The following is a 112,628-nucleotide window of genomic DNA, read 5'->3' on the forward strand; positions in this document are numbered from 1 at the left end:
TGGAGACGATGACGGTGCCGCTGCTCGGTGACGAGTGGCGCAGCGTCTCGGCCATGGTGGTGCTGATCCTGGTGCTGATGTTCCGCCCGATGGGCATCCTCGGTGAGCGAGTGGGGAGGGCGGCATGAGCACGGTCGACACCTCGAAGAATCTGACGCCGTCGGCGGCGGCGAAGCTGCGTCGTACGGCGTGGTACCGGTCGGAGCGTTTCTCGCGGCTGTGGGCGATGATCGCCCTCGGTGTGCTGCTGGCCCTGGTCACGGGCGAGCAGGGCAACACCCGCGACATCTTCTTCTCCATCGAGTCGACGGTCACCGGCCCGAATCTGTGGGTCTGCCTCGCGCTCACGGTGGGTGTGTGGGCGCTGCGGGAGTTCGCGGCCACGCCGATCAAGGGCGCCGTGACGAAGGCCAAGGAGTCGGCGAAGTCGACCACGTCGGGCGGCCCGGTGGGTTCGCTGCGGGCGCGGTTCCAGTCCGACAAGCGGCTGAAGCTGGGCGGCATCGCGGTCCTGCTGATTCTTGTGCTGGTCATTCCGTCGGGTCTTGAGCGGACCTGGCAGACGGTGCTGGTGGACCAGATCGCGATCTTCGCGCTGCTGGCGATCGGCCTCAACGTGGTCATCGGCTGGGCGGGTCTGCTGGACCTCGGCTTCTTCGCCTTCTTCGCCGTGGGTGCGTATTCGACGGCGTACTGGACGGGCCGGCTGCCGATCGAACCGCCGGTGGTGCTCAACAACTTCTGGGTGATTCCCGTCGCTGTTGCCACCTGTCTGATCTTCGGTCTGGTGCTGGGTGCCCCGACGCTGCGGCTTCGCGGTGACTATCTGGCGATCGTGACGCTCGGCTTCCACGAGATCATCTACCTGGTCGCGAAGAACGCGGACGGGCTGACCGGTGGACCGCAGGGCGCCCGTCTGATCCCCGACTTCTCGATCGACTTCGCCGGTCTCGAGTACAAGTGGTCGATCAAGCCGCTGCCTTACTGGTATCTGCTGGTCTTCTTCATCGTCCTGGTGATCATTCTGTTCTCGCGCCTCGAGCACTCGAGGGTCGGGCGTGCGTGGACGGCGATCCGTGAGGACGAGATCGCGGCGGCGGCGAACGGCGTCAACACGGTGCAGTTCAAGCTGATGGCCTTCGCGATCGGCGCCTCGACCTCCGGTGTCGCGGGCGTGATCTTCACCAGTAAGTACGGGTACATCAACCCGGAGGTCTTCCCGCTGCTGCAGTCCATCCTGATCCTGGCCTACGTCATCTTCGGTGGCATGGGCTCGATCCCGGGTGTGCTGATCGGTACGGCGATCCTGGTGTGGCTGCCCGAGGCGCTGAAGGACTGGGTGGACCCGTCCGACCGGTACATGTATCTGGGCGCGCTGCTCGTGATCATGATGATCTACCGGCCGCAGGGCGTCTGGCCGTCCCGCCGAAGGCAGCGTGAGCTGAAGATGGCGGAGGAAGGCATCGGCGACGCGGACGCGATGTCCGAGCCGGCGGGAGGCAAGTTCTGATGAGCACCGACGTGAAGAGCGATGCGACCGCGGGCGCGCAGCCCGCGGCGGCCGGCGCCGACCTGGTGCTGCAGGCCTCCGACGTGACACTGCGGTTCGGCGGGTTGACCTGTCTGGACCATGTGAACGTGAACATGCTCCGGGGCGAGGTCCTGGCGGTGATCGGGCCGAACGGCGCGGGCAAGACCTCGCTGTTCAACTCGCTCACCGGCGCGTACACGCCGCAGGAGGGAAAGATCGTCTTCCGTTCGAAGGACGGCGACGAGAAGTCCCTGCTGGGCAGCAAGCCGCACCTGGTCAACCGGGTGGGTGTGGCGCGTACGTTCCAGAACATCCGGCTGTTCTCGGCGCTGACGGCGCTGGAGAACGTGAAGATCGCGGCGGAGACCCGGCTGAAGGCCGGACCGGTGTCGATCATGCTGGGTCTGCCGAACGCCCGTAAGGCGGAGCGGCTCAGCGACGAACGTGCGCACCGGCTGCTGAAGTTCGTGGGTCTCGAGAACAAGCTGAACGAGATCGCGGGCAGCCTGTCGTACGGTGACCAGCGCAGTCTGGAGATCGCGCGGGCCTTGGCCACCGATCCTCAGGTGCTGCTGCTGGACGAGCCCGCCGCGGGTACGAACCCGACGGAGAAGCTGGAGCTGGAGCAGCTGATCCGCCGTATCAACACCGAGCTGGGCATCAGCGTGCTGCTGATCGAGCACGACATGCGCCTGGTGATGTCGGTGGCGGACCGGGTGATGGTCCTCAACTTCGGCAAGAAGATCGCCGAGGGCACGCCGAGCGAGGTGCAGCAGCACCCGGCGGTGATCGAGGCCTATCTGGGCGCGTCCGCGGAGGACGCGGAGGCGGTTCAGGCCGTCATCGCGGAGCAGCAGGCCGCGGCTGAGGAGGCGGTGGTGCCGGCTCAGGCCGATAGGTCCGCTGTCGCCGAGGCGGCGGACGAGCAGGCGGCCGAGGACGACGCAGAGGACGTGGGGGACGGGCCAGGTTCGGGCGAGCCCGGCTCCGACGGTGCGTCGGACGAGACGTCGGAGGAGGCGTCGGAGGGCGCTTCGGCCGAGGCGGCGTCTGACGACAGTGCGCCGGGCAAGACCGTGTCGGACGAGGAGAGCGGCAAGTGAGCACCACGACTGAGCTGCAGAAGGACGCCGGCACGGCGGGCACTTCGGAAGAGACGCTGCTCGAGCTGAAGAGCATGCGGGTGTTCTACGGCGCCATCGAGGCGATCAAGGGCATCGACCTGACCGTGCGCAAGGGCGAGATCGTGGCCCTGCTGGGCGGCAACGGCGCGGGTAAGACGACCACGCTCCGCACGATCTCCGGCATGCTCCAGCCGCGCCACGGCGAGGTGCTGCTGCGCGGTGAGCGCATCGACGGGATCAAGTCGCACGAGCTCGTGCAGTTCGGCATCGGGCATGTGCCCGAGGGCCGGCGGGTCTTCGCGACCATGACCGTGCGCGAGAACCTGGAGATGGGCGCGTACCGCTTCAGCTCGGTCGACACGGCCGAGATGGACCGGGTGTTCACGCTCTTCCCGCGTCTCGCGGAGCGGCGCTCGCAGCAGGCGGGCACGCTTTCGGGCGGTGAGCAGCAGATGCTGGCGATCGGCCGTGCCCTGATGGGCAAGCCGGAGCTGCTGCTGCTGGACGAGCCGTCGATGGGTCTGGCGCCGCTGATCGTGAAGCAGATCTTCGAGATCATCGAGGAGATCAACAAGCAGGGCACGACGGTGCTGCTGGTCGAGCAGAACGCCACGCAGGCCCTGGGCCTCGCGAACCGTGGCTATGTCCTGGAGACGGGTGAGGTGGCGATGTCGGGTCCGGCTGCGGATCTGCTCGCGGACACCCGGATCCGGGCGGCGTACCTCGGTGAGGGCGCGGCCTGACGGTTCGGTGACCGGCGGCGGGGCCGAGAAGCCTTCGGGCTTCTCGGCCCCGCCCGCGTTGTGGCGGGCCGGTGTCGCTGCGCTCCCGGAAATGCGGCGGACTTCCGGCTCGGGCTGTTGCACACTGCCGGGCATGGACATCACGATCAGGAGGATCGGGCCGGGCGAGTACACCGAGCTCGGTGAGCTGACCGCGCAGGCGTATCTGAGGGGCGGTCTGCTGAAGTTGGGCGAGGACGACCCGTATCTGTCGGTGCTGCGGGATGTCGCGGGGCGGGCTGCGGGGTCCGAGGTGTATGTCGCGGTCGACGGGCCGGGCACGGTGGTGGGCGGGGTGGCGTTCGTGCCGGACGGCGGTCCGTTGGCCGATGTCGCGGGGCCGGGCGAGGCGGAGTTCCGCATGCTCGCGGTGTCCGAGCAGGCGCGTGGCCGCGGGACGGGCGAGGCGCTGGTGCGTACCTGTGTCGAGCGGGCACGGGCCGTCCCGGGTTGCGTGCGGCTGGTGCTGTCGACGCAGTGCAGCATGCACGCCGCCCACCGGCTCTACCGTCGGCTGGGTTTCGTGCGGACGCCGGAGCGGGACTGGGAGCCGGTCCCCGGCCTGGGGCTGCTGACGTACGCGCTGGAGCTCTGAGGCGGCCTCTGGTACGTCTCCCGGCCGGCGGGCGGCTGAGGCGGGGCCCGGGGGAGCTGTCCCGGGCCCTCGGGCTCAGCCCTGGGGGACGTCGCGCAGCAGGCAGGTGAGGCGTGCCGTGCAGACCCGCTTGTCCTGGTCGTCGGTGATCACGATCTCGTACGTGGCGGTGGACCGGCCGCGGTGCACGGGGGTGGCCACGCCGGTCACCTGTCCCGAGCGGACCCCTCGGTGGTGGGTGCAGTTCAGGTCAACGCCGACGGCGATCTTGGTACTGCCGCCGTGCATCATCGCGCCGACGGAGCCGAGCGTCTCGGCGAGCACGGCCGACGCCCCGCCGTGCAGCAGACCGTACGGCTGGGTGTTGCCCTCCACCGGCATCGTGGCGACGACGCGTTCGGCGGATGCCTCGAGGATCTCGACGCCCATGCGCGTCCCGAGGGTCCCCGCGGAGAACAGCGCGGGCAGGTCGATACCGAGGGCGGCGTATTCGTCGATGACTTCTGGCGGGAACTTCACGGTGGTCTGCTCGCCCATGGGGCCGGCTCCGATCGTCGTCAGGTGTTGTCCCGTGTTGCGCCTGAGCGAACGCTTAGGCGGACGGTGATTGTTCCAGACGCACGATGACGGACTTGCTGGCGGGGGTGTTGCTGGTGTCCGCGGTCGACTCCAGGGGGACCAGCACATTGGTCTCCGGGTAGTACGCGGCGGCGCAGCCGCGCGCGGTCGGGTAGTGCACGATGCGGAAGCCGGGCGCGCGCCGCTCGACGCCGTCCTTCCACTCGCTGACCAGGTCGGCGTACGAGCCGTCGGCCAGGCCCAGTTCGCGGGCGTCGTCGGGGTTGACGAGAACGACCCGGCGGCCGCCCTTGATGCCGCGGTAGCGGTCGTCGAGGCCGTAGATCGTGGTGTTGTACTGGTCGTGCGAGCGCACCGTCTGCAGCAGCAGCCGGCCCTCGGGGACCTCGGGGTGCTCGACGGGGGCCGCCGTGAAGTTGGCCTTGCCGGTGGCGGTGGGGAAGCGGCGCTCGTCCCTCGGGGCGTGCGGCAGGGTGAAACCACCGGGGCGGGCGATCTTCGCGTTGAAGTCCTCGAAGCCGGGGATCACGCGCGCGATCCGGTCTCGGATCGTGCCGTAGTCCTTCTCGAACTCCTCCCACGGCGTGAGCGAACCGGGCCCCAGCACGGCGCGCGCCAGCCGGGCCACGATGGCCGGCTCGGACAGCAGGTGAGGACTCGCGGGCGTGAGGTTGCCCCGGGAGGCGTGCACCATGCCCATGGAGTCCTCGACGGACACGACCTGCCGTCCTCCCGCCTGCACGTCCTTGTCGGTACGGCCCAGGGTGGGCAGGATCAGTGCTCGGCGGCCCGTGACGGCATGAGAGCGGTTGAGTTTCGTGGACACGTGCACGGTCAGCCGGGCCCGGCGCATCGCGGCCTCGGTCACCTCGGTGTCCGGGCTTGCGCTGACGAAATTGCCGCCCATGGCGAAGAAGACCTTCGCCTGCCCGTCGCGCAGCGCCTCGATGGACCGCACGACGTCCAGGCCGTGGTGGCGCGGCGGCGCGAAGCCGAACTCCTTCTCCAAGGCGTCCAGGAACGCCGGGGAGGGCCGCTCGAAGATGCCCATGGTGCGGTCGCCCTGGACGTTCGAATGGCCGCGGACGGGGCAGACGCCGGCGCCGGGGCGGCCGATGTTGCCCCGCAGGAGGAGGAAGTTCACCACCTCGCGAATGGTGGCGACGGAGTGCTTGTGCTGGGTGAGGCCCATCGCCCAGCACACGATGGTGCGCTCGGAGGCGAGCACCAGGCGCAGGGCCCGCTCGATCTCGGGGCGCTCCAGCCCGGTCGCCGCGAGGGTGGCGTCCCAGTCGGCGGCCCGGGCCGCCGCGGCGAAGTCCTCGAAGCCGTGCGTGTGGTCACGGACGAACTCCTCGTCGACAGCGCCGTCGGTGTCCAGGATCAGCTTGTTCAGCAGCCGGAACAGGGCCTGGTCGCCACCGATGCGGATCTGGAGGAACAGGTCGTTCAGCGCGGTGCCCTTGACGATGCCGTGGGGCGTCTGCGGGTTCTTGAACCTCTCCATTCCCGCCTCCGGCAGCGGATTCACGGAGATGATCTTCGCCCCGGCGGTCTTGGCCTTCTCGAGGGCGCTGAGCATGCGGGGATGGTTCGTGCCCGGGTTCTGTCCGGCGACGATGATCAGGTCCGCCCGGTGCATGTCCTCCAGCGAGACGCTGCCCTTGCCGATGCCGATGGTCTCCGTGAGCGCCGAGCCGGAGGACTCGTGGCACATGTTGGAGCAGTCCGGGAGGTTGTTGGTGCCGAACTCACGGGCGAACAGCTGGAACAGGAACGCCGCCTCGTTGCTGGTGCGGCCGGAGGTGTAGAACAGCGCCTCGTCGGGGGACTCCAGCGCGCGGAGCTCTTCGGCGATGATCGCGAAAGCCCGTTCCCAGGTCACCGCCTCGTACCGGTCGGCGCCCTCGGGGAGATACATGGGCTGGGTGATCCGGCCTTGCTGGCCGAGCCAGTAGCCGCTGCGGTTCGCGAGATCGGCCAGCGGATGCGCGGCGAAGAAGTCGGGCGTCACCCGGCGCAGCGTCGCCTCCTCGGCGACGGCTTTCGCCCCGTTCTCGCAGAACTCGGCGACATGACGTTTGTCGCCCTCCGGCCAGGCGCAGCCAGGACAGTCGAAGCCGGCCTTCTGGTTGACCTTCAGCAGGGTGCGGGCGGTGCGGCCCACTCCCATCTGCTGCTGTGCGACGCGCAGCGTGTGACCGATCGCGGGCAGGCCCGCCGCCGCGTGCTGCGGGGCCTCGACCTGCGGTGCGTCCTGGACCGGATCACCTGCGGGCGGCTTGCTGGCCATCGCGCTCTCCCTTGAGCCGTGCCTGTGCGATACATCTTTCGTTACGTATCCGATCCTGTCACGCCCCTCCGGCAGCCGTCTCCGCCAGGTCGGGCCGGTCGGGAATGTCAGTGGCACGTGGCAGGATCGGGGTCGTGGCTGAGACAGCATCGAAGAAGACGGCAGACAACCGACCGCGCCTGCTCCTCATGGACGGGCACTCCCTCGCGTACCGGGCGTTCTTCGCGCTGCCCGCGGAGAATTTCACCAGCGCGAGCGGCCAGACGACAAACGCCGTCTACGGCTTCGCGTCGATGCTGGCGAACACGCTGCGCGACGAGGCGCCCACGCATTTCGCCGTGGCCTTCGACGTGTCCCGCAAGACATGGCGCTCGGCCGACTTCCCCGAGTACAAGGCGAACCGCTCCACGACCCCTGACGAGTTCAAGGGCCAGGTCGAGTTGATCGGCGAGCTGCTCGACACGATGAACGCGGTGCGCTTCGCGGTCGACGGCTTCGAGGCCGACGACATCATCGCCACGCTCGCCACACAGGCCGAGGCCGCCGGCTTCGAGGTGCTGATCGTGACCGGTGACCGTGACTCGTTCCAGCTGGTCAGCGAGCACACCACGGTGCTCTACCCGACCAAGGGCGTCTCCGAGCTCACCCGCTTCACCCCGGCCAAGGTCGAGGAGAAGTACGGCCTCACCCCGCAGCAGTACCCGGACTTCGCCGCCCTGCGCGGCGACCCGTCCGACAATCTCCCCGGCATCCCCGGCGTCGGCGAGAAGACGGCGACGAAGTGGATCAACCAGTTCGGTTCGTTCGCCGAGCTCGTCGAGCGCGCCGACGAGGTCAAGGGCAAGGTCGGCCAGGCCCTCCGCGACCACCTCGAGGCGGTCAAGCTCAACCGACACCTGACCGAGCTGGTGCGCGACGTGGAGCTGCCCAGGGCCGTCGCCGACCTCGCGCGCGCGCCCTACGACAGGACTGCCCTCAAGGGGTTCCTGGAGGTTCTGGAGATCCGCAACCCGAGCCTGCGGGAGCGCCTGCTCGCCGTCGACCCGGGCGCGGCCGAGGAAGAGGCCCCCGCCCCGGAGGCCGGTGTCGAGCTCGACGGCACCGTCATCGGCGCCGGCGAGCTCGCGGACTGGCTGGACCGGCACGGCAGGCAGCCGCTCGGTGTGGCCACCGTCTCGGCCTGGGCGCTGGGCGTCGGCAACGTCAGCGAGATCGCGCTGGCGGCTGCTGGGGGTACCTCCGATGCCGAAGGCAATGGGGGCGGCAAGGCGGCCTGGTTCGACACGACACAGCTCGACGAGTCCGACGAGCGTGCCTTCGCCGCATGGATCTCCGACCCGACCCGGCCGAAGATCATGCACAACGCGAAGGACGCGCTGCGGGTGTTCCCCGAGCACGGCTGGAGCATCGCCGGCGTCACCATGGACACCGCGCTCGCCGCGTATCTCGTCAAGCCCGGCCGGCGGTCCTTCGCGCTGGACGCCCTGTCCGTCGAATACCTCCACCGGGAGCTGGCGCCCGCCGCCGCCGACGGGCAGCTCGCCTTCGGCGCCGACGAGCAGGCCGAGGCCGACGCCCTCATGGCACAGGCCCGGGCGGTCCTCGATCTGGGCGAGGCTTTCGGCGAGAGGCTGCGGGAGGTCGGCGCGGCAGAGCTGCTGCACGACGTGGAACTGCCCACATCCTTGCTGCTGGCCCGGATGGAGCGCAGCGGCATTGCGGCCGACCGCGTTCATCTCGAGGCGATGGAGCAGCAGTTCGCCGCGGCCGTGCAGCAGGCGGTCAAGGAGGCGCACGCCGCGGTGGGCCACGAGTTCAACCTCGGCTCGCCCAAGCAGCTCCAGGAGGTCTTCTTCGGAGAGCTCAACCTCCCCAAGACGAAGAAGACCAAGACGGGTTACACCACGGACGCGGACGCGCTCGCATGGCTGGCGGCGCAGACCGACCACGAGCTGCCGGTCATCATGCTGCGCCACCGCGAGCAGGCCCGGCTGCGCTCCACGGTCGAGGGCCTGACCAAGACGATCGCCGCAGACGGCCGCATCCACACCACGTTCAGCCAGACTGTCGCGGCGACGGGCCGGCTGTCGTCCACCGACCCCAATCTGCAGAACGTGCCGGTGAGGACCGACGAGGGCCGCGCGATCCGCCGCGGGTTCGTCGTCGGCGAGGGCTTCGAGTCGCTGATGACCGCGGACTACAGCCAGATCGAATTGCGCGTGATGGCGCACCTCTCGGAGGACGAGGGCCTCATCCAGGCGTTCACCTCCGGCGAGGACCTGCACACCACCGTGGCCTCCCAGGTGTTCTCCGTCGAGCGGTCCGCCGTCGACGCGGAGATGCGCCGGAAGATCAAGGCGATGTCGTACGGGCTGGCCTACGGGCTGTCGGCCTTCGGCCTCTCCCAGCAGCTGAACATCGAGCCCGCGGAGGCGCGGGTCCTGATGGACACGTACTTCGAGCGGTTCGGCGGGGTACGGGACTACCTGCGGCGCGTCGTCGACGAGGCGCGGGCCACCGGCTACACGGCGACCATGCTGGGTCGCCGGCGATACCTCCCCGACCTCAACAGCGACAACCGTCAGCGCCGTGAGGCGGCAGAGCGGATGGCGCTCAACGCGCCGATCCAGGGCACGGCGGCGGACATCGTGAAGGTCGCCATGCTGAACGTGGACCGCGCGCTGACGGAGGCGAAGCTGTCGTCCCGGCTGCTGCTCCAGGTCCACGACGAAATCGTGCTCGAGGTCTCGCCGGGCGAGCGCGAGCAGGTTGAGGCGCTGGTGCGCCACGAGATGTCGTCGGCGGTGTCGCTGCGGGCGCCGCTGGACGTGTCGGTGGGCGTGGGACCCGACTGGGAGTCGGCAGCGCACTGACCTGAGGTCGGGGGCGGCGTCACTGCGGCCGGGGCGGCCCCCTACGGGGCCCGCCCTGTCCTTGGGCCGTCCGGTCGTGGTGCGTTGCCGGAGGCGGCCCCTGCGGGGCCGTACGGTCGGGGCGGCGCGGCCGGGAGGCGGTCTGGAGGTGGGGCTCCGCCCCGCTCAACAGGCCGCCGGATTGCGGGCGTTGCCGCCGCTCGGGCACGGCGCCCGACGTGCCGGGCCGGCTCAGGACACTCCGGCGCGGTCCCCGTCGGCCTGGTTCGGGGCGAGCGCATCAGGCGGCCGACGGTCCCGCCAACGGAGTTGTACCGCTGCCGAGTACAGCACCAGGCCGGCCGCCAGGCCCGCCCCCGCGCCGAAGCAGGCCGTCGGGACGATGTCGAGGGGTGTCTCGATCCGGCCCCAGTACTGATACCAGCGCACACAGCGATGCACGACCCCGGCCAGGACACACAGGGCGAGCAGCCCGGCCGCCGACAGGCGGGCAGCGCGGCCGAGCTGCGGGACGGGCGGCAGGTGCGACGCCGGCATCCGTCGCAGCGCGGAGGAGACGAACCACACCAGCGCGACCAGCGCCACCGCCGAACTGCCGTACTGCGTGTACGTGTAGAGCGGGAAGCCCGCCACGACCTCACCGAGGACCGGCACCATCCGCACACCCCACCGGTCGAAGTGGGTGAAGGCGTCCCACACGACGTGCGTACTCGCCCCGATCACCGCCGAGACGTAGAACCACAGTGCTGTGGCCAGCGGCGGACGCCCGCGCAACGGACGCCCCCGCAGCAGAGCGTGCACCCGCCCCTGCCACGCCGTCGGCAGCAGCGCCACCAGCGGGTCACGCATCATCAGCCAGAGCACCACGAGCGCCGCGGTGATGGCGACGTCGACCGTCAGCACCCCGAGCGGCCCGTGTGTCACGCTCCCGAACCGCATCGCCGCGGGCAGGACGCTCGCCGCGAAGTACGTCGTGTCCGGCGCGAACGAGCCGAGGACGAGCGCCGAGGCGCACAGCGGGCCGCGGGCGCTGCCGTTCCTGCGGATGCCCGGAAGCACCGCCGCGGCGTGGCTGAGTGTGAACGGCATGGCGTCGCCCCCTGGGACCTTCGTCGAGCAGTCGGGCCCAGTATGCGTGATGCCGTGGACGCCGATCGGTACGGCAAGGAGGTGGCGAAGTGGTGAATAAGGGTCAGGGGCCGGTGCCCGGATGTCGCCAGGTGCACTAGGGTCACTTGAGTCCGCGCTGGGGAGCGCGAACGGCAGCCCATGGGGAGGGAACAGACGTATGGCAGCGCAATTCGGCCGCCGACTGCGCAGGGGAGCGACAACGACCGCGGTGGCTGCCGCCGCCGTGGCCGCACTCTCCGCATCGCAGGCCCCCGGTATCACGCCGGCCCCTTCGGGCGCCGGCCAGGAGTCCACGGAGGCCACCCCGCCGCCCGGCACTCCGGTCACCGGCAACTCCCCTTATTACACGGACCTCCCCCCGCTGAACACGCCTGACAAACCGGGCGCATCGATCGATCTGCCGGTCACCGGTCCGGGTGAGGCCGGTATACCCGCGACCGTTCTCGCCGCCTACAAGCAGGCCGAGCAGACCATCGCGGCGTCCGACCCGGCCTGCCGTCTGCCGTGGCAACTGCTCGCCGCGATCGGCAAGGTGGAGTCGGGCCAGGCCCGCGGCGGCCGCGTCGACGCCAACGGCACGACACACTCCCCGATCCTCGGCCCGGTCCTCAACGGCGTCGGCTTCGCGAACATTTCGGACAGCGACAACGGCGCCTACGACGGCGACACGGTGCACGACCGGGCCGTCGGACCGATGCAGTTCATCCCGCAGACCTGGGCGACCTGGGGCCAGGACGCCAACGCCGACGGCCGCAAGGACCCCAACAACATCTACGACGCGGCGCTCGCCGCAGGGCGCTACCTCTGCGCCGGCGGCCGGGACCTCGGCAACAAGGACGACCTCGACAGGGCGATCCTCGGCTACAACCACTCGCGGGAGTACCTGCGTACGGTGCTGTCCTGGTTCGAGTACTACAAGCGCGGGACGCACCAGGTCCCCGACGGCACGGGTGTGCTGCCGGTGGGCGACGGCCCCGGCTCCTCGAACCCGCCGACGACCCCGAGCCCCGACCCCGCCCCGTCGCGGCCGTCCACCCCGGGACCGAAGCCGACTCCGCCGCCCGCGACGCCGGACCCGACGCCACCGCCGACCACCCCGCCTCCGACGACGCCCCCTCCGACGACGCCCCCTCCGACGACTCCGCCGGCCCCCGCGCCGGTGACGCGCATCGAGAACGCCGGCACCGGCCCGCTGACGTCCGTCGCCGGCGGCGAGTTCAGGGAGCGGCCCACGGTACGGGCCGAGAACGCCAAGGGTCTGCCCGTCCAGAAGGTGGCCGTCCGGTTCATGGTCGTCGGCGACACCGACGCCCGCTTCTCCGGCGGCCGCACGACCGTCGTGCTGGCGACCGGAGCCGACGGCACGGTCAGCGCCCCGGCACTGCTCGCGGGTGAGAAGACCGGCAAGTTCACCGTGCGCGCCACGGTCGTCGAGCGCTCCCTGCCCGGCGTCGAGTTCGAGGCCACCGTCACCGAACGGCAGGCGGACAGCATCGTCCGGACGGACGACAAGGCGCTGACGGCCGGCACCGGCGGCGAGTTCGCGGACGCCATCCGGATCAAGGCCGCCTGCGACGGCGCCGCCGCCTCGGGTGTCGCGGTCACCGCCACCATGATCGTCTCCAAGGAGGACGCGGCCGAGAACGGCAAGGGCCCGTTCTTCAAGGACGCCGACGGCAAAGTCCTGCGCACCCTGACCGGGCTCAAGACCGGCGCCGACGGCGTCCTCGAGCTCCCGAAGGTCTTCGCGGACGACACCGTGGGCACGTTCCTGCTGCGCCTGACCGCCCCCGGCGGCGGCAGCCTGGACATCGAGCTGAAGGTGACGGCACCGGCAACGGGCACGACCCCCGCGCCCTCGCCCTCGCCGTCACCGTCACCGTCGCCCTCCGCCTGACCCGCTCGCACCGCGCACCGCCCCTCTCCCGTCGCACAGGGAGAGGGGCGGTGCGCGTGTTCTCTTCTTCCTGCCGCGTTGCTACGGTGCCCCAGACCTGACGCTGCATCAGTTCTTTGTCCCGGGAGGCCGAGCATGCGCGCCCTCGTCGCCGCCGCCGTCGGACTGGCGGCCGCCCTCGCCCTCGTCCTGACCGTCACGTCGATCGAGGCACCGACCGGCGAGACCTCGCCCGAGCCGCTGCTCACCACCGTCCCCGGACCCAAGAAGTAGGAGGGCGGACCGTGCACCGCAGAGCAGGTCTCGTACTCGTCGCCCTCGCCGTCTTCTTCGCCGCACTGGCGCCGCTGCTGCGCTGGTACGCCTTTCCCCGGCTCGCCAAGATCCCGGCAGGCCAGTACCAGGAGATGGTCCTCGAGGCGAAGCCCGCGACACTCCTCGACTACGGCACCCTCAAGGCCGAGGAGGTCGAGAAGGTCACCATCGTGCAGACCCTCAAGGGCAACGTGGAGGAGTCCGAGAGGATCGAACGCACCGCGGGCCGCGACGTCGTCGTCTGGGACTCCCTCTCCTACGTCCAGGGGCCGGACGGAAAGATGGTGTCCCAGATCCCCGAGCGCTACATCTTCGACGCGCACACCCAGGAACCCGTGCACGCCACCGGCGAGTCCGTCGACGGCGACCCGGTGCGGCGCGAGGGCATCGAGTTCAAGTGGCCGTTCCTCACCGAGAAACGGGACTACGTGTACTTCGATGCCCAGGCCCGCAGGTCCGCCCCGATCCACTACAAGGGCACCCGGCAGTTCCGCGGCCTGGAGGTCTACTACTTCGAACAGACCATCCCCTGGACCAAGGTCCCCTACCCGAAGAAGATGCCGATCCCCGGCATCGACGCGACCACCCTGGAGAAGCAGACCGGCACCACCCGCTGGTACACCACCAAGCGGATGTTCTGGGTGGACCCGGTCACCGGAGCTCCCGTCAACGGCGAGGAGATCCACACCGAGGAACTGCGTGGCGGATCCCTGCTGGGCGGCCGCGACAAGGTCACCGCGTTCGCGGGCCATGTGAAGATGCGCCCGGACTACGTCGACTCCACCGTCGAACTGGTCACCTCCCAGCGCCGGCTGGTGCTGCTGATGACCTCGTATCTGCCCTGGGGGCTGACAGCCCTCGGCGCCGGCCTGTTCGCTCTTGCCCTGTGGCTGGAGGCCCGCGCCCGCCGCCCGGAAACGGCGGCCGGCGAACCGGCCCCCGAGCCCCTCACGGTCTGAGGCGCGCCTTCGTGTGCCGGGTGGGCTCCGCCGACGAAGGATCCTCCGGCCACGGGTGCTTCGGGTAACGGCCGCGCAGCTCCGCCCGTACGGCCCGGTAGCCGTCCCGCCAGAAGGACGCCAGGTCCGCGGTGACCGCCGCGGGCCGTCCGGCGGGGGACAGGAGATGTACCAGCACCGGCACCCCCGCGACCCGCGGCGTCTCACGCAGCCCGAACAGCTCCTGCAGTTTCACCGCGAGCACCGGCTGTTCGCCGCCGTACTCGACCCGCACACGGGACCCGCTGGGCACCTCGATCCGCTCCGGCGCCAGTTCGTCCAGCCGCGACGCGTCGCCGGTCGCCCACGGCAGCAGCCGCTGCAGCGCCTGACCCACTTGGATCCGGCCGAGGTCGGCGCGCCGCCGGGCCCGGGACAGCTCCGGCTCGAGCCACCGGTCGGCGGCCTCGAGCAACTCCGTGTCCGAGACGCCCGGCCACGGCGGGCCCACCACCCGGTGCAGGAACGAAAGCCGGTCGCGCAGCCCCCGCGCCTCGCGCGTCCAGTGCAGCAGCCCGAGCCCCTCGCGCCGCATGCCCTCCAGCAGCGCCTGCCGCACGAGCGAGGGGGCGGGGTCGCCCAGTGGCCGCACGGACAGTTCCACGGCCCCCAGCCGTTCCACGCGCCGGGCGACGACGTCGCCGTCCTCCCAGTGGACCTCCTCGCCGGACGTCAGAAGATGCGCGGCGGCGTCACGGGCGGCGTCCTCGTCGATGACGGCGGCGAGCCGCACGCGTGCGGACGCGGCGGTCGCGGGGCGGTCGGCCACGGCGACCGCCAGCCAGGGCGCATCGCGCAGCGCCGAACCGGTGCCCAGCCCGCCTCCGGTCCCCGAGGCCATCAGGTACTCCCCGTCCCCGCGTCGCCGCGCCACCCGCTCGGGGAACGCCAGAGCGGTGACGAGCCCGGCGAGGGCGTCGTCCCCGAACGCCCCCTGACCGTGTCCGGTCTCACCGAGGGACGACTCCAGCCGGCGCGCCTCCGCCCGCCAGCGCGCCCCGTACGCGTCACCACCGCGCCGCGCCGCCCGCCAGGCGCCGGCAAGGTCGTCCCCGTACTCCCGCGGCGGCTCGTCGCCCAGCAGCGCGACCACCTCGGCCGCGCGCCGCGCCCCCACCCGGCGGGCACCGTCGAGCAGCGCGCGGGCCAGCCGTGGATGCAGACCCAGCCGTGACATACGCACGCCCCGGTCCGTCGCCCTGCCCGACTCGTCGACCGCGCCGATCGCGCCCAGCACCGAGCGGGCCGCGGCCATCGCGCCCGCCGGGGGTGCGTCCAGCAGGGCGAGGCCGCTCGCCTCCGGGTCGCCCCAACAGGCGGCGTGCAGAGCGAACGACGTCAGGTCTGCGACCTTGATCTCGGGGAAGGGGAACCGCGCCAGCCGGGTGTCCTCGGCCTCCGTCCAGCAGCGGTACACCGTGCCCGGCCCCTCACGCCCGGCCCGCCCCGCCCGCTGCCTGCCCGCGGCCTGCGACGCCCGTACGGTCGTCAGCGCGCTCAGGCCGCGCGCATGGTCGGTACGCGGCTCGCGCGCCAGCCCCGAGTCGACGACGATCCGCACCCCCGGCACGGTCAGCGACGACTCGGCGACGGACGTCGCGAGAATCACCCGGCGGGCGGCGCCGCCCGCGAGCACAGCGTCCTGGACCGCCGCGGGCGCCCGGCCGTGCACCTGGAGCACCTCCGCTGCCACCCCCGCGAGCTGCCCGGCCACCCGGCCGATCTCGCCCACACCCGGCAGGAAGCACAGCACGTCGCCGGTCCGCTCGGCGAGCGCCCGCCGCACCACCGAGGCCACATGCGTCAGCAGCACCGGATCGACCCGCATCCCGTGCGGAGGCCGCACGGGACGCGCGGGAGGAGCCCAGACCACCTCGACGGGGTGCGTGATGCCCTCGGCCCGCACCACCGGCGCGTGGCCGAGCAGCCGGGACCATCCCTCGGCGTCCGTGGTCGCCGACGCCGCCACCAGCCGCAGCTCGGGCCGCAGCGTGGCCCGTACGTCCAGCAGGAACGCGGCGACCGTGTCGGCGTCCAGGTGCCGCTCGTGGCACTCGTCGAGCACCACCACGTCGACGCCCGCCAGTTCCTGGTCGCGTTGCAGCCGCTGCAGCAGCACGCCCGTCGTGACGACCTCGACGACCGTTTCACGGCTCACCACGCGCTCACCGCGCACGGTGAAGCCGACCGTCCGTCCGACCTTCTCACCGAGCAGCCACGCCATCCGGCGCGCCGCCGCCCGCGCCGCGATCCGCCGCGGCTCCGCGACCACGACCCGTGCGCCGCCCTCCGCGAGCACCAGCGGCACCAGCGTCGTCTTGCCGGTGCCCGGCGGTGCGCACAGCACGGCACTCCCGCCCCCGTCGAGGGCCTCCTGCAGCGCCGGCAGGGCGGCCCGTACGGGAAGGTCCAGGGCCTCGTCGCGTATCACGCCCGTGTCACGCCCGTTCGCAGACGAAGATCGCCGTTCCCGGGATCAGATTCCCGCGCAGCGGGGACCAGCCGCCCCACTCCTGGCTGTTCCACGAGGGCCACTCGGGCTCGACCAGGTCGACCAGCCGGAAGCCGCCGGCGACCACGTCGCGTACGCGGTCGCCGAGCGTCCGGTGATGCTCCACGTACACCGCGCGGCCCTGGTCGTCCTGTTCGACGTAAGGGGTGCGGTCGAAGTAGGAGGCGGCCACCGACAGGCCCTCGGGCCCCGGCTCGTCGGGGAAGGCCCAGCGGATCGGGTGCGTGACGGAGAAGATCCACCGCCCGCCGGGCCGCAGCACCCGCCGTACCTCGCGGAACACCCTCACCGGGTCGGCGACGAACGGCACCGCGCCGTAGGCGGAGCAGGCGAGGTCGAAGGAGGCGTCCCTGAACGGCAGCACTCCCGCGTCCGCCTCCACCAGCGGCACGTCGGCCCCGATGCGCAGCGCGTGCTGGAGCTGGCGGTGGGAGAGGTCCAGTGCCACAGGCCTGGCGCCCTGCGCGGCGAGCCAGCGGGAGCACTGGGCGGCGCCGGCCCCGATCTCCAGGACGTCCATTCCCTTCAGCGAGGCGGCGGGTCCCAGCAGCGCGGCGTCGGCCTCGTCGAGTCCTTCGGGCCCCCATATGAACCGGTCGTCGCCGAGGAAGGCGCCGTGCTCGCCCTGGTACGCGTCGGCGTTCCCGTCCCACCAGCCCCGGCTGGCCCGGCTGCTCTCCGCGTCCCCTGCACTACGTCGGGTCGCTTCCGGTTCGAAATCTTGGCTCATCGTCACCGTCGTTGTAGTTTGCGTCCAGCGCGCCGACGCCGGGCCTCGAAAAGAAGCCATCGTGGCCTCGGCGAACAAGAGTTGTGCCGGAAATGTGCTCTTCCACCCCGGGTGTGCGCCTTCGCGCATTGACCGTGTCCGGCTGCCCCCGTATGCTACAAGTTGCGCTGCGAGCCTGCGCGCCTCAGACAGAGCAGGCCGCGCTCGCATCTGTATGTATCCCTCGGTTCACGAGGCGTCTCCAGGATCTTCGGATCTCTTGTTCGGCGCTTCCTAGGCTGTCCGGCTTCTGCAGCTGCGATACGGGCTCTCGGCGTAGCAGTACCTACGACTCAATGTCCGTACCGGAGCCCTTTCCCACATGACGAGCAGCACCGAGACCACCGCCACCACCCCGCAGGTTGCGGTCAACGACATCGGTAACGAGGAAGCCTTCCTCGCCGCGATCGACGAGACGATCAAGTACTTCAACGACGGCGACATCGTCGACGGCGTCATCGTGAAGGTCGACCGGGACGAGGTCCTGCTCGACATCGGTTACAAGACCGAAGGTGTCATCCCGAGCCGCGAGCTCTCGATCAAGCACGACGTCGACCCGAACGAGGTCGTCAAGGTCGGCGACGAGATCGAGGCCCTTGTTCTCCAGAAGGAGGACAAGGAAGGCCGCCTGATCCTCTCGAAGAAGCGCGCCCAGTACGAGCGTGCCTGGGGCACCATCGAGAAGATCAAGGAAGAGGACGGCATCGTCACCGGTACCGTCATCGAGGTCGTCAAGGGTGGTCTCATCCTCGACATCGGCCTCCGTGGCTTCCTGCCGGCTTCCCTCGTTGAGATGCGTCGCGTCCGCGACCTCCAGCCCTACGTGGGCAAGGAGCTCGAGGCGAAGATCATCGAGCTGGACAAGAACCGCAACAACGTGGTCCTGTCCCGCCGCGCCTGGCTGGAGCAGACCCAGTCCGAGGTCCGCCAGACGTTCCTCACCACCCTGCAGAAGGGTCAGGTCCGCTCCGGCGTCGTCTCCTCGATCGTCAACTTCGGTGCGTTCGTGGACCTGGGCGGCGTCGACGGTCTCGTCCACGTCTCCGAGCTGTCCTGGAAGCACATCGACCACCCCTCCGAGGTTGTCGAGGTCGGCCAGGAAGTCACCGTCGAGGTTCTCGACGTCGACATGGACCGCGAGCGTGTCTCCCTGTCGCTGAAGGCGACGCAGGAGGACCCGTGGCAGCAGTTCGCCCGGACCCACCAGATCGGTCAGGTCGTCCCGGGTAAGGTCACCAAGCTCGTTCCGTTCGGTGCGTTCGTCCGCGTCGACGAGGGCATCGAGGGCCTGGTCCACATCTCCGAGCTGGCCGAGCGCCACGTGGAGATCCCGGAGCAGGTCGTCCAGGTCAACGACGAGATCTTCGTCAAGGTCATCGACATCGACCTCGAGCGCCGTCGCATCAGCCTCTCGCTGAAGCAGGCCAACGAGTCCTTCGGTGCCGACCCGGCCTCGGTCGAGTTCGACCCGACCCTGTACGGCATGGCCGCGTCCTACGACGACCAGGGCAACTACATCTACCCCGAGGGCTTCGACCCGGAGACCAACGACTGGCTGCCGGGCTTCGAGACCCAGCGCGAGGCGTGGGAGACGCAGTACGCCGAGGCGCAGCAGCGCTTCGAGCAGCACCAGGCCCAGGTCATCAAGTCCCGCGAGGCCGACGAGGCTGCCGCCGCCGAGGGTGGCGCCGCCGCTCCGGCCGGTGCCCCGGCGGGTGCGACCGGCGGTTCCTACTCCTCGGAGTCGGACGACAACTCCGGCGCCCTGGCGTCGGACGAGGCGCTTGCCGCCCTGCGCGAGAAGCTTGCCGGCGGCCAGAGCTGAGGCTCGTGCCCGTAGGCAGCTGACCAGCTGAAGTGAGGCCCGCTCCCCAATGGGGGGCGGGCCTCACCGCTGTTTCGGGGAGCCGCTCTTCCGGAGGCTGCGCGTCGTCCAGGCGCTACGGGGTGACGGCGATGTTGGTCAGCCCTTTGCCGCCGGTGACGGTGTTGCTCGCGTACACGGTCGTCCGGCAGCCGGAGCTGTTGTTGGTGACGTTGATGGCCAGCTGCTTGGAGCCGGTGGCGCCGCGCAGGTCGGAGTCATTGCCGCGGAAGACCGTCCCGCAGCCCCAGCCGCTCTGCTGGGTGTGTGTCTCGTAGCCGTTGTTGCTGGTGTTCCTGCCGGTGTTGTTCTCGACCAGGACGTCGTTGCCCTTCACGTCGACCCAGGAGTCGTCGTAGTTCGCGCCGGTCAGGCCGCGGCCGTCGAAGGTGTTGCCGACGATCCTCGCGCCGGTCGTGCCCTCCTTGATGTCGATCGCCTCGCCGCCGACGTCCGGGCCGATGGTGTTGTTCAGGATCTGGGCGTTGTCGCTCCTGTCCGAGGTGCCGCCCGCCGAACCGACGTAGACGCCCTCGCCCATGCCGCGGCCGTCGTTGCCGGTGTCGTATATCCGGGAGTTCTTGATGACGCCGTTGCGGCTGGACTTGCGGAAGTGGACGCCCTCCATGTCGAGGCCGTGGACGGTGACCGAGTCGATGACGACCCCGTCGGCGGCGTCCGTCATGATCCCCTTCTGGCCGCCGGTGACGGTGATGCCCTGGACGGTCCAGTACGAGGCGCCGTCGAGGTGCAGCCCGTAGCCGCCGCCGGTCTTGAGCACGGCTCGAGAGGATCCTGTCAGCGTGATCCGGGAGCCCGCCGTGCCGTCCACGGTGGTCTTGAAGTTCCCGCTGTAGGTGCCGTCGGCGAGCTGGATCGTGTCACCGGGCCGGGCGGCGGTGAGCGCCGCCTTCAGCTCCGTGGCCGTGTCCACGTCGATGACCGATGCGGCGTCGGCCGGTGTCGCCGTCAGAGAGAGCCCGCCGACCGTCAGAGCGGAGGCGAGCAGGGAGGGGAGCAGTGTTCGGGTGCGCATGGGGGGTGCCTTCCCGTCGGTCCCAGAAGGGGATCGTTCTCCTACATGAACATGGGGCGTAGCTCTGAACATGTGCGTTGCCCCGAGACGGTAGGGACGGGCCACAGGGGTGTCAAGGTCCGGACCAGAACCCCGGTCCTCTGGAGGGCGGCCCGAACTGCCCGGCAGCAGCGGCCCGTTCGCAGGGAACACGCGCGAAGGAACGGGTGAGCCACGGGAATGGACATGCGTCACCGCGCGTTCTTGTCTTCGAACACGAGGAGGAGCGGTAATCGTGCTGGATCCGCAGGGTTTGTACGAGTGGGAGCCGAAGGGTCTCGCGGTCGTCGACATGGCGCTCGCGCAGGAGTCCGCCGGCCTGGTCATGCTGTACCACTTCGACGGCTATATCGACGCGGGTGAGGCCGGCGAGCAGATCGTCGACAACCTGCTGGAGACGCTTCCCCATCAGGTGGTGGCGCGATTCGACCACGACAGGCTCGTGGACTACCGCGCCCGCCGCCCGCTGCTGACTTTCCGGCGCGACCGCTGGGCCGGCTACGACACCCCGTCGCTGGAGGTCAGGCTCGTCCAGGACACCACCGGCGCGCCGTTCCTGCTGCTCAGCGGCCCCGAGCCGGACGTCGAGTGGGAGCGTTTCGCAGCCGCCGTGCGACAGATCGTCGAGCGGCTCCAGGTGCGCCTCGCGGTCAACTTCCACGGCATACCCATGGGCGTTCCGCACACCCGCCCCGTCGGCCTCACCCCGCACGGCAACCGCACGGACCTCATGCCCGGCCACCGCAGCCCCTTCGACGAGGCCCAGGTGCCGGGCAGCGCAGAGGCGCTCGTCGAGTACCGCCTGATGCAGGCCGGACACGACGTGCTCGGCGTGGCCGCCCACGTACCGCACTACGTGGCCCGCTCCTCCTACCCGGATGCGGCCCTGACCGCCCTGGAGGCCATCACGGCCGCCACGGGCCTGGTGCTGCCGGCGGTGGCGCACTCGCTGCGGACGGAGGCGCACCGCACCCAGACCGAGATCGAGCGGCAGATCGGCGAGGGCGACGAGGAGCTGGTGTCCCTGGTGCAGGGCCTTGAGCACCAGTACGACGCCATGGCCGGCGCCGAGACCCGCGGCAGTCTCGTGGCCGAAACGGTCGAGCTGCCGTCGGCGGACGAGATCGGGCTGGAATTCGAACGCTTCCTCGCGGAGCGCGAGGGTGAGTCGTAAGGGCCTGCCTCGAGGGCCTGGGGATTCTCGGTACGGATCGGACCGGGCCGGGAGGGACTCCGGCGCTCGCGTAGGCTGCGGGCCATGCTGACAGTTGGTCTGACCGGCGGCATCGGCGCCGGCAAGAGCGAGGTGTCCCGGCTGCTGGTGTCGTACGGGGCGGTGCTCATCGACGCCGACCGGATCGCCCGTGAGGTCGTCGAGCCCGGAACCCCCGGGCTCGCGGCGGTCGTCGACGCCTTCGGTCCCGAGATCCTCCGTGCCGACGGCACCTTGGACCGGCCCGGGCTCGGCGCCATCGTGTTCGCCGACGCCGAGCGGCTCGCGACCCTGAACGCGATCGTGCACCCCCTGGTCGGTGCGCGCTCGAGGGAGCTGGAGGGAGCGGCCGGTCCCGACGACGTGGTTGTCCACGACGTACCGCTGCTCACGGAGAACAAGCTCGAGTCCCTCTACGACGTGGTCGTCGTGGTCGACGCGTCACCGCAGACCCGGCTCGACCGGCTCGTACGGCTGCGCGGCATGTCGGAGCAGGAGGCGCGCTCCCGGATGGCGGCGCAGGCCACCCGGGAACAACGGCGAGCCATCGCCGATCTTGTCATCGACAACGACGGGACCCTGGAGAAGTTGGAGCCCCAGGTCCGTGAGGTGTGGGACGAGCTGACCCGGCGCGCGGCGGCCCACGGTTCCTGAGGGCGGCCTCGGGCAAGCACGCGCGGGCAAAACCGCCCGGCGCCGGACCGGAATAGCTCTGCCCCGAGCCGTGTTGGAACCGGGCAGCGACGGGAAGGATTCCAGCGTGTCCCACAGCAACCCGGAAACGCATGTCATCGACTATCGCGCGGCCGAGCAGTTGCTGGCGTCGCGGGATCCACGCGGAGCCGTCAAGCTCCTCGACTCCGTAATCGCAGCGCACCCGGAGAACACCGCGGCCCGGCTGCTGCGTGCCCGCGCCTTCTTCGCCGCAGCCCAACTGAGGCCCGCCGAGCTCGAGTTCGAGCTCGTGCTGGAGCGTGAGCCGGACAACGCCTTCGCCCACTTCGCCCTCGCGCGCACCTTCGAGCGCGCCGGCAGGCCGGAGCAGGCCAAGCGCCACTTCCGTCTCGCGGCGGCGCTGGACCCGAACCCCGCATACCTGAAGGCCGCCGACTTCGACACGCAGTGACACCGAGCTGCACGGAGCGCGGTCCCAGTGTTGTCAGGCCGACTGCCGGGGCGGTCAGCCGTGGTCCGCCCGATGGCCGGGGCGGTCAGCCGTGGTCGGGCTCGTACGGAGGGACGTCCCGGCCCGGCTGGTAGTGCGGCCCCTGACGGATATGGCGCATGACAAGCACCAGGTCCACGGCGACGACGAGGAACAGCACGCCGCACGCGGCGGCCCAGCCCGGGCGCTCGACGAGCGCGAAGGCGATCGTGCCGCCTACCGTCCAGAGCAGCCCCCACACACCCAGCCACATGCGCATCCGCAGGGGACTGCGTGCGGTGATCGGTTCACTCCCAGTACGCATGGCATCACGTCTCCTCCTCCAGCATGCACCCGCAGCGTTTCTCGAAGAATCGGGAACGGGCGATGAGTTCTCGCCCGCAGGGCGGTCTGACTGGATGAAAGCGCTACGGAAGACGAAGCGCCGACACACACTCCGTACTCTCGTCCCAAGGAGACAGCCATGTCCCCCACCACTCTCGCCGCCGCTTCTGCTTCAGCGAGTGCCGCGATTCCGAACCCTCGCACGCATCTCGCCGTACGCACGCTGCAGATCGTTCTCGCACTGTTCTTCGCGATCGCGAGCGCTGCCCCGAAGCTCGTCGGACACTCGTCCGCGGCGGAGGGCTTCGACAGAATCGGCTACGGCGACTGGTACATGTACCTGGTGGGCGGCCTGGAGCTGGCCGGCGCCATCGCCCTGGTGATCCCGATGCTCTCCGGCGTCGCCGCGCTCGCCCTGATGGGACTGATGGTCGGTGCCTTCGTCACGCAGCTGACCGCGTTCGACGGCCGGAACGCGCTCACCCCCGTCATCTTCTTCGCGGTGCTCGCGGTTGTCGCGGTCGTCCGTCGCCGACACAACGCCGAGCTGGTCGCCCGGCTGCGCCGTCGCGCCTGATCGGTGTAGCCGCTTGGGGCACAACGGTCATACCGTGGTATCGATGTCCGCCCCGGATGGTGAGGGGGTGTCCTGATGGTCGAGGAACTGGTAATGGCCGGCGTGGCGGTGGCGACCGGCGGCGTGGCGTACATGATGGCCGCCGCGAAAGTCGTCAGGCAGTACGAGCGGGGAGTGGTCCTCCGGCTCGGGCGGCTGCGCGAGGAGGTGCGGCGGCCGGGATTCACGATGATCGTTCCAGGCGTCGACCGGATGCGCAAAGTGAACATGCAGATCGTGACCATGCCCGTACCGGCCCAGGAAGGCATCACCCGCGACAACGTCACGGTGCGCGTCGACGCCGTCGTGTACTTCCGGGTGATCGACGCGGCCAACGCGGTCATCGAGGTGGAGGACTACCGCTTCGCTGTTGCTCAGATGGCACAGACCTCACTGCGTTCCATCATCGGCAAGAGCGACCTGGACGACCTGCTCTCCAACCGCGAGAAGCTCAACCAGGGCCTGGAGCTGATGATCGACAGCCCGGCGGTCGGCTGGGGTGTACAGATCGACCGGGTCGAGATCAAGGACGTGTCGCTGCCGGAGGCCATGAAGCGCTCCATGGCACGCCAGGCGGAGGCGGACCGAGAGCGCAGGGCGCGGGTCATCAACGCGGACGCCGAACTTCAGGCGTCGAGGAAGCTCGCCCAGGCGGCCGGTGAAATGTCCCGGCAGCCAGCGGCGCTGCAACTGCGCCTGCTGCAGACGGTGGTGGCGGTCGCAGCGGAGAAGAACTCGACACTGGTGCTGCCGTTCCCGGTAGAACTGCTGCGCTTCCTGGAGCGAGCGGCGCAGCAGGCGTCGCCGGAGGCGGGGACGAAGGCGGTCGCGCCTGTGGCGGCGGAGGCGGTCGCGCCTGCTGGGGGACCGCGGAGAGAGGAGCGGGCCGGTCTGGCTGCGGGAGCGGAGGGGGTTGTGCCTGGTGCGGAGTCGGAGGCCGGGGCGCCTGCCGCGGGGGCGGATGCCGAGGAGCGAGCCGGCCTCGCTATGGGAGCGGAGGCGGTCGCGCATGGTGCGGAGTCGGAGGCCGGGGCGCCTGCCGCGGGGGCGGATGCCGAGGAGCGGGCCGACCTCGCTGCGGGGGCGAGCGCGCGCGGTTGACCGCGGTGGGGGCGGCGGGCGGGTGGCCGCTGCGCGGGGCCGTTACCCGATCCCGCCCCTTCCCGCTGTACCGACGTGCGTCTCCGCCGCGTCGCGGGCCGGCCCCGGACCCCTACCGCGCTTCGGGCGGTGTTCTGAAACGCCGGACGGGCTGATTTCGCTCCGCGAAATCCAGCCCCGCCGGCGACCCCGGCGCAGGGTCCGGGGGCGGAGCCCCCGGTATCGGGAAGGGGCGGGATCGGGGAAAGCGCATGTCACGGCAGGCGTAACGCCCACTGTCACACCCCGCCCGTAAGGTCGTGGATGCAGGTGCGAACCGTGTCCGCCGACGACCAGGGACGGGAGGGACCCCGATGACGAGCACCACGGCCGCCGCCGTCTTCCTGCCCGCCGCGCTGCCCCGCGAGGGCCGGGTCGCTTTCTGGGAGCCCGACGGGCGTCCGCTCGCCGGCGCGAGCGGCGAGCTTGTCGTCGTCCGGCCCGACGGGCAGGACGGCGGCTTCCGCAGCGAGACCGTTCCCGCCGTCGTACTGCCCGTCGTCGACGCCGCGCCGCTGCTCATCCGCGCCCGCCGGGATCCGGCCGCGCATCCGGCCTCCGCCTGCTGGGGCGCCGCGGTCCTGCACGCCCTGCATCTTGTGGCACGCGGCAGGCTGCTGCCCGGGCTGACCCCGTCCGACCACGACGCCTGGCGGGCCGGGCCGCTGGATGCCGACGACATCGCGCAGTTGAGGGCCATTGCCGCCGCCATGCCGTACGAGGCGCATGCCGCGCCCGTCGAGGGGGTCCCGCCGCTGCGGCTCCCGGATCCGGAGGCGCTGGTGCGGTCGTTCTTCGACGCGGTGGCCGACAGCCTGCCGCGCACACCGGCTGCCGCGTTCGCCGCGGGCGCGCCTTTCGCGGCAGCCGCCGCGCAGCATCTGCCGAGCGCCCGCGAGTGGGCTGCCGAGGCCGCCGCCGGGATGGACGCGGGCGTGCGGGTCTCGCTGCGGCTGGACCTGTCCGCGTATGAGTTTTTCGACAGCGATCCGCACGACAGCGCCGAGCGCCACGCCGGGGCGGCGCTCGTCCAGGTGCACAGCCTCGCCGACCCGACCCTCGTGATGGATGCGGCGCGCCTGTGGGTCGGTGCCGGGGACGAGCACTTCGGGCCGCGGGCCCGGATCGACACGGTGCTCGCCCTGCGCCGTGCCGGCCGGGTCTGGCCGCCGCTCGCACGGCTGCTGGAGAGGGACGTGCCGGACGTACTGCCCCTCACGGAGGACGAGTTGTACGAGCTGCTCGGCCCGGGTGCGGCACGCCTGGACGCGGCGGGCGTCGCCGTCCACTGGCCGAAGGAGCTCGCGCGTACGCTCTCGGCCGCCGCGGTCGTGCGCTCCGCGCCCGGCTCCGCCACCGACGGCACGCCCTTCTTCGACAGCGAGGAACTGCTCAAGTTCGACTGGCAGCTCGCACTGGACGGCGATCCGCTGACGGAGCGTGAGATGGACGCGCTCGCCGAGTCGCACCGCCCCATCGTGCGGCTGCGCGACCGCTGGGTCGTGGTCGACCCGGATCTTGTCCGCAAGGCACGCAAGAGGGAGCTCGGCCTGCTGGAGCCCGTCGACGCTCTCGCGGTGGCGCTGACCGGCACGGCGGAGGTCGACGGGGAGACGGTCGATGCCGTGCCGACGGGTGCGCTGGCCGCCCTGCGCGACCGCCTCTCCGCCGCCACCGCCCCCGCCGTGGCCCCGCCCGGGCTGCACGCCACGCTGCGGGACTACCAACTGCGCGGCCTGGCATGGCTGGACCTGATGACATCCCTCGGCCTCGGCGGATGCCTCGCCGACGACATGGGCCTCGGCAAGACCGTCACCGTGATCGCCCTGCATCTGCGCCGGGCGCGCTCCGCCCCGACGCTGGTCGTGTGCCCGGCCTCGCTGCTCGGGAACTGGCAGCGGGAGATCGCCCGCTTCGCCCCCGGCGTCCCGGTACGGCGGTTCCACGGCGCAGACCGTGTCCTCGACACGCCCGACGGCGGCTTCGTGCTGACCACGTACGGCACGATGCGCAGCAGCGCGGAGCAACTGGCGGCGCACACATGGGGGATGGTCGTCGCCGACGAGGCACAGCACGTGAAGAACCCGTTCTCCGCGACGGCCAAGGCGCTGCGCACGATTCCCACGCCCGCCCGCGTCGCCCTCACCGGCACCCCCGTGGAGAACAACCTCTCCGAGCTGTGGGCGCTGCTGGACTGGACGACTCCCGGACTGCTCGGCCCCCTCAAGGCCTTCCGCTCGCGCCACGCCCGCCTCGTGGAGAACGGCGAGGACGAAGCGGCCGTGGAGCGGCTCGCCCGGCTCGTCCGTCCGTTCCTGCTGCGCCGCAAGAAGTCCGACCCGGGCATCGTGCCCGAGCTGCCGCCGAAGACGGAGTCGGACCATCCGGTGCCTCTCACCCGCGAACAGGCGTCGCTCTACGAGGCGGTCGTGCGGGAGACCATGGCGGCGATCGAAGCCGCCGAGGGTATCGCGCGCCGCGGCCTGGTGATGAAGCTGCTGACGGCCCTCAAGCAGATCTGCAACCACCCCGCGCAGTTCCTGAAGGAGTATGGACCGGGGCACGGTGGCGCCGGCGCGCCCCGGCTGGCCGGCCGCTCCGGCAAGCTCGCCCTGCTCGACGAGCTTCTCGAGACGATCCTGTCGGAGGACGGCTCGGTCCTGATCTTCACTCAGTACGTCTCCATGGCCCGTCTGCTGTCGGCGCACCTCGCGTCCCGCGCCATCCCCTGCCAACTGTTGCACGGAGGGACGCCGGTGGCGGAGCGCGAGCGCATGGTCGACCGCTTCCAGTCGGGGGAGGTCCCGGTCTTCATCCTGTCGCTCAAGGCGGCCGGCACCGGGCTGAACCTGACCAGGGCGGGCCATGTCGTCCACTTCGACCGCTGGTGGAACCCGGCCGTCGAGGAGCAGGCCACCGACCGCGCCTACCGCATCGGCCAGACACAGCCGGTGCAGGTCCACCGTCTCGTCACCGAGGGCACGGTGGAGGACCGCATCGCCGAGATGCTTGCCTCCAAGCGGGCCCTGGCCGATGCGGTGCTGGGCTCGGGAGAGGCGGCGCTCACCGAGCTGACCGACCGGGAGCTGGCCGATCTCGTCTCCCTGCGGAGGCCGTCATGACCCCGCCCGCGCACCCGCGTCCCCGGCCGGGCATCTCGCCCAGCCGCCACGACGACCAGCGCCGTACGTTCCCGGCTCTGGACGCCCTCGCCGACGACGAGCCCGCGGCGACCTGGTGGGGCAACGCCTGGGTGGAGGCGCTGGAGGACACCGCCCTCGACCCCGCCCGCCTCGTCCGCGGCCGCGCCTACGCGGCCACGGGCCACGTCGCGGCGATCACGGTGACGCCCGGCCGGGTCATGGCGTACGTGCAGGGCAGCAGAGCGCGTCCGTACCGCACGGAGATCCGCCTGCGCACCCTCACCGACGACGACTGGGACGACTTCCTGTCCGCGGCGGCGGCCCGGCCCGAGCACATCGCGGCGCTGCTCGACAAGGACGTCCCTCACGCGCTGGCGAGCGCCGCCGACCTGCTGCCGACGCCCGGTGACCTGATCCCCGACTGCTCCTGCCCCGACGACGGCTATCCCTGCAAGCACGCCGCGGCGCTGTGCTACCAGACGGCCAGGCTGCTGGACGAGGACCCGTTCGTGCTGTTCCTGATGCGCGGCCGGGGCGAGCGGGACATCCTCTCCGACCTCTCCAGCCGTAACGCGACCCGTGCGGCGGCCGAGCACTCCGCCACCGCGTCCGCCGCACCCCTGCCGAGCGTGTCCGCGGAGGACGCCGTCGCCCGGCGCGCGGAGCTGCCCCTCCTGCCGCCGCCCTTCCCCGCCCCGCCCCGCCCGGGCCGCCCCCCGGCCTACCCCGGCGCCCCCGGTGCTCCCGACCCGCTCGCCCTCGACCTGCTGGCCTCAGAGGCCGCCGCACGCGCCCATGCCCTCCTCGCCACCGGGCAGGATCCCGTCGCCGTGCTCACTCCCTGGCAGGACGCGGTGCGGTTGGCCGCCGCACACCCCGGCTCCGGCCTGACCGCCTCGACCCGCGCTCTGTACCGCGATCTCGCCGCCGCCACCGACCGCAGCCCCACGGAGCTCGCCCGTGCGGTCGCCGCCTGGCGGCAGGGCGGGTCGGCGGCACTCAGCGTGCTGGAGGAGCCCTGGGACCCGCCCGCCGGTCCCTTCGACCGGGCTCGGCCGGCCCTGGCCGCTGCGGACTTCCCCGGCTTCAGGCCCTGGCGCAACCACCTGTCCGCACGCTCTCTCCAGCTCCGGCTCGGCCGTGACGGCCTCTGGTACGGGTACGAATCCGACCCCGACCGGGAGGACTGGTGGCCGCGCGGCACTCCCGACACGGACCCCGTGGGCGCGCTCACCGCCTTGGTGGGCAGGTGAATCAGAAATCGGCCAGCGTCGGTTCGTCGAGCCTGGCCACCGAATCCTGAGCGTACGCCCGCACATAGGCCTCGCGGATCCGCTCGATCCGGGCGTCACGCGCACCGGCCTCGGCGGCCGGATAGAGCAGGATCAGCTCGTACGAACGCTCCCGCTCGATGACGCCGTTGGAGTCGTGCCACTGGCCGCGGCCCTCTTGGATGGTCAGTCCGTCGGGGAAACCGGGCGTGACGCTCCGGTCGACGAACGCCATGAACTGCGCGTCGGTCACATCGGGCCCGCCGTCCGGCCGCTCGGTGCCGAAGAACAGCCGAGTCTCCACATACGCCGTACCGCGCGCCGTGGTTGAGGCGGTGGCCCGCGGTGCGGCGGGCCGGTCACCCTCCAGTGAGGCCTGCGCGGCCGGCGCGGCCACGCCCAGTACGGCGATGGCGGCGCCGGCGACGGCCAGCACGGTGCGTCGTGTCATGGACGGCGAATTCATCGGGCGGCGGGGCCGCTTCATGGTCTGCACGGTCGGAACCCTTCCGTCGGGGCGAGTGGCCCGGCGGGGCCGCACGGCGCGGCCCACTCATCCGCTCGCAACGCCCGTGGCACCGGCCGGATCACCGGCTCCGGCCGGAATCCACCCGTCCGCGCGACGGGCGGCGCGGGACAGGGCACGGCTGCCGGCTCGACGGTCAACTCGGCCTTCGGCTCGACGTTCAGTTCGAACGGTCTTCGACAGCTCCCCCACCCGATGGGGTGAATGGCTCATTCGGCGGAACCGATGGGCCCCTGCGGCGTTAATTCCGATGCGGGCGACTGCCCGTGAGGTTTCTTCTGAAGGCAGGCAACCATGAGGCAGGTTCACCGAAAGGGCCTGGCGACCGTGATGCTCACGGGCAGCGCACTGGCCATGGCGACAGGCTACGCCCAGGCGGACTCGAGCGCGGACGGCGCGGCCGTCGGATCCCCCGGCGTGGGGTCGGGCAACGCGATCCAGCTTCCCGTGCACGTTCCGGTGAACGTGTGCGGCAACACCGTCAACGTGGTCGGACTGCTCAACCCGGCGGCCGGCAACGAGTGCTCCAACGTGTCGGACGGTGACAACGGCGGCAGCGCGGAACAGGGCGGAGGCGCCCACGCGGGCGGCGAGGTGGCGGGATCACCGGGTGTTCTCTCCGGCAACGGCCTGCAGCTCCCGGTCGACCTGCCGGTCAATGTGAGCGGCAACTCGGTGAACGTCGTCGGCATCGCCAACCCCGCCATCGGCAACAGCTCGGTGAACGACTCCCGCAAGCCGCCGGTCGAGGAGGAGCCGACCACCCCGCCGAAGACCGTGAAGCCCGAGAAGCCGGCCGCCCACGGCGAGCAGTCGGCGCCGAAGCCTGCCGGCGGGGCGCTGGCCCAGACGGGCTCCGACGAGCTGGCGTTCGCTGTCCCGGCCGGTGCGGCGATGCTCCTCGGCGGCCTCGTCCTGTACCGCCGGTTCCGCCCCACCCAGGAATAGGACCTGCGGCGAGGTACCGCCCGGCTCATGCCGTCGTTGAAGGACGTCGCCAGGCCGCCAGGACCGCCTCGATCTGCCGCGCCACGTGGGCCCGAGCCTCGTGGCGGGCGACGCCCGCCATCAACAGTGCGTCGTAGCCGGTGTCGACGTGCCGTACGGAAGCGCGCACCGCGGCCGTGACCGCTCCTTCCTCCAGCGAGCGGCCCGCCGAGGTGCGGCCGACGCGCCCGCTGCCGCGCAGGGCGGCGTGCGCGGCGATCTCGGCGGCGCGCTCCCCGGGGCAGCCCGGGAACAGGCGCAGTATCACGGCAGCCAGTTCGGCGGTGAACCGCGCGTCCTCCGCGGCCCGCCGGGCCGCATCCCGCCCACGGCGGCGGGCGCGCGCGTCCGCGTCGGCGAGGCATGCCGACTCCGCTCGGGCGAGCGCCGCCTCCTCGACGAGCAGCCCCTGCCGTTCGTGGCGACTGCGGCGGCGGTTGAAACGCACCACGACCGCCCAGAGCGAACTCGCCTCCCGGGCCCGCCGGGTGAGCGCCGCGCTGCCTCTCGGCAGATACACCAAGTGGCCGAGGTCGGCGCACTCCAGGCACAGGGGCGCGTCGGACTCGAGCACATGCATCGCAAGCGGGCCCCTGCGGCACTCGGAGCAGTGCCTGCCCTTGCGCGGCTGGATCACCACCAGGTCCATGTCCGGTAGGTACCCACCGGGTACGCTCCGCTCCCATGACGATCAACTGTGCCGTGCTCGACGACTACCAGGACGCCGCGCTCTCCATGGCGGACTGGTCCTCGCTCGCGGGCGCAGTCGAAGTACGTTCCCTGCGGCAGCACTTCGGCTCGGAGGACGCCGTGGTCGAGGCGGTGGGCGACTGCGAGATCCTGGTCGCGATGCGCGAGCGGACACCGTTCCCCTCGTCCCTGCTCGACCGGCTGCCGCGGCTGCGGCTGCTGATCACCTCGGGCATGCGCAACGCCTCGATCGACCTCGAAGCCGCGGCCCGCAACGGTGTGACCGTGTGCGGCACCGCCAGCAGCTCCGAACCGCCCGCCGAACTGACCTGGGCCCTCATCCTCGGTCTCGCCCGGCACGTCGCACAGGAGAGCAACGCCCTGCGTGACGGCGGTCCCTGGCAGTCGACCATCGGCGCGGATCTGCACGGCCGCACGCTCGCCCTGCTGGGTCTCGGGAAGATCGGCACGAAGGTCGCCGCCGTCGGCCGGGCCTTCGGCATGGACGTCATGGCCTGGAGCCGGGACCTCACCGACGAACGGGCCGCGGAGCACGGCGTCGTACGGGCCGCCTCGCTCGAAGAGCTCCTCGGGGCGGGGGACTTCGTCTCCGTGCATCTGCAGCTCAGCGACCGCACCCGGAGCCTGATCGGTGCCGAAGAGCTGAAGCGGATGCGCCGCACGGCCTATCTGATCAACACCTCCCGGGCCGCGATCATCGACCAGGAGGCCCTGGTGCAGGCGCTGCACGAGAGCTGGATCGCCGGAGCGGGCGCCGACGTGTTCGAGCAGGAACCGCTGCCCGCGGACCACCCGCTGCGCATGGCACCGAACTTCCTCGGCCTCCCCCATCTCGGTTACGTCACCCGCCGCAACTACGAGGGGTACTTCCGGGAGGCGGTCGAGAACATCGCCGCGTACCTGGCGGGAAGCCCCGTCCGTACCCTGTGCAGCCCACCCGGCCCGGCCTCTCCGGCTAGCGCACTCCCCAGCTAGCGCACTCCCGGCGCCGCGGCGCCGATGAACTCCGAGAGCGTCTCCCGCGCCTGTTCCGAGCGGTGCGCGCGATCCGCCTCGTCCGGTGCCTCGTGCATGCAGTTGGTGACGTCGAACGCGGCCGCCGCCAGGGCCAGCGCCTGCGGGTCGTCGCACACCAGCTGCACCCGGATCAGCGCCTGATGGGCGGTGGAGCGCAGCCGGTACGAGTCGATGCGGACCTCTTCGGCGACCGCACTGCCGGGGGAGTCGTACGCACGGTGCCAGCGGTCGTTCTGCCCGCGCCGGTAGTCGACGAGGGCACCCGCGAAGGCGCTGTACGCGGAGATCCTCTCCTGGCGCAGCTGTTCCGCCCGGGCGAGGGCGGCGGTGCGTTCTGAGGTCTGACGCTGGAAGAAGTGGGTCGCCACCGAGCCGAGCAGGGTGCCGACGACCGCGATGACCGCTGTCCACATGTGCTGCTCCAGGGCTTGGCACGTCGTTCGGGTGCTGTCGGTCGGGCCGGCGGTTTCACGGCCCGATCACGCAGGACAGCATCAGATCATCGCAGTGCAGACGGTAGTCAAGCCCTTGGGGAGATTACTGACGGTAGCCAGCGAGAAATCGGCCGATCCGGCTGATCGCGGCATCGAGATCGTCGGCGTGCGGCAGTGTGAGGATCCGGAAGTGGTCGGGACGCGGCCAGTTGAAGCCCGTGCCCTGGACGACCTGGATCTTCTCGCGCAGCAGCAGGTCCAGCACGAACTTCTCGTCGTCGTGGATCGGATGCACCTTCGGATCCAGCCGGGGGAAGGCGTACAGCGCTCCCTTGGGCTTGACGCAGGAGACGCCCGGGATCTCGTTGAGCTTCTCCCAGGCCCGGTCACGCTGGTCGTGAAGCCGGCCGCCGGGCGCGACGAGTTCCCTGATGGACTGCCGGCCCCCGAGCGCGGCCTGAATGGCGTACTGGGACGGGGCATTGGCGCACAGCCGCATCGAGGCGAGCATCGTCAGGCCCTCGAGATAGTTGCGGGCGTGCTGCCGGGGGCCGCTGACGACAAGCCACCCCGAGCGGAAGCCGGCGACGCGGTACGTCTTGGACAGGCCGCTGAAGGTGAGTACGACCAGGTCGGGGGCGAGGGCGGCGGCGGTGTGGTGGACGGCGTCGTCGTAGACGATCTGGTCGTAGATCTCGTCGGCGAACACCATCAGATGGTGGCGGCGCGCGAGGTCGAGGATGCCCTCGACGACCTCACGGGGGTAGACCGCGCCGGTGGGGTTGTTGGGGTTGATGATCACGACGGCCCTGGTGCGGTCGGTGATCTTCGAGGCCATGTCGTTCAGGTCCGGGTACCAGTCGGACTCCTCGTCGCACAGGTAGTGCACGGCCTTGCCGCCGGCGAGGGTGGTCACCGCGGTCCACAGCGGGAAGTCCGGCGCGGGGATGAGGACTTCGTCGCCGTCCTCCAGCAGGGCCTGGACCGCCATGGAGACGAGCTCGGAGACGCCGTTGCCGAGGAAGACGTCGTCCACGTCGACATCGGTGAGGCCGAGGGCCTGGTAGCGCTGCGCCACGGCGCGGCGGGCGGACAGGACGCCGCGCGAGTCGGTGTAGCCGTGGGCCTGCGGAAGCATGCGGATCATGTCCTGGACGATCTGGTCCGGCGCCTCGAACCCGAAGAGCGCCGGGTTGCCCGTGTTCAGGCGCAGGACGCTGTGGCCCGCCTCCTCCAGGGCGTTGGCGTGCTCGATCACCGGACCGCGGATCTCGTAGCAGACCTCGCTGAGCTTGCTCGACTGCCGGAACTCCATGCCGTGGCCCTCCCAGGACTGAATGACGTACTTGGTTTTACCAAGCTGGAGCTTGGAAAGTCCAACAACATGTCTAGACTGCGTCGCATGCCACCTCGTCAGCCCCGCCGCCGGAGCTATGACCAGTACTGCGCCGCCGCCCGTGCCCTGGACGCCGTCGGCGACCGGTGGACCCTGCTCGTCGTCCGGGAACTGCTCGGAGGCCCCCGCCGCTACACCGACCTCCACGCCGATCTGCCCGGAGTCAGTACGGACGTCCTGGCATCCCGGCTGAAGGACATGGAGCGGGATGGTCTCGCCACCCGCCGCAGGCTGCCCCCGCCGTCGGCTGCTTCCGTCTACGAACTCACCGAGCGCGGACGAGGGTTGCTGCCCGTACTGACCGCACTCGCCGAGTGGGGCGCGCCCGCGCTCGTGGAGCGCCGCCCCACCGACGCCGTACGGGCCCACTGGTTCGCGATCCCGCTGCTGCGGGCGCTGGAGGCCCCGGGCCGGGTCGCGGTCGTCGAAGTGCGGCTCGACGAGGGCGTCTTCCATCTGCGGCTCGGTGGCGGCGCTCCCTCCCCGTACGGCGACGGCCCCGCGGACGCCCCCGACGTCCGTCTCACCCTCGACACGGACACTTGCACGGCGCTGGCGGCCGGTGATCTGGCCCTGCCGGAAGGGGTGAGTGCCGGGCAGATCAAGGTGGAGGGCGAAGCGGCGCTTCTCGGCGTATGAGAGCAAGGAACGTCCGGGCCACAGGGCCCGAGCCTGCCGGGCGATGATGGGCGGGTGAGACTCGAAGCGATCACCTGGGAGCGGATGGCGGAGCAGCTCGCCGAACGGGTGCTGCGGACGCGGGCGCAGGACGGCAGCCCCTGGCTGCGCGTCGGTGTCGACGGTGCGCCCGCCGCACGTCCCGGGGAGCTCGCGGAGCGGATCGGCGGCGTGCTGCGGCTGCGGGGGCGGGGGGTCGCGGTCGTCGGGACGGGCGGCTTCCTGCGTCCCGCGTCGCTGCGGTACGAGTACGGCCGCGAGGACCCCGACACGTACTACAGCGGCTGGTTCGACACCGGTGCCCTGTGGCGGGAGGTCTTCGGCCCGCTGGAGGCGGAGGGCACCGGGCGGGTGCTGCCCGACCTGTGGGACCCGGTCACGGACCGGGCCACGCGCAGCGCGCCCGTCCAACTGCCGCCCGACGGGGTATTGCTGCTGCACGGGCCGTTCCTGCTCGGGCACTGGTTCCCGTTCGACCTGACCGTGCATCTGCGGCTCTCGGCGGGCGCGCTGGAGCGTCGCACGGAAGAGGACGAACGCTGGACCCTCCCCGCGTACAGGCGGTACGAGGAAGAGGTCGGGCCGGCAGACGTTGCGGACGTGCTCGTACGGGCCGACGACCCGCGCCACCCGGCCTGGGGTGGACTTGGAGGACACTGATCCGCGCCATCCCCCGTGGGACGGAACCGGCCGACGCTCACGGCCGCCCGCCCAGACGTGACACCGCCTCCGCGCCCGCCCGGCACCCCTCCTCCGCCGCCGAACGCGCGTCCGCGCCCGCCAGCCGCGCGGCGAGGAAGGCGCCGGTGAACGCGTCGCCCGCGCCCGTCGTGTCCAGGGCCTCGGCAGGTGGGGGCTCTACACGGCCCGTGATGTGGCCGGACTCCGCGACCAGCGCACCTCGCGCCCCCAGCGTCACCACCGTCAGCGGGACCGAGTGGCTGAGCTTCGCCGCGGCGTCGGCGGGGTCGGGCAGACCGGTCAGCAACCGGGCCTCGTCCGCGTTCGGCAGCAGGACCTCCACGCCCTCGAGCGCCGACAGCGTGTGCCGCACGCCCAGTTCGCGGATGAAGCCGGCCGAAGCCGGATCCACGCTGACCGGGATCCCCCGGTCGTGGGCAGCGTCCTTCGCGAGCAGCGCCGCGGCCCGGCTGGTCTTTGAGAACAACAGATAGCCGGACAGGTGCAGATGGCCGATCCCGTCGAGCAGCGACGCGGACCAGTCCTTGGGGCACAGCCGCAGCACCGCCCCGCTGTCGGTGAGAAACGTCCGCTCCGCTGTGGCGTCGACGAGGGCGACGACGGTCGCGGTCGGGACCGCGTCGTCGGGCACGAGCAGGGGACGCACACCCGCCGCGCGCAGCCGCGCTGCGTGCCAGTCCAGGTCGACGGCGCCCGCCCGGGCCAGCAGCCGCACATCACGGCATCCCCGGTCCACTGCCCAGCACGCGACGTTGGCCCCGGCGCCGCCGGGCAGGATGCGGATCGTGGCGGCCGTGTCGGTGCCCGCGGCGAGTGGCGCGGCGTGCCGGGCGACGACGTCGGTGACGACGTCGCCGACGACGAGGAGACCCGTCATGCGTACGCCGCCGCGATCCGTGCCGCGAGCCGAACATTGCCGCGCACCGCCGCCAGGTTGGCCTCGAGCGAGGCTCCGTCGGTGTACCGCATCAGCCGGTCGAGGAGGAACGGTGTGACGGCCTGCCCCGTGATGCCCTCCTGTCGCGCCTCGTCGAGCGCCCGCGCCAGTACCCGGTCGTGCAGCGCGGGGTCCAACTGCTCGGTCGGCGGGACGGGGTTGGCGACGATCAGCGAGGAGTACGGCTCCGCCATCACGTCCTTCGCGCGCATGACGGCGGCGACCTCCTCCGGGGTGCCGACGGTCCAGTCGACCGGTTCCCCGGACGAGGTCAGATAGAAGCCGGGGAAGTGCCGCGTCCCGTACCCGATCACCGTCACGCCGAGCGTTTCCAGCCGCTGCAGCGTGGCCGGTACGTCCAGGATCGATTTCACGCCCGCGCACACCACGGTGATGCCGACCTGGGCGAGGAGCCGCAGGTCGGCCGACTCGTCCTGGGTGTCCGTCCATCCGCGGTGCACTCCACCGAGGCCCCCGGTCGCGAAGACGGGGATACCGGCCCGGTCGGCGAGCAGCGCCGTCGCGGAGACGGTCGTCGCGCCGCTCGCCCCCCTCGCGAGGGCGGGAGCCAGGTCGCGATGACCCAGTTTGCGCATGTCCGGGTCGCCCGCCACACGTTCCAACTCGTCCTTGGTCAACCCGACATGGGCTCTGCCGTCGAGCACGGCGATGGTCGCGGGGACGGCGCCGCCCGCCCGGACCAGCGCCTCCAACTCCTCCGCGACGGCCAGATTGCGCGGGCGCGGCAAGCCGTGCGCGATGATCGTGGACTCCAGGGCGACGACGGGCGCGTCGGTGTCGAGCGCTTCCCGTACCTCTTCGGACACCGTGACTGCGGATGTGGGCATGTCCCATCCCTGGCGCGACGGGCAGTGGTACAAACATCTCGGCCCGTGGGGCCCGGCACGGTCCCTCGGCAGGACCCTGCGGTCGTGGCACGCGGATCGCACGAAATGGCTTCTTTCCGCTCCCGGCATGGTTTATCTGCAAGTGCCGCCCCAGGTGGTGATTCGGGCGTCGGTGCGGTGGGAAAGCTGGTCGGCGGCCCCTCCGGCGGGCGACGCTCCGTGGTCCGGCACGGACGTTCTATGTCCTGGCGACAGCCCGCCGCACCGCCAGCGCGGCCATCGGCACCAGCAACACCGCCCCGATCACGTTCAGCCACCCGTATCCCGCCTGCGCCACCACCAGGCCCGCCGCCGCGCCACCCAGGCCCGCCGCCGTGTTCATCGTCAGGTCGGACAGGCCCTGCACCGCCGCCCTCGCGGGCTGCGGCACGGACTCGGTGAGCAGGGTGGAACCGGAGACCAGCCCCGCCGACCAGCCCAGCCCGAGCAGGAACAGCCCTGCCGCGGTCTGCCCGTGGCTCGGGCCGGCCGTGCCGGCCAGCAGTGCGGCCGCGCAGAGCAGGCCCGCCGCGAGTCCGATCACCGCGAGCCGGCCGACGCGGTCCGACAGCCAGCCCATCACGGGTGAGAACGCGTACATGCCTGCGATATGGCCGCTGATCACCAGGCCGATCAGTTCGATACCGGCCCCGTGATGGCTGAGGGCGACGGGAGTCATCGACATGATCGACACCATCGCCGTGTGCGAGACGGCCACAGTCACCAGGGCGAGCCGGGCCATGGAGGAGTTTCGTACGGCGAGCAGCCCGGCCTTCAGCGAACGGCCCTCGGGGGAGGTGTCGGCCGTGGACATGGCGCGGGCGGTGAGCAGCGGGTCGGGCCGGAGCAGGACGAGGACGAGTGCGGCGGAGACGAGGAACACCCCGGCCGCCCACAGGAACGGCCCCGCGGCCGCGGGAATGCCCAGCCCGGACACGCTGCGCCCGGCGGGCGAGGCGATGTTGGGGCCGAGCACCGCGCCGACAGTGGTCGCCCAGACAACGGTGGAGATGGCCCGCCCTCGCCGCTCGGGCTCCGCGAGATCGGCCGCGGCGAACCGGGCCTGCAGGTTCGCCGACGAGGCGGCGCCGAACCCGGCCATGCCGAGGAGCAGCAGCGGGAAGCTGTCGACGACGGCGGCCACGACGACCACGCCGGCGCCCAGGGCACCGATGACGTAGGCGAGGACCAGCCCGGGACGCCGCCCCCGTGCGGTCATCAGTGCGGCCAGGGGCATCGACAGCACCGCGGTCCCGGCGACCGTGGCGGTCGGGGCAAGGCCGGCCAGCGCCTCCGTGCCGCTGACCTCCTGCGCCAGCACCGCGGCCAGCGCGATGCCGGTGGCGACTCCGAGGCCGCCGAGGATCTGGCTGACGATCAGCACGGCGTTGATGCGCCGGCGTATCGCGGGGAGGTCGGCGGCCGCGACTGCCGATGCCTTGCCGTCGTCGGGTATGTCAGGAGCGTCGGACGTCGTGGTCACCGACGCAGTGTGTCAGAACAGCGGCTCCGGCAGGACGCCCTCGAGCGCGAGCAGCCGGCGCTTGGTCTCCAGCCCTCCGCCGAAGCCCCCGAGCCCGCCGCCCGTCTCCACCACCCGGTGGCACGGCACCACGACGGGCAGGGGGTTGGATCCCATCGCGGCTCCCACCGCCTGAGCGGCGCCCGGCTGACCGACGCGGGCCGCCAGCTCTCCGTAGCCGACGACCGCCCCGTACGCCACGCCGGCCAGCAGCTCCCGCAGCACCTGCCGGTTGAAGCCTGCCGAGAGCGACCAGTCCAGCGGCAGGTCGAAGTCGTGCAGGCTGCCCGCGAAGTACGCCTCGAGCTGGCGTATCGGCTCGGCGAGCCGGCCCGTCGCGTCCTGGACGGGCTCGGCCCCAAGGCGGCCCGCCACCTGATCGAGCGCGCGCCGGCGCACCGTCTCGTCGGCGTGGAAGACCACGCTCACCAGGCCCTCGTCCGTCGCGGCGAGGAGCAGCGGCCCGATGTCCGTGCCGATGACGGCCCACTCGAAGGTCTTCATGCGGACCACGTTACGACCGGCCACCGACAGTCGGGCCGACCTGCGGAAACCCCCGCGCTCCGGTTCGGTTCGATCCGCGGAGCGCTGTTCGCCGGTCCGGTTCGACCGGCGGAAGGTCCTATCCGACCGCGTCCCGCACGATGTCCGGGTAGTTGGTGATGATCCCGTCCACGCCGAAGCCTGCCACGCGTGTGGCGGCCGCCGCGTCGTTGACCGTCCACGTGCTGACCCGCAGCGGCTTGCCGTGCGCGCCCTTGAGGGCGTGCACCGCGGCCACGTACTCGGCCGTGAGCGACGTGTGCGTCGGGTTGATCTGGTCGGTGAACGCCGCGTACGACGGCAGATCGGCGATCGCCGGCGTGCCGAGGAATCCGGTCGTGACGTCCGGCCGCTGCTGGTGCACCGCCTCGACGCTGTCCTTGCCGAAGCTCTGGATGACCAGCCGGCTCCTGACGTGGCTGCGGTCGAGCCAGCCCTCCTCGCGCAGTACCCGCAGGGTGTCCCTCTCGATGCCGGGATAGAGCTCGGGCTTCTTGATCTCCAGCAGCAGTTTCTGGTTGTTGTCGTCGACGCGGTTCAGGTACTGCTTCAGCGTCGGGACGCGCGCGCCGGTCCATTCGGCGCCGCGCCAGCTGCCCGCGTCCAGGGCGGCGATCTCTGCCGCGGTGAAGTCCTTGACCTTCCACGGGGCGCGATCCGGGAAAACCTGCTCCACATCGGTGGTCCGTGCGAGTGAATCGTCGTGCATGACGACCAGCTCGCCGTCCTTGGTGCGCTGTACGTCGTTCTCGACCCAGGCGAAGCCCATCTCGTCGGCGAGGTCGACTGCCGCGAGCGTGTTCTCGGGCGCGTAGGCCGATGCGCCGCGGTGGGCGATCACCAGCGGAGCGTCGTCCCGGGCGGCCGCGAGCTCGGTGCCGGTCGCGGAGCCGGGCAGGACCAGCGCGGTGATTCCCAGGGTCGTGGCGGCCAATGCTGCGACGGGGCGTGCGTACACGGGGATTCCTCACGTCGTCGAATCATGGACGAGTCGAGGCTTGCATTTCCCGGCCAACGAGGCACAGGCGAAGTATGGCCCCAAGGTGAACGGACTCGCTGCCCGGAGACACCCCGCCGGGAGACCCGCTGCCCGGAGACCCGACGCCGTAACCCCGCTGCCGGGGAACCCCGCTCCGGGCTCTGCGCCGACGAAGTTCAGATGGGACGTTTGCTTAGACTTCCGCGAGCCGTACCCTCGCCCAGAACCAGACGTTCCATCAGAGATCGCGGGGATCGTAGGGCGGCGGGGGATCGCACGGGACGAAGGGTGCACGGGATGCAGGGCACGGTGGACGGATTCGGCTACGGCCTCGTCACCCCGGTGGCGGCCTATGTGATGGCATGCCTGGGCGGCGCCCTGGGCCTGCGCTGCACCGCCAGAGCCGTGCGGAACGGCCGCTCGTTCCGGCCGGGCCGGCTCCTGCTCGGCGCGAGCGCGATCGGTTCGGGCATCTGGAGCATGCACTTCATCGCGATGATGGGCTTCCGCGTGGAGGAGACCTCCATCGGCTACGACAGGGCGACGACCTTCGCCAGTCTGGCCGTGGGCATCGTCATGGTCGGCATCGGGATCTTCGTCGTCGGTCACCGGGGTGCCACGACGATGTCCCTGGTCACCGGCGGCACCATCACCGGTCTGGGTGTGGCGTCCATGCACTACCTGGGCATGGCCGGAATGCGACTGCAGGGGCGCCTCGAGTACGACACCGCGACCGTCGCCCTCTCCGTGGTGATCGCCGTGGTCGCGGCCACGGCGGCGCTGTGGGCGGCCGTGGCCGTCCGGGGGTTCCTGGCGAGCCTGGGCGCCAGTCTTGTGATGGGCCTCGCCGTGAGCGGGATGCACTACACCGGGATGGCCGCGGTCGGCGTTCATGTCCACGAGGCGGTCGAGGGGGCTGTCGCCGGCGACCCGCCCGCCGCGCTTCTCGCGCCCCTGCTCGTGGGCCCCGCGGTGTTCCTGCTGCTCGCCGGTGTCGTCGTCATGCTCGACCCGCTGCGGGGGGCGGGGGAGCCGGACGGGCAGGCGCACACGGACGGCAGGGCCGGGCGCCCGAGGGCGCAGGCGCGGCACCCGGGGGCAGGAGGCGAGCGCAGGCCGGCCGTCCGGGCAGGGAGCCGCACCTTCCGTCGCGATCCGGACCGCGGCTGGAGCGACTGATCGCCCCAGGTTTCCCACCCGACTGTCAGTGGGGGGTCGTACGGTTGTTGCATGCGGCCCGTTTCCAAGATCGAACGTACGGTGGCGCCTTTCGAGGTCGTCAGTCCCTATCGGCCCAGCGGCGACCAGCCGACGGCCATCTCCGAGCTGGAGCGGCGCGTCCGCGCAGGTGAGAAGGACGTCGTCCTCCTGGGCGCGACCGGCACGGGCAAATCGGCGACGACTGCCTGGATGATCGAGAAGCTTCAGCGCCCCACCCTGGTCATGGCGCCGAACAAGACGCTGGCCGCCCAGCTGGCGAACGAGTTCCGCGAGCTCCTCCCGAACAACGCGGTGGAGTACTTCGTCTCGTACTACGACTACTACCAGCCAGAGGCGTACGTCCCGCAGTCGGACACGTACATCGAGAAGGACTCCTCGATCAACGAGGAGGTCGAGCGCCTGCGCCACTCCGCGACCAATTCGCTGCTGACCCGGCGGGACGTCGTCGTGGTCGCCTCCGTCTCCTGCATCTACGGCCTCGGCACCCCGCAGGAGTACGTGGACCGCATGGTCCAGCTCAGGGTCGGCGACGAGATCGACCGCGACCAGCTGCTGCGACGCTTCGTCGACATCCAGTACACACGCAACGACGTAGCCTTCCAGCGCGGCACCTTCCGCGTCCGCGGCGACACCATCGAGATCTTCCCGGTCTACGAGGAACTCGCGGTCCGCATCGAGATGTTCGGCGACGAGATCGAGGCCCTGTCCACGCTCCACCCGCTCACCGGCGAAATCCTCAGCGAGGACCAGTCGCTCTACGTGTTCCCCGCCAGCCACTACGTGGCGGGACCCGAGCGCATGGAGAAGGCGGTCAACGGCATCGAGGCGGAGCTCGAGCAGCGCCTCGCGGAGCTCGACAAGCAGGGCAAGCTGCTGGAGTCCCAGCGGCTGCGCATGCGCACCACGTACGACATCGAGATGATGCGCCAGATCGGCTCCTGCTCCGGCATCGAGAACTACTCGATGCACTTCGACGACCGAGAGCCCGGCTCCCCGCCGAACACCCTCCTCGACTACTTCCCCGAGGACTTCCTGCTCGTCATCGACGAGTCGCATGTGACGGTGCCGCAGATCGGGGCGATGTACGAGGGCGACGCGTCCCGCAAGCGCACGCTCGTCGACCACGGCTTCCGGCTGCCGTCCGCGCTCGACAACCGTCCACTGAAGTGGGAGGAGTTCCAGCAGCGCATCGGCCAGACCGTCTATCTGTCGGCCACCCCCGGCACCTACGAACTGTCCCGCGGCGACGGCTTCGTGGAGCAGATCATCCGCCCCACCGGGCTCGTCGACCCCCAGGTCGTCGTCAAGCCCACAGAGGGGCAGATCGACGACCTGGTGCACGAGATCCGCGAGCGCACCGAGAAGGACGAGCGTGTCCTGGTCACCACGTTGACCAAGAAGATGGCCGAGGACCTGACCGACTACTTCCTCGAGCTCGGCGTCCAGGTCCGCTATCTCCACAGCGACGTCGACACCCTCCGCCGTATCGAGCTGCTGCGCGAGCTGCGTTCCGGTGAGTACGACGTCCTGGTCGGCATCAACCTCCTGCGTGAGGGGCTCGACCTGCCCGAGGTGTCGCTGGTCGCGATCCTCGACGCCGACAAGGAGGGCTTCCTCCGCTCCGGCACCTCCCTGATCCAGACCATCGGCCGCGCGGCGCGCAACGTCTCCGGCGAGGTCCATATGTACGCGGACAAGATCACGCCCGCGATGGAGAAGGCCATCGAGGAGACCAACCGCCGCCGCGAGAAGCAGATCGCCTACAACACGGAGAAGGGCATCGACCCGCAGCCGCTCCGCAAGAAGATCAACGACATCGTCGCGACCATCGCGCGTGAGGAGATCGACACCGAGGAGCTGCTGGGCACCGGCTACCGCCAGGCGAAGGCCGACAAGCCCGGCAAGGGCGCCAAGGCCCCGGTTCCCTCGCTCGGTGCCGGCACCGGAGCCCGAGCCGGTCGCAAGGGCGAGGTGCTCAGCGACCGGCCCGCGACCGAACTGGCCGGAATCATCGAGGAGATGACCGACCGTATGCGGGCGGCCGCCGCGGAGCTCCAGTTCGAGGTGGCGGCCCGGCTGCGCGACGAGGTCAGCGAGTTGAAGAAGGAGCTGCGTCAGATGAAGGAGGCGGGACTCGCCTGAGCCTGCCGCGCCTGCCGTGGCGGCTGTGCCGGCCGGTGTGTTGCAAGACCGACACAAAAACCGACTGCCGCGCCGCGCTGTCGGTGCGACTGCGTAGGGTGCTTGGACAACCGCACGTATGGGCGGTGGCAATTCGCGAGAAGGGGACAGCGCGTGACGGTCAACATGACCAAGGGCCAGGCCATCAGCCTGCAGAAGAGCGACGGGGGCACGCTCACGGCGGTGCGGATGGGCCTCGGATGGCAGGCGGCGCCGCGCCGCGGTCTGTTCGGCTCGCGCACCCGCGAAGTCGACCTGGACGCCTCCGCGGTGTTGTTCGCCGACAAGCAGCCGGTGGACGTCGTCTTCTTCCGCCACCTCGTCAGCGACGACGGCTCCGTCAAGCACACCGGTGACAACCTGGTCGGCGGCGCCGGTTCCGGCGGCGACGACGAGGCGATCCTCGTCGACCTGCAGCGCGTGCCGGTCCACATCGACCAGATCGTCTTCACGGTCAACTCGTTCACAGGTCAGACGTTCCAGGAAGTTCAGAACGCCTTCTGCCGCATCGTCGACGAGACCAACGGCCAGGAGCTCGCCCGCTACACGCTCGACGGCGGCGGCCAGTACACCGCGCAGATCATGGCGAAGGTGCACCGTGCCGGCGGCGGCTGGCAGATGACGGCCCTGGGCAACCCTGCCAACGGCCGCACGTTCCAGGACCTGATGCCCGCGATCCTGCCGCACCTGTAGGCACGGCGGGACATCCGAGTCGTACCGCAGCTCCCGGAGGCACAGCCACCGGGAGCTGCCCGCGTACCAACCGCACACAGCAGAGCACCGAGGGGACAGAGCGATGACGGCCGAGCTGGTCCGGGGGCAGAACCACCCCTTGCCCGACACCCGACTCGAGATCCGGGTGTCGGCCGGCCATCCGGTCGTCGCCTGCGCCACCTGCGTCGACGAACAGGGCTCCGTCCGCGCGGAATGGGTGGCCCACCCCGGCGCATCCGCCCTTCCCGGCATCGAAGTACCGGGGCGCGCCGAGCAGTCTCCCCGTGTCGCCCTGGGCCTCGACGACGTGCCCGAGGCGGTGCATCAGGTCAATGTCATCCTCGCTCTGCCCGTGGGCGCCGGCGGCCCCGACCGATTCGGCGCCACGGCGGCCCCGTTCGTGGCGGTCATGAGCCAGGGCGGCGCGGAGCTGGCCAGCTTCACCATCACCGGCCTCGACAGCGAAACCGCGCTGGTCGCCGTCGAGTTGTACCGCCGTCAGGGCGCCTGGAAGGTCCGCGCGGTCGGCCAGGGGTACGCGGGCGGCCTCGCTCAACTGCTGTCGGACCAGGGCATGGACCAGGCGGACCGCACGGCGTCGGCCATCCAGGAGACGGCCGTGCCGCGCGCGCACCGCGCCGAGCCCGCCCGGCTCCACACGGTCGCCGACGCCGCAGCCGCAGCGGCGCACGCCGCGGACCAGACCTCCCCGGGCGATGTCACGATCCCCGGCGGCCCCACCGCCTCGGGACCGCAACCCTCGGCGGCCGGCGCCGGCGCAGGCCCTCAGCAGACGCCGACGCCCGACCTTCCGCAGATGCCCGGCGGCCCCATCAACTACGCGCATCCACGCAGGCAGTCGGCACCGCCCCCGCCCGCTCCCGCCGCGCCGCAGGCCGAGCCCGGCCGCCCGGCCACCCCGGTGGCGGGCGACGCCAGCGGCTGGTCCATGGAGGAGCGCCTCTACAACCAGGTCTGGGGCATGTTCGAGGACCTCGCCCGGGCCGTCGCCGCGTACCGCAGCGCCGTCGAGTTCGCCGAGTCCCGCATGGACAATGAGCTCGACCAGGTTCTGTCCGACCCGCGCAGCCGCATCGGCAGCACCGGCGACGCGGCCAGGGCCGCGGCCCGCGCCAAGTGCGAGCGACTGACCGACCAGGCCCGGCAGGTACTCGACCGCGACCTGGCCCAGCTGACCGCGGAGTCGGAGGTCGTCGAACCGGCGCTGCCGCCCGCGTTCGCTCGCTGGGACAACCCGAGCTGGCACGCCTACCGCGTGCCCATGGAGATTCCGATGGCCCTGCGCATCGGCGACCTCCATCTGCCGGAGAGCCCCGAACTGCGCATCCCGTGCCTGGTGCGGCTGCCGCTCGAGCGCGGCCTGTGGGTGGACAGCGGACGTTCGAGCTCGGACGCCGCGATGGCCCTGGACGAGGCGCAGTTGCGCCGGCTCGCCGTCGACTCGGCGGTCGCGCTCGCCGCCCGGCTGCTCGCCGTGTACCCGCCCGGCGAGTTCAGCGTCCACGCCATCGACCCCGCGGGCTCTGCCGCCGCCTCGCTGGCCCCTCTGGTCGAGTCCGGCGCCCTCACCGGGCCGCCGGCCGCGGGCGCCCAGGGCGTCACCGCCGTCCTCGCCAAGCTCACCGAGCGGGTCGACCTGGTGACGATGGCGGTACGAGGAGGTGCGGCCGACTCGCTCCCGCCCGGCCTCGACACGGGCGAGCAGCTGCTGATCGTCAACGACTTCCCCCACGGTTTCGACGACCGCGCCGTCAACCAGCTCCGCTACCTCGCGGACGAAGGGCCGGCCGTCGGCGTCCACCTGCTGATGGTCGCGGACCGCGAGGACGCGACGGCCTACGGCCCGGTGCTCGACCCGCTGTGGCGCTCGCTGCTGCGGGTGACCCCGGTCCCCGACGACCACATCGCCGACCCGTGGGTGCGCCATGCGTGGACGTACGAGCCGCTGTCCGTGCCGCCGGGCAGCGGTGTGCTGCGTCAGGTGCTCGACCAGGTGACCGAAGCCCGACGGGCTTGGCGCCGTTGATCCAGCACCGGCTCTGACCTGCTCTTTTGGGGCATTCTTTACCATCACCTTTACCTCTCATTGGTCTTTCCTGTACCGTTCTTTGCGCGGAGGGGAGTACTCCCGACTCGCGGCGTGCCCGTCAGTACGGACCTACAGAGAAGTCCCGGGGCGCCGGCCCGCGGTGCGGCTGAGACCGCCCGGGTGGAGGAGACCTCCGGCAGCGACGACGCTGATCAGTAGCCGTACGACGCCGGAGGCGCAGTGGACGTTTCATTGAACCTTTGGGTGCTGACCATTCTTGGTCTCAGTGCCCTGATCGCTGTCGACTTCTTCATCGGGCGCAAGCCCCATGACGTGTCGATCAAGGAAGCCGGCATCTGGACCGTGGTCTGGATCGTGCTGGCCGCACTCTTCGGCCTCGGCCTGCTGTTCGCGGGGGAGAGTCAGGCGTCGGGCGAGTTCTTCGCGGGCTTCATCACGGAGAAGTCGCTCAGTGTCGACAACCTCTTCGTCTTTGTCCTGATCATGGCGAAGTTCGCCGTGCCCTCGCACCTCCAGCAGCGGGTGCTGCTGATCGGTGTACTGATCGCCCTGGTCCTGCGCGCCATCTTCATCGCCGCGGGTGCGGCGATCATCGCCAGCTTCTCCTGGGTGTTCTACATCTTCGGCGCGTTCCTCATCTACACCGCCTGGAAGCTCATCCAGGAGGCGCGCTCCGACGACGAGGAGGAGGAGTTCGAGGAGAACAGACTCCTCAAGTCGATCGAGCACCGCTTCGGTGTCGCCGACAAGTACCACGGCACGAAGCTCTTTATCCGCAACAACGGCAAGCGCGTCCTGACCCCGCTGATGGTCGTCATGCTGGCCATCGGCACCACCGATGTGCTCTTCGCGCTGGACTCCATCCCCGCGATCTTCGGTCTGACCCAGGACCCGTACATCGTCTTCACCGCCAACGCGTTCGCGTTGATGGGTCTGCGGCAGCTGTACTTCCTCATCGGCGGACTGCTCAGGAAGCTGGTCCACCTCAGCTACGGCCTGTCGGTGATCCTCGGCTTCATCGGCGTGAAGCTGGTGCTGCACGCCCTGCACGAGAGCGGTGTGCACGTCCCCGAGATCTCCATCCCGGTCTCGCTGGCCGTCATCTGCGGTGTCCTGGTGATCACGACCATCACCAGCCTGATCGCCTCCAAGAAGCAGGCGGAGCGGGAAGCCGCCGAGGCCGCGGAGAAGGACAAGGACAAGGACAGCGTCGAGGCCTGACGGTCGCGGGACGCGCGAGCACAGCACCGGCGGGTGCGGACGGCAGGCCCGTCCGCACCCGTCGGTGTGTGCCACCCACCGGTCCGCCGTAGCCGCGACTCCGCATACCGTTGCGTACGACAACCGAGAACGTTGCGTACGACAACCGAGAACGTTGCGTACGACAACCGACAACACAGCCCGAGGACGACGCGATGGCCATCCCCGTACGCACCGGCGCCAAGGACGGTGCGCCGGTGTCCGCGCTGCGCCTCGACCGGCCGGCCCAGCCCGCCACTACCGCGGTCCTGCTCCTGCACGGCGGCCGCGCGGACGCGGTGGAGCCGCCACCCGCCCTGAACCTGCCCGGCGCCCGCATGCGGCCCTTCGCGAGGGCGATTGCCCGCGCCACCGCCGGCCACGGCGTCGCACTGGGCCGGGTCCGCTACGGCCACCGCGGCTGGAACGGTGACCGGGCCGACGCTGCCCGCGACGCCCGGCGAGCCCTCGACGAACTGGCCCTGCTCACCGGACCCGTGCCCACCGTCCTGGTGGGCCACTCCATGGGTGCACGGGCCGCGCTGCACACCGCCGGCCACGCCCAGGTGAAGGCGGTCGTCGGTCTTGCCCCCTGGTGCCCACCGGAGGACCCCGTCGACCAGTTGGCGGGCAGATCCGTCGTGCTGCTGCACGGCGACCGGGACCGTGTCACGGACCCGGCGGAGACCTGGGCCTTCGCCGCCCGCGCCCGCACCGTCGGCGCCGACGTCCGTGAACTCCCCATGCCGGGCGGTGACCACGCCATGCTCCGCGGCGCGGCGACCTGGCACGCCCTCACCACCCGCCTGGTCCTCGGGCTGCTGGGGCTCGCGGCGACGCCGTGAAACCGATGGCCGGACCGTGAACGCCCCGCTCAGTACCCGACGGTGACGACGCCGGGGGACAGGAAATCGCCAAGGGACGCGGCCTTCAGGGACCTTGACCAAGCGCCGGTCCCGTCGGGCGACACCCACGTGGCGGGGCACCTCGACGCCCTCAACTGCCCGCTGGAGTGCCCGGCTCGTCCGCCACCACGACCACCGTCATCGGGTCCACGGTCTGGCGCTCCCGACGCGGCCCTCGAGGCCGCTGTCCGCCACCGTCACCGACAGACCGGCCGTCGCTGACGCCGTACGCGCCCTCCTGCCCCACCCGCGGGACCCCTGTCCAGCCTCGGCCTGCTGCGCACCTGCGGCGCGGTAGTGGTCCGCGGTGATCTCGAGCAGGCGCTCGCCGCCGCGCGGGAGCCGATACGCCGGGCGCTCAGGCACCTGGCGGCGGACCATCGCGGACCGGCCGCCGAGCCGGCCCCCGAACGGACCACGCTGCTCGCCGAGTTGCTGAATCGCCCCGGAGTCGGCGTCCGTCTCCGGGCGCACCGGACCGCGCGCCGGTGCCGGACCGGGAGACGCATCTGCGCCACACGGCGGCCCTGCCGGGCGACCCGCAGCGGACTTGGCGCGCATGGAGGTGCGGACGCTGTGCCATGCCGGGTGGGAGCCCGCGATCCCGGCCGTGGCCGGGATGCCCGAGCACGCGAACCCCGTCGTCCGCAGGGCGGCCGTCGACGGGCTCGCGTTGCACGGTCCGGCCGCCGTGCCGGCGCTTGCGCACGCCGCCGTCGGGCCCGGCTCGACAAGCGGTCCCGCTACACGGACGCGCTCGCCAGGATCGAGGCGGCCGCCGCCGGGTGGAGCGGCGTCACCAGCCGCGTTCGCGCCACTCGGCCAGGTGGGGCCGTTCCTCGCCGAGGCTGGTGTCCTTGCCGTGGCCCGGGTAGACCCATGTCTCGTCCGGGAGCCGGTCGAAGAGCTTGGCCTGGACGCCTTCGAGCAGGCTGGTGAACGCCTGCGGGTCCTTGCGGGTGTTGCCCACACCGCCGGGGAACAGACAGTCGCCGGTGAAGACGTGCGGGTGACCGTGCGGGTCGTCGTAGACGAGCACGATCGAACCGGGTGTGTGACCCACCAGATGGCGGGCGGTGAGTTCGACGCGCCCCACTCGGATCGTGTCCCCGTCGTCGACCAGTACGTCGGTCGGGACGGGGATGCCTTCGGCATCGTGCCGGCCGGCGTAGGTGCGCGCGCCGGTCGCCCGGACGACCTGCTGCAGTGCCTGCCAGTGGTCGCCGTGCCGGTGGGTGGTGACCACGGCGGCGATGGAGTCGTCACCGATCAGCTGCAGCAGGGTCTCCGGCTCGGCCGCCGCGTCGATGAGCAGCTGCTCACCGGTGGCGCGGCAGCGCAACAGATAGGCGTTGTTGTCCATCGGCCCCACGGCGACCTTGGAGATCATCAGGTCGGCGAGTTCATGCACGTCCGCCGGGCCGCCGACCTTCACCACTCCGCTGTATGTCATGCGTCTCAGCCTATAGCGGAGGCAGTGCGGGCAGTGGGCCTCCGGCGCACTCCAGGGCGGTGCCGTCGCGGCGGCCGGAGAGCCAGCCCAGCACGTCCGCGGGGGAGCCGGAGACGGTGACCGGCGTCCCGTCCGGGCCGCCGGTGCGCCATGCGCCGTCGCCGGCCAGCACGCGGGTCGGCGGCACGTCCTCGCGGCCGCTCCAGCGCTCTGCCAGGAAGGCGGTCTCCCGCTCGGTGAACTCTTTCGGCAGGTCCTCCAGCTCGTAGCCGATGTCGAGGTCGACGTGGTGCAGCTCGACCTCGACAAGACGGCGGAAGGGGACGCGCGCGGCCCGGTCGGTCACCCCGTTGCGGAGCTCGACGGTGCGCTGCCAGTCGGCGGGGGCGGCACCCGTGTCCTGGAAGCGGGCGGCGGACGCGCGCACGTCCTCGAGTTGCTCGGCGAGCCCGCGGAGGGCGTCGCGCTCGATGTCGGCGTCGCGGGCCTCGGCTGTGACATACATCGGCCGGCCCTCGAGAACATTTACGAGCGCGTCGGCGTTACGGGAGATGTGGGCCAGCACGTGGCCGCGGGTCCAGCCCGGCAGGCGTGACGGTCCGGCGGCGGCCGCGTTGTCCAGTTCGGCCGCCGCGGTGAGCAGCCGGTCGGTCGCTTCACGTACAGAGCGCAGGTCGCTCACGGGATCGATCATGAGGCCGACCCTAGCCCGCCCACTCGATCGGGTGAAGGTATTGCCACGCGTCCGTAAATCGAATGCGCGTGCTATACGCTCGGGGGAGGCATTCTTGAAAGTCAGGCATTCATCGCATGGCTGCCCCCCATAGGCTGGATCCAGTCTGGGACCGGGGGCTGTGCCCCCGCTTCTACTCAGAAAGGTGCGGACCGGCGTGGCCGACCGTCTCATCGTTCGTGGCGCTCGCGAGCACAACCTGAAGAACGTCTCGCTCGACCTCCCGCGTGACTCCCTCATCGTCTTCACCGGGCTCTCGGGATCGGGCAAGTCGTCCCTCGCGTTCGACACGATTTTCGCCGAGGGGCAGCGCCGTTACGTCGAGTCCCTCTCCTCCTACGCCCGGCAGTTCCTCGGTCAGATGGACAAGCCGGACGTCGACTTCATCGAGGGCCTCTCCCCGGCCGTCTCGATCGACCAGAAGTCGACCTCGCGCAACCCGCGCTCCACGGTCGGCACGATCACCGAGGTCTACGACTACCTCCGCCTGCTCTTCGCCCGCATCGGCAAGCCGCACTGCCCCGAGTGCCGCCGTCCCATCACGCGCCAGTCGCCGCAGGCCATCGTCGACAGGGTCCTCGAGCTGCCCGAGGGCAGCCGTTTCCAGGTGCTCTCGCCGCTGGTGCGCGAGCGCAAGGGCGAGTTCGTCGACCTCTTCTCCGACCTGCAGACCAAGGGCTACAGCCGCGCGCGCGTCGACGGGCAGACCATCCAGCTCGCCGAGCCGCCCAAGCTGAAGAAGCAGGAGAAGCACACCATCGAGGTGGTCGTCGACCGCCTCACGGTGAAGGACTCCGCCAAGCGCCGGCTCACCGACTCGGTCGAGACCGCGCTCGGACTCTCCGGCGGCATGGTCGTGCTCGACTTCGTCGACCTCCCGGAGGACGACCCCGAGCGCGAGCGGATGTACTCGGAACACCTCTACTGCCCGTACGACGACCTGTCCTTCGAAGAGCTCGAGCCCCGCTCGTTCTCCTTCAACTCGCCCTTCGGCGCCTGCCCCGACTGCACCGGCATCGGCACGCGCATGGAGGTCGACCCCGAGCTGATCGTCCCCGACGAGGAGAAGTCCCTCGACGAGGGCGCGATCCACCCGTGGTCGCACGGGCACACCAAGGAGTACTTCGGCCGTCTGATCGGCGGGCTGTCGCAGGCGCTCGGCTTCTCCACCGACATGCCCTGGGCCGGTCTGCCCGCCCGCGCCAGGAAGGCCCTCCTGCACGGCCACAAGACCCAGGTCGAGGTCCGCTACCGCAACCGCTACGGCCGCGAGCGCGCCTATACGACGCCCGCTTTCGAAGGCGCCGTGCAGTTCGTCAAGCGGCGGCACTCAGAGGCCGAGAGCGACTCAAGCAGGGAGCGCTTCGAGGGCTACATGCGCGAGGTGCCCTGCCCGACCTGTGAAGGCACCCGCCTCAAGCCGATCGTCCTCGCCGTCACCGTGATGGAGAAGTCGATCGCCGAGGTCGCCGCGATGTCCATCAGCGAGTGCGCGGAGTTCCTCGGCCGCCTCAAGCTGAACGCCCGCGACAAGAAGATCGCCGAGCGGGTGCTCAAGGAGGTCAACGAGCGGCTGCGCTTCCTGGTCGACGTCGGCCTCGACTACCTCTCGCTCAACCGCGCGGCCGGCACCCTGTCCGGCGGCGAGGCCCAGCGCATCCGGCTCGCCACCCAGATCGGGTCCGGCCTGGTCGGCGTGCTCTACGTCCTGGACGAGCCGTCCATCGGACTGCACCAGCGCGACAACCACCGGCTGATCGAGACCCTCGTCCGCCTGCGCGACATGGGCAACACCCTCATCGTCGTCGAGCACGACGAGGACACCATCAAGGTCGCCGACTGGGTCGTCGACATCGGCCCGGGCGCGGGAGAGCACGGCGGCAAGGTCGTGCACTCCGGGCCGTTGAAGCAGCTGCTGGCCAACAAGGAGTCGATGACGGGGCAGTACCTGTCCAGGAAGCGCTCCATCCCCACGCCGGAGCTGCGCCGCCCCGTCGACCCGACACGCAGGCTCATCGTGCACGGCGCCCGGGAGAACAACCTCCAGGACATCGACGTCGCCTTCCCCCTCGGTGTGCTCACCGCCGTCACCGGCGTCTCCGGGTCCGGCAAGTCGACCCTGGTCAACGACATCCTCTACACCCACCTCGCCCGTGAACTGAACGGCGCGAAGTCGGTGCCGGGCCGCCACACCCGGGTGGACGGTGACGACCTCGTCGACAAGGTGGTGCACGTCGACCAGTCGCCCATCGGCCGCACCCCGCGATCCAACCCCGCGACGTACACAGGCGTCTTCGATCACGTCCGCAAGCTCTTCGCGGAGACGATGGAGGCGAAGGTCCGCGGCTACCTGCCGGGCCGGTTCTCCTTCAACGTCAAGGGCGGCCGCTGCGAGAACTGCTCCGGCGACGGCACCATCAAGATCGAGATGAACTTCCTGCCGGACGTGTACGTCCCGTGCGAGGTCTGCCACGGGGCGCGGTACAACCGCGAGACGCTGGAGGTCCACTACAAGGGCAAGTCCATCGCCGAGGTGCTGGACATGCCGATCGAGGAGGCGCTGCACTTCTTCGAGGCCGTCCCGACGATCTCCCGCCATCTGCGCACGCTCAACGAGGTGGGGCTGGGATACGTCCGGCTGGGACAGTCGGCGCCCACGCTCTCCGGTGGTGAGGCGCAGCGCGTGAAGCTGGCGTCCGAGCTTCAGAAGCGGTCCACGGGACGCACGGTCTATGTCCTGGACGAGCCGACCACCGGTCTGCACTTCGAGGACATCAGCAAGCTGATCAACGTGCTGTCGGGGCTCGTCGACAAGGGCAACTCGGTGATCGTCATCGAACACAACCTCGATGTCATCAAGACGGCGGACTGGGTCGTCGACATGGGACCCGAGGGTGGCAGCGGGGGTGGCCTCGTCATCGCCGAGGGCACACCGGAACAGGTCGCCGGCGTCCCGACGAGCCACACCGGCAAGTTCCTGCGCGACATTCTCGACGCCGACCGGATCAGCGACGCTGGAGCAGGGGTGCCGGGGGCGCGAAAGCCGACGAGGTCGGCAGGGTCGGCGAAGCCGGTGAAGAAGGCAACGGTGGGGGCGCGGGCGCGCAAGGCGTGACAGCGCGGGGCGGGGCCGCTGGGCCGGGTCGTTTCCCCCGCCCCGCCCCGCCCCCACCTTCCCCGAAACCGGTGGCTCCGCCCCCACCACCCCGCGTTTCGGGGGGCAGGGGGCGCTGCCCGGGGGGTCTGTCCCGTGCCCGGAGGGTGGCGGAGCCCGCGGGGGGTGGAGCCCGCGGTGGACCCGGTCCGAGACGCGGCGATCTCCGTCGGTATCGTCGGTTCTGTCAGCACACCCGCCCCCGTTCCGAACCGTGGAGTTCCCATGCCCCCGACCGCCCGCCGTACCGTTCTGAAGGGTGCGGCCCTCGCCGGGGCCGCCGGGCTGGGCGTTGCCGCGTGCTCCACCGAGTCGAAGCTCGGCCATGCCGAGAACCCGACACCCACCGCACCGGTCGACCTCGGCGCGGCCGACGCCGTTCCCGTGGGCGGGGCCAAGCTCTACCGCGAGCAGCGCCTGATCGTGCACTGTCCGGCGAAGGGCGAATACAAGGCCTTCAGTGCCCAGTGCACCCACGCCGGCTGCGTCCTCGACAAGGTGGAGGGCACCGAGGGCAACTGTCCGTGCCACGGCAGCCGCTTCGATGTGACGACCGGCAAGGCGCTCCAAGGGCCCGCGACCGTGCCACTGCCGGAGGTTCCGATCAAGGCCGAGGGCGGCAAGCTCGTGGCCGGCCCGGACGCATAGCCACGGGCACACGGGCACAGGGGCACGAGGGGGCCTCAGCCCCAGTCCCAGGCGATGCCCAGCATCCCCGGCCGCACCCCCTGCTCCACGAGGTGCACCGTGCGGTGCAGCCCGCTGGGCGTGAGGTCCGTGCGCGCCCCGCGCGGCATGCCCGTCGTCGCCTGCGAGAGGCGGTGGCAGCGCACGGGCAGCGCGCCCACGTCGAAGCGGACCTGCAGGACGTACTGACCGCCCGCGTAGTCGAAGCCCCGCACGTACTCGGTGCTCGTCCCGCCGCTGCCGTCCTCGAAGCCGTAGCCGAAGACGTACGTCTCGCCCGCCCGCAGCCCGGCGTCGAAGAGCAGCTCCGCGATCACCACGCCGCTCGCCCGGTCCCGGCGCACCCGCCCGGTGCGGCAGTTCTCCAGTCCGCTCACCTCCACGCCCGCCGGGTCGCCGTCCGCGTCGCCGTGGTGGACGGCGAGATAGCGGTCGACGCCGTCGCGGTGGGCGCGTACGACGTGCTGCGAGTGGCGCCCGAGCAGCTGGCGCCCGGCGCCGATCCGTACCCGCTCGTGGTGTCCGACCGTCTGCAGCCCGCCGTCCGTCGGTGACTCGAGGTCGGCGAGGAGGCGTCCCACCGCCCCGGACGGATCCACCAGCGCGCGGTACGAACGGTACGAGCGGCCCTGGGCCCGGTCCGCGTCACGGCTGCCGCTGCTGAGACCACCACCGTTGCCCGCCTTCAGGAGCCGGACCAGGGACTCCCCGGGCAGGTCGAGGAGTTCCTCCAGCGCGCGTACCGCTCGTAGTGACTCGGGGCGCTGCGGGCGACGGGCGCCCTGCTGCCAGTAACTGAGGCTGGTCACACCGACCTTGATCCCGCGGTGGGCGAGATGGTGCTGGACGCGCTGGAGCGGAAGACCGCGCACGGCGAGGGCGGCGCGCAGCGCCAGGTGGAAGGGGCCGGTGTCCAGTACCTGCGCCAGGTCGGCTTCGGCATGGCCCATGGATTCCTCCGGGACGAATCGCGTGCGGTGATGCTCACGTGCGGCTCGGCAGTTCGGCTGCTCGGCCGCCGTGGGTGGGTGGACGGCGACTCTCCGGATGAATGCGGCGGGACGGCGGTGGTCACGTCCGTGCCGCACCACTCACGGTGCCGCGTCACCCCGCATTGAAGCGTGTTGATCAGCCCCCGACAAGGCGTATGCGCATCGCCGGCGATCCGGAGCCGGCGGCGGCCGGGACGGGGTGGTCATGTCCCTGGCGGACATGACCACGCTGTCACTGCCCGCCAGTAGGGTGGTCGGCATGGCAGACCCCTCCAGCTACCGCCCCAAGCCGGGACAGATCCCCGACTCGCCGGGGGTCTACAGGTTCCGCGACGAGCACCGCCGGGTGATCTACGTCGGGAAGGCAAAGAGCCTGCGCTCGCGCCTCGCCAGCTACTTCCAGGACCTGGCCAATCTGCACCCGCGTACGCGCACCATGGTCACCACCGCCGCTTCCGTGGAGTGGACGGTCGTCTCGACCGAGGTCGAGGCGCTCCAGCTGGAGTACTCCTGGATCAAGGAGTTCGACCCCCGGTTCAACGTCAAGTACCGCGACGACAAGAGCTATCCGTACCTCGCGGTCACGCTGAACGAGGAGTTCCCGAGGGTCCAGGTCTTGCGCGGCTCCAAGCGGAAGGGCGTGCGCTACTTCGGTCCGTACGGCCACGCGTGGGCCATCCGGGAGACCGTCGACCTGATGCTCCGCGTCTTCCCCGTGCGCACCTGCTCCGCCGGCGTCTTCCGCAACCATGTGCAGAAGGGCCGCCCCTGTCTGCTGGGCTACATCGGCAAGTGCTCCGCGCCCTGCGTGGGCCGGGTCACGCCGGATGAGCACCGCGAACTGGCCGAGGAGTTCTGCGACTTCATGGCCGGCCGCACCGGCACGTACATCCGCCGCCTCGAGAAGCAGATGATGGCCGCGGCCGAGGAGATGGAGTACGAGAAGGCGGCCCGGCTGCGCGACGACATAGGTGCCCTCAAGCGCGCCCTCGAGAAGAACGCGGTGGTGCTCGCCGACGCGACCGACGCCGACCTCGTCGCGGTCGCCGAGGACGAGCTCGAGGCCGCCGTGCAGATCTTCCACGTCCGCGGCGGCCGAGTCCGTGGCCAGCGCGGCTGGGTCACCGACAAGGTGGAGAACGTGGACACGGCGGGCCTGGTCGAGCACGCGCTCCAGCAGCTGTACGGCGAGGAGAGCGGCGACGCCGTCCCCAAGGAAGTCCTCGTTCCCGCCCTGCCGGAGGAGTCCGGCGCCGTCACGCAGTGGCTGAGCGAGCGCCGCGGTGCGGCCGTGTCCCTGCGCATCCCGCAGCGCGGCGACAAGAAGGCCCTGATGGAGACGGTCGAGCGCAATGCGCTCCAGGCCCTCGGCCTGCACAAGACCAAGCGCGCCAGCGACCTGACCACCCGCTCCCGCGCCCTGGAGGAGATCGCCGAGGCCCTCGGGCTCGACTCCGCGCCGCTGCGCATCGAGTGCTTCGACATCTCACACCTCCAGGGCGAGGACGTCGTGGCGTCCATGGTCGTCTTCGAGGACGGTCTCGCCCGCAAGAGCGAGTACCGCCGCTTCCAGATCAAGGGCTTCGAAGGCCAGGACGACGTCCGGTCGATGCACGAGGTGATCACCCGCCGCTTCAAGCGGTATCTGGCCGAGAAGGACAGGACGGGGGAGTGGATCGGCGAGGACAGCCCCGCCGACGAGGCGCCCGACGACGGCCGTCCGAAGAAGTTCGCCTACCCGCCCCAGCTCGTGGTCGTCGACGGCGGGCAGCCCCAGGTCGCCGCCGCCAAGCGCGCCCTGGACGAGCTAGGCATCGACGACGTGGCCGTCTGCGGCCTCGCCAAGCGCCTCGAGGAGGTCTGGCTGCCCCACGAGGACGACCCCGTGGTCCTGCCGCGCTCGAGCGAGGGCCTGTATCTCCTGCAACGGGTGCGTGACACGGCACACGACTTCGCCATCCGCTACCAGCGCTCGAAGCGTTCCAAGCGCATCAGGACGAGCCCGCTGGACGCGGTGCCCGGTCTCGGTGACACCAGGAAGCAGGCCCTGATCAAGCATTTCGGCTCGGTGAAGCGGTTGCGGCAGGCGACAATCGAGCAGATCTGCGAGGTTCCCGGCATGGGCCGCAAGACGGCCGAGTCCGTGCTCGTGGCCCTGGCGCAGACGGCGGTGCCCGCACCCGCCGTGAACACCGCCACAGGAGAGATCATTGAAGAGAACGACGGGGGCAGCAGGACATGACTGAGCACGACGGAGACGGAGCAGCAGACGTGAGTACGGGCAACGGAGCCGAGCCCGGCGAGGCCACGGGGGACGTGGCCATCCCCGAGCTGGTGATCATCTCCGGGATGTCGGGCGCCGGCCGCAGTACGGCGGCCAAGTGTCTGGAGGACCTCGGCTGGTTCGTCGTCGACAACCTGCCGCCCGCGCTGATCCCCACGATGGTGGAGCTCGGCGCCCGTTCCCAGGGCAATGTCGCGCGGATCGCCGTTGTCGTCGACGTGCGCGGCCGGCGCTTCTTCGACAACCTCCGCGAGTCCCTCGCGGACCTGGACGCGAAGCAGGTCACCCGCCGGATCGTCTTCCTCGAGTCGTCGGACGACGCGCTGGTGCGCCGCTTCGAGTCGGTCCGCCGCCCGCACCCGCTGCAGGGCGACGGCCGGATCGTCGACGGCATCGCGGCCGAGCGCGACCTGCTGCGCGAGCTGCGCGGCGACGCCGACCTGGTGATCGACACCTCCAGCCTCAACGTCCACGAGCTGCGCGCCAAGATGGACGCCCAGTTCGCCGGCGACGAGGAGCCCGAGCTGCGGGCCACGGTGATGTCGTTCGGCTTCAAGTACGGCCTGCCCGTGGACGCGGACCTGGTCGTCGACATGCGCTTCCTGCCGAACCCGCACTGGGTGCCGGAGCTGCGTCCCTTCACCGGTCTGAACGAAGAGGTGTCGAACTACGTCTTCAACCAGCCCGGCGCCAAGGAGTTCCTCGACCGCTACACCGAGCTGCTCCAGTTGATCGCCGCAGGCTACCGCCGTGAGGGCAAGCGGTACGTGACCATCGCGGTGGGCTGCACCGGCGGCAAGCACCGCTCGGTCGCGACTTCGGAGAAGCTCGCCGCCCGCCTCGCCGCCGCCGGTGTGGAGACCGTCGTGGTCCACCGTGACATGGGGCGCGAGTGACCGGAAGCAATCTCCGTCTGCGGCGGCTGCGCAGAACGACGCGCACGCTGTCGGCGCGGAAGCGCGGCGCACAACCCAAGGTCGTCGCCCTCGGCGGCGGCATGGGCCTGTCGGCGTCGCTCACGGCCCTGCGCCGCATCACCGGCGACCTCACCGCGGTCGTCACGGTCGCCGACGACGGCGGCTCCAGCGGCCGGCTGCGCGAGGAGCTCGGCGTGCTGCCGCCCGGCGACCTGCGCAAGGCCTTGGCGGCGCTGTGCGGGGACGACGACTGGGGCCAGACCTGGGCGCGGGTCATCCAGCACCGCTTCCAGTCCCAGGGCGAGCTGCACGAGCACGCGGTCGGCAATCTGCTGATCGTGGCCCTGTGGGAGCAGTTCGGCGATCATGTCCAGGCCCTGGACCTGGTCGGCAAGCTGCTCGGCGCCCACGGCAGGGTGCTGCCCATGTCCGCCGTCCCGCTCGAGCTCCAGGCGCTGGTACGGGGGCACGATCCGGCGCGCCCGGACGAGGTGGAGACCGTGCGCGGTCAGGCGACGGTGGCGCTCACCCCCGGCGAGGTGCAGTCCGTGCATCTCGTGCCGCACGACCCGCCGGCCGTCCCGGAAGCCGTGGAGGCCGTGCTGGACGCCGACTGGGTGGTTCTCGGCCCCGGCTCGTGGTTCTCCTCGGTGATACCCCACCTGCTGGTGCCCGAGCTGCTGGACGCCCTGGTCGAGACCAAGGCGCGCCGGGTGCTCTCGCTCAACCTCGCGCCGCAGCCCGGTGAAACAGAAGGCTTCTCCCCGCAGCGTCATTTGGAGGTTTTGGGACGACACGCGCCTAAACTCGCCCTGGACGTGGTGCTGGCCGACGAGGCCGCAGTGCCCGACCGCGACTCCCTCGTCGACGCCGCCGAGCGGCTGGGTGCCGCGGTCGAGCTGGCTCCGGTGGCCTCTCCCGACGGACTTCCGAAGCATGACCCGGAGCTGTTGGCCGCCGCGTACGACCGTATTTTTCGGATGCATGGAAGGATCGGCCCATGGCGATGACGGCAGCGGTGAAGGACGAGATCTCCCGGCTCCCCGTCACCCGGACCTGCTGCAGAAAAGCGGAGGTCTCGGCCATCCTGCGGTTCGCGGGCGGTCTGCACCTGGTGAGCGGCCGCATCGTGATCGAGGCGGAGCTGGACACCGGCATCGCCGCGCGCCGGCTGAAGCGGGACATCCTGGAGATCTTCGGCCACAGCTCGGAGCTGATGGTCATGGCACCCGGCGGGCTGCGGCGCGGCTCCCGCTTCGTGGTGCGGGTGGTGGCCGGCGGCGACCAGCTGGCGCGCCAGACCGGGCTCGTCGACGGCCGGGGCCGCCCGATCCGGGGCCTGCCGCCGCAGGTCGTCTCGGGCGCCACCTGTGACGCGGAGGCCGCCTGGCGGGGCGCGTTCCTCGCGCACGGCTCGCTGACCGAGCCCGGCCGCTCCTCCTCGCTGGAGGTCACCTGCCCCGGCCCGGAGGCGGCGCTGGCGCTGGTGGGCGCCGCCCGCCGGCTGTCCATCGCCGCGAAGGCGCGCGAGGTCCGCGGTGTGGACCGGGTGGTCGTACGGGACGGTGACGCGATCGGCGCGCTGCTGACCCGCCTCGGCGCGCACGAGTCGGTGCTGGCCTGGGAGGAGCGCCGGATGCGGCGCGAGGTGCGCGCGACCGCCAACCGCCTGGCCAACTTCGACGACGCCAACCTGCGCCGCTCGGCCCGTGCCGCGGTGGCGGCCGGCGCCCGGGTGCAGCGGGCGCTGGAGATTCTCGGCGAGGAGGTGCCCGAGCACCTTGCGGCCGCGGGCCGGCTGCGGATGGAACACAAGCAGGCATCTCTGGAGGAGCTGGGCGCGCTCGCCGACCCGCCGCTGACGAAGGACGCGGTCGCGGGCCGTATCCGCCGGCTGCTGGCGATGGCGGACAAGCGGGCCCAGGATCTGGGCATCCCGGGTACGGAGTCGAATCTGACCGAGGAAATGGCCGACGGTCTGGTCGGCTGACTTCCGTGACGCGGCGTCAATTCGCCGCCGCTGTGGGCCATTCGGGTCCATTGCGGCGGCGTTTCCGTGTCGTGGGGCGCTATTGACATGATCATGGGGTGTCATGAGCCTGGCATCTGTCCTTTTGTGGCACACAAAAGCAAGGGGGGCTCATGAGACCCAGAGCGGGATCGATCCTCGCAGTGGGTGCACTGCTGCTCGGCGGACTGGCGGCCGCACCGGTCGCCCAGGCACAGCCCGAGACCGGACGTACAGCCGACGCCGCCGACGCGGTGAAGGTCTTCAACGCAGATGTCACCAAGGAGCAGGTGCCCCTGCTCCTCGCACTCGGCCAGGACGCCCACGAACTGGGTGAGCAGGCTCCCGACCGGGGAACCGCCCGGGTCGAGCTCTTCCTCACCGACGCCCAGGCCCGCGGCCTGGAGAAGCAGGGCGTCGAGGTCACCGAGCGCAAGCTCTCAGACAAGTCCGAGGCGCGGCTCCAGGCGGCAGGCGACGGCGTCTACCGCCCGTACAGCGGCGACGGCAATCTCCAGGAGGAGATCGTCAAGGCCGGGCAGGCCCACCCGGGCATCACCAAGGTCGTCTCCATCGGCAAGACCCTCCGCGGCCAGGACATCCTCGCCCTCAAGCTGACCAAGGGCGCCAAGCGCACCAAGGACGGTGCCAAACCGTCCGTGCTGTACATGTCCAACCAGCACGCCCGCGAGTGGATCACCCCGGAGATGACCCGCCGGCTGCTCCACCACTACCTCGACAACTACGGCAAGGACCCGCGGATCACCAAGGTGGTGGACTCCACCGAGCTGTGGTTCGTGCTCTCCGCCAACCCGGACGGCTACGACCACACGCACCGGTCCCCCGAGAACCGGCTGTGGCGCAAGAACCTCCGTGACAACGACGGCGACGGCGAGATCACCAACGCCGACGGCGTCGACCTGAACCGCAACTTCGCCTACAAGTGGGGCTACGACAACGAGGGTTCGTCACCCGCCCCGGCCAGCCAGACCTACCGCGGTGCCGGCCCGTCCTCCGAGCCCGAGACCGTCGCGATCGACCGCTTCCAGAAGCGCATCGGCTTCGAGTACGGCATCAACTACCACTCCGCGGCCGAGCTGCTGCTGTACGGCGTCGGCTGGCAGGTCGCCACCCCGACCCCCGACGACGTCCTCTACAAGGCTCTCGCGGGCACCCCCGAGAACTCCGCCGTCCCCGGCTACTACCCGCAGGTCTCCTCCGAGCTGTACACCACCAACGGTGAGGCGGACGGCCACGCGGCCAACGTCAACGGGATGATGATGTTCACCCCGGAGATGACCACCTGCCAGACCGCCTCCGACCTCGACCCGGACGACAGGTGGAAGGCCGAGGACTGCCAGTCCGGCTTCAACTTCCCCGACGACGAGAAGCTGATCCAGGCGGAGTTCGCCAAGAACATCCCCTTCGCGCTCTCCGTCGCCGAGACCGCAGCCCACCCCGACCGGCCGTCCTCCTCCGTCGGCCTGGAAGCCCCCGACTTCACCGTCGACCCCTTCACCACCTCGTACGCCCGCGGCGGTGACCAGGAGGTGTCCGTCGTCGCCCGGAAGTCGGTCCGGGACAAGGAGCTCAGGTACCGCGTCAACGGCGGCCGCACCCACGACATGGCGCTCAAGCCCTGGAAGGGCGGCGAGACCTACGGCGGCGAGGACAACATCCGCTTCGACGAGTACCGCGCCAAGGTCAAGGACGGCGACGTCGGGGACAAGGTCGAGGTGTGGTTCACCGGAGAGACCAGGAGCGGGAAGCCCACCTCCAGCGAGCACTTCACCTACACGATCGCCGAACGCCCACGGGCCGACACCGTGGTGGTCGCCGAAGAGGGAGCCCCCAACCAGCACGCACGGAAGTACGCCGACGCGCTGAAGGCCAACGGCCGCAAGGCGGTCGTCTGGGACGTCGCCACCCAGGGCGTCCCGCACCCGCTCGGCGTCCTCGGCCACTTCTCCACGGCCGCCCACTACACCGGCGCCCGCGCCCCCGGCGGACCCACCCAGCTGGCGCTCCGCGCCTTCCTCAACGAGGGCGGCGAACTGATCGAGGCCGGTGAGCTCGCCGGCGGCAACGCCCAGGTCGGACGGGCCGCGACCGACGACTTCAGCCAGTATTACCTGGGTGCGTACGGACGTACCTCCGCCACCACGGCCACCGCCTTCACCGGAGCGGGGAGGCTGACCGGGTTCACAGGACCGCTCGCCGGCGCCGCCGGCAGCCCCGCCAACCCGCTGAACGCGGCCGGCGCCTACACGGTCACCTCCGAAACCCTGCCGCCCGAGGACTTCCCGCAGTTCAAGAGCGCTCAGGCGGGCCGGTACGAGGGAGTGGTCAACCCGTACGCTCCGTATGCGGGGCAGTGGATGGCCGCCGCCACGCACGACGACAGCGACTGGAAGCGCCTCACTCGCACCGTCGACCTCACGGGTGTCGGCGCGGCCGACAAGCCGGAGCTGCGTTTCGCCCTCAGCTGGAACACCGAACCGGGTTACGACCACGCCGTCCTCGAGGCCCACACGGCCGGGGCGGAGGACTGGAGCACGCTCCCCGAGGCCGGCGGCCTGACCGGCACGGCGGTCCCGGAGGAGTGCGAGGCCGGCTTCTTCGTCAACGGCCACCCCTTCCTGCGGCACTACCTCACCGTGGCAGCGGGGGGCTGCACCCCTGCCGGCACCAGCGGGGCCTGGAACAGCTTCACCGGATCCTCCGGCGGCTGGAAGCAGGTCTCCTTCGACCTGAGCGCCTACGCGGGCAAGAAGGTCGAGCTCTCACTCAGCTCCGTCACCGACCCCGGCAGCGGCGGACGGGGCGTCTTCGCGGACGACGCCCGGCTCGTCGTCGCGGGTGCGAACAAGGAGGCCGAAGGCTTCGAGACCGCCCTCGGCGCCTGGACGGTACCGGGCGCACCCGCCGGGAGCCCGGAGACCGCCGGTGACTGGGTCCGCTCCGGCGAGCTTTTCAAGTCATACGCTGCTGTCACTACGCGTGACACCGTGCTCCTCGGTTTCGGTCTGGAACACCTCCCGGACGCCGACGACCGCGCGGCGCTGATCGGCAAGGCCCTGCGCTCCCTGCGAGATTGACGCGGCACTGACGCAGCACGGTCCCCGGAGGGAGCAGAACCGCCTTGGAGGCGGCCCTTATACCTACTAACGGGTACGGGCCGCCTCGCCCCGCCACCAATGCGGCCGATGTCACTACGAGGCCCGCGGAGGGGTAGGGTCGTAGGCGGTCGGGGACATCCCATACAGCTCGCCGGCGTCGAAACCCGGCGTACCAACGAGGAGATCGGTTTCGTGACGATCCGCGTAGGCATCAACGGCTTTGGCCGCATCGGTCGTAACTACTTCCGCGCGCTGCTGGAGCAGGGTGCAGACATCGAGATCGTGGCTGTCAACGACCTGGGTGACACTGCGACCACGGCCCACTTGCTGAAGTACGACACCATTCTCGGCCGCCTCAAGGCCGAGGTGTCCCACACCGCCGACACCATCACGGTCGACGGCCACACGATCAAGGTGCTCTCCGAGCGCAACCCCGCCGACATCCCCTGGGGCGACCTCGGCGTCGACATCGTGATCGAGTCGACCGGCATCTTCACCAAGAAGGCGGACGCCGAGAAGCACATCGCGGGCGGCGCCAAGAAGGTCCTCATCTCGGCTCCGGCCAAGGACGAGGACATCACCATCGTGATGGGCGTCAACCAGGACAAGTACGACGCGGCCAACCACCACGTCATCTCCAACGCGTCCTGCACCACCAACTGTGTGGCGCCGATGGCCAAGGTTCTCGACGAGAACTTCGGCATCGTCAAGGGCCTGATGACCACGGTCCACGCGTACACCAACGACCAGCGGATCCTGGACTTCCCGCACTCGGACCTGCGTCGCGCCCGCGCCGCCGCCGAGAACATCATTCCCACCACCACGGGTGCCGCGAAGGCCACCGCGCTGGTCCTGCCGAAGCTCAAGGGCAAGCTCGACGGCATCGCGATGCGCGTCCCGGTCCCGACCGGCTCGGCCACCGACCTGGTCGTGGAGGTGGAGCGCGAGGTCACCAAGGACGAGGTCAACGCGGCGTTCAAGAAGGCCGCCGACGACGGCGACCTCAAGGGCATCCTCTTCTACACCGAGGACCCGATCGTGTCGTCCGACATCGTCAGCGACCCGGCGTCCTGCACCTTCGACTCCTCCCTGACCATGGTCCAGGAAGGCAAGTCGGTGAAGATCCTCGGCTGGTACGACAACGAGTGGGGCTACTCCAACCGCCTCGTCGACCTGACGGTCTTCGTCGGCAACCAGCTCTGATCCGCACAGTCTGATCCGCAACGCGAGCACCACGATGTGAGCGACAGGGCTCGGCAGCGCAATGTGGCGCTGTCCGAGCCCTGTCGCGCGTGCAGTCCTCCGAGGAGCCGTAGAAAAACATGAAGACCATCGACCAGCTGCTGGCCGACGGGGTCGCGGGCAAGCGGGTATTCGTCCGCGCCGACCTCAATGTGCCGCTCGACGGCACCACCATCACCGACGACGGCCGTATCCGCGCCGTCCGGCCGACGATCGCCAAGCTGGCGGAGGCAGGCGCGCGCGTTGTCGTCGCCTCGCACCTGGGCCGCCCCAAGGGCGCCCCCGACCCCGCCTTCTCGCTCGCCCCGGCGGCCAAGCGCCTCGGTGAACTGCTCGGCACCGAGGTCGCGTTCGCGACCGACACCGTCGGCGAGTCCGCCACCGTCGTCGTCGCGAACCTCGAGAACGGCCAGGTCGCCGTACTCGAGAACCTCCGCTTCAACGCCGGCGAGACCGCCAAGGACGACGCGGAGCGCGGCGCCTTCGCCGACCAGCTCGCGGCCCTCGCCGATGTGTACGTCGGCGACGGCTTCGGCGCCGTGCACCGCAAGCACGCCTCCGTCTACGACCTTCCGGCCCGCCTGCCGCACGCGGCCGGCTTCCTGATCGAGACCGAGGTCGGCGTCCTCAAGAAGCTCACCGACGACGTGCAGCGGCCCTATGTCGTCGTCCTCGGCGGCGCCAAGGTCTCCGACAAGCTCGGCGTCATCGATCACCTGCTGGAGAAGGCCGACCGCATCCTCATCGGCGGCGGCATGGCCTACACCTTCCTCAAGGCCCAGGGCCACGAGGTCGGCATCTCCCTCCTCCAGGAGGACCAGATCCCGGCGGTCAAGGGCTACCTGAAGCGGGCGAAGGAGCGCGGCGTGGAGTTCGTCCTCCCCGTCGACGTCCTGGTCTCGGCCGAGTTCCCGGACCTGAAGACCAAGGCTCCCGCCAACCCGACCGTCGTCGCCGCGGACGCGATCCCCGCCGACGAGGAGGGTCTGGACATCGGTCCCGAGACCCGCAAGCTGTACGCATCGAAGCTCGCCGACGCGGCCACCGTCTTCTGGAACGGCCCGATGGGCGTCTTCGAGCACCCCGACTACGCCGAGGGCACCAAGGCCGTTGCCCAGGCGCTCGTCGACTCCCGGGCCTTCTCCGTGGTCGGCGGCGGCGACTCCGCCGCGGCCGTGCGGATCCTGGGCTTCGACGAGAAGGCATTCGGCCACATCTCGACCGGTGGCGGCGCGAGCCTCGAGTATCTCGAGGGCAAGACGCTTCCCGGCCTCGCCGCACTGGAGGACTGACCCCGCATGACCACCCGTACCCCGCTGATGGCGGGCAACTGGAAGATGAACCTCAACCACCTCGAGGCCATCGCGCACGTCCAGAAGCTCGCCTTCGCCCTCACCGACAAGGACTACGACGCGGTCGAGGTCGCGGTCCTGCCGCCCTTCACCGCCCTGCGGTCCGTGCAGACCCTGGTCGACGGCGACAAGCTGAAGATCAAGTACGGCGCCCAGGACGTCTCGGCGCACGACTCCGGTGCCTACACCGGCGAAGTCTCCGGCCCGATGCTGGCCAAGCTGAAGTGCACCTTCGTCGCCGTGGGTCACTCGGAGCGCCGTCAGTACCACGCCGAGACCGACGAGATCTGCAACGCCAAGGTGAAGGCCGCCTACAGGCACGGGCTGACCCCGATCCTGTGCGTCGGCGAAGGCCTGGACGTCCGTAAGGCCGGCAACCAGGTCGAGTACACGCTCGCCCAGCTCGACGGCGGCCTGAAGGACGTCCCGGCCGAGCAGGCCGAGACCATCGTGATCGCCTACGAGCCGGTGTGGGCCATCGGCACCGGCGAGGTCGCCACCCCCGAAGACGCGCAGGAGGTCTGCGGGGCGATCCGCGGCCGTCTCGCCGAGCGGTACTCCCCGGAGCTGGCCGACAAGGTCCGCATCCAGTACGGCGGCTCGGTGAAGGCGGGCAACGTCGCCGCGATCATGGCGCAGCCCGACGTGGACGGCGCCCTCGTGGGCGGCGCAGCACTGGACGCCGACGAGTTCGTCAAGATCGTCCGCTTCCGCGACCAGTGAGCGGAAGGGGCGCCGTAGCCTTACCGCGCCCCGGAAGCGAAGCGGCGACCTGTGAGTATGCGGTAGCGCCGATCCGGCGTACCCTTGCGGGGGCCTGGGGCTCACACGAGCCCGGGCCCCCGTCGTCCGTATTGAGTTCCGAGAGAATTGCCAGGAAGTAGGGTCCAGCCGTGGTTATGGGATTCTCGATCGCCCTGATCATCTTCAGCGGGCTGCTCATGCTGCTCGTGCTGATGCACAAGGGGAAGGGCGGCGGTCTTTCCGACATGTTCGGCGGCGGTATGCAGTCGTCCGTCGGCGGCTCCTCGGTGGCCGAGCGCAACCTCGACCGCATCACCGTCGTGGTCGGTCTGCTGTGGTTCGCGTGCATTGTCGTACTTGGTCTGCTGATGAAGCTGGACAGCTGACCCATTGGTCAACCGTCCCGAGCTGGGGTGTAACTCCAATCACTGGACGAGCGTTGGGCCTTACGTAGACTGGGGCACTCGCGGCGCAGCCGCTGTGAGACGCTGTGCAGCACCATCACGCAGGGAGTTACGACCGTGGCAAGTGGCAACGCGATCCGGGGAAGCCGGGTCGGAGCGGGGCCGATGGGCGAGGCAGAGCGAGGCGAGTCCGCGCCGCGCCTCCGCATCTCCTTCTGGTGCTCGAACGGGCACGAGACGCAGCCGAGCTTCGCCAGTGACGCACAGGTCCCCGACACGTGGGACTGCCCGCGCTGCGGGTTCCCGGCCGGTCAGGACCGGGACAATCCGCCGGACCCGCCGCGCACCGAGCCGTACAAGACGCACCTGGCGTATGTACGGGAGCGGCGCAGCGACGCGGACGGCGAGGCGATCCTCGCCGAGGCACTCGCCAAACTGCGGGGCGAGATCTAGTACTTGGGTCCGGCCGGACACCCGACGAGGGTGACGGCCGGACCTTCTCGTTGTCCGGGCCGCTTCTTGTGCGCCGCCCCGCCGACGCCTCTCCGACCGGCCTGATCAATTAGGTTGGACCCGCAGCGGGGCATGCAGGCAGGTACGAGAAGAAGTGGGCTGATGTCCGAAATGAACGCAGGCAAGACCAGGCTCAACCAGACGCCCGAATGGACCGCTCTCGGCAAGCACCGCGAGCAACTGGGGGAGACGCATCTGCGGGAGCTGTTCGCGAGGGACGCGGAGCGCGGCAGCACGTACACCCTCCAGGTCGGGGATCTGTACATCGACTACTCCAAGCACTTGGTGACCGAGGAGACGCTGGGACTGCTGCGTGAACTCGCCGCCGCCACCGGCGTCGCCGAGTTGCGGGACGCCATGTTCCGCGGCGAGAAGATCAACACAACCGAGAACCGCGCCGTCCTGCACACCGCGCTGCGCGCCCCGCGCGACGCCGTGATCGAGGTCGACGGCGAGAACGTGGTGCCCGGGGTCCACGCGGTGCTCGACAAGATGGCCGCCTTCTCGGAGCGGGTCCGCTCCGGAGAGTGGACCGGCCACACGGGCAAGCGCATCAGGAACGTCGTGAACATCGGCATCGGCGGCTCCGACCTCGGGCCCGCGATGGCGTACGAGGCTCTGCGCTCCTACACCCAGCGGGATCTGACAGTCCGTTTTGTGTCGAACGTCGACGGAGCCGATCTGCACGAGGCCGTACGGGACCTGGACCCGGCGGAGACCCTCTTCATCATCGCTTCCAAGACCTTCACCACCATCGAGACCATCACCAACGCGACCTCCGCACGCGAGTGGCTGCTCACCAACCTCGGGGCCGGCCCCGACGCCGTCGCCAAGCACTTCGTCGCGCTGTCGACCAACGCGGAAAAGGTCTCCGACTTCGGCATCGACACGGCCAACATGTTCGAGTTCTGGGACTGGGTCGGCGGCCGCTACTCGTACGACTCCGCGATCGGCCTCTCCCTGATGATCGCCATCGGACCCGACCGCTTCCGGGAGATGCTCGACGGCTTCCACCTCGTCGACGAGCACTTCCGCACCGCACCCCCGGAGGCCAACGCGCCGTTCCTGATGGGCCTGTTGGGCATCTGGTACGGCTCGTTCTTCGACGCCCAGTCGCACGCGGTGCTGCCGTACTCGCACTACCTGTCCAAGTTCACCGCGTACCTCCAGCAGCTGGACATGGAGTCCAACGGCAAGTCCGTCGACCGCGACGGCAATCCGGTCGACTGGCAGACCGGTCCCGTCGTCTGGGGCACGCCCGGTACCAACGGCCAGCACGCCTACTACCAGCTGATCCACCAGGGCACGAAGACCATCCCCGCGGACTTCATCGGCTTCGCCAAGCCCGTCCCCTCCCTGCTCGCCGGTCTCGTGCCCCAGCACGACCTGCTGATGGCCAACTTCTTCGCGCAGACGCAGGCGCTGGCCTTCGGCAAGACGCCCGAGGAGGTCCGGGCGGAGGGCGTGCCGGAGGAACTGGTGGCGCACAAGACGTTCAAGGGCAACCACCCGACGACGACGATCCTCGCCGACGAACTCACGCCGGCCGTGCTGGGCCAGTTGATCGCGCTGTACGAGCACAAGGTCTTCGTCCAGGGAGCGGTCTGGAACATCGACTCCTTCGACCAGTGGGGCGTCGAACTCGGCAAGGTCCTCGCGAAGAAGATCGAGCCGGTGCTGACCGAAGGCGAGGGCGGCGAGCAGCTCGACAGCTCGACGGCCACGCTCGCCGGCAAGTACCGCACACTGCGCGGGCGATGATCCGATGGCGGGGGAGAACGCGGTGCGGCTGCGGCCGCCCAACAACCGGCTGAACGAACGGGTCGTCAGCTGGTGGCGTGCACAGTGCCTGCTGACGGCCGCCGTCCCGGCGGCCGTCCTGGCGGTGCTGGGCGCCTTCATCGAGCCGGCCCGGATGTGGCTGCTGATCCCGGCGGCGGCGATCGTCGCCGTCGGCGTCGCCTGCGCCGCGTTCTTCCCGGCCTGGTGGTACCGGGTGCACCGCTGGGAGGTCACCGACGAGGCGGTGTACGTGCGGACCGGGGCGCTGTGGCAGGAGTGGCGCATCGCGCCCATGTCCCGCATCCAGACCGTCGACACCGTCCGGGGACCGCTGGAGCAGGCTTTCCGGCTCGCCACGGTCACCGTCACGACCGCGTCCTCCAAGGGCGCCATCAGGATCGAGGGCCTCGACCACGAAGTGGCCGCGGAACTCGCGGAGCGCCTCACCAGGATCACCCAGGCGACGCCCGGGGACGCGACATGAGCGAACCGGAGCGGGCACGGACCCCGGAGGCGCCGGGCATCCCCCCGGCCGTCGACGTGCCCGGCACCGACGAGGACGCCGTCAGGGCCCCGGAGGCGACGGACGGCCCCGGAACGACCCACGACGGCGAGTCGCGGGCCCCGGACGGGCCACAGGCCCCCTGGCGGCGGCTCGACGGACGCACGGTCCTCGTCACCGCCCTGGTCATGGCCGGTGTGGCCGGCGGCGCCGGGCTGCCCACCCTCATCGGCCTCGCCGGCGGCATGCCGCTGTGGCAGGCGCTCGTGTGGGTACTGGCCGGGGCCGTGCTCCTCGTCGCCGCGGGCACCGGCGCGGACTTCGCGCGCTGGCGCCGCACGCGCTACCGCATCGGACCCGAGCGCGCCGAACTCCGCACCGGGCTGCTCCTGGTCAAACGGCGCTCACTGTCCCGCGAACGCATCCGCAGCGTCGACCTCACCGCCAACGTGCTGCTGCGAGTCCTCGGCCTCGTCCAGGTCCGCATAGGCACCGGCGAACACGCGGGCGGCGGCGAATCCACCCTCGAACTGGACGCCGTCACCCGCACCGAGGGGGAGCGGCTCCGACTCGAGCTGCTGACCAGGGCCGCCACCGGAAGCACCGAGAGCCCCCACCGCGACGGAACGCTCGCCGTCCTCGACCCGTCCTGGATCCGCTATGCCCCCGTGTCGTTCGTCGCGCCCCTGCTCGGCGGCGCGGCGGCAGGTGCGGTCATGCAGGTCAGCGAGTGGTTCGGGGCGCAGAACGAGGTCATCGCATGGGTGTGGGCCCGTTTCAGGGACACCTCCATCGTATGGATGGTCTTCGTGCTGGCCGCTGCCGTGCTGGCAACCGGGATCGTCGGCGCGCTCGGCCTCTGGGTCGAGATGTGGTGGAACTACCGCCTGGAGCGGGAGCCCGGCGGCACCCTGCGGGTGCGGCGCGGTCTGCTCACCGCACGCTCGATATCCATCGAGGAACGCCGGCTGCGCGGTGTCGACCTCGTCGAGCCCCTGGGCGTACGCCTGTTCGGCGCGGCACGGCTGGACGCGGTCGCCACCGGACTGGTCAAGGACGAGAAGGACAAGCACGCCGACACCAACGTGCTGCTGCCCGTGGTGCCCCGGGCGCTGGCCGACGAGGTCGCGGCGCACGTACTCCGCGAGACGTCCGCCCCGACGGACGCGTCACTGCTGACCGCCCACCCGCGGGCCGCCCGCGGCCGGCGGCTGCGGTGGGCCCTGGGCGCCGTCCTGCTGCCGACCGCGGTCCTCGTGCTCCTCGGCGTGCTGCTCACACCCGTGCTGCTGTGGATCGCGGTGGCCTGCGCGGCGCTCGGCATCCCGGCGGCGGTACTGCTGGGCCTCGACGCATACCGGGCGCTGGGCCACGGGATATCCGGTGCGTACCTCCTCACCCGCTCGGGCACGGTGCGCCGCAGCACGGTGGTGCTTCAGCGCGCCGGAGTGATCGGCTGGACCGCCCGCCAGTCCCTCTTCCAGCGCCGGGCCGGCCTGATCACGCTGACGGCGACGACGGCGGCGGGTGCGGGCGGGTACAGCGTCCATGACGCGGCGGAGGGCGAGGGGCTGAGGTTCGCGGCGGAGTCGGTGCCGGGGCTGCTGGAGCCGTTCCTGGAGCCCGGGTGACGCCTGGCGGCGTCTGCGTCCCGGGTCGCGGCTGACGTTGCCCGTCGGGGCGCTGCCCCGCGCCCCGCGCCTCAATCTCCCCCTACGGCCGGGCGGCCGTGGGAGGTACCCCGAGCGGGGCTGGAGTGGTCCGCGGCGGTCGCGGGATGTGGCGACGGGCTGATTCCGCGGAGCGAAATTCAGCCCGTCCGGCGATGGAGGACACCGCGCGGAGCGCGGCACGGGGCCGGGCGGAGCCCGGTTTCGGGAAGGGGCAGAGTGGGGGTTACGCCGACGCCGGTGGGTACAGGTCCCGCGGCAGTTTCGACGCCGCCGCCGCGTCCAGCAGCCACAGCGTCCTCGCCCGCCCGTACGCTCCCGCCGCCGGCGCCTGGATCTCGCCCGCGCCGGACAGCGCGATCTCCGCCGCCTCCGCCTTGTCCTCGCCTGCCGCCAGCAGCCAGACCTCACGCGCCGCGCGGATCGCCGGCAGCGTGAGCGAGATGCGGGTCGGCGGCGGCTTGGGGGCGCCGTGGACTCCGACCACCGTGCGTTCCGTCTCGCGGACCGCCGGCAGTTCGGGGAAGAGCGACGCCACATGTGTGTCGGGCCCGACGCCCAGCATCAGCACGTCGAACGTCGGCACGGGGCCGTGGTCCTCCGGGCCCGCCGCCGCGGCGAGTTCCTCAGCGTAGGCGGCGGCCGCCGCCTCCACGTCGGAGCCGTACGCGCCGTCCGAGGCGGGCATGGCGTGCACCCGCGACGGGTCCACCGGCACGCGGTCGAGCAGCGCCTCACGGGCCTGCGTGACGTTGCGCTCGGGATCGCCCTCGGGCAGGAACCGCTCGTCGCCCCACCACAGGTCGAGCCGCGCCCAGTCGATCGCGTCCCGCGCCGGGGACGAACCGAGCGCGGCCAGCAGGCCGTTGCCGTTGCGGCCGCCGGTGAGGACGACCGACGCGGAGCCGCGTGCGGCTTGGGCGTCCACGATCTTCGTGATCAGCCTGGCCGCGGCGGCCTGCGCCATCAGTTCCTTGTCGCGGTGGACCACGAGCTGTGCGGCGGCGGTCATTTCGCGGCCGCCTTCTTCGAGGGGACGGCCTTCTTCGCCGCCGGGGCGGGCGCCGTCTTCTTCTCAGCGTTCTCCGCCGGCTGCTCGGCGGGCGCGGGCGCCTGAGAGGTCGCGCCGTCCAGCCGCTCCACGCCGTACCGCAGCGCCGACGCGTACGTGTCGTCCGGGTCGAGCCGGCGCAGTTCCTCCGCGATCAGCTCGGCCGTGTCGCGGCGCTTGAGCGCCACCCCGCGGTCGGGCTGGCCCTGGATGGAGAGCGTGGCGAGCGACCCGTCGGGGCGGTCGAGCACTATGGGGCCGCAGCTGGACTCCATCCGGACGGACGTCAGGCCGGGGCCGGACGACGACGACCGCTTCACCGGTACGTTCAGCCGGTCCGCGAGCCACATCGCCAGCAGTTCGCAGCTCGGGTTGAACTCCTCGCCCTCCACCTCGACCGAGGTGACCTCGCAGGTGACCTGGTCCAGAGCGGCCGCGAGCATCGAACGCCACGGCGTGATCCGGGTCCACGACAGGTCGGTGTCGCCGGGGGTGTACGCCTGCGCGCGGGCCGCCAGCTCCCGCACCGGCTGCTCGGCGGCGTACGTGTCGGTCACCCGGCGCTGGGCCAGCGAGCCGAGCGGGTCCTGTGCCGGGTCCGTCGGCGCGGTGACCGGCCACCAGACGACGACGGGCGCGTCGGGGAGCAGCAGCGGGAGCACCACCGACTGGGCGTGGTCGACGACCTCGCCGTACAGCCGCAGGACGACCGTCTCGCCGGTACCCGCGTCCGCGCCGACCCGCACCTCCGCGTCCAGCCGGGCCTTGGCCCGGTCACGCGGCGAACGCGAGACCCGCTTGATGACCACGAGGGTGCGCGAGGGGTGCTCGCGGGACGCCTCGTTGGCGGCTTTCAGTGCGTCGTAGGCGTTCTCCTCATCGGTCACGATGACCAGGGTGAGGACCATGCCGACGGCCGGGGTGCCGACCGCGCGGCGGCCCTGCACCAGCGCCTTGTTGATCTTGCTGGCCGTGGTGTCCGTAAGGTCGATCTTCATGGCCGACGCCAGCTCCGTCCGTCTCGTGCGAGCATTTCGTCCGCCTCGGCCGGGCCCCAGGTGCCGGCCGGGTACTGCGCCGGCTTGCCGCTGCGCTCCCAGAAGTCCTCGATCGGGTCCAGGATCTTCCAGGACAGCTCGACCTCCTCCACACGCGGGAAGAGGTTGGAGTCGCCGAGCAGGACATCGAGGATGAGGCGCTCGTAGGCCTCCGGGCTCGACTCGGTGAACGACTCGCCGTAGGCGAAGTCCATCGAGACGTCCCGGACCTCCATCGACGTGCCGGGCACCTTGGAGCCGAACCGCATGGTCACGCCCTCGTCCGGCTGGACGCGGATGACCAGCGCGTTGTGTCCGAGTTCCTCGGTGGCGGTGGAGTCGAACGGCGAGTGCGGCGCGCGCTGGAAGACGACAGCGATCTCGGTGACGCGCCGGCCGAGCCGCTTGCCGGTGCGGAGATAGAAGGGGACGCCCGCCCAGCGGCGGTTGTCGATCTCGAGCTTGATCGCGGCGTAGGTGTCGGTCTTCGACTTGGGGTCGATGCCGTCTTCCTGCAGATAGCCGACGGCCTTCTCGCCACCCTGCCAGCCCGCCGTGTACTGCGCGCGGACGGTGTCCTTCGCAAGGTCCTTGGGCAGCTTCACCGCGCCCAGCACCTTGGTCTTCTCGGCCGCGAGCGCGTCCGCGTCGAAGGAGGCGGGCTCCTCCATGGCGGTCAGCGCGAGCAGTTGGAGCAGGTGGTTCTGGATGACGTCACGGGCGGCGCCGATGCCGTCGTAGTAACCGGCCCGGCCGCCGATGCCGATGTCCTCGGCCATGGTGATCTGCACATGGTCGACGTACGACCTGTTCCAGATGGGCTCGAAGAGCGTGTTGGCGAACCGCAGCGCCAGGATGTTCTGGACGGTCTCCTTGCCCAGGTAGTGGTCGATGCGGAAGACCTCGTTCGGAGGAAAGACTTCGTGCACCACCTGGTTGAGCTCCTTGGCGGAGACCAGGTCGTGGCCGAACGGCTTCTCGATGACCGCGCGCCGCCAGGAGCCTTCCTTCTGGTCCGCCAGCCCGTGCTTCTTCAGCTGCTGGACGACCTTGGGGAAGAACTTGGGCGGCACGGAGAGGTAGAACGCGAAGTTGCCACCGGTGCCCTGCACCTTGTCGAGATCCTCGATGGTGGACTTCAGCTGCTCGAAGGCGTCGTCGTCGTCGAAGGTGCCCGGGACGAAGCGCATCCCCTGGATGAGCTGCTGCCAGACCTCCTCACGGAACGGCGTGCGCGCGTGCTGCTTGACCGCGTCGTGGACCTCCTGCGCGAAGTCCTCGTCCGCCCACTCGCGGCGGGCGAAGCCGATGAGCGAGAAGCCCGGCGGCAGCAGCCCCCGGTTGGCCAGGTCGTAGACCGCGGGCATCAGCTTCTTGCGCGAGAGGTCGCCCGTGACACCGAAGATGACCAGGCCCGACGGCCCCGCGATGCGCGGGAGCCGTCGGTCGGCAGCATCACGGAGCGGGTTGGCTCCGTCAATACCGGACAAGTCGCTCAGCCCTCCGAGGGTGCGAGGCGCTTGAGCTCCGCCTCGGTCGACTTGAGCAGGTCGTTCCAGGACGCCTCGAACTTCTCGACGCCCTCGTCCTCGAGCAGCTGGACGACCTCGTCGTACGAGATACCGAGCGCGGCGACGGCCGCCAGCTCGGCGCGCGCCTGGTCGTACCTGCCGCGCACCGTGTCACCGGTGATCTCGCCGTGGTCGGCCGTGGCGTCAAGGGTGGCCTCCGGCATGGTGTTCACCGTGCCAGGAGCGACCAGCTCGTCGACGTACAGGGTGTCCTTGTAGGCCTTGTCCTTGACTCCGGTAGAGGCCCACAGCGGACGCTGCTTGTTGGCCTGTGCCTTGTCCAGCGCGGCCCAGCGGTCGGAGGAGAAGACCTCCTCGAACGCCTCGTAGGCGAGCCGAGCGTTGGCCACGGCCGCCTTGCCGCGGGCTTCCTTGGCCTCCGGGGTGCCCAGCGCGTCCAGGCGCTTGTCGATCTCGGTGTCCACACGGGACACGAAGAACGAGGCGACCGAGCGGATCTTGGACAGGTCGAGGCCTGCGGCCTTCGCCTTCTCCAGACCCGCCAGGTAGGCGTCCATGACCTCGCGGTAACGCTCCAGCGAGAAGATCAGCGTGACGTTGACGCTGATGCCGAGGCCGATGACCTCGGTGATCGCCGGCAGGCCCGCCCTGGTGGCCGGGATCTTGATGAAGGTGTTCGGCCGGTCGACCAGCCAGGCCAGCTGCTTGGCCTCCGCGATCGTCGCCTTCGTGTTGTGCGCGAGACGGGGGTCGACCTCGATCGACACCCGGCCGTCCTGGCCGCCCGTGCGGTCGTAGACCGGGCGCAGCACGTCGGCGGCGTCACGGACGTCCGCCGTCGTGATCATGCGGAGGGCTTCCTCGACGGTCACCTTGCGGGCCGCGAGGTCCTCGAGCTGCTGGTCGTAGCCCTGCCCCTCGGAGATCGCCTTCTGGAAGATCGACGGGTTGGTGGTGACGCCCACGACGTGCTGCTGGTCGATCAGCTCGGCCAGGTTGCCCGAGGTGATCCGCGAGCGCGAAAGGTCGTCCAGCCAGATCGCGACGCCTTCGTCGGAGAGGCGCTTGAGTGCGTCTGTCATGAGAGTTGCATCTCCTACTTGTCGTATACCGGCGTCAGCGCGCGGCGGCTTCGATCGATTCCCGCGCGGCGGCGGCCACGGCCTCGGCGGTGAAGCCGAACTCGCGGAAGAGGACCTTGCCGTCCGCCGAAGCGCCGAAGTGCTCCAGCGAGACGATGCGCCCGGCGTCGCCGACGTAGCGGTGCCACGTCAGGCCGATGCCCGCCTCGACCGCGACGCGCGCCTTGAGCGACGGCGGAAGCACCGAGTCCCGGTACCCCTGGTCCTGCTCCTCGAACCACTCCACGGACGGCATCGACACCACCCGGGCCGGCACGCCGGCGGCCTGGAGCTGCTCGCGGGCCGCGACGGCCAGCTGCACCTCGGAGCCGGTGCCGATCAGCACGACCTGCGCGTCGCCGCCCTCGGCGTCGAACAGGACGTAGCCGCCCTTGGCAGCGTCCTCGTTGCACTCGTACGTCGGCACGCCCTGGCGGGTCAGCGCCAGGCCGTGCGGGGCGCCCTTGCCGAACTCCTTGGTGTACCGCTTGAGGATCTCGCGCCAGGCGATGGCGGTCTCGTTGGCGTCGGCGGGGCGCACGATGTTCAGGCCCGGGATCGCCCGCAGCGAGGCCAGGTGCTCGACCGGCTGGTGCGTGGGGCCGTCCTCGCCGAGGCCGATCGAGTCGTGCGTCCACACGTAGGTGACTGGCAGGTGCATCAGTGCGGAGAGGCGGACGGCGTTGCGCATGTAGTCGGAGAACACCAGGAAGGTGCCGCCGTAGATGCGGGTGTTGCCGTGCAGCGCGATGCCGTTCATGACCGCGGCCATGGCGTGCTCGCGGATGCCGAAGTGGATCGTGCGGCCGTACGGGTCGGCCTCCGGCAGCGGGTTGCCCGCCGGCAGGAAGGACGACGTCTTGTCGATCGTGGTGTTGTTCGAGCCGGCCAGGTCGGCGGAGCCGCCCCACAGCTCGGGCACGACCGCGCCCAGCGCCTGCAGGACCTTGCCGGAGGCGGCACGGGTGGCGACACCCTTGCCGGTCTCGAACTCCGGCAGTGCGTCCTCCCAGCCCTCGGGCAGCTCGCCCGCGCGGATCCGGTCGAACTCGGCGGCACGCTGCGGGTTGGCCGTACGCCAGGCGGCGAACGTCTTCTCCCACTCGCCGCGGGCCTCACGGCCGCGGTCGAGGGCGCCGCGGGTGTGCCCGAGGACCTCCTCGGAGACCTCGAAGGACTTCTCCACGTCGAAGCCGAGGACGCGCTTTGTGGCCGCGACCTCCTCGTCGCCCAGCGCCGAGCCGTGCGCGGCCTCGGTGTTCTGCGCGTGCGGCGCGGGCCAGGCGATGATCGAGCGGGCCGCGATGAACGACGGGCGCTCGGTCTCGGCCTGCGCGGCCTTCAGGGCGTTGTACAGGCCGACGGGGTCGAGGTCGCCGTTTTCCAGCTGCGCCACGCGCTGGACGTGCCAGCCGTACGCCTCGTACCGCTGGAGGGTGTCCTCGGAGACGGCCGTCTCCGTGTCGCCCTCGATGGAGATGTGGTTGTCGTCCCACAGCAGGACCAGGTTGCCCAGCTTCTGGTGCCCGGCCAGCGACGACGCCTCGGCCGAGATGCCCTCCTGGAGGCAGCCGTCACCGGCGATGCACCAGACGGTGTGGTCGAAGGGCGACGTGCCGGGCTCCGCGTCCGGGTCGAACAGGCCGCGCTCGTAGCGGGCGGCCATTGCCATGCCCACGGCGTTGGCGACACCCTGGCCGAGCGGCCCGGTGGTCGTCTCGACGCCCGTGGTGTGCCCGTACTCGGGGTGGCCCGGGGTCTTCGAACCCCAGGTGCGGAACGCCTTCAAGTCGTCCAGCTCCAGGCCGTAGCCGGCCAGGTAGAGCTGGATGTAGAGCGTCAGCGAGGAGTGGCCGGCGGACAGGACGAATCGGTCACGGCCCGTCCAGTCTGCGTCCGCGGGGTCGTGCCGCATCAGCTTCTGGAAGAGCACATACGCGGCGGGGGCCAGGCTCATGGCCGTACCCGGATGGCCGTTGCCGACCTTCTGTACGGAATCCATGGCCAGGACGCGGACGGTGTCGACTGCCCGCTGGTCCAACGCGGTCCACTCGAGGTCTGTGGTGGTCGGCTTGGTGCTCACCCTGAGTCAGGGCTCCTCTCCACATGTCGAATCCCGGTGACGAGGGGTGTACCGGGCGGTGTCGAGCCTACCCTCGCAGCAACGCGCCACTTTTCGGTCGCGCGTCTTTGTCTTTGGACACTGTTTCAGAGTGCGGGAGCCGGGTGTTCCTCGCCTGTCGGGGCCGATGTCTCAGATGAGTACGGTCGGCGTCGTGCGGGTGCTCAACACGACCCGACCCCGGCGAAGATCGGGGTACGGGCAACGTCTAGAGTGGCGTGGTACGCGCAAGTCTTTACGCGGGTTTCTCCCCCCATACGCCCTTCGGGCCCGGGCGGCGACCCCGGAGACTTGCTGGGATTTCTCTGTCAGGGGTGTGCGTGACGGCCGTCGAGTCCCGACCCGCAGGGGTCGTCTTGGCTACCGGCCCGGGGGGCCATCGGCCGTTCGGAGCCCGCGTCAAGGCATTCGTGGCGCTGACCAAGCCGCGGATCATCGAGCTGCTGCTGATCACCACCGTCCCGGTGATGTTCCTGGCCGAGCAGGGTGTTCCGGACCTGTGGCTGGTGCTCGCGACCTGCCTGGGCGGTTATCTCTCGGCCGGCGGCGCCAACGCGCTGAACATGTACATCGACCGCGACATCGACGCGCTGATGGATCGCACGTCGCAGCGTCCGCTCGTCACGGGCATGGTCTCGCCGCGCGAGGGCCTGGTCTTCGGCCTGTCGCTCGCCGTGATCTCCACCCTCTGGTTCGGGCTGCTCGTCAACTGGCTGTCGGCGGCGCTGTCGCTCGGTGCTCTGCTCTTCTATGTCGTCGTCTACACGATGATCCTCAAGCGCCGCACCGCGCAGAACATCGTCTGGGGCGGCATCGCCGGCTGCATGCCGGTCCTGATCGGCTGGTCCTCCGTCACCGACTCGGTGTCGTGGGCCGCCGTCATCCTCTTCCTCGTCATCTTCTTCTGGACGCCGCCGCACTACTGGCCGCTGTCGATGAAGGTGAAGGACGACTACGAGCGCGTCGGCGTGCCGATGCTCCCGGTCGTCGCGGGCAACAAGGTCGTCGCCCGGCAGATCGTCGTCTACAGCTGGGTGATGGTCGCCGTCTCGCTGCTGCTGACGCCGCTCGGCTACACCGGCTGGTTCTACACCGCGGTCGCGCTGGTCACCGGCGGCTGGTGGCTGTGGGAGGCGCACGCGCTGCAGAGCCGGGCCAAGGCGGGTGCGGCGGGCGCCGCGCTCAAGGAGATGCGGCTGTTCCACTGGTCCATCACCTATGTGTCGCTGCTCTTCGTGGCCGTCGCCGTGGACCCCTTCCTGCGCTGACCGGCACGGCCGCCCGGCGGGGGTGGCCGAGGCCACTTCGCCCGGCCGTCGCCGAACGATCTACTCGCGAGTAGCATGCGGGCATGGCAGAAACCAACGTTGAAGAGCGCACGTCCGGTTCCACGCCCGACGCCCGCGCCGCGCGCAAGGCGGCGAAGCTCGCCAAGCAGATCCAGGCGTTCTCCAAGGCGCACGGCGGCGCCGAGGGGCAGCTCGCGTACATCGGCCAGATGGGCACCCGCATCGTGCTCGTCGGCGAGGACGGCGGCTGGGGCGACCTCGTGGCACCGAGCCACGCCGTCGCCGTCAGCGCCGCGGAGAAGTCCGGGATCACCCTGCACGAGTCCTTCGACGGCGATTTCGCCGCGAAGGTCCGCACCGGACCGTACGAGTGGACCCGGATGGCAGGCATCCAGGTCGGCGGCCCGTCCAACGACTGACCAACACCTCGCACGGGGCTGACCCGTTAGGACTGTGGAAGCACGGTCCTCTACAGGGAGCTCCCGATGATCGACACCGCGACCTCGGTGCGCCTGGTCGACCAGTACTGCCACGGGGTGCTCCGCGCGGAACTGGGCCTCGGCACCTTCGAGACGTACCTGGGACCCGCGGCCGGAGCGCCACCGGCCTCCGGGACCACCTTTTTCGACACCCAGACCGGTTTCGCGGTACGGCGCTGGTGTCCGCCGCTCCTCGGCCTCGAGCCCCACTGCCCGCCCGCCCACTACCTGGCCCGCCGTCGCGAGCTCGGAGTGGTCGAGGCGGGCAGACGCCTTCTGCGCGGCACCGGCATCGTCACGTACCTCGTGGACACCGGTCTGCCCGGGGACCTTGCCGGACCGGCCGAGATCGCCGCGGCGGGTGAGGCGGAGGCGCGCGAGATCGTACGCCTCGAGCTGCTCGCGGAGCAGGTCGCGGACACGTCAGGGACCGTGGAGTCGTTCCTGGCCAACCTGGCGGAGGCCGTGCACGGGGCGGCGGGCTCCGCCGTCGCCTTCACCACCGTCGGCGCGGGAGCGCAGGTCGGCGGCCGGCCGGAACCCCCCGGCCCGGGCGAGGTGCGCGGGGCCGCCGGACGCTGGCTCGGCGAACGCCGCGTGGGCGACCCGCCGACCGACCCCGTGCTGCTGCGGCACCTGCTGTGGGTCGCCGTCGCGACGGGTCTCCCGCTCCAACTGCACGTCGGCGTCCGTGACCCGATGCTTCTCGCGGATTTCGCGGCGGCGACGGCCGGCCTGGGGACGGACCTGGTGCTGCTGCACGGCTACCCGCACCACCGCAGCGCCGCCCACCTCGCGAGCACGCACCCGCACGTCTACGCGGACCTCGGCCCGGCCCTCGCACAGACGGGGGCCCGGGCGGCAGCGGTCCTCGCGGAGACCCTCGAACTCGCCCCGTTCGGCAAGCTCCTGTTCTCGACGGGCGCGCGCGGCCTGCCGGAACTCCACGTGGTCGGCGCCCGCACCTTCCGCGACGCGCTCAGCCAGGTGCTGGGCGGGTGGGTGGCGGAGGGCGCGTGGTCACGGACGGACGCGGAGCGGGTGGCCACGATGCTCGCGTCGGGGAACGCGGGGAGGGTGTACCGGCTGGGGAGCGGGGGGTGAACGCGAGGGCGCTGGGGCCCTCGCGCCTCACAACCGGGCGTCTCAGGCCGAGGTCAGCGTGTCCGCCCGCTCGGGCGGGACCACCGAACCGGGCGCGGACCGACGTTCCCGCAGGCTCAGCGCCAGCCTCAGCACCGCGATCCACATCAGTGACGAGCCGAACATGTGCGCCCCTACCAGGATCTCGGGCACGCCCGTGAAGTACTGCACATACCCGAGCGCGCCCTGGAGCAGCACCACCAGCAACAAGTCCCGCGCGCGTGCCCGGATGTCGTCCGGGGCGTCCACCACGCGCACCACGAGCCACATCGCCACGGCCAGCGCGCACACCACCCAGGCGGCGATCGCGTGGACGTGCGCGGCCGCGGACCAGTCCCACGGCATACGCGGCACATCGCTGCTGTCGCCCGCGTGCTTGCCGGAACCGGTCACCGTGGTGCCGAGGGTGATCAGCACCGCGGAGACCGCGACGATCGCCCAGGAGAGCTTGTGGACCGGCCGGGGAACCCGCGGGCGGGGCGCGGCGTCGCCTTCGCCGGCACGCACCCATGTGATCGTCGCCACGGTGAGCAGTGCGTTGGCGAGCAGGAAGTGCCCTGCCACCGACCAGGGGTTGAGACCCGCCCACACGGTGATGCCGCCGATGACGGCGTTGCCGAGGACGATCCAGAACTGTGCCCAGGCGAGTCGGGTCAGCCCGCGCCGGCGCGGCTTGGCGGCGCGTGCCGCGATGATCGCCCAGCCGACGGCGGCGGAAAGGACGTACGTCAGCATCCGGTTGCCGAACTCGATCGCGCCGTGGAGGCCCTGCTCGGGTGTGGCAAAGAGGCTGTCGTCCGTGCACTTGGGCCAGGTGTCGCAGCCGAGACCTGAGCCGGTCAGCCGTACGGCACCGCCGGTAATGATGATGACGACGGTCATCAGGACGGCGGAAAGCGCGGCGCGCCGCAGGATTTTGGGCGACGGTGTCCAGCGCTGGGCGATATGGGCGAGGGGGGTCTGCACGGCACCTATCGTAGGCGGGTGTTTGTGCACGCTTTCACGAGGGGTCCGCGGAGGGGGCGTGCGTCAGACGGAAGCGCGACCCGTCGAGGTGGTCCTCCTCCTCCCACCACAGCGCGAAGCGCCAGGGTGTCGCGGTCGGCGGCGAGTCGGCCGATTTGCGGAAGGCGTCCAGGAGATCGGCGGCCACCGCCTCCGCCGTGATGTCCGTAACAGCGTCCGTACCGCGCCACGGATACGCCATCGGCGTCCACGACCCGTCGTCCGCCCGCACGTCGAACCGCCACACCGCCCGCCAGGAACGCGCGCGCAGGATCCGGCACACCTCTGCCCGGTCCAGCGACAGGCCCTCCGCTATGGCCTCCGGCGCCACGCCGTCGATCCGCGCCGCCAGGACCGCGAGCGGAAGGAGGCGCTCCGGCAGCAGCTCGCGCTTGCGCAACTGGGTGAGCCCGTCCTCGAAGGGGCAGCGACGCAGTCTGCGTTCCAGCTGGTCGCCGAGGTGCTCCAGGACCGCGGCGCGGCTGCGCTCGGCAGGATCCGGCACCTGCCACAGCGTGTGGAACTCCCGCTCCGCCCGTACGGCCCACTCCGCCGCGTCCACAGGCCTGCCGAGCTCCTCCAGCCGGTCGCCGAGGAAGAGGTGCGCCTGGGCGAGGCCCTCACGGTTGCGCGGCTCCGACTGGTCGAGCCCCTCCCACACGGCGATCGCCCGGTGGGTGGCCTCCACGGCGGCCAGTCCCGCCAGCCGGTCCTCCACGCAGGGCTGTTCGCCGTGAGGGTGGAAGGCGTACCGGGGCAGGCCGAGTTCGTCGCTGAGCGGCTCCGCGAGATAGACGGCCTGGCTGATCAGCGCACGCGCGTACCAGCGGGCGTGTTCGTCATCGTGCTTCGCGGGTTCCGCGCCGTGCCGCACCGCCTCGTCGGCGGCGCCCAGCGCGTCGACTCGCCGGCCGGTGTCGAAGTGGTGGCGTGCCAGGTCCCCGTAGCGCAGGCTCAGCCGGGCGGAGAGGGAGAGGTCGCCAGCGGCGTGCGGGGCGAGCGCCGTGATCAGGTCGGTCAGCATGCGTTCGCGTTGGTGCGGTGAAGCAGCGGGACGGCCCGCTCTGACCTTCGCCCACTCCGCGTCCAGTCGCAGTGCGGCAGTGCGCTCCATCCAGGCCTCCCACCGTGCGGTCTCGGCAGGGTCATCCTGGCGCGCGTGTCACTCCCAGCGGAAGGTCCGGGCGGCCGCGCCCAGCCCGAGCACCGCCCAGAGGGCGAGGATGCCCAGATTGCCCCACGGCATGCCCGCACCGTGCTGGAGCACGTCACGCAGTCCGTCGGAGAGCGCCGAGATGGGCAGCAGCCCGAGCGCCGAGGCAACCCCCTCGGGAAACTTGTCCAGCGGCACGATCACGCCGCCGCCGACGAGCAGCAGCAGGAAGACGAGGTTCGCGGCGGCCAGGGTCGCCTCGGCCTTGAGCGTGCCGGCCATCAGCAGGCCGAGTCCGGAGAACGCCGCGGTGCCGAGGACGAGCAGCAGCAGCACATACACGGGGTTGCCGTGCGGGGACCAGCCCAGCGCGAACGCGATGACGGTCAGCAGGACGACCTGCAGGATCTCGGTGACCAGGACGGACAGCGTTTTGGCGGCCATCAGGGCCCAGCGGGGGACCGGCGAGGCCCCGAGCCGCTTCAGCACGCCGTAACGCCGCTCGAAGCCGGTCGCGATGGCCTGGCCGGTGAAGGCGGTGGACATCACGGCGAGTGCGAGCACGCCCGGCGTGAGGAAGTCGACGGCCCTGCCGTCCCCGGTGTCGACGATGTCGACGGTGGAGAACAGCACCAGCAGCAGAGACGGGATGATCACCGTGAGCAGCAGCTGCTCGCCGTTGCGCAGCAGCATCTTCGTCTCGAAGGCGGCCTGGGCCCGGATCATGCGCGTCAGCGGCGCGGCGCCCGGCTTCGGTGTGTACGTCCCGGCGCTCATGCGCGCAGCTCCTTGCCCGTCAACTCGAGGAAGACGTCCTCGAGGGTGTGCCGCTCGACCGAGATGCCGTGCGGCAGGACGCCGTGCTGGGCGCACCAGGAGGTGACGGTCGCGAGCAGCTGGGGGTCCACCTCGCCGGTGATCCGGTACGCGCCCGGTGTCAGCTCCGCCGCGGCCGTGCCGTCGGGGAGGGCCTTGAGCAGGGAGCCGAGGTCGAGGCCGGGGCGGCCGGTGAAGCGCAGGGTGTTCTCCGCGCCGCCGCGGCACAGCTCCTCGGTACTGCCCCGTGCGATGACGCGGCCGGCGTCGACGATCGCGACGGCGTCGGCCAGTTCCTCGGCCTCGTCCATGAAGTGCGTGGTCAGTACGCAGGTGACGCCGTCCGTCCGCAGTTCGCGGACGAGGTCCCAGGTGGCGCGGCGCGCCTGCGGGTCGAGGCCCGCGGTCGGCTCGTCAAGGAAGACCAGTTCGGGCCTGCCGACGACGGCCATCGCGAGTGCGAGGCGCTGCTGCTGGCCGCCGGACAGCCGCCGGTAGGTCGTACGCCCGCAGCTGCCGAGGCCCAGGCGCTCGATCAGGGCGTCCGCGTCCAGCGGGTGGGCGTGCAGGGAAGCCATGTGGCGGAGCATCTCGTCGGCTCGGGCGCCGGAGTAGACGCCGCCCGACTGGAGCATCACGCCTATGCGGGGCCGCAGGAGGGGGGCGTCGGCGACCGGGTCGAGGCCGAGGACGCGCACGGTGCCCGCGTCGGCACGGCGGTAGCCCTCGCAGGTCTCGATCGTGGTGGTCTTGCCGGCGCCGTTGGGGCCGAGGACGGCGGTCACGGAGCCCGTGGCGACGTCGAGGTCCAAGCCGTCCACGGCGGTCTTGGATCCGTACCGCTTGACCAGGCCACGGATGTGGACGGCGGACTCGCTTCGCATGCCGGGAAGTCTAGGCGGGCGCCGCGGGGCCCCGGCCCGCGGGTCCCGGGGTTCAGGCGAGGCCCCCGGACGGCCGTGTACCCGCCGCGCAATCGCGCATACGCACCGTGACGTTCGAGTGGGGTGGGCACCCGAACGGCCCAGGACCATCGGTCCTTCGCGGTCCAGGTAGCCGGCGGCCCGTTCGACCTGCGTCTTTGTGGCGAATCGGACAGGACTGCCGACGGACTCCGTCTGCGTCTTTCAGCACCGGAGCCGGCCGGTCCATGAGCCCGCCGGAATGGCCCGGCCGCCGTCGACGCCCTGCTGAGACCCTGCGGGCCGACTTCCGGGTGATCGTTTCCGCAGGTCAGCTTAGGTTGACCTAAGTGATGCACGGCACCACGCGCAGGTCAGGAGGCCGCTTGTCAGTCTCTGAGGAATTACGCAACAATGGCGTTGTGAAAAACCTCGGCGAGGCTCCCCAGGAGGAACTCGCGACCGGTGAGCGCTCCACGCGCAACCGCGTCGCGCGCTCCATCCTGGATCACGGTCCGTCCACCGTGGCCGATCTCGCCGGCCGCCTCGGGCTCACCCAGGCAGCCGTCCGTCGCCACCTCGACTCGCTCGTCGCGGAGAACGTCGTGGAACCGCGCGAACAGCGCGTCTATGGCGCCCGCACACGCGGCAGGCCGGCCAAGGTCTTCGCGCTCACCGACTGCGGCCGGGACGCTTTCGACCAGTCGTACGACAAGCTGGCCGTGGACGCCCTCCGCTGGATCGAGAAGTCCGCGGGCGGCGGGGCGGCCGGAGAGGCGGCCGTCGCCGCCTTCGCCCGGGACCGCATGGAGACCCAGTCGCAGGCGTACCGCGCGGCCGTCGAGGCCGCCGACCCCGCAGAGCGCACCGAAGCGCTGGCGAAGGCGCTGAGCGCCGACGGGTACGCTGCTACGGCTCGTACCGCCCCGGTGGGCGAGCAGCTCTGCCAGCACCACTGCCCCGTCGCCCACGCGGCCGAGAAGTACCCGCAGCTGTGCGAGGCGGAGACCGAGTTCTTCTCGCGGCTCCTCGGGACCCATGTGCAGCGGCTCGCCACGATCGCCCACGGCGACGGCGTCTGCACCACGTTCATTCCGCGCGGTGCGCCGCAGGGCGGCGCCGAGGCCCGGAACGGCACGACACAGACCAGCACCAACCCATCAGCATCTGCAAGCACGGCCGGGAGGAACCCCGCATGACTCTCCCCACGGAGACTGCCCACCCCGAACTCGAGGGTCTGGGTACGTACGAATTCGGCTGGGCCGACTCCGACGCGGCAGGCGCCGCTGCCAAGCGCGGTCTCTCGGAGGACGTCGTCCGCGACATCTCCGCGAAGAAGAACGAGCCGGAGTGGATGCTGAAGCTGCGGCTGAAGGGCCTGCGCCTCTTCGACAAGAAGCCCATGCCGAGCTGGGGCTCCGACCTGTCGGGTATCGACTTCGACAACATCAAGTACTTCGTGCGCTCCACCGAGGCGCAGGCCGCCTCGTGGGAGGAACTGCCCGAGGACATCAAGAACACGTACGACAAGCTCGGTATCCCGGAGGCGGAGAAGCAGCGCCTGGTCGCCGGTGTCGCCGCGCAGTACGAGTCCGAGGTCGTCTACCACCAGATCCGCGAGGACCTGGAGGAGCAGGGCGTCATCTTCCTGGACACCGACACCGCGCTCAAGGAGCACCCGGAGCTCTTCCAGGAGTACTTCGGCACGGTCATCCCCGTCGGCGACAACAAGTTCGCGTCGCTGAACACCGCGGTGTGGTCCGGCGGCTCGTTCATCTACGTCCCCAAGGGTGTCCACGTGGACATCCCGCTGCAGGCCTACTTCCGTATCAACACGGAGAACATGGGCCAGTTCGAGCGGACGCTGATCATCGTCGACGAGGACGCCTACGTCCACTACGTCGAGGGCTGCACCGCCCCGATCTACTCCTCGGACTCGCTGCACAGCGCCGTCGTCGAGATCATCGTCAAGAAGGGCGGCCGCTGCCGCTACACGACCATCCAGAACTGGTCGAACAACGTCTACAACCTGGTCACCAAGCGCGCCGTGGCGTACGAGGGCGCGACCATGGAGTGGGTCGACGGCAACATCGGCTCCAAGGTGACCATGAAGTACCCGGCCGTCTACCTGATGGGCGAGCACGCCAAGGGCGAGACGCTGTCCATCGCCTTTGCGGGCGAGGGCCAGCACCAGGACGCCGGCGCCAAGATGGTCCACATGGCCCCGAACACCTCGTCCAACATCGTCTCCAAGTCGGTGGCACGAGGCGGCGGCCGCACCTCCTACCGCGGTCTGATCGAGATCGGCGAGGGCGCGCCCGGCGCCAAGTCCAACGTGCTGTGCGACGCACTGCTGGTCGACACGATCTCCCGCTCGGACACCTACCCGTACGTCGACGTCCGCGAGGACGACGTCTCCATGGGACACGAGGCCACCGTTTCCAAGGTCTCCGAGGACCAGCTCTTCTACCTGATGAGCCGCGGCATGACCGAGTTCGAGGCGATGGCGATGATCGTGCGCGGATTCGTCGAGCCGATCGCCAAGGAACTGCCCATGGAGTACGCGCTGGAGCTCAACCGGCTGATCGAGCTGCAGATGGAGGGCTCGGTGGGCTGACGCCCTCCCGTACCCGATCGAACGCAGCGACTGACTTCTCACGTAGTTACGCAGGAAGAGAGCAAGACGACAGCCATGGCTGAGGCTCAGAACATCCCGGTGGGCTCCACCACCGCCGGCTCGATCGCGGTGGCCGCCGAGTCGACCGTCGCGACCCGCATGAGTGCGCCCCCGTCCTTCGACGTGGCGGACTTCCCGGTGCCGCACGGCCGCGAGGAGGAGTGGCGCTTCACTCCGCTGGAGCGCCTCGCCGGCCTGCACGACGGCACCGCCGTCGCCACCGGCACCGCGCTCAAGGCCGCGATCGACGCCCCCGACGGCGTCACCGTCGAGACCGTCGGCCGCGACGACGCGCGGCTCGGCAGGGCCGGCACCCCGGTGGACCGGGTCGCCGCCCAGGCGTACTCCTCCTTCGAGCAGGCCACCGTCGTGACCGTGCCGAAGGAGACGCAGCTCGCCGAGCCGATCCGTATCGCGGTGCACGGTGAGGGCGGCACCGCCTTCGCCCACCAGGTCGTCGAGCTGGGCGCGTTCGCCGAGGCCGTCGTGGTCATCGACCACACCGGTGACGCGGTGCTCGCCGCCAACGTCGACTACATCCTGGGCGACGGCGCCAAGCTGACCGTCGTCTCCGTCCAGGACTGGGACGACAAGGCCGTCCACATTGCCCAGCACAACGCGCTGGTCGGCCGCGACGCCTCCTTCAAGTCGGTCGTGGTCACCTTCGGCGGCGACGTCGTACGGCTCCACCCGCGGGTCTCCTACGCCGGCCCCGGCGGCGAGGCCGAGCTTCTCGGCCTGTACTTCACCGACAAGGGCCAGCACCAGGAGCACCGTCTCCTCGTCGACCACAACACCCCGCACTGCAAGTCCAACGCCGTGTACAAGGGCGCCCTCCAGGGCGACGACGCCCACGCGGTGTGGATCGGCGACGTTCTGATCAGGGCCGCGGCCGAGGGCACCGACACCTACGAGATGAACCGCAACCTCGTCCTCACGGACGGCGCGCGCGTCGACTCGGTGCCGAACCTCGAGATCGAGACCGGCGAGATCGCCGGCGCCGGTCACGCCTCCGCCACCGGCCGCTTCGACGACGAGCAGCTGTTCTACCTGATGGCCCGCGGCATCCCGGCGGCCGAGGCCCGGCGCCTGGTCGTCCGCGGCTTCTTCGCCGAGCTGGTCCAGCAGATCGGCCTTCCGGACGTGGAGGAGCGCCTGCTCGCCAAGATCGACGCCGAGCTGGAGGCGTCGGTGCTGGAGGCGTCCTCCTGATGGCCTTCGTCAAAGTCTGCGCGCTGAGCGAGCTGGAGGAGGACACCCCCAAGCGGGTGGAACTCGACGGCACGCCCGTTTCCGTGGTGCGCACCGAGGGGGAGGTGTTCGCGATCAACGACATCTGCTCGCACGCGAACGTGTCCCTGTCGGAGGGCGAGGTCGAGGACTGCTCCATCGAGTGCTGGCTGCACGGCTCCAGCTTCGACCTCCGCACCGGCAAGCCGTCCGGCCTTCCCGCGACGCGCCCCGTCCCCGTATACCCCGTAAAGATCGAAGGGGACGATGTGCTCGTCTCCGTCACCCAGGAGTCCTGAGTCACCCATGGCAACGCTTGAAATCCGCGACCTGCACGTTTCCGTCGAGGCCGACAACGCCACGAAGGAGATCCTCAAGGGCGTCGACCTGACCGTGAAGCAGGGCGAGACCCACGCCATCATGGGCCCCAACGGCTCCGGCAAGTCGACCCTCGCCTACTCGCTGGCGGGCCACCCCAAGTACACGATCACCGGCGGCACCGTGACCCTGGACGGCGAGGACGTCCTGGAGATGACCGTCGACGAGCGCGCCCGCGCCGGCGTCTTCCTCGCCATGCAGTACCCGGTCGAGGTTCCCGGCGTCTCGGTCTCCAACTTCCTGCGCACGTCGGCGACGGCGATCCGCGGCGAGGCCCCCAAGCTGCGCCTGTGGATCAAGGAGGTCAAGGAGGCCATGGAGCGCCTCAACATGGACCCCGCCTTCGCCGAGCGCAACGTCAACGAGGGCTTCTCCGGCGGTGAGAAGAAGCGCCACGAGATCCTCCAGCTCGAGCTGCTCAAGCCGAAGATCGCGATCCTCGACGAGACGGACTCCGGCCTCGACGTCGACGCGCTGCGCATCGTCTCCGAGGGCGTCAACCGCGTCCGCGAGAGCGGCGAGGTCGGCACGCTGCTGATCACGCACTACACGCGCATCCTGCGCTACATCAAGCCCGATTTCGTGCACGTCTTCGCGAACGGCCGCATCGCCGAGTCCGGCGGCGCCGAGCTCGCCGACAAGCTCGAGGCCGAGGGCTACGAGGCTTACACGAAGGGTGGCGTATCCGCGTGACAGTGGCCCATCAGGGGCTTTCCGGCCTCCTCGACACAGAGGCGCTCCGCAAGGACTTCCCGATCCTGGACCGGGTGCTCCACGACGGCAAGAAGCTCGTCTACCTGGACAACGCGGCGACCTCCCAGACGCCGCGCCAGGTGCTCGACGTACTGAGCGAGTACTACGAGCAGCACAACGCCAACGTCCACCGTGGTGTGCACGTGCTCGCCGAAGAGGCCACGGCGCTGTACGAGGGCGCCCGCGACAAGGTCGCCGCCTTCATCAACGCGCCGAGCCGCGACGAGGTGATCTTCACCAAGAACGCCTCCGAGTCGCTCAACCTCGTGGCCAACATGCTCGGCTGGGCAGACGAGCCCTACCGGGTGGACCGCGAGACCGAGATCGTCATCACGGAGATGGAGCACCACTCCAACATCGTTCCGTGGCAGCTGCTGTCGCAGCGCACCGGCGCGAAGCTGAAGTGGTTCGGCCTCACCGACGACGGCCGGCTCGACCTGTCCGACATCGACGAGATCATCACCGAGAAGACGAAGATCGTCTCCTTCACGCTGGTCTCCAACATCATGGGCACGGTCAACCCGGTCGAGGCGATCGTCCGCCGGGCCCAGGACGTCGGCGCGCTGGTCCTGATCGACGCCTCGCAGGCGGCGCCGCACATGGTGCTCGACGTGCAGGCCCTGCAAGCCGACTTCGTGGCCTTCACCGGACACAAGATGTGCGGTCCGACCGGCATCGGCGTGCTGTGGGGCCGGCAGGAGCTGCTCGAGGACCTGCCGCCGTTCCTCGGCGGCGGCGAGATGATCGAGACCGTGTCGATGCACTCGTCGACGTACGCTCCCGCGCCGCACAAGTTCGAGGCGGGTACGCCCCCGATCGCGCAGGCCGTCGGCCTCGGCGCGGCCGTGGACTACCTCTCCTCGATCGGCATGGACAAGATCGCCCAGCACGAGCACGTCCTCACCGAGTACGCGGTGAAGCGGCTCCTCGAGGTCCCCGACCTGCGGATCATCGGCCCCACGACGGCCGAGGACCGCGGCGCGGCGATCTCGTTCACACTGGGCGACATTCACCCGCACGACGTGGGCCAGGTTCTCGACGAGCAGGGCATCGCGGTCCGCGTGGGTCATCACTGCGCGCGCCCGGTCTGCCTGCGGTACGGAATTCCTGCGACCACGCGGGCGTCGTTCTATCTGTACTCCACGCCGGCAGAGGTCGATGCTCTGGTCGACGGCCTGGAGCACGTCCGTAACTTCTTCGGATGAAGGGCTGACGACGCGTGAAGCTGGATTCGATGTACCAGGACGTCATCCTGGACCACTACAAGCACCCGCACGGTCGGGGCTTGCGGGACGGGGACGCCGAGGTGCACCACGTCAATCCGACGTGCGGCGACGAGATCACGCTCCGGGTGAAGTACGACGGATCGCGCATCGAGGACGTGTCCTACGAGGGGCAGGGCTGTTCCATCAGCCAGGCCAGCGCGTCCGTGCTGAACGAACTGCTGGTCGGCAAGGAGCTCGCCGAGGCGCAGAAGATCCAGGGCACGTTCCTGGAGCTGATGCAGTCCAAGGGCCAGATCGAGCCGGACGATGCGATGGAGGAGGTGCTGGAGGACGCGGTCGCGTTCGCCGGTGTCTCCAAGTACCCCGCTCGAGTGAAGTGCGCGCTGCTGAGCTGGATGGCGTGGAAGGACGCGACGGCCCAGGCGATGGGTGAGACCCGCGACAACGCGGAGAGGAAGACCGCATGAGCGAGAACGAGACGGTAGCGACGAAGCCGGCGTCCGAGGAGGAGGTCCGCGAGGCGCTGTACGACGTCGTCGACCCCGAGCTGGGCATCGACGTCGTCAACCTCGGCCTCATCTACGGCATCCACATCGACGACTCCAACGTCGCGACGCTGGACATGACGCTGACTTCGGCTGCATGTCCACTGACCGACGTGATCGAGGACCAGGCGAAGGCCGCGACCGACGGCATCGTCAACGAGCTGAAGATCAACTGGGTCTGGATGCCGCCGTGGGGCCCTGACAAGATCACGGACGATGGGCGTGAGCAGCTGCGCGCGCTCGGCTTCAACGTCTGATCGACGTTTCCCGGGAAGCGGCCATGCCCGCCAGGCACACTGGTGCGCATGGCCGTTTCTCTGTACCACATCGCGATCGACTGTCATGACGCGAAGACGCTCGCCCGGTTCTGGGCCGAGGTCCTCGACTGGCACGTCGTGTACGAGGACCCGGAAGAGATCGTCATCGGCGCCGATGCGAGCACCCTGCCGGGCATCGTGTTCCTCACGGTTCCCGAGCACAAGACCGTCAAGAACCGGCTGCACCTCGACCTCACGCCCGACGACCAGGACGCGGAGGTGAAGAGGATCATCGGCCTCGGGGCACGGCGGGCGGACGTGGGGCAGGGCGAGGACGTCACCTGGGTCCTCCTCGCCGATCCCGAGGGCAACGAATTCTGTGTGCTGCGGCCGAAGAAGACGCTCCTCGACTAGGGCCTCTCGTTCGGATCAGGCCGCACGGCGAGCGCGTCGTGGGCGCTCAGCGCCGCCCTCACCCGCATGACGTCGGCACCCGACGTGGCGTCCAGGCCCGTGGCTTCGGCGGCGCGGCGCAACCGGTAGTCCACCGTGTTCGGGTGCACCCGCAGCCGTTCCGCGGTGAGCTGCCGGCTCAGACCGCACGCCAGGAACATCCGGAGCGTGCCCAGCAGTTCGGGGCGGTCCGCCAGCGGCCGCATCAGTTCCGCCAGCGCATCCCGTGAGGGGCCCGGCTGCATCAGCTGGTACTCCAGCAACACGTCACTGAGGCGGTGGACGCCGGGCTCGCGACCCGCTGCCACCGCCACCCGCCGTATCTCCTGGGCCAGGCGGGCCGCACCGGCCGCGTCCTCGGGGTCGGCTGCCGCCGCTCCGGCCACGATGTCGACACCGGCGACCCGGCTCATGTGCGACACCACGCCGGACAGCCAGGCCCAGTCCCGGTCCGCCAGCTGCGCGGCCGGCGTCCGGTAGGGGATCAGGGCGGTTCCGCCGTCGCCGGACAGGGCGGACAGCACCGGGCCCGCCACATGCCGGTCCAACTCGACCCGTAGCCTGCGCAGTTTGCGCCTGCCGGCGATCACAGGACTCACCCCGTCGGCGCTCTCGTCGGGGTGGGCGCCGACGGAGAGTCCGAGGACCAGATAGCAGGCCGGGAGCGGGATGCCCCAGCGGGCGGCCGTGCCGCGGACGTCGTCGCCCTTGAGGAGCGCCGCCAGCATTGACTGCCGGGCCGACTGCTCGTCGCTCACGACCGCCTGCCGTTCGGCGAAGTAGCCGGCGACGACGGTCGCCGTCATCTGCTCCAGGAACTTCAGGACCAGCAGATGGGCGGCCTGCACCGCTGCCAGATCCGCCGGGGTCGCGTGCAGGGACATCCTCTCCAGGCACTCCTGGGCGCCCACGTGGTAGGCGCTGATCACCGCCTCGACCGGCACACCCTCCTCCGCCCGCTTGGCGGCCGATTGCCGGATCACCTGCAGCTGGGCCTCGTCCGGGAGCTCACCGGTGCGCAGGACGGCCGTGAAGGCGCGTATGCCCTGCTCGATGACCCGGCGGGTATCGCTGCGCAACTGCTCGGCGGGCAGCGTGCCGTAGACCGGCACCAGGTCGACGAGCCGCGCGAGGACGGACGACGCCAGTTCGTGCGCGGATCCGGCGAGCCGTTGATGAACCGGGATCCCGCCGAAGGAGAGCGGCAGGTACCCGCCACGGTCCGCCCGGCCGCCGGGCACCCCGCCACGGTCCGCCCCGCCGCCGGGCACCCCGTCACCGACCGCCCTGCCTCGGACCACCCCGTCACCGACCACGATGCGACCTCATAGACGCCCCCGTCCCTACTGTCCGGTAACCAAGGTCGCCGCAGCCCACACGCAGTGTCAAGGAGATCCGGGTGCTTGTGACGGCTCACAAACCCCCGACCGGATCTTTGGACGCCCGCCGGGGCACGGTGCGCCGGATTCCGGCCAGTCTTCTCCGGGGCACGCACTGTGCCACCCCCCACCGACCTTCAGCCCGGGACGGGCTGAGTGACCATCAGGAGCACTGCATGTCAGGGAACGAATGGTCTGCGCGGAGACCGCGCACCGGTGCGACCGCGGCCGCCGTCGCGGCCGCGGCCCTTCTCACCTGTGCCGCCGCCCCCGCTCAGGCCGCCGAGCAGGGGCCGCTGCGGGAAGGCGGCGTGGGCCAGGCACTGTGGAACTACGTGACCTCGCCGGGCGCCGTGGCCGGAGCCAACGACTGGTCGTGCAGGCCGAGCGCCGAGCACCCCGATCCGGTTGTCATGCTGCCGGGCACGTTCTTCAACATCGGCGCCAACTTCGTGAAGGCGGCCCCGCGCCTGAAGAACGAGGGCTACTGCGTCTACGCCATGAACTACGGGTTCACACCGTTCTCCTTCGGCCGCGTGGGCGGTCTCGGCAGCAACAAGGACTCGGCCGCGCAGCTGGACGCCTTCGTGGCAAAGGTCCAGCAGGCCACGGGCGCGAAGAAGGTCGACATCGTCGGTCACTCGCTCGGCGGGAGCGTGGCGATGTGGTGGATGAAGAAGATGGACGGCGCCGCCAAGGTCGACCGCTACGTCGGCTGGGCTCCGAGCTCCCACGGAACAGACCTCAACGGCATCGTCGACCTCGGCAACAACCTGAGGGTCATGGGCTTCGTCACCGGTCTGTCGAACGCGGCACGCTTCCCTGGCGTCATCGAGCAGACCGACACCAGCGACTACACCACGCAGATGTGGGCGGACGGCGACACGGTTCCAAAGGGCCCCCGGTACACCGTGATCATGACCAAGACCGACACCGTCGTGACGCCGTACGCGACGCAGGCGCTCGAAGGCGAGGACGTCGACAACATCGTTCTCCAGGACGAGTGCCCCGACGACAGAGCCGGTCACATGGGCCTGTTCAACGACGACCCGACCCTCCAGATGACCATGAACGCCCTCGCCGACGGGCCCGCCGACTTCCGGCCCGTCTGCCGCGGCTACGGCATGCAGTGGCTCTGACGCAGGTTGGGTGCTGACTCAGGTCGGGCTCTGACTCAGGTCGGGCTCTGACTCAGGTCGGGCTCTGACTCAGGTCGGGCTCTGACTCAGGTCGGGCTCTGACTCAAAACCTGGGAGCGGCCGGTGGCGCCTGCCAAGGCACGCCGGCCGCCTCGGCGAGGGCCGGCGCCAGATTCTCCGTGCGGATGCGCCGGTCGACGTAGAGCAGGCTCACCACCAACTGAGGGAACACGGCCGTCAGCGCCTGGCCGACGAGCGAGGTGACCAGGCCGAACGCCAGCGACGTGATGACGATCGTGAGGGCGGCCCCGCTGGTGGACGCGTCGTCCGTCAGGCTCGGGCCGAAGAGGTTGAGAAGCGACAGCGGCAGCTGGACGAGATAGCCGGCCACGCCCGCCATCGCGTAGGCCAGCAGCGCGATACCGAAGATCCGCCACCAGTCGCCGCGCACCAACTGCGCGGAGCGGGTCATCGCCGCGACGGCGCCCTGCCCCTCGAACACGGCGGCGGCGGGGGCGAGGCAGAACTTCACCCAGAGCCAGACGGCCGCCGGACCGGTGGCCAGCGCACCGAGGAAACCGATCAGGATCAGCCAGCCGAAGTCGCCGCCCGTACCGTCCAGGCTCAGCGTGATCAGCGAGATGAACAGGGCGACGCCTGCCGCCGCGAACAGCAGCATCGGCACCGCCGCGATCAGCGCGGTGAGCACGACACTGCCCATCACGGACCACAATCTGGCCAGGCTGCGGCCCCACACGGCGCCGAACGCCGAGGGCCGGCCCAGGACCGCGTCCTGGAGGACAGCGGGACAGCTCGCGTAGACCAGCGCACTGGCCATCAGCATCACGAGCAGGCCGAAGAGGTACACCCCTCCGAAGGTGAGCAGGAGCGGCCAGACGTCGTCCCAGCCGGACGGGCCCTCGGGGTCCAGCACCCGGTCGAGGCGGTCGGAGACCGCCGCGTACGCGATGGCGATGGCGCCGCCGATGATCACGAGCGCCATGCCGTATGCGGCGAAGGCCATGCCGAGCAACTGCTTCCAGTGGCGGCCGATCGTCGCGAAGGCCCCGCCGAGTATCTCGCCGAGACCGAGCGGCCCCAGCGGTACGACCCCCGGCTTGGGGGGCGGCGGCATCCAGCCGCCCCAGCCCGGCGGCGGACCGAGCGGGCCGGGCGCGCCCGCGTGCGGCGGCATGTTTCCGTAGGTCATCGGTCCCCCCGAGTGCTTCTGCTGTCGATCGCACACCGTAGCGCCCGGCACCTGAGACCGGTTGGCCCGGGTGGCGTCTCGCCGGTTAGGTTTTCTGTCATGACCGACACGCCCGCACCCCGTACCACCGGCGCCGTCGCCGCCGGCCTCGCCACCATCACCGCCGACGGCGTCGTTCTCGACACCTGGTTCCCCGCCCCCGAGCTCGTCGCCGAGCCCGGCCCCGCCGGCACCGAGCGGCTGACCGCCGAGCAGGCCGCAGAGCTCCTCGGTGCCGCCGCCACGAAGGCCGTCGGCCCCGACGCGCGACGCGGCGTGGAGGTCGTCGCCGTCCGCACCGTCATCGCCTCGCTCGACGACAAGCCGCTGGACGCCCACGACGCCTACCTGCGTCTGCACCTGCTCTCCCACCGGCTCGTCAAGCCGCACGGCCAGAGCCTGGACGGCCTGTTCGGGCTGCTCGCCAACGTCGCCTGGACCAGCCTCGGGCCTGTCGCCGTCGACCAGGTCGAGACCGTGCGCCTCAACGCCCGCGCCGAGGGTCTGCACCTTCAGGTCACCTCGATCGACAAGTTCCCGCGGATGACGGACTACGTCGCCCCCAAGGGCGTGCGCATCGCCGACGCCGATCGTGTCCGCCTCGGCGCGCACCTCGCCGCGGGCACCACCGTCATGCACGAGGGCTTCGTCAACTTCAACGCCGGCACTCTCGGCACCTCGATGGTCGAGGGCCGCATCTCCGCCGGCGTCGTCGTCGGCGACGGCTCCGACATCGGCGGCGGCGCCTCCACGATGGGCACCCTGTCCGGCGGCGGCAACGTGATCATCGCCATCGGCGAGCGCTGCCTGATCGGCGCCGAGGCAGGTGTGGGTATCGCGCTGGGCGACGAGTGTGTCGTCGAGGCCGGTCTGTACGTCACTGCCGGCACCCGGGTCACGATGCCGGACGGGCAGATCGTCAAGGCTCGCGAGCTCTCCGGCGCGAGCAACATCCTCTTCCGCCGCAACTCGGTCACCGGCGCCGTCGAGGCCCGCCCGAACAACGCGGTCTGGGGCGGCCTCAACGACGTGCTGCACACCCACAATTGATCGCGGCGTTCCTCGTCTCGTTCGTGTGACTCTGCGTAACTTCCGCCTCCTGGAGGCGGATGAACAGGCCGGACGCAGAGTCGCACCACTCCCGAACGGGCAAGGCGAGGAACCGACATGAAGACCAGGCTGATCGCTCTCGGCGTGCTCGCGCTGTTCGCCACGGTGTTTTCGTACGGGCTGGCACAGGCCGACGAGACCCACAATGCCTCGCACAACGGCCACAACGTCTCCCTGATCTCGACGGGTCAGATCGACGACCCGCTCGAGGACGTGCTGGAGCATGCCGCGATCCTGGGCAGCACCTACGTGCACGGCTGAGACAGCCCTGCGAGCTGTCCGCCGGTCAGCTCGACATACGCCTGCAGCAGCCCGTCGGCCGCCTCGCGGCCGGCGGGCTGCAGTGGTTCGCGCACCGGCCCGCCCGGCAGACCGAGCGCGCCGAGCAGTGTCTTCGCGGTCACCGTTCCCGGCAGCCCGGACGCCATCATCAGCTCGGCGAGCGGCAGGGTGAGCTGGTTCAGCCTCGTCGCCCGGGCGTTGTCCCCGGCGTCGTGCGCGTCCAGGGCGGCGCGCAGCTGCGCGGGCGCGACGTTGGCCACGGTCGACACGAAGCCCGCGCCGCCCACCGCGTACAGCGGCAGATTCAGCTCCTCGCACCCCGAGTAATACGCCAGGCCGCTGCGGGCGATGGCCTTGGAGCTGCCCAGCAGGTCGTACGCGCAGTCCTTGACGGCCACGACCCGCGGATGGTCCGCGAGCCGCAGCATCGTGTCCACCTCGATGCGGGTGCCCGTGCGGGCCGGGATGTCGTACAGCATCAGCGGGATGCCCACCGCGTCCGCGACCCGGCGGAAGTGCGCCTCGACGGCGGCCTGCGGAGGGCGGCTGTAGTACGGGGTGACCACCAGCAGTCCGCCCGCGCCCGCCGCCTCGGCCGCCCGCGCGATTTCGACGGTGTGCCGGGTGTCCGGGGTGCCGACGCCCGCGACGACAGCGGCCCGGTCGCCGACCGCCTGTGCCACCGCCCGCACCAGCGCGGCTTTCTCGTCGTCCGACGTGGTCGGTGACTCGCCGGTGGTGCCGGAGAGCACGAGGCCGTCGCAACCGCTGTCGACGAGGTGCGCGGCCAGCTGCTGGGCGCCGTCGAGATCGAGCACGCCGTTGTCGTCGAAGGGCGTGACCATGGCGCACAGGGCGCGGCCGAAGGGAGGGGAGGAGGTCATGTCGGCAGTGTGCGACGCATTGCCGCGTAGCTCCAGTTAAATCTGCTGTGGGGAACCATGAAGCAGTGCTACCGAATCGGCCGGACCTGGCGTGATCGCCGGGGTCGACACGAGAGGGACACGATGACGCGCGGGGCCGTACGGCCGCAGGGGCTGTCGCCGTCCTGGTCATGGCCGGGCCGACGGGCGGATGCCACGACGGCGAGGCAGTGACACCCGGCACCCGCCTCGTCGTCACTCCGGAGGAGGGAGAGGCGGCGCAGACGCCGCCGTCTCTCCTGGACATCGGAACTTGGGGGGAGCTGGACGTCACCGCCTGGGCGCGGGGCCCGCACAGCTGAGCCCAGCTGAGCGAACCCCGCGCAATCCGCGTGGGCCGGGGGGCGATCAGGGACGGAAGCGCAGCACCTGCGGGTCGTGGTCGCTGTTCTGGTCCGAGAACTCCGCGTTGATGTGCACGCTGTCGTAGGTGAAGTCGCGAATCGACGGGCTCGTCAGAATCTGGTCCAGGACCTGGCTGTTTCCCTGGTACACATACGAGTAACGCTCCGAGCGCGGCAGCGACTTGACCGCCGGGTAGAGGGCTCCGCCGTCGGCCAGGGCCTTCGTCGTCTGCGAGAACTCGAAGTCGTTGATGTCGCCCAGCACCAGGACGTCGGCCCTGCGGTCGGCCTTCAGGATCTCCTTGACGAAGGTGTTGACCGCCTGGGCCTGCTGCAGGCGCTTGGCCTCGGAGGAACGGTTCGGCGGCTGATGGTGGGAGACGAGGGACTCGTCGCCGCCCTTCGAGCCGAAGTGGTTCGCGATCACGAAGACCGGCCTGCCGCGGAAGCTGAACTCGCCGGCCAGCGGCTTGCGGCTGCTGCCCCAGGCGGCGTTCGCGGGGTCGATACGGCCGGGCGAGAGCGTCAGGGCCGCCTGTCCCCGTTCCCCGCGCACGACACCGGTCGGCGTCGTCGCGTCACCGCCCGCGCGGTCCGTGAACGAGACCCGCTCCGGGTTGAACAGGAACACCTGGCGGATGTTGCCGCCGGGCTCGCCGCCGTCCTTGTTGTTCTGCGGGTCGACGGATCGCGCCTCGTACGCCGGGCCCCCGGCGGCGACGATCGCGTCCGTGAACTTCTTCACCGTCTGCCCGGAGGCGACCGTGCCGTCGTTCTTCGCGCCGTTGTCGTCCTGGATCTCCTCCAGCGCGAGGATGTCCGGCGACGCGAGGTTCTCGACGACGGCCTTCGCCAGCGCGTCGAACTTCTCCTGCGGGTCGGACGGGTCCAGGTTCTCCACGTTGTACGTCGCCACCGCCAGCTCGCCGCTCCGCTGCGGGCGGGTCCTCTCGCGCTCGAGACCGCGGTCGTGGACCGTGCCGAGCGTGCGGGCGGTCAGTGTGTAGCCGCCGAACTGGTTGAAGTCCAGGGGCCCTTCTGTGGTGCCGGCGAGCACATCACCCACGTTCGCCTTCGGGAAGGGCTGCTCGGCGAGCGGGGTCAGCGACTGGATCTGCAGGCGACCGGTGTTCTGCGACTCGTACGAGCCGTAGACGGTGCCGCCACGCCGGTTGTCGTTCTCCCACGGCTTCACCGTCACCCACAGCTCGGCGTACGGGTCCGTCGCCCCGACCACGCGTGAGGTGCCGATGCGTACGTTCGAGCCCTCCAGCGACTCGTAGAAGTCCAGGGCGTACTCGCGGGGTTCAAGGGCGAGCCCGTTGATGCTGCCCGCCGCCGCCGGGTCGCCCTCAGGGGCGTACTCCGAAGGCACCGACCAGGCGGAGACGGTGACGGGCTTGGGCACCTCGTTGCCGGAGGAGACCACGGTGACGGTCGGCTTCGTTATCTCCGTCAGCGACTGATTGCCGGACGACGTGCCGCCGGGGACGTACTCCGTGACCGTGCCGGAGACAAGCACCTGGTCGCCGACCGCGACCGTCGGCGCCGAACCGGTGAACACGAAGACGCCCTCGCTGGTCGCCGCGTCGCCGTCCGCCTGCGGGTCCTGGAACCAGAAACCCTTCGAGCCGTAGGTCCGCACGCCCGTGACGATGCCCGGCACATCGGCCACCTGCTGCCCCACCAGCGGTGACATGCGGGTGTTGCCCTGGATGTCGTGGATCCGCACCTGGGAGGCGTCGGCGGCGGACGCGTCCGCGGATCCGGCGAGCAGGCCGGCGGCCAGCGCGGCGGCGACGGCGGCCGCGACGGCGGTAGTTCTCGGTACGACGGAGGAAGGCATCAAGGTTCTCCGGATGTGAGGGATGAGGGTCCACCGGGCCCCGTCCTGCGGGACGGTGGGTTCTACGCGCGTCAATCTCTTGGCTGAGCAGGCCACTTGTCAAGGGTCGGCGGATGTACGGAGACAGAAGGCCCGATGAACCGCTCGCCCGTCCTGCCGTACTGCGGCGAGCGCGGCGAAACGGCATGAAATGCGTCTACGCTTGGGCCCGTCCAGTCGCCCACAAGGCCGCCTGATTCCGGCACGCCGCGGAGGAGACCCACCAAGATGCCCGAAGACCGCCCCACCCTGCCGCCGGTACGGCTGCACTCGGACGCGGAGCTGGCGCGGGACGCGCTCGCCACCCCGCTGCTGGCCCGGGCCGTGCGCCTCGCCCGCTGGGCGGGGCCGCAGACGCAGGTCGGCGTCGGCGGCGAACTCGTCGACGAGCAGCTTCCGGCCGCGGCGGAGGAACTGGGCCTGGGCGCGGCAATCGATGACGGCCCCGCGTACGCCGGCGAGGCGTGGCGTGTCGCCGTCGACACCGGGCTCGTCGACGTCGAGGAGCCGGCCGACGACACCGACTCCGGGACCGGCAGCGTCGTCGCCGGGGACAACCTCGCGCTGGTCACCGGCGGTTCTCCGCAGGACGTACTCGGTCTGTGGCTGGACGCCCTGGACGTCGTCTTCGCCGACGCCACCGCGCCCGTACTCGAGGACATCGCCGCTGCCATCGGCGACGACGGGGAGATCGACCTCGAGACACTCGAGTGGGACCCCGAGGCGGAGGCCGCGTTCCTGGAAGGCGTCCTCGGCAACCTCTACCTGCTCACCGTCACGGAGAACGGCGCCGGCGAGGAGCCGGTGCCGCTGCCCGTGCTCGCCGCGTCGATGATCGTCCCCGACGACATGGGGGAACCGACCGACGACGTCCTCGAACAGGTCTCGGAGGCGATGATGCGCCTCGACGACCAGTTCCGGCTCCTCGAGCCGGTCGGGCTCGTCGAATACCGGCCCGTCGACGAGGAGTTGATGGCAGAAGAGGTCGATGACGCGGGGCCTGCCGCTCTCGGGGACGACGAGGACGTCGCCCGCTACGGCATGGTCCGGCTCACGCCGCTCGGCCTCTACGGCGTCAGAGCCCGACTGCTCGAGGCCGGAATCGACGCGCCCGCGGTCGGCGACCTCGCGGACAAGGGCGCCGAAACACTCCTCGACGGGCTCGCCCACTTCCCCGAGGTGTCCGCACGCGCCGAGACGGAGCAGTGGCTCGCCCGGCGCGAACCCGCCGCCGCCGCCCGCGAACTGCTCGCCGCCGCCCGCGGCGACGACGGCGGCGCGCCGCTGCGCCGGCTCCACTGCCAGCAGGCGCTCACCCTCGTCGGCCCGGCCGCCGAGCCCTCCGTACGCGCCGTTCTCGACGACGCCCAACTGGGTGGCCTCGCCCGGGTCTGGCTCGCGGAGCGGGGCGCCGCGGACGTGCCGGCGCCGCCGGAGTCCATGATCTTCTGGCTGGCCATCGACACGATCGCCGCGCAACTTGCGGCCGGGGGCGAGGCGGCCGAGCTCCAGGACCTCGTGGAGGGCCTGGTCGCGGGTCACAGCGGCTTCTTCGACGCGGCGTGGCGGGTGGACCACCCGGCGACGGCGGACGTGCTGGAGGCGATGGGGCGGCTGCACAGGGACAAGCAGACGGCGAAGGAGGCCCGGAAGGCGGCCTTCAAGTCCCGGTCGGCTCACTGAGCCGCGCTTGCGCGGCGTTCTCGGGGCGGGGCCGGTCAGGGCGTGGCGTCCCGGGGTTGCGCCCCCCGTGGGCCCCTGCCGGGGGTGGGTGCGGGGGCGGGGCCTCCGGAGGGGGAAAGCAGTCCCGGACATGCCCCCGGAGCGGCACCCGGAGGCCAAGCGAAACGGACCCGGGCCACGCCGCCGGTGCGGCCCGGAGCATGGACGGCGACCCGGTCGCCGTTCGCGCCGAACGCCCGGGCGACGGCACGGCCGAGGCCCCGGGACGCACCGCTGACGAGGACGCGGCGTCCGTGGAGGGCATTGTCATGTCAGCGGAGGCCTCTCTCGAAGTCGTGCGGCGTTCAAGTGCCGTTTGTACGCGGGCAGGAGGGTGTGGCACACATCAGCCGGCCCTCAGGAGACATCGATGTCGCTCACCCGCAGGGAATTCACCAGGCAGTCCGCTCTGACCGGCGCGGGCGTCGCCCTCACCGGCGCCGTGGGTGCGCTCGCTTCCGCTCCCGGCGCCCTCGCGGCGGAGGAGCGACCCCGCGCGGAGACCCATGACGGTCGTGAGCCGGGCTACGGCCCGCTGGTGCCGGACCCGGACGGACTGCTCGCGCTGCCCGCCGGGTTCCGGTACCGCGTCCTCACCCGTACCGGCGTCACCGAGCTGGAGTCGGGGGACCTCAGTCCCGGTAAGCACGACGGCACCGCGACGTTCGAGGGGCCGCGCGGGGTGACCCTGCTCGTCGTCAACCATGAACTCAAGGGCGACCGCTCCAAGATCGCCCACCCCGTGCCGCTCGCCGAGGGCCTCGTGTACGACCCCGCCGCGCCTGGTGGCTGCACCGTCGTCGAGAGCCACCGCAGCGGCGAGGTCGCCCAGTGGGTCGGGGTCGCCGGCACCGCGCAGAACTGCGCCGGTGGCTCCACCCCCTGGGGCACATGGCTCACCTGTGAGGAGACCGAGGACAGGGCCGGCCAGAACGGCATGACCAAGGACCACGGCTATGTCTTCGAGGTCGACCCCTGCGACCGCCGCGCCAACCGGGACCCGAAGCCGGTCAAGGCGCTCGGCCGGTTCGCCCACGAGGCCGTCGTCGTCGACCCGAAGCGCGGGCACCTGTACCTCACGGAGGACGCCGACACCCCCAACGGTCTGCTCTACCGCTGGGTGCCGCCGCACGGCTTCAAGCACGGCCGCGGGCAGTTGCGCACCCTCGCCGACGACGCCGGCGTGCTGCAGGCGGCCCGGTGCTACGACTCCGGCGGCCGGTTCGTCGACGACCTCGCCCGCGCCGTGAAGATCGGCACGGTGTACGGCGTGGACTGGGCCGAGGTGCCCGACCGTGACGCGCGGAACGTCTCCGTGCGCAAGCAGTTCAAGGACAACGAGGTCACCCGGGGCCGCAAGCTGGAGGGCATGTGGTGGGGTGACGGCGGCGCCTATGTCGTGTCCTCGTACGCCCGTGAGGAGAGCCCGGAGCAGCACGACGGCCAGGTCTGGTTCTACGACCCGCGCCGCCGGACGCTGACCCTGAAGGTGCTGTTCGGCATGAACCCCGATCCGTCGAAGGACGGCGCGTACGACGGCCCCGACAACATCACGGTCTCCCCGTACGGCGGCCTGATCCTCGCCGAGGACGGCGAGGGCGTGCAGCACCTGATCGGCGCCACGGACAGCGGCCGTACGTACCCCATCGCCCGCAACGAGCTGAACCTCGGCACCGAGGACGATCCGGACTTCAGCGAATTCGCGGGTGTCGTCTTCTCGCCGGACGGGCGGACCCTGTACGCCAGCATCCAGTCTCCGGGCATTCTGTTCGCGATCACCGGCCCGTGGAAGCGGCAGCCGAACCGGCGCTGAGCGGGCGGGACACGGCCTCTCCGGCACCCGTTCGGGGCCCCGGCGATGCCGTATTCGGCATGGTGGCGCTGCTTGGGCGAGGCCCCGCGGCCGACTGGCCCTGGAAGTGAAAACGTCCGGGCGTGGCGTGGCGGGGGGCCGGGGGCGCATACTTCAGGCAATGACAAAGTCAGCCGGTTCCCGGCGCCACCTGCCGTCCAGCCCCTTCAACCGTCCGTCCCTGGAAGAGCCGCCGATCGAGTGTTTCGAAGCGGGCGACAGGGTGTCCCACGATCAGTTCGGCCTCGGAAGAGTCCTTGCCGTGGAGGGAGACAATGCCGCTGTGCTCGTCGACTTCTCCGGCAGGCAGGGCCGTATCCTCAGCCCGTTCTCCAAACTGGCCAAACTCTGAGCACCGTTTTTGAGCATCCCCTCCGCCGGGGGCGTCCGTCGCTGTGACGGGTGCCCCCGGCGGACTGTTTCAGAGCGCCTGCGCGGCCGGCTTGACCATGCCGCGCACGGTGCGCGACTTCACGAAGTCGCCCATGGCGGTCATCTCCCACTCGCCGGAGAACTGCTTGATCAGCTTGGCCATCATCACGCCGGTCTGCGGCTCCGCGCCGGTCAGGTCGAAGCGGACCAGCTCCTCGCCCGTCGCGGCGTCCAGCAGCCGGCAGTAGGCCTTGGCGACCTCGGTGAACTTCTGCCCGGAGAAGGAGTTGACCGTGAAGACGAGGCCCGTCGCATCTGCGGGCAGCCTGCCCAGGTCCACGACGATGACCTCGTCGTCGCCCGCGCCCTCGCCGGTCAGATTGTCGCCGGAGTGCTTGATGGAGCCGTTCAGGATGGACAGCTTGCCGAAGTAGCAGCTGTCCAGGTGGTTGCGGTTGGGGCCGTAGGCGATGACGGAGGCGTCGAGGTCGATGTCCTTGCCGCGGAAGGCGGGCTCCCAGCCCAGGCCCATCTTGACCTGGGACAGAAGCGGACGGCCGCCCTTGACCAGGGACACCGTCTGGTTCTTCTGCAGACTGACCCGGCCCTTGTCCAGGTTGATCTTGCCGGCGCCCGGTGCGGGCGCGGCCGGTGGAGCGGCGGGCGGCGGGGTGGCCGCGACCCTGGGGTCAGCGGGCGGGGCGGCCGCGACGGGCGGGGCTGCGGGGGCAGCCGCCGGGGCGGCCGCGGGCTCCTCGTCGACCGAGACGCCGAAGTCCGTGGCGATGCCCGCCAGGCCGTTCGCATAGCCCTGGCCCACCGCGCGGACCTTCCAGGCTCCGTTGCGCAGGTAGATCTCGACGACGACCAGTGCGGTCTCCGAGCCGAGCTGCGGCGGGGTGAAGGTGGCGATCGGGCTGCCGTCGTCGCCATTGCGGATGGTGGCGGTCGGCTCGACGCCCTGGAAGGTCTGGCCGGCCGCGTCCGGGCTGGCCGTGACGACGATCTTCTCGATGCCGGGCGGCACGACCGCCGTGTCCACGACGATCGCGTCCGGCGCCGTGCCGCCGCCGGAGCGGTAGGTGACTCCGGGGCCCTGGGGCTGGTTGTAGAAGATGAAGTCGTCGTCGGAGCGCACCTTGCCGTCGGCGGTGAGCAGCAGGCCCGATACGTCGAGCCGCACCGGGGCGGCGACGTCCACCGCCACGCGCGGGGCGGTCAGAGGGATGTTCGAGCCGGGGGTCATAGCTGTCATGCCTGGGTAACGAGCGAGTCCGCTTTGCCGTTCCCTTACCTTGGTCACCTGTTGCGAGGGTGATTTCGCGCCATGCGCTCATTTCCGAACTTGTACGCACCCGTCCATCGCGCCATCACCAGTTGCGCGTCCCCCGACTCGAGCTCCGTGAGGAACTTCTGGGCGCGCGGACCGCGCAGGGTGCCTGCCGCGCGGCCGCGGTGGGTGATGACGACCGTGCCGTCGCCCTGCTGTGCGTAAGTGAAGCCGAAAGGTCTCGCCATGACCGTCATCCTGGCGGGTCCCGGTCAAGGGGGCACATGGTTTTCCGGTCAGTGCGGCCACCGGGGCGGATCGGTGGTGAAGTGGCCTCCCAGGTGGGCGTGGGCCGGGTTGTCCGGGTCGAGCTCTCCCTGCTCGGCGATGAGCTTCTCCGCGTACTGCTCGGAGTCGTCCTGCGGGTCGTAGCCGAGTGCACGGGCGGAGGCCAGGTCCCACCACAGGCGGGTGTTGGCCGACGAGCCGTAGACCACCGCATGGCCGACGTTCTCGGCCGTGAGTGCCGCGTGGAACAGCCGTGCGCCGTCGCCGGGGCTCATCCAGACGGAGAGCATCCGTACCGAAGTGGGTTCCATGAAGCAGGAGCCGATGCGCACGGAGACGGTCTCCAGGCCGTGCAGGTCCCAGTACAGCTGGGCCAGGTCCTCGCCGAAGCACTTGGACAGGCCGTAGAAGGTGTCCGGGCGGTGGCGGGTCTCGACGGGGATCAGCGCATCGGGGGCGATCGGCGCCTCGCCTGCGGGGCGCGGCACGAACCCGACCGCGTGATTGCTGGACGCGAAGACGACGCGCCTCACCCCTTCCTCGCGCGCGGCCTCGTAGAGGTTGTAGGTCCCCTCGATGTTGGAGCGCAGGATCCTGTCGAACGAGGCCTCAAGGGAGATGCCCGCGAGGTGGATGATCCCGTCGACGCCGCGCACGGCCTCGCGCAGGGCGTCCCTGTCGGCGAGGTCGGCGGTGATCGCGTTCGGCTCGCCCTCGATGGGGGTGACGTCGAAGAGACGGAGGTCATAGCCGTAGGCGGGGAGCAGGCCGCGCATCAGGGTGCCGAGCCCGCCGGCGGCGCCGGTGAGCAGAACGGTGGGGGCATCGGGCATGGGCGGATCTCCTTCGTTGCACAAATCCATGGACAGTATTCACATGTGTGGACACGCTAGGGAGCGACCGGGGTGCCGTCAAGTGTCCCGCGAGGCGGGTGATTCCGTGCCTGGAATGCGGGTTTCCGTCTTGACCGGCGCGCGCGGGCTGCCCTAGCGTGGTCGGTGTTCAGAAATATGGACGTCGATCAGAATTGTGCACGGGCTCGCAGCCCGGAGCACGGCCCAGGGAGCGCCCGTGACCTCAGACCCGCTCGCAGCCCGGCTCGCCCGGGTCCAGGGACCGCTGTTCTTTCCCGTCACCGCGTACGGACCGGACGGCGCTCTCGACCTCGAAGCATTCCGTGTGCATGTGGCACGGGGAGTCGACGCAGGCGCCGCCGCGGTCTTCGCCTGCTGCGGGACGGGGGAGTTCCACGCCCTGACCCTTGAGGAGTTCCGCGACTGTGTCGCCGCGGCCGTCGAGGAGACGGCCGGCCGGGTGCCCGTCCTCGCGGGCACCGGCTACGGCGCCGCGCTCGCCGCGCAGTACGCCAGGATCGCCGAGGAGGCCGGCGCGGAGGGTCTGCTCGCCCTGCCGCCCTACCTGGTCGTCGCCGACCAGGCAGGGCTCGTCCGCCACTACACCCACCTGGCCGCGGCCACGTCCCTCGACGTCATCGTCTACCAGCGGGACAACGCGATCTTCACGCCGGAGAGGGTCGTCGAACTCGCCCGCGTCGACAAGATCATCGGGCTGAAGGACGGCCTCGGAGACCTCGACCTGATGCAGCGGGTCGTCAGCGCGGTACGCCGCGAGGTGCCCGAGCGCGACTTCCTCTACTTCAACGGGCTGCCCACCGCCGAGCTCACCGCTCTCGCCTACCGCGGCATCGGGATCATCCTCTACTCCTCCGCCGTCTTCGCGTTCGCCCCCGACATCGCCCTCGCCTTCCACCGGGCGCTCACCACCGGCGACGACAAGACGGTCGGCCGCCTCCTCGACGGCTTCTTCGTACCGCTGGTGGAGCTGCGCAACGAAGGCCGCGGCTACGCCGTGTCGCTCGTCAAGGCCGGCGTACGGCTCGAGGGGCTCGACGTCGGCGAAGTGCGGCCGCCGCTGACCGAGCCGACGGACCGGCACATCGAGGAGCTCGCGGCGCTCATCGAGCAGGGCAGGGCGCTGCTGGAGGGCGACGCGTGAGGGCCTCCGCCTTCCTGTATCCGTGGGACGTCGTCGGCGACGCGGAGGCCGCGGTCCGCGTCGCGGACCTCGGGGTCCGGCAGGTCACGCTCGCCGCGGCCTACCACTCCACCAGTGCGCTGACGCCGCGTCACCAGGCGCACCGGATCGTCACCGCCGAGCACGCCGCCGTGCTCTACCCGCCGGACGCCGAACGCTGGGCGGGGCGCGAGCTGCGGCCGTACCCGGCGGGACCGTGGGCGAGCGGGGACGCGTACGGCGAGGCGGCGGCCGCTCTCGGCGACGCGGGGCTCGACGTCCACACCTGGGTGGTCCTCGCACACAACTCCCGTATGGGAAACGAGCATCCCGGCACCTCGGTCGTCAACGCCTACGGCGACCGCTACCCCTGGGCACCCTGCATCGCGCAGCCCGAGGTCCGCGCATACCTGGTGTCGCTCGCGGCGGAGGCGGCCGTACGGCCCGGCGCGCGCGGTACCGAACTCGAGTCCTGCGGCTGGTACGGCATGGCCCATCTGCACGCCCACGACAAGACCGCCGGGGTCGGACTCGGCGACGCGGCGCAGTACCTGATGTCGCTCTGCTTCTGTCCGTCCTGCCGCGACGGTTACGGGCACCGGGGCCTCGATCCGGACCGGCTCGCGGTGGCGGTGCGCGCCGCCCTCGAACCTGTGTGGCGCGGCGAATCGGCGGAACCGGAGCCGCTCGACCGGGCATGGGCGCGGGAGGTATGGGACTTCCGTACGCGCACGGCCCGTACGCTCCAGGAAGCAGCCGTCGGGGCTGTACGGGCCGCGGCGCCGGCGGGCTTCCAGGTGCTGCTGCACGCCGACCCCGCCGCACACCACTGCGGCGCCAACGCGGGCGTGGACCCGGCGCACATCCTGTCGGTCGCCGACGGAGTGGTCGTACCGTGCACGGGCGACCCCCGTCTGCTCGCGCCGTTCGCGGAGCACGCGACGGCGGGCACGGTGCTCGCGGCGAACCTGACGGTGGTGAGCGGTATGGGCGGCACCCCACAGACCCTGTCCTCGGACCTGGAACGAGCGGCGTCCCTGGGCGCGACGGAAGTGCGTCTGTATCACGCGGGCCTGGCCTCCGCGGCGGACCTGGCGGCCGTCCGCTCGGCCCTGACGCAGCTTCCGGGCGCAGCCCCCTGACGTAGCCCTCGGCGCAGCCCCGCCGAGGTGCCCGGCGGCTGTGCCGATCCGCTCGGCGCACGAGGACGTCAGCGCTTGCGCGGCTTCTCGTGCCGGGCGGTTCCGGGCCGGGCGGGTCCGGGCCGGGTCTCGGGGAGGGGCGTTTCGCCGGAAAAGGACCGCCACGCCAGGAACGCCCCCACGATCACACCCGCTCCGCCCACCAAGGCCAGCAGCACCCGGACGTCGACCACCGCCACCAGGCCCGCGCCCAGTGCCAGGGCCACCGCGTTCGGCACGAACATCAGCGTGTTCGCGGTGGCGGCGGTGCGGCCCACGATCGCGTCCGGTGTGTCCCGCTGCACCGCCGTCATCGCCGCGATCAGCACGCACGGCAGCCCCAGACCGATCGCCGCGCTGCACACCATCGCCACTGCGTCGTACGGCAGCACCCGCAGTCCCACCCCCGCCGCGAACACCGCGATGCCGGACGCCGCGAACAACCGCTCCGGCAGCCGGCGCAACAGGGGTCCCGCCAGCAGCCCGGCGAGCACCGAGCCGAGACCCTGCACCGCATACAGCAGACCGACGAACGCGGGCGAGTGCCCCAGCACCTTGTCCGTGACGGCGTAGATCAGCGCGCCGTTCAGGCCGGCCAGCCCCATCGTCAACGCCCCGCCGAGCACGAGCGGGCGCAGAGACGCAGAACGCCACAGGGAGCGCGCCCCCTCCAGGGTGTCGCTGCCCCAACTGCCTTGCCGAGGCGTCGGCTTCGCCTCCCGGACCCGCATCAGCGCGAAGATCCCCGCAGCGAGCGCGAAGGACATCGCGTCCAGAAGTGCCACGGAAGCACCGCCTGACCGGGTGAACAGTGCGGCGCCGGCAAGCGGGGCGAGCAGCTTCATGCCCTCGTTCGCCGTCATGCGCAGTCCGTTGAAGTCGCCCAGGAGGCGCGGTTCGACGGCCGCCGCCACGAGCCCGGCCTCCGCGGCGTCGTGGACGACCGAGCTCACCCCGTACAGGATCAGCACCGCGAACAGGATCCACACCCGGGCCGCGGAGTCCACCGCGAGCAGCGGCAGCAGCAGGAGGGACATGGCGAGGTTCGTCAGGATCAGCAGCGGCCTGCGGCGCACCCGGTCGGCGACCGTGCCCAGCAGCGGCCCGACCAGGACGGGCGCCCACATCGCGAACGTCGTGAGTGCCGCCAGACTGTCCGAGCCCGTCAGCGACTTGACCCAGACTCCGGCCACCAGCCACATCGCGGAAGTCCCGAAGCCGGAGACGACCACTCCGGACAGGTACAGCCCCGCGTTGCGGTCCTTCAGTACTGATCCCGCCGCCCATCGCATCCCTCGCGCCCGCCCTTCCGCCCTGCCGCTCCGGTCTTCGTGAGCAACCTGGCATCTAAGGCCCCTCGGAGAGATCGGGCAGTTGACCTATCCCGACGGCACTGCGAGTAGTGCGGTAGTGAGCGGGAGGCCCGACGCCCGTCAGCCCACTTCCGGCGCGGGGGCGTTCGGCTCCTCGGCGGCTCGGCCGCGTCGTTCGTGGCGCAGGGCCGCACCGGTGACCAGCGCGCCCAAGCCCTCCCACAGGCCTACGCCGAGGAAGCCGGACGGGGCACGGCCGGTGACGACCGCCAGGGTCAATACGGCACAGGTCAGCAGGCGAAACGGGACCGTCCAGCGGAAGAAGGGCTTCCAGTCCGCGAGTGCGGCCAACACGTAGTAGACACCCATATTGACCGCTGCCATCGAGGAAGCGGTGAGGAAGACCAGGGTGTGGTCGCCGTCCGCGCGGCGGGCGTCGGCCAGGGGTTCGAAGCCCATCGTCGTCAGAAGGGCGTCCGGGGCTATCAGTCCCAGGACGCCCAGCACGGCAGCCAGGATGCCGAAGACCGCCATCGTCCAGCCGGACAGGGAACGGGGCAGGGCACGCACAGAAGTCCTCCGTAGGACAGGGCCGTTGAGGGCTCCTGCATACAGTGCGCAGTGTCCCGCCGCCCAGGGGCCGCCCGCAGGGCAGGCGCGACACGTTCCTCCCCGTTCCGCAGCCGGCACTGTACGGCCG

At 70.8% G+C, this 112,628-nt stretch carries 100 protein-coding genes and 1 pseudogene (1 of these 101 running past the window's edge); 63 read left to right on the plus strand and 38 right to left on the minus strand.

Going from position 1 to position 112,628, the window contains the following annotated elements:
• The 5 genes from ACIQ7Q_RS19180 to ACIQ7Q_RS19200 form a co-directional block, all read left to right on the plus strand.
• Positions 1–128: the final stretch of a branched-chain amino acid ABC transporter permease gene (locus ACIQ7Q_RS19180; RefSeq protein ID WP_356634236.1), read on the plus strand. The gene continues 796 nt to the left of window position 1, outside the view; 128 of the gene's 924 nt are visible here — the last part of the coding sequence; its start codon lies beyond the left edge, outside the window; it ends in the stop codon at positions 126–128.
• On the plus strand, positions 125–1,510 hold the full coding sequence (locus tag ACIQ7Q_RS19185; RefSeq protein ID WP_403863002.1) for a branched-chain amino acid ABC transporter permease: 1,386 nt from the start codon (positions 125–127) through the stop codon (positions 1,508–1,510). The genes ACIQ7Q_RS19180 and ACIQ7Q_RS19185 overlap by 4 nt, the downstream gene beginning before the upstream one ends.
• On the plus strand, positions 1,510–2,634 hold the full coding sequence (locus ACIQ7Q_RS19190; RefSeq protein WP_403863005.1) for an ABC transporter ATP-binding protein: 1,125 nt from the start codon (positions 1,510–1,512) through the stop codon (positions 2,632–2,634). Before ACIQ7Q_RS19185 ends, ACIQ7Q_RS19190 begins: the two co-directional genes overlap by 1 nt.
• Before the next feature lie 74 nt (positions 2,635–2,708).
• Positions 2,709–3,398: an ABC transporter ATP-binding protein gene (locus ACIQ7Q_RS19195; RefSeq protein ID WP_403863592.1), complete on the plus strand. Its 690-nt coding sequence runs from the start codon at positions 2,709–2,711 to the stop codon at positions 3,396–3,398.
• A 133-nt stretch (positions 3,399–3,531) separates the two neighbouring features.
• Positions 3,532–4,032, plus strand: coding sequence for a GNAT family N-acetyltransferase (locus ACIQ7Q_RS19200; RefSeq protein WP_403863008.1), 501 nt, complete (start codon positions 3,532–3,534; stop codon positions 4,030–4,032).
• A 75-nt stretch (positions 4,033–4,107) separates the two neighbouring features.
• On the opposite strand, the gene ACIQ7Q_RS19205 is transcribed toward ACIQ7Q_RS19200, so the two are convergent.
• Positions 4,108–4,569, minus strand: coding sequence for a PaaI family thioesterase (locus ACIQ7Q_RS19205; protein ID WP_403863011.1), 462 nt, complete (start codon positions 4,567–4,569; stop codon positions 4,108–4,110).
• 55 nt (positions 4,570–4,624) lie between these two features.
• On the minus strand, positions 4,625–6,904 hold the full coding sequence (locus ACIQ7Q_RS19210; protein ID WP_403863014.1) for an FdhF/YdeP family oxidoreductase: 2,280 nt from the start codon (positions 6,902–6,904) through the stop codon (positions 4,625–4,627).
• 188 nt (positions 6,905–7,092) lie between these two features.
• Between ACIQ7Q_RS19210 and polA the strand changes: the two genes are divergently transcribed.
• Positions 7,093–9,777: a DNA polymerase I gene (gene polA / locus ACIQ7Q_RS19215; protein WP_403863595.1), complete on the plus strand. Its 2,685-nt coding sequence runs from the start codon at positions 7,093–7,095 to the stop codon at positions 9,775–9,777.
• Between the two features lie 231 nt (positions 9,778–10,008).
• Here the strand turns inward: polA and ACIQ7Q_RS19220 are convergent, their stop codons facing one another.
• Positions 10,009–10,866, minus strand: a complete 858-nt coding sequence (locus ACIQ7Q_RS19220) for a DUF4184 family protein (RefSeq protein ID WP_403863017.1) — start codon at positions 10,864–10,866, stop codon at positions 10,009–10,011.
• 199 nt (positions 10,867–11,065) lie between these two features.
• Here ACIQ7Q_RS19220 and ACIQ7Q_RS19225 point away from each other — a divergent pair, with 199 nt between their 5' ends.
• The 3 genes from ACIQ7Q_RS19225 to ACIQ7Q_RS19235 all read left to right on the plus strand — a co-directional run bounded on the left by ACIQ7Q_RS19225 (position 11,066) and on the right by ACIQ7Q_RS19235 (position 14,079).
• Positions 11,066–12,805 (plus strand): lytic transglycosylase domain-containing protein, encoded by a 1,740-nt coding sequence (locus tag ACIQ7Q_RS19225; protein ID WP_403863020.1) that lies wholly within the window; start codon positions 11,066–11,068, stop codon positions 12,803–12,805.
• A 135-nt stretch (positions 12,806–12,940) separates the two neighbouring features.
• Positions 12,941–13,078 (plus strand): SPW_0924 family protein, encoded by a 138-nt coding sequence (locus ACIQ7Q_RS19230; RefSeq protein WP_403863023.1) that lies wholly within the window; start codon positions 12,941–12,943, stop codon positions 13,076–13,078.
• 11 nt (positions 13,079–13,089) lie between these two features.
• Positions 13,090–14,079, plus strand: a complete 990-nt coding sequence (locus ACIQ7Q_RS19235) for a DUF3068 domain-containing protein (protein ID WP_403863025.1) — start codon at positions 13,090–13,092, stop codon at positions 14,077–14,079.
• Here the strand turns inward: ACIQ7Q_RS19235 and hrpB are convergent.
• Both hrpB and ACIQ7Q_RS19245 read right to left on the minus strand, forming a co-directional pair.
• Positions 14,069–16,549: an ATP-dependent helicase HrpB gene (hrpB, locus tag ACIQ7Q_RS19240; RefSeq protein ID WP_403863028.1), complete on the minus strand. Its 2,481-nt coding sequence runs from the start codon at positions 16,547–16,549 to the stop codon at positions 14,069–14,071. The genes ACIQ7Q_RS19235 and hrpB overlap by 11 nt on opposite strands.
• Positions 16,550–16,556: 7 nt before the next feature.
• Positions 16,557–17,360: a class I SAM-dependent methyltransferase gene (locus ACIQ7Q_RS19245; RefSeq protein ID WP_403863031.1), complete on the minus strand. Its 804-nt coding sequence runs from the start codon at positions 17,358–17,360 to the stop codon at positions 16,557–16,559.
• 361 nt (positions 17,361–17,721) lie between these two features.
• On the opposite strand from ACIQ7Q_RS19245, the gene rpsA reads away from it, so the two are divergent.
• Positions 17,722–19,224 carry a 30S ribosomal protein S1 gene (rpsA, locus tag ACIQ7Q_RS19250; RefSeq protein ID WP_189884308.1) on the plus strand — a complete coding sequence of 501 codons (1,503 nt, stop codon included), beginning with the start codon at positions 17,722–17,724 and terminating at the stop codon, positions 19,222–19,224.
• 115 nt (positions 19,225–19,339) lie between these two features.
• Here rpsA and ACIQ7Q_RS19255 read toward each other — a convergent pair whose 3' ends face one another.
• The gene (locus ACIQ7Q_RS19255; RefSeq protein ID WP_403863036.1) at positions 19,340–20,299 is read right to left on the minus strand and encodes a right-handed parallel beta-helix repeat-containing protein; all 960 of its coding nucleotides are present in this window, start codon (positions 20,297–20,299) and stop codon (positions 19,340–19,342) included.
• A gap of 274 nt (positions 20,300–20,573) precedes the next feature.
• On the opposite strand from ACIQ7Q_RS19255, the gene ACIQ7Q_RS19260 reads away from it, so the two are divergent.
• The 3 genes from ACIQ7Q_RS19260 (at position 20,574) to ACIQ7Q_RS19270 (ending at position 22,677) form a co-directional block, all read left to right on the plus strand.
• Positions 20,574–21,512 carry a PAC2 family protein gene (locus ACIQ7Q_RS19260; protein WP_403863039.1) on the plus strand — a complete coding sequence of 313 codons (939 nt, stop codon included), beginning with the start codon at positions 20,574–20,576 and terminating at the stop codon, positions 21,510–21,512.
• Positions 21,513–21,596: 84 nt separating this feature from the next.
• On the plus strand, positions 21,597–22,205 hold the full coding sequence (coaE, locus tag ACIQ7Q_RS19265; RefSeq protein ID WP_403863042.1) for a dephospho-CoA kinase: 609 nt from the start codon (positions 21,597–21,599) through the stop codon (positions 22,203–22,205).
• Positions 22,206–22,311: 106 nt separating this feature from the next.
• Positions 22,312–22,677: a tetratricopeptide repeat protein gene (locus tag ACIQ7Q_RS19270; RefSeq protein WP_403863045.1), complete on the plus strand. Its 366-nt coding sequence runs from the start codon at positions 22,312–22,314 to the stop codon at positions 22,675–22,677.
• A gap of 85 nt (positions 22,678–22,762) precedes the next feature.
• Here the strand turns inward: ACIQ7Q_RS19270 and ACIQ7Q_RS19275 are convergent, their stop codons facing one another.
• Entirely contained in the window at positions 22,763–23,020 is a 258-nt protein-coding gene (locus ACIQ7Q_RS19275; protein WP_403863048.1) for a DUF6343 family protein, read from the minus strand.
• Positions 23,021–23,179: 159 nt separating this feature from the next.
• Between ACIQ7Q_RS19275 and ACIQ7Q_RS19280 the strand changes: the two genes are divergently transcribed.
• From ACIQ7Q_RS19280 to ACIQ7Q_RS19295, 4 genes are all read left to right on the plus strand, one after another.
• Complete coding sequence (locus ACIQ7Q_RS19280) at positions 23,180–23,617, plus strand: DoxX family protein (protein WP_403863051.1); 438 nt, start codon at positions 23,180–23,182, stop codon at positions 23,615–23,617.
• 75 nt (positions 23,618–23,692) lie between these two features.
• A complete protein-coding gene (locus tag ACIQ7Q_RS19285) occupies positions 23,693–24,757 on the plus strand; it encodes a slipin family protein (RefSeq protein ID WP_403863054.1) in 1,065 nt (354 codons plus the stop codon).
• A 353-nt stretch (positions 24,758–25,110) separates the two neighbouring features.
• Positions 25,111–27,918: a DEAD/DEAH box helicase gene (locus ACIQ7Q_RS19290; protein ID WP_403863057.1), complete on the plus strand. Its 2,808-nt coding sequence runs from the start codon at positions 25,111–25,113 to the stop codon at positions 27,916–27,918.
• The gene (locus ACIQ7Q_RS19295; RefSeq protein ID WP_403863060.1) at positions 27,915–29,192 is read left to right on the plus strand and encodes an SWIM zinc finger family protein; all 1,278 of its coding nucleotides are present in this window, start codon (positions 27,915–27,917) and stop codon (positions 29,190–29,192) included. Before ACIQ7Q_RS19290 ends, ACIQ7Q_RS19295 begins: the two co-directional genes overlap by 4 nt.
• A 1-nt stretch (position 29,193) precedes the next feature.
• Here ACIQ7Q_RS19295 and ACIQ7Q_RS19300 read toward each other — a convergent pair whose 3' ends face one another.
• Positions 29,194–29,661, minus strand: a complete 468-nt coding sequence (locus ACIQ7Q_RS19300; RefSeq protein ID WP_403863064.1) for a DUF3574 domain-containing protein — start codon at positions 29,659–29,661, stop codon at positions 29,194–29,196.
• A gap of 369 nt (positions 29,662–30,030) precedes the next feature.
• Between ACIQ7Q_RS19300 and ACIQ7Q_RS19305 the strand changes: the two genes are divergently transcribed.
• Positions 30,031–30,684: a chaplin gene (locus ACIQ7Q_RS19305; protein ID WP_403863067.1), complete on the plus strand. Its 654-nt coding sequence runs from the start codon at positions 30,031–30,033 to the stop codon at positions 30,682–30,684.
• A gap of 25 nt (positions 30,685–30,709) precedes the next feature.
• Here ACIQ7Q_RS19305 and ACIQ7Q_RS19310 read toward each other — a convergent pair whose 3' ends face one another.
• Entirely contained in the window at positions 30,710–31,372 is a 663-nt protein-coding gene (locus ACIQ7Q_RS19310; RefSeq protein ID WP_403863070.1) for a DUF2293 domain-containing protein, read from the minus strand.
• Between the two features lie 35 nt (positions 31,373–31,407).
• Between ACIQ7Q_RS19310 and ACIQ7Q_RS19315 the strand changes: the two genes are divergently transcribed.
• Positions 31,408–32,409 (plus strand): D-2-hydroxyacid dehydrogenase family protein, encoded by a 1,002-nt coding sequence (locus ACIQ7Q_RS19315; protein WP_403863073.1) that lies wholly within the window; start codon positions 31,408–31,410, stop codon positions 32,407–32,409.
• Here the strand turns inward: ACIQ7Q_RS19315 and ACIQ7Q_RS19320 are convergent.
• Both ACIQ7Q_RS19320 and ACIQ7Q_RS19325 read right to left on the minus strand, forming a co-directional pair.
• Complete coding sequence (locus tag ACIQ7Q_RS19320; protein ID WP_403863076.1) at positions 32,406–32,864, minus strand: hypothetical protein; 459 nt, start codon at positions 32,862–32,864, stop codon at positions 32,406–32,408. The genes ACIQ7Q_RS19315 and ACIQ7Q_RS19320 overlap by 4 nt on opposite strands.
• 124 nt (positions 32,865–32,988) lie before the next feature.
• The gene (locus ACIQ7Q_RS19325; RefSeq protein WP_403863079.1) at positions 32,989–34,200 is read right to left on the minus strand and encodes a pyridoxal phosphate-dependent aminotransferase; all 1,212 of its coding nucleotides are present in this window, start codon (positions 34,198–34,200) and stop codon (positions 32,989–32,991) included.
• Between the two features lie 69 nt (positions 34,201–34,269).
• Here ACIQ7Q_RS19325 and ACIQ7Q_RS19330 point away from each other — a divergent pair, with 69 nt between their 5' ends.
• Complete coding sequence (locus ACIQ7Q_RS19330) at positions 34,270–34,920, plus strand: winged helix-turn-helix transcriptional regulator (protein WP_403863082.1); 651 nt, start codon at positions 34,270–34,272, stop codon at positions 34,918–34,920.
• 54 nt (positions 34,921–34,974) lie between these two features.
• A complete protein-coding gene (locus tag ACIQ7Q_RS19335) occupies positions 34,975–35,619 on the plus strand; it encodes a uridine kinase (RefSeq protein WP_403863085.1) in 645 nt (214 codons plus the stop codon).
• A gap of 37 nt (positions 35,620–35,656) precedes the next feature.
• Here ACIQ7Q_RS19335 and ACIQ7Q_RS19340 read toward each other — a convergent pair whose 3' ends face one another.
• From ACIQ7Q_RS19340 to ACIQ7Q_RS19360, 5 genes are all read right to left on the minus strand, one after another.
• Complete coding sequence (locus ACIQ7Q_RS19340; protein WP_403863088.1) at positions 35,657–36,538, minus strand: carbohydrate kinase family protein; 882 nt, start codon at positions 36,536–36,538, stop codon at positions 35,657–35,659.
• Entirely contained in the window at positions 36,535–37,446 is a 912-nt protein-coding gene (locus ACIQ7Q_RS19345; RefSeq protein ID WP_403863091.1) for a pseudouridine-5'-phosphate glycosidase, read from the minus strand. The genes ACIQ7Q_RS19340 and ACIQ7Q_RS19345 overlap by 4 nt, the downstream gene beginning before the upstream one ends.
• Before the next feature lie 238 nt (positions 37,447–37,684).
• Complete coding sequence (locus ACIQ7Q_RS19350; protein WP_403863094.1) at positions 37,685–38,968, minus strand: MFS transporter; 1,284 nt, start codon at positions 38,966–38,968, stop codon at positions 37,685–37,687.
• A 12-nt stretch (positions 38,969–38,980) separates the two neighbouring features.
• Entirely contained in the window at positions 38,981–39,511 is a 531-nt protein-coding gene (locus ACIQ7Q_RS19355; protein WP_403863097.1) for a methylated-DNA--[protein]-cysteine S-methyltransferase, read from the minus strand.
• Between the two features lie 118 nt (positions 39,512–39,629).
• Positions 39,630–40,508 carry a glycerophosphodiester phosphodiesterase gene (locus ACIQ7Q_RS19360; protein ID WP_403863100.1) on the minus strand — a complete coding sequence of 293 codons (879 nt, stop codon included), beginning with the start codon at positions 40,506–40,508 and terminating at the stop codon, positions 39,630–39,632.
• A 318-nt stretch (positions 40,509–40,826) separates the two neighbouring features.
• Here ACIQ7Q_RS19360 and ACIQ7Q_RS19365 point away from each other — a divergent pair, with 318 nt between their 5' ends.
• The 6 genes from ACIQ7Q_RS19365 to ACIQ7Q_RS19390 all read left to right on the plus strand — a co-directional run bounded on the left by ACIQ7Q_RS19365 (position 40,827) and on the right by ACIQ7Q_RS19390 (position 48,800).
• Positions 40,827–41,708: an MHYT domain-containing protein gene (locus ACIQ7Q_RS19365; protein ID WP_403863103.1), complete on the plus strand. Its 882-nt coding sequence runs from the start codon at positions 40,827–40,829 to the stop codon at positions 41,706–41,708.
• A 51-nt stretch (positions 41,709–41,759) separates the two neighbouring features.
• A complete protein-coding gene (gene uvrB, locus ACIQ7Q_RS19370; protein WP_403863106.1) occupies positions 41,760–43,892 on the plus strand; it encodes an excinuclease ABC subunit UvrB in 2,133 nt (710 codons plus the stop codon).
• A 153-nt stretch (positions 43,893–44,045) separates the two neighbouring features.
• Positions 44,046–44,624 (plus strand): TerD family protein, encoded by a 579-nt coding sequence (locus ACIQ7Q_RS19375; RefSeq protein ID WP_100106600.1) that lies wholly within the window; start codon positions 44,046–44,048, stop codon positions 44,622–44,624.
• 103 nt (positions 44,625–44,727) lie between these two features.
• Positions 44,728–46,692 carry a TerD family protein gene (locus tag ACIQ7Q_RS19380; protein WP_403863109.1) on the plus strand — a complete coding sequence of 655 codons (1,965 nt, stop codon included), beginning with the start codon at positions 44,728–44,730 and terminating at the stop codon, positions 46,690–46,692.
• Between the two features lie 243 nt (positions 46,693–46,935).
• On the plus strand, positions 46,936–47,937 hold the full coding sequence (locus ACIQ7Q_RS19385; RefSeq protein ID WP_403863112.1) for a TerC/Alx family metal homeostasis membrane protein: 1,002 nt from the start codon (positions 46,936–46,938) through the stop codon (positions 47,935–47,937).
• Positions 47,938–48,131: 194 nt separating this feature from the next.
• Positions 48,132–48,800: an alpha/beta hydrolase gene (locus ACIQ7Q_RS19390; protein ID WP_403863116.1), complete on the plus strand. Its 669-nt coding sequence runs from the start codon at positions 48,132–48,134 to the stop codon at positions 48,798–48,800.
• Between the two features lie 856 nt (positions 48,801–49,656).
• On the opposite strand, the gene ACIQ7Q_RS19395 is transcribed toward ACIQ7Q_RS19390, so the two are convergent.
• Both ACIQ7Q_RS19395 and ACIQ7Q_RS19400 read right to left on the minus strand, forming a co-directional pair.
• On the minus strand, positions 49,657–50,313 hold the full coding sequence (locus tag ACIQ7Q_RS19395; RefSeq protein ID WP_403863119.1) for an MBL fold metallo-hydrolase: 657 nt from the start codon (positions 50,311–50,313) through the stop codon (positions 49,657–49,659).
• A gap of 10 nt (positions 50,314–50,323) precedes the next feature.
• Positions 50,324–51,007, minus strand: a complete 684-nt coding sequence (locus ACIQ7Q_RS19400; RefSeq protein WP_403863122.1) for a maleylpyruvate isomerase family mycothiol-dependent enzyme — start codon at positions 51,005–51,007, stop codon at positions 50,324–50,326.
• Positions 51,008–51,203: 196 nt separating this feature from the next.
• Between ACIQ7Q_RS19400 and uvrA the strand changes: the two genes are divergently transcribed.
• Together uvrA and ACIQ7Q_RS19410 are read left to right on the plus strand one after the other, a co-directional pair.
• Positions 51,204–54,161: an excinuclease ABC subunit UvrA gene (uvrA, locus tag ACIQ7Q_RS19405; RefSeq protein ID WP_403863125.1), complete on the plus strand. Its 2,958-nt coding sequence runs from the start codon at positions 51,204–51,206 to the stop codon at positions 54,159–54,161.
• A gap of 264 nt (positions 54,162–54,425) precedes the next feature.
• Positions 54,426–54,848 (plus strand): Rieske (2Fe-2S) protein, encoded by a 423-nt coding sequence (locus tag ACIQ7Q_RS19410; protein ID WP_403863128.1) that lies wholly within the window; start codon positions 54,426–54,428, stop codon positions 54,846–54,848.
• A gap of 35 nt (positions 54,849–54,883) precedes the next feature.
• Here the strand turns inward: ACIQ7Q_RS19410 and ACIQ7Q_RS19415 are convergent, their stop codons facing one another.
• Complete coding sequence (locus ACIQ7Q_RS19415) at positions 54,884–55,837, minus strand: hypothetical protein (protein WP_403863131.1); 954 nt, start codon at positions 55,835–55,837, stop codon at positions 54,884–54,886.
• A gap of 301 nt (positions 55,838–56,138) precedes the next feature.
• Between ACIQ7Q_RS19415 and uvrC the strand changes: the two genes are divergently transcribed.
• The 13 genes from uvrC (at position 56,139) to ACIQ7Q_RS19480 (ending at position 72,377) form a co-directional block, all read left to right on the plus strand.
• On the plus strand, positions 56,139–58,121 hold the full coding sequence (gene uvrC, locus ACIQ7Q_RS19420; protein ID WP_403863134.1) for an excinuclease ABC subunit UvrC: 1,983 nt from the start codon (positions 56,139–56,141) through the stop codon (positions 58,119–58,121).
• On the plus strand, positions 58,118–59,059 hold the full coding sequence (gene rapZ / locus ACIQ7Q_RS19425; protein WP_403863136.1) for an RNase adapter RapZ: 942 nt from the start codon (positions 58,118–58,120) through the stop codon (positions 59,057–59,059). The genes uvrC and rapZ overlap by 4 nt, the downstream gene beginning before the upstream one ends.
• The gene (yvcK, locus tag ACIQ7Q_RS19430; protein WP_403863139.1) at positions 59,056–60,090 is read left to right on the plus strand and encodes a uridine diphosphate-N-acetylglucosamine-binding protein YvcK; all 1,035 of its coding nucleotides are present in this window, start codon (positions 59,056–59,058) and stop codon (positions 60,088–60,090) included. The genes rapZ and yvcK overlap by 4 nt, the downstream gene beginning before the upstream one ends.
• The gene (gene whiA / locus ACIQ7Q_RS19435) at positions 60,081–61,070 is read left to right on the plus strand and encodes a DNA-binding protein WhiA (RefSeq protein WP_005318962.1); all 990 of its coding nucleotides are present in this window, start codon (positions 60,081–60,083) and stop codon (positions 61,068–61,070) included. Before yvcK ends, whiA begins: the two co-directional genes overlap by 10 nt.
• A gap of 152 nt (positions 61,071–61,222) precedes the next feature.
• Positions 61,223–64,186 carry a M14 family zinc carboxypeptidase gene (locus ACIQ7Q_RS19440; RefSeq protein WP_403863143.1) on the plus strand — a complete coding sequence of 988 codons (2,964 nt, stop codon included), beginning with the start codon at positions 61,223–61,225 and terminating at the stop codon, positions 64,184–64,186.
• Between the two features lie 213 nt (positions 64,187–64,399).
• Positions 64,400–65,410, plus strand: coding sequence for a type I glyceraldehyde-3-phosphate dehydrogenase (gene gap, locus ACIQ7Q_RS19445; protein WP_356631302.1), 1,011 nt, complete (start codon positions 64,400–64,402; stop codon positions 65,408–65,410).
• A 119-nt stretch (positions 65,411–65,529) separates the two neighbouring features.
• Positions 65,530–66,741 carry a phosphoglycerate kinase gene (locus ACIQ7Q_RS19450; protein ID WP_403863147.1) on the plus strand — a complete coding sequence of 404 codons (1,212 nt, stop codon included), beginning with the start codon at positions 65,530–65,532 and terminating at the stop codon, positions 66,739–66,741.
• 6 nt (positions 66,742–66,747) lie between these two features.
• Positions 66,748–67,524, plus strand: coding sequence for a triose-phosphate isomerase (tpiA, locus tag ACIQ7Q_RS19455; RefSeq protein ID WP_403863150.1), 777 nt, complete (start codon positions 66,748–66,750; stop codon positions 67,522–67,524).
• A gap of 176 nt (positions 67,525–67,700) precedes the next feature.
• Complete coding sequence (gene secG / locus ACIQ7Q_RS19460) at positions 67,701–67,931, plus strand: preprotein translocase subunit SecG (protein WP_005318972.1); 231 nt, start codon at positions 67,701–67,703, stop codon at positions 67,929–67,931.
• Positions 67,932–68,066: 135 nt separating this feature from the next.
• Positions 68,067–68,402 carry an RNA polymerase-binding protein RbpA gene (locus ACIQ7Q_RS19465; protein WP_003957010.1) on the plus strand — a complete coding sequence of 112 codons (336 nt, stop codon included), beginning with the start codon at positions 68,067–68,069 and terminating at the stop codon, positions 68,400–68,402.
• Positions 68,403–68,573: 171 nt separating this feature from the next.
• Positions 68,574–70,223 (plus strand): glucose-6-phosphate isomerase, encoded by a 1,650-nt coding sequence (gene pgi / locus ACIQ7Q_RS19470; RefSeq protein ID WP_403863599.1) that lies wholly within the window; start codon positions 68,574–68,576, stop codon positions 70,221–70,223.
• A 4-nt stretch (positions 70,224–70,227) separates the two neighbouring features.
• Positions 70,228–70,728, plus strand: coding sequence for a PH domain-containing protein (locus ACIQ7Q_RS19475; RefSeq protein WP_403863153.1), 501 nt, complete (start codon positions 70,228–70,230; stop codon positions 70,726–70,728).
• A complete protein-coding gene (locus ACIQ7Q_RS19480; RefSeq protein WP_403863156.1) occupies positions 70,725–72,377 on the plus strand; it encodes a PH domain-containing protein in 1,653 nt (550 codons plus the stop codon). Before ACIQ7Q_RS19475 ends, ACIQ7Q_RS19480 begins: the two co-directional genes overlap by 4 nt.
• A 265-nt stretch (positions 72,378–72,642) precedes the next feature.
• On the opposite strand, the gene pgl is transcribed toward ACIQ7Q_RS19480, so the two are convergent.
• The 5 genes from pgl to tkt are packed head-to-tail and all read right to left on the minus strand — an operon-like array spanning position 72,643 to position 79,240.
• Positions 72,643–73,428 carry a 6-phosphogluconolactonase gene (gene pgl / locus ACIQ7Q_RS19485; RefSeq protein ID WP_403863159.1) on the minus strand — a complete coding sequence of 262 codons (786 nt, stop codon included), beginning with the start codon at positions 73,426–73,428 and terminating at the stop codon, positions 72,643–72,645.
• Positions 73,425–74,465 carry a glucose-6-phosphate dehydrogenase assembly protein OpcA gene (opcA, locus tag ACIQ7Q_RS19490; RefSeq protein ID WP_403863162.1) on the minus strand — a complete coding sequence of 347 codons (1,041 nt, stop codon included), beginning with the start codon at positions 74,463–74,465 and terminating at the stop codon, positions 73,425–73,427. The genes pgl and opcA overlap by 4 nt, the downstream gene beginning before the upstream one ends.
• Positions 74,462–75,994, minus strand: coding sequence for a glucose-6-phosphate dehydrogenase (gene zwf / locus ACIQ7Q_RS19495; RefSeq protein ID WP_403863165.1), 1,533 nt, complete (start codon positions 75,992–75,994; stop codon positions 74,462–74,464). Before zwf ends, opcA begins: the two co-directional genes overlap by 4 nt.
• 5 nt (positions 75,995–75,999) lie before the next feature.
• The gene (gene tal / locus ACIQ7Q_RS19500) at positions 76,000–77,118 is read right to left on the minus strand and encodes a transaldolase (RefSeq protein WP_403863168.1); all 1,119 of its coding nucleotides are present in this window, start codon (positions 77,116–77,118) and stop codon (positions 76,000–76,002) included.
• A 34-nt stretch (positions 77,119–77,152) separates the two neighbouring features.
• On the minus strand, positions 77,153–79,240 hold the full coding sequence (gene tkt, locus ACIQ7Q_RS19505) for a transketolase (RefSeq protein ID WP_403863171.1): 2,088 nt from the start codon (positions 79,238–79,240) through the stop codon (positions 77,153–77,155).
• Positions 79,241–79,593: 353 nt separating this feature from the next.
• Here tkt and ACIQ7Q_RS19510 point away from each other — a divergent pair, with 353 nt between their 5' ends.
• The 3 genes from ACIQ7Q_RS19510 to ACIQ7Q_RS19520 all read left to right on the plus strand — a co-directional run bounded on the left by ACIQ7Q_RS19510 (position 79,594) and on the right by ACIQ7Q_RS19520 (position 82,151).
• The gene (locus ACIQ7Q_RS19510; RefSeq protein ID WP_403863174.1) at positions 79,594–80,547 is read left to right on the plus strand and encodes a heme o synthase; all 954 of its coding nucleotides are present in this window, start codon (positions 79,594–79,596) and stop codon (positions 80,545–80,547) included.
• A gap of 83 nt (positions 80,548–80,630) precedes the next feature.
• Entirely contained in the window at positions 80,631–80,987 is a 357-nt protein-coding gene (locus tag ACIQ7Q_RS19515; RefSeq protein WP_403863177.1) for a hypothetical protein, read from the plus strand.
• Positions 80,988–81,053: 66 nt separating this feature from the next.
• Positions 81,054–82,151 (plus strand): amidohydrolase family protein, encoded by a 1,098-nt coding sequence (locus ACIQ7Q_RS19520; protein ID WP_403863179.1) that lies wholly within the window; start codon positions 81,054–81,056, stop codon positions 82,149–82,151.
• A 42-nt stretch (positions 82,152–82,193) separates the two neighbouring features.
• On the opposite strand, the gene ACIQ7Q_RS19525 is transcribed toward ACIQ7Q_RS19520, so the two are convergent.
• The 4 genes from ACIQ7Q_RS19525 to ACIQ7Q_RS19540 are packed head-to-tail and all read right to left on the minus strand — an operon-like array spanning position 82,194 to position 86,048.
• Complete coding sequence (locus tag ACIQ7Q_RS19525; protein WP_403863182.1) at positions 82,194–83,186, minus strand: heme A synthase; 993 nt, start codon at positions 83,184–83,186, stop codon at positions 82,194–82,196.
• Between the two features lie 4 nt (positions 83,187–83,190).
• Entirely contained in the window at positions 83,191–84,309 is a 1,119-nt protein-coding gene (locus ACIQ7Q_RS19530) for a hypothetical protein (protein ID WP_403863185.1), read from the minus strand.
• A 48-nt stretch (positions 84,310–84,357) separates the two neighbouring features.
• Positions 84,358–85,125: an ABC transporter permease gene (locus ACIQ7Q_RS19535; RefSeq protein ID WP_403863188.1), complete on the minus strand. Its 768-nt coding sequence runs from the start codon at positions 85,123–85,125 to the stop codon at positions 84,358–84,360.
• Positions 85,122–86,048, minus strand: coding sequence for an ABC transporter ATP-binding protein (locus tag ACIQ7Q_RS19540; protein ID WP_403863191.1), 927 nt, complete (start codon positions 86,046–86,048; stop codon positions 85,122–85,124). The genes ACIQ7Q_RS19535 and ACIQ7Q_RS19540 overlap by 4 nt, the downstream gene beginning before the upstream one ends.
• Before the next feature lie 440 nt (positions 86,049–86,488).
• On the opposite strand from ACIQ7Q_RS19540, the gene ACIQ7Q_RS19545 reads away from it, so the two are divergent.
• The 9 genes from ACIQ7Q_RS19545 to ACIQ7Q_RS19585 all read left to right on the plus strand — a co-directional run bounded on the left by ACIQ7Q_RS19545 (position 86,489) and on the right by ACIQ7Q_RS19585 (position 93,546).
• Positions 86,489–87,265 carry a helix-turn-helix transcriptional regulator gene (locus tag ACIQ7Q_RS19545; protein WP_403863194.1) on the plus strand — a complete coding sequence of 259 codons (777 nt, stop codon included), beginning with the start codon at positions 86,489–86,491 and terminating at the stop codon, positions 87,263–87,265.
• Complete coding sequence (sufB, locus tag ACIQ7Q_RS19550; protein WP_403863197.1) at positions 87,262–88,683, plus strand: Fe-S cluster assembly protein SufB; 1,422 nt, start codon at positions 87,262–87,264, stop codon at positions 88,681–88,683. Before ACIQ7Q_RS19545 ends, sufB begins: the two co-directional genes overlap by 4 nt.
• Positions 88,684–88,758: 75 nt before the next feature.
• Positions 88,759–89,955, plus strand: a complete 1,197-nt coding sequence (sufD, locus tag ACIQ7Q_RS19555) for a Fe-S cluster assembly protein SufD (RefSeq protein ID WP_403863200.1) — start codon at positions 88,759–88,761, stop codon at positions 89,953–89,955.
• Positions 89,955–90,272 (plus strand): bifunctional 3-phenylpropionate/cinnamic acid dioxygenase ferredoxin subunit, encoded by a 318-nt coding sequence (locus ACIQ7Q_RS19560; protein WP_356637592.1) that lies wholly within the window; start codon positions 89,955–89,957, stop codon positions 90,270–90,272. The genes sufD and ACIQ7Q_RS19560 overlap by 1 nt, the downstream gene beginning before the upstream one ends.
• Positions 90,273–90,279: 7 nt before the next feature.
• Entirely contained in the window at positions 90,280–91,044 is a 765-nt protein-coding gene (gene sufC / locus ACIQ7Q_RS19565) for a Fe-S cluster assembly ATPase SufC (protein ID WP_403863203.1), read from the plus strand.
• Positions 91,041–92,309: a cysteine desulfurase gene (locus ACIQ7Q_RS19570; protein ID WP_356637597.1), complete on the plus strand. Its 1,269-nt coding sequence runs from the start codon at positions 91,041–91,043 to the stop codon at positions 92,307–92,309. The genes sufC and ACIQ7Q_RS19570 overlap by 4 nt, the downstream gene beginning before the upstream one ends.
• A gap of 14 nt (positions 92,310–92,323) precedes the next feature.
• Positions 92,324–92,797, plus strand: a complete 474-nt coding sequence (gene sufU / locus ACIQ7Q_RS19575) for a Fe-S cluster assembly sulfur transfer protein SufU (protein ID WP_403863206.1) — start codon at positions 92,324–92,326, stop codon at positions 92,795–92,797.
• Positions 92,794–93,132 carry a metal-sulfur cluster assembly factor gene (locus tag ACIQ7Q_RS19580; RefSeq protein WP_100106553.1) on the plus strand — a complete coding sequence of 113 codons (339 nt, stop codon included), beginning with the start codon at positions 92,794–92,796 and terminating at the stop codon, positions 93,130–93,132. Before sufU ends, ACIQ7Q_RS19580 begins: the two co-directional genes overlap by 4 nt.
• A 48-nt stretch (positions 93,133–93,180) precedes the next feature.
• The gene (locus ACIQ7Q_RS19585) at positions 93,181–93,546 is read left to right on the plus strand and encodes a VOC family protein (protein ID WP_403863210.1); all 366 of its coding nucleotides are present in this window, start codon (positions 93,181–93,183) and stop codon (positions 93,544–93,546) included.
• Here the strand turns inward: ACIQ7Q_RS19585 and ACIQ7Q_RS19590 are convergent.
• Complete coding sequence (locus tag ACIQ7Q_RS19590) at positions 93,543–94,901, minus strand: PucR family transcriptional regulator (protein WP_403863213.1); 1,359 nt, start codon at positions 94,899–94,901, stop codon at positions 93,543–93,545. The genes ACIQ7Q_RS19585 and ACIQ7Q_RS19590 overlap by 4 nt on opposite strands.
• A gap of 239 nt (positions 94,902–95,140) precedes the next feature.
• Here ACIQ7Q_RS19590 and ACIQ7Q_RS19595 point away from each other — a divergent pair, with 239 nt between their 5' ends.
• Positions 95,141–96,103, plus strand: coding sequence for an esterase/lipase family protein (locus ACIQ7Q_RS19595; RefSeq protein ID WP_403863216.1), 963 nt, complete (start codon positions 95,141–95,143; stop codon positions 96,101–96,103).
• A 103-nt stretch (positions 96,104–96,206) separates the two neighbouring features.
• On the opposite strand, the gene ACIQ7Q_RS19600 is transcribed toward ACIQ7Q_RS19595, so the two are convergent.
• A complete protein-coding gene (locus ACIQ7Q_RS19600) occupies positions 96,207–97,313 on the minus strand; it encodes a hypothetical protein (RefSeq protein ID WP_403863219.1) in 1,107 nt (368 codons plus the stop codon).
• 99 nt (positions 97,314–97,412) lie between these two features.
• On the opposite strand from ACIQ7Q_RS19600, the gene dapD reads away from it, so the two are divergent.
• Positions 97,413–98,402, plus strand: coding sequence for a 2,3,4,5-tetrahydropyridine-2,6-dicarboxylate N-succinyltransferase (gene dapD, locus ACIQ7Q_RS19605; RefSeq protein ID WP_403863222.1), 990 nt, complete (start codon positions 97,413–97,415; stop codon positions 98,400–98,402).
• 117 nt (positions 98,403–98,519) lie between these two features.
• A complete protein-coding gene (locus tag ACIQ7Q_RS19610; RefSeq protein WP_403863225.1) occupies positions 98,520–98,723 on the plus strand; it encodes a hypothetical protein in 204 nt (67 codons plus the stop codon).
• Here ACIQ7Q_RS19610 and dapA read toward each other — a convergent pair.
• Positions 98,708–99,628 carry a 4-hydroxy-tetrahydrodipicolinate synthase gene (gene dapA / locus ACIQ7Q_RS19615; protein ID WP_403863228.1) on the minus strand — a complete coding sequence of 307 codons (921 nt, stop codon included), beginning with the start codon at positions 99,626–99,628 and terminating at the stop codon, positions 98,708–98,710. The two genes, ACIQ7Q_RS19610 and dapA, sit on opposite strands and share 16 nt — an antisense overlap.
• A gap of 170 nt (positions 99,629–99,798) precedes the next feature.
• Here dapA and ACIQ7Q_RS19620 point away from each other — a divergent pair, with 170 nt between their 5' ends.
• The gene (locus tag ACIQ7Q_RS19620) at positions 99,799–99,969 is read left to right on the plus strand and encodes a hypothetical protein (protein WP_403863231.1); all 171 of its coding nucleotides are present in this window, start codon (positions 99,799–99,801) and stop codon (positions 99,967–99,969) included.
• Positions 99,970–100,015: 46 nt separating this feature from the next.
• Here ACIQ7Q_RS19620 and ACIQ7Q_RS19625 read toward each other — a convergent pair whose 3' ends face one another.
• Complete coding sequence (locus tag ACIQ7Q_RS19625; RefSeq protein WP_403863233.1) at positions 100,016–101,857, minus strand: endonuclease/exonuclease/phosphatase family protein; 1,842 nt, start codon at positions 101,855–101,857, stop codon at positions 100,016–100,018.
• Between the two features lie 267 nt (positions 101,858–102,124).
• Between ACIQ7Q_RS19625 and ACIQ7Q_RS19630 the strand changes: the two genes are divergently transcribed.
• The gene (locus tag ACIQ7Q_RS19630) at positions 102,125–103,579 is read left to right on the plus strand and encodes a hypothetical protein (RefSeq protein WP_403863236.1); all 1,455 of its coding nucleotides are present in this window, start codon (positions 102,125–102,127) and stop codon (positions 103,577–103,579) included.
• Positions 103,580–103,767: 188 nt separating this feature from the next.
• On the opposite strand, the pseudogene ACIQ7Q_RS19635 reads toward ACIQ7Q_RS19630, so the two are convergent.
• Positions 103,768–103,872: pseudogene (locus ACIQ7Q_RS19635) on the minus strand (3-oxoacyl-ACP reductase); the annotation flags it as partial.
• 116 nt (positions 103,873–103,988) lie between these two features.
• On the opposite strand from ACIQ7Q_RS19635, the gene ACIQ7Q_RS19640 reads away from it, so the two are divergent.
• Together ACIQ7Q_RS19640 and ACIQ7Q_RS19645 are read left to right on the plus strand one after the other, a co-directional pair.
• On the plus strand, positions 103,989–105,431 hold the full coding sequence (locus ACIQ7Q_RS19640; protein ID WP_403863239.1) for an alkaline phosphatase PhoX: 1,443 nt from the start codon (positions 103,989–103,991) through the stop codon (positions 105,429–105,431).
• A 160-nt stretch (positions 105,432–105,591) separates the two neighbouring features.
• Positions 105,592–105,822 (plus strand): hypothetical protein, encoded by a 231-nt coding sequence (locus ACIQ7Q_RS19645; RefSeq protein WP_037775011.1) that lies wholly within the window; start codon positions 105,592–105,594, stop codon positions 105,820–105,822.
• A 69-nt stretch (positions 105,823–105,891) separates the two neighbouring features.
• Here ACIQ7Q_RS19645 and ACIQ7Q_RS19650 read toward each other — a convergent pair whose 3' ends face one another.
• The 3 genes from ACIQ7Q_RS19650 to ACIQ7Q_RS19660 are packed head-to-tail and all read right to left on the minus strand — an operon-like array spanning position 105,892 to position 108,233.
• Entirely contained in the window at positions 105,892–107,097 is a 1,206-nt protein-coding gene (locus ACIQ7Q_RS19650) for a TerD family protein (protein WP_403863242.1), read from the minus strand.
• Positions 107,098–107,141: 44 nt separating this feature from the next.
• On the minus strand, positions 107,142–107,360 hold the full coding sequence (locus tag ACIQ7Q_RS19655) for a hypothetical protein (protein ID WP_403863245.1): 219 nt from the start codon (positions 107,358–107,360) through the stop codon (positions 107,142–107,144).
• Between the two features lie 48 nt (positions 107,361–107,408).
• A complete protein-coding gene (locus ACIQ7Q_RS19660; protein WP_403863248.1) occupies positions 107,409–108,233 on the minus strand; it encodes an NAD-dependent epimerase/dehydratase family protein in 825 nt (274 codons plus the stop codon).
• Positions 108,234–108,471: 238 nt separating this feature from the next.
• Between ACIQ7Q_RS19660 and ACIQ7Q_RS19665 the strand changes: the two genes are divergently transcribed.
• Together ACIQ7Q_RS19665 and ACIQ7Q_RS19670 are read left to right on the plus strand one after the other, a co-directional pair.
• On the plus strand, positions 108,472–109,416 hold the full coding sequence (locus ACIQ7Q_RS19665; protein WP_403863251.1) for a 5-dehydro-4-deoxyglucarate dehydratase: 945 nt from the start codon (positions 108,472–108,474) through the stop codon (positions 109,414–109,416).
• Positions 109,413–110,576 carry a hypothetical protein gene (locus ACIQ7Q_RS19670; protein WP_403863254.1) on the plus strand — a complete coding sequence of 388 codons (1,164 nt, stop codon included), beginning with the start codon at positions 109,413–109,415 and terminating at the stop codon, positions 110,574–110,576. The genes ACIQ7Q_RS19665 and ACIQ7Q_RS19670 overlap by 4 nt, the downstream gene beginning before the upstream one ends.
• 68 nt (positions 110,577–110,644) lie before the next feature.
• Here the strand turns inward: ACIQ7Q_RS19670 and ACIQ7Q_RS19675 are convergent, their stop codons facing one another.
• Positions 110,645–111,907: an MFS transporter gene (locus tag ACIQ7Q_RS19675; RefSeq protein ID WP_403863257.1), complete on the minus strand. Its 1,263-nt coding sequence runs from the start codon at positions 111,905–111,907 to the stop codon at positions 110,645–110,647.
• A gap of 141 nt (positions 111,908–112,048) precedes the next feature.
• The gene (locus ACIQ7Q_RS19680) at positions 112,049–112,498 is read right to left on the minus strand and encodes a hypothetical protein (protein WP_403863260.1); all 450 of its coding nucleotides are present in this window, start codon (positions 112,496–112,498) and stop codon (positions 112,049–112,051) included.
• Between the last annotated feature and the right edge of the window lie 130 nt (positions 112,499–112,628).

Source organism: Streptomyces sp. NPDC096176 (assembly GCF_044763255.1).
Taxonomy (GTDB): domain Bacteria; phylum Actinomycetota; class Actinomycetes; order Streptomycetales; family Streptomycetaceae; genus Streptomyces.

Excerpts from the sequence above, each read along its gene's own strand:
- ACIQ7Q_RS19185 (WP_403863002.1), top strand. The coding sequence starts at position 125 with ATGAGCACGGTCGACACCTCGAAGAATCTGACGCCGTCGGCGGCGGCG.
- ACIQ7Q_RS19190 (WP_403863005.1), top strand. The coding sequence starts at position 1,510 with ATGAGCACCGACGTGAAGAGCGATGCGACCGCGGGCGCGCAGCCCGCG.
- ACIQ7Q_RS19195 (WP_403863592.1), top strand. The coding sequence starts at position 2,709 with ATGCGGGTGTTCTACGGCGCCATCGAGGCGATCAAGGGCATCGACCTG.
- ACIQ7Q_RS19200 (WP_403863008.1), top strand. The coding sequence starts at position 3,532 with ATGGACATCACGATCAGGAGGATCGGGCCGGGCGAGTACACCGAGCTC.
- ACIQ7Q_RS19205 (WP_403863011.1), bottom strand. The coding sequence starts at position 4,569 with ATGGGCGAGCAGACCACCGTGAAGTTCCCGCCAGAAGTCATCGACGAA.
- ACIQ7Q_RS19210 (WP_403863014.1), bottom strand. The coding sequence starts at position 6,904 with ATGGCCAGCAAGCCGCCCGCAGGTGATCCGGTCCAGGACGCACCGCAG.
- polA (WP_403863595.1), top strand. The coding sequence starts at position 7,093 with ATGGACGGGCACTCCCTCGCGTACCGGGCGTTCTTCGCGCTGCCCGCG.
- ACIQ7Q_RS19220 (WP_403863017.1), bottom strand. The coding sequence starts at position 10,866 with ATGCCGTTCACACTCAGCCACGCCGCGGCGGTGCTTCCGGGCATCCGC.
- ACIQ7Q_RS19225 (WP_403863020.1), top strand. The coding sequence starts at position 11,066 with ATGGCAGCGCAATTCGGCCGCCGACTGCGCAGGGGAGCGACAACGACC.
- ACIQ7Q_RS19230 (WP_403863023.1), top strand. The coding sequence starts at position 12,941 with ATGCGCGCCCTCGTCGCCGCCGCCGTCGGACTGGCGGCCGCCCTCGCC.
- ACIQ7Q_RS19245 (WP_403863031.1), bottom strand. The coding sequence starts at position 17,360 with ATGAGCCAAGATTTCGAACCGGAAGCGACCCGACGTAGTGCAGGGGAC.
- rpsA (WP_189884308.1), top strand. The coding sequence starts at position 17,722 with ATGACGAGCAGCACCGAGACCACCGCCACCACCCCGCAGGTTGCGGTC.
- ACIQ7Q_RS19255 (WP_403863036.1), bottom strand. The coding sequence starts at position 20,299 with ATGCGCACCCGAACACTGCTCCCCTCCCTGCTCGCCTCCGCTCTGACG.
- coaE (WP_403863042.1), top strand. The coding sequence starts at position 21,597 with ATGCTGACAGTTGGTCTGACCGGCGGCATCGGCGCCGGCAAGAGCGAG.
- ACIQ7Q_RS19275 (WP_403863048.1), bottom strand. The coding sequence starts at position 23,020 with ATGCGTACTGGGAGTGAACCGATCACCGCACGCAGTCCCCTGCGGATG.
- ACIQ7Q_RS19280 (WP_403863051.1), top strand. The coding sequence starts at position 23,180 with ATGTCCCCCACCACTCTCGCCGCCGCTTCTGCTTCAGCGAGTGCCGCG.
- ACIQ7Q_RS19285 (WP_403863054.1), top strand. The coding sequence starts at position 23,693 with ATGGTCGAGGAACTGGTAATGGCCGGCGTGGCGGTGGCGACCGGCGGC.
- ACIQ7Q_RS19290 (WP_403863057.1), top strand. The coding sequence starts at position 25,111 with ATGACGAGCACCACGGCCGCCGCCGTCTTCCTGCCCGCCGCGCTGCCC.
- ACIQ7Q_RS19295 (WP_403863060.1), top strand. The coding sequence starts at position 27,915 with ATGACCCCGCCCGCGCACCCGCGTCCCCGGCCGGGCATCTCGCCCAGC.
- ACIQ7Q_RS19300 (WP_403863064.1), bottom strand. The coding sequence starts at position 29,661 with ATGACACGACGCACCGTGCTGGCCGTCGCCGGCGCCGCCATCGCCGTA.
- ACIQ7Q_RS19305 (WP_403863067.1), top strand. The coding sequence starts at position 30,031 with ATGAGGCAGGTTCACCGAAAGGGCCTGGCGACCGTGATGCTCACGGGC.
- ACIQ7Q_RS19310 (WP_403863070.1), bottom strand. The coding sequence starts at position 31,372 with ATGGACCTGGTGGTGATCCAGCCGCGCAAGGGCAGGCACTGCTCCGAG.
- ACIQ7Q_RS19315 (WP_403863073.1), top strand. The coding sequence starts at position 31,408 with ATGACGATCAACTGTGCCGTGCTCGACGACTACCAGGACGCCGCGCTC.
- ACIQ7Q_RS19320 (WP_403863076.1), bottom strand. The coding sequence starts at position 32,864 with ATGTGGACAGCGGTCATCGCGGTCGTCGGCACCCTGCTCGGCTCGGTG.
- ACIQ7Q_RS19325 (WP_403863079.1), bottom strand. The coding sequence starts at position 34,200 with ATGGAGTTCCGGCAGTCGAGCAAGCTCAGCGAGGTCTGCTACGAGATC.
- ACIQ7Q_RS19330 (WP_403863082.1), top strand. The coding sequence starts at position 34,270 with ATGTCTAGACTGCGTCGCATGCCACCTCGTCAGCCCCGCCGCCGGAGC.
- ACIQ7Q_RS19340 (WP_403863088.1), bottom strand. The coding sequence starts at position 36,538 with ATGACGGGTCTCCTCGTCGTCGGCGACGTCGTCACCGACGTCGTCGCC.
- ACIQ7Q_RS19345 (WP_403863091.1), bottom strand. The coding sequence starts at position 37,446 with ATGCCCACATCCGCAGTCACGGTGTCCGAAGAGGTACGGGAAGCGCTC.
- ACIQ7Q_RS19355 (WP_403863097.1), bottom strand. The coding sequence starts at position 39,511 with ATGAAGACCTTCGAGTGGGCCGTCATCGGCACGGACATCGGGCCGCTG.
- ACIQ7Q_RS19365 (WP_403863103.1), top strand. The coding sequence starts at position 40,827 with ATGCAGGGCACGGTGGACGGATTCGGCTACGGCCTCGTCACCCCGGTG.
- uvrB (WP_403863106.1), top strand. The coding sequence starts at position 41,760 with ATGCGGCCCGTTTCCAAGATCGAACGTACGGTGGCGCCTTTCGAGGTC.
- ACIQ7Q_RS19380 (WP_403863109.1), top strand. The coding sequence starts at position 44,728 with ATGACGGCCGAGCTGGTCCGGGGGCAGAACCACCCCTTGCCCGACACC.
- ACIQ7Q_RS19390 (WP_403863116.1), top strand. The coding sequence starts at position 48,132 with ATGGCCATCCCCGTACGCACCGGCGCCAAGGACGGTGCGCCGGTGTCC.
- ACIQ7Q_RS19395 (WP_403863119.1), bottom strand. The coding sequence starts at position 50,313 with ATGACATACAGCGGAGTGGTGAAGGTCGGCGGCCCGGCGGACGTGCAT.
- ACIQ7Q_RS19400 (WP_403863122.1), bottom strand. The coding sequence starts at position 51,007 with ATGATCGATCCCGTGAGCGACCTGCGCTCTGTACGTGAAGCGACCGAC.
- ACIQ7Q_RS19410 (WP_403863128.1), top strand. The coding sequence starts at position 54,426 with ATGCCCCCGACCGCCCGCCGTACCGTTCTGAAGGGTGCGGCCCTCGCC.
- ACIQ7Q_RS19415 (WP_403863131.1), bottom strand. The coding sequence starts at position 55,837 with ATGGGCCATGCCGAAGCCGACCTGGCGCAGGTACTGGACACCGGCCCC.
- uvrC (WP_403863134.1), top strand. The coding sequence starts at position 56,139 with ATGGCAGACCCCTCCAGCTACCGCCCCAAGCCGGGACAGATCCCCGAC.
- rapZ (WP_403863136.1), top strand. The coding sequence starts at position 58,118 with ATGACTGAGCACGACGGAGACGGAGCAGCAGACGTGAGTACGGGCAAC.
- whiA (WP_005318962.1), top strand. The coding sequence starts at position 60,081 with ATGGCGATGACGGCAGCGGTGAAGGACGAGATCTCCCGGCTCCCCGTC.
- ACIQ7Q_RS19440 (WP_403863143.1), top strand. The coding sequence starts at position 61,223 with ATGAGACCCAGAGCGGGATCGATCCTCGCAGTGGGTGCACTGCTGCTC.
- ACIQ7Q_RS19450 (WP_403863147.1), top strand. The coding sequence starts at position 65,530 with ATGAAGACCATCGACCAGCTGCTGGCCGACGGGGTCGCGGGCAAGCGG.
- tpiA (WP_403863150.1), top strand. The coding sequence starts at position 66,748 with ATGACCACCCGTACCCCGCTGATGGCGGGCAACTGGAAGATGAACCTC.
- secG (WP_005318972.1), top strand. The coding sequence starts at position 67,701 with ATGGGATTCTCGATCGCCCTGATCATCTTCAGCGGGCTGCTCATGCTG.
- pgi (WP_403863599.1), top strand. The coding sequence starts at position 68,574 with ATGAACGCAGGCAAGACCAGGCTCAACCAGACGCCCGAATGGACCGCT.
- ACIQ7Q_RS19475 (WP_403863153.1), top strand. The coding sequence starts at position 70,228 with ATGGCGGGGGAGAACGCGGTGCGGCTGCGGCCGCCCAACAACCGGCTG.
- ACIQ7Q_RS19480 (WP_403863156.1), top strand. The coding sequence starts at position 70,725 with ATGAGCGAACCGGAGCGGGCACGGACCCCGGAGGCGCCGGGCATCCCC.
- pgl (WP_403863159.1), bottom strand. The coding sequence starts at position 73,428 with ATGACCGCCGCCGCACAGCTCGTGGTCCACCGCGACAAGGAACTGATG.
- opcA (WP_403863162.1), bottom strand. The coding sequence starts at position 74,465 with ATGAAGATCGACCTTACGGACACCACGGCCAGCAAGATCAACAAGGCG.
- tal (WP_403863168.1), bottom strand. The coding sequence starts at position 77,118 with ATGACAGACGCACTCAAGCGCCTCTCCGACGAAGGCGTCGCGATCTGG.
- ACIQ7Q_RS19515 (WP_403863177.1), top strand. The coding sequence starts at position 80,631 with ATGGCAGAAACCAACGTTGAAGAGCGCACGTCCGGTTCCACGCCCGAC.
- ACIQ7Q_RS19520 (WP_403863179.1), top strand. The coding sequence starts at position 81,054 with ATGATCGACACCGCGACCTCGGTGCGCCTGGTCGACCAGTACTGCCAC.
- ACIQ7Q_RS19530 (WP_403863185.1), bottom strand. The coding sequence starts at position 84,309 with ATGGAGCGCACTGCCGCACTGCGACTGGACGCGGAGTGGGCGAAGGTC.
- ACIQ7Q_RS19535 (WP_403863188.1), bottom strand. The coding sequence starts at position 85,125 with ATGAGCGCCGGGACGTACACACCGAAGCCGGGCGCCGCGCCGCTGACG.
- ACIQ7Q_RS19540 (WP_403863191.1), bottom strand. The coding sequence starts at position 86,048 with ATGCGAAGCGAGTCCGCCGTCCACATCCGTGGCCTGGTCAAGCGGTAC.
- sufB (WP_403863197.1), top strand. The coding sequence starts at position 87,262 with ATGACTCTCCCCACGGAGACTGCCCACCCCGAACTCGAGGGTCTGGGT.
- sufD (WP_403863200.1), top strand. The coding sequence starts at position 88,759 with ATGGCTGAGGCTCAGAACATCCCGGTGGGCTCCACCACCGCCGGCTCG.
- ACIQ7Q_RS19560 (WP_356637592.1), top strand. The coding sequence starts at position 89,955 with ATGGCCTTCGTCAAAGTCTGCGCGCTGAGCGAGCTGGAGGAGGACACC.
- sufC (WP_403863203.1), top strand. The coding sequence starts at position 90,280 with ATGGCAACGCTTGAAATCCGCGACCTGCACGTTTCCGTCGAGGCCGAC.
- ACIQ7Q_RS19580 (WP_100106553.1), top strand. The coding sequence starts at position 92,794 with ATGAGCGAGAACGAGACGGTAGCGACGAAGCCGGCGTCCGAGGAGGAG.
- ACIQ7Q_RS19585 (WP_403863210.1), top strand. The coding sequence starts at position 93,181 with ATGGCCGTTTCTCTGTACCACATCGCGATCGACTGTCATGACGCGAAG.
- ACIQ7Q_RS19595 (WP_403863216.1), top strand. The coding sequence starts at position 95,141 with ATGTCAGGGAACGAATGGTCTGCGCGGAGACCGCGCACCGGTGCGACC.
- ACIQ7Q_RS19600 (WP_403863219.1), bottom strand. The coding sequence starts at position 97,313 with ATGACCTACGGAAACATGCCGCCGCACGCGGGCGCGCCCGGCCCGCTC.
- dapD (WP_403863222.1), top strand. The coding sequence starts at position 97,413 with ATGACCGACACGCCCGCACCCCGTACCACCGGCGCCGTCGCCGCCGGC.
- ACIQ7Q_RS19610 (WP_403863225.1), top strand. The coding sequence starts at position 98,520 with ATGAAGACCAGGCTGATCGCTCTCGGCGTGCTCGCGCTGTTCGCCACG.
- dapA (WP_403863228.1), bottom strand. The coding sequence starts at position 99,628 with ATGACCTCCTCCCCTCCCTTCGGCCGCGCCCTGTGCGCCATGGTCACG.
- ACIQ7Q_RS19620 (WP_403863231.1), top strand. The coding sequence starts at position 99,799 with ATGGCCGGGCCGACGGGCGGATGCCACGACGGCGAGGCAGTGACACCC.
- ACIQ7Q_RS19625 (WP_403863233.1), bottom strand. The coding sequence starts at position 101,857 with ATGCCTTCCTCCGTCGTACCGAGAACTACCGCCGTCGCGGCCGCCGTC.
- ACIQ7Q_RS19630 (WP_403863236.1), top strand. The coding sequence starts at position 102,125 with ATGCCCGAAGACCGCCCCACCCTGCCGCCGGTACGGCTGCACTCGGAC.
- ACIQ7Q_RS19640 (WP_403863239.1), top strand. The coding sequence starts at position 103,989 with ATGTCGCTCACCCGCAGGGAATTCACCAGGCAGTCCGCTCTGACCGGC.
- ACIQ7Q_RS19645 (WP_037775011.1), top strand. The coding sequence starts at position 105,592 with ATGACAAAGTCAGCCGGTTCCCGGCGCCACCTGCCGTCCAGCCCCTTC.
- ACIQ7Q_RS19650 (WP_403863242.1), bottom strand. The coding sequence starts at position 107,097 with ATGACAGCTATGACCCCCGGCTCGAACATCCCTCTGACCGCCCCGCGC.
- ACIQ7Q_RS19655 (WP_403863245.1), bottom strand. The coding sequence starts at position 107,360 with ATGGCGAGACCTTTCGGCTTCACTTACGCACAGCAGGGCGACGGCACG.
- ACIQ7Q_RS19660 (WP_403863248.1), bottom strand. The coding sequence starts at position 108,233 with ATGCCCGATGCCCCCACCGTTCTGCTCACCGGCGCCGCCGGCGGGCTC.
- ACIQ7Q_RS19675 (WP_403863257.1), bottom strand. The coding sequence starts at position 111,907 with ATGCGATGGGCGGCGGGATCAGTACTGAAGGACCGCAACGCGGGGCTG.